This is a genomic window from Lentzea sp. CA-135723 (assembly GCF_050936595.1).
Classification (GTDB): Bacteria; Actinomycetota; Actinomycetes; order Mycobacteriales; family Pseudonocardiaceae; genus Lentzea.
The window spans coordinates 3,419,418-3,530,483 of the sequence record NZ_JBNJMK010000001.1 but is presented as its reverse complement, the minus strand read 5'-3'; the positions used below and the strand labels follow the sequence as shown (position 1 = coordinate 3,530,483).

113 protein-coding genes and 3 pseudogenes (2 of these 116 running past the window's edge) are annotated in these 111,066 nt (G+C 69.7%); 55 read left to right on the top strand and 61 right to left on the bottom strand.

Annotation, left to right across the window (positions count from 1 at the left end):
* Positions 1-573: the 5' portion of a hypothetical protein gene (locus tag ACQEU1_RS15335; protein WP_433201232.1), read on the bottom strand. 18 nt of this gene lie to the left of the window's left edge; 573 of the gene's 591 nt are visible here — the first part of the coding sequence; it begins with the start codon at positions 571-573; the stop codon falls past the left edge of the window.
* A gap of 3 nt (positions 574-576) precedes the next feature.
* Positions 577-948 (bottom strand): nucleotide pyrophosphohydrolase, encoded by a 372-nt coding sequence (locus ACQEU1_RS15330; protein ID WP_433201229.1) that lies wholly within the window; start codon positions 946-948, stop codon positions 577-579.
* 87 nt (positions 949-1,035) lie between these two features.
* Between ACQEU1_RS15330 and ACQEU1_RS15325 the strand changes: the two genes are divergently transcribed.
* A complete protein-coding gene (locus ACQEU1_RS15325) occupies positions 1,036-1,836 on the top strand; it encodes an NmrA family NAD(P)-binding protein (RefSeq protein WP_433201226.1) in 801 nt (266 codons plus the stop codon).
* On the opposite strand, the gene ACQEU1_RS15320 is transcribed toward ACQEU1_RS15325, so the two are convergent.
* A complete protein-coding gene (locus tag ACQEU1_RS15320; RefSeq protein ID WP_433201223.1) occupies positions 1,809-2,723 on the bottom strand; it encodes a hypothetical protein in 915 nt (304 codons plus the stop codon). The two genes, ACQEU1_RS15325 and ACQEU1_RS15320, sit on opposite strands and share 28 nt — an antisense overlap.
* 173 nt (positions 2,724-2,896) lie before the next feature.
* Positions 2,897-3,796 carry a helix-turn-helix domain-containing protein gene (locus tag ACQEU1_RS15315; protein ID WP_433201220.1) on the bottom strand — a complete coding sequence of 300 codons (900 nt, stop codon included), beginning with the start codon at positions 3,794-3,796 and terminating at the stop codon, positions 2,897-2,899.
* A 134-nt stretch (positions 3,797-3,930) separates the two neighbouring features.
* Between ACQEU1_RS15315 and ACQEU1_RS15310 the strand changes: the two genes are divergently transcribed.
* Positions 3,931-4,221 (top strand): hypothetical protein, encoded by a 291-nt coding sequence (locus ACQEU1_RS15310; RefSeq protein WP_433201217.1) that lies wholly within the window; start codon positions 3,931-3,933, stop codon positions 4,219-4,221.
* Here the strand turns inward: ACQEU1_RS15310 and ACQEU1_RS15305 are convergent.
* Positions 4,218-4,853 (bottom strand): hypothetical protein, encoded by a 636-nt coding sequence (locus ACQEU1_RS15305; protein ID WP_433201214.1) that lies wholly within the window; start codon positions 4,851-4,853, stop codon positions 4,218-4,220. The genes ACQEU1_RS15310 and ACQEU1_RS15305 overlap by 4 nt on opposite strands.
* A gap of 48 nt (positions 4,854-4,901) precedes the next feature.
* On the opposite strand from ACQEU1_RS15305, the gene ACQEU1_RS15300 reads away from it, so the two are divergent.
* On the top strand, positions 4,902-5,345 hold the full coding sequence (locus ACQEU1_RS15300; RefSeq protein WP_433201211.1) for a very short patch repair endonuclease: 444 nt from the start codon (positions 4,902-4,904) through the stop codon (positions 5,343-5,345).
* Here the strand turns inward: ACQEU1_RS15300 and ACQEU1_RS15295 are convergent.
* The 6 genes from ACQEU1_RS15295 to ACQEU1_RS15270 form a co-directional block, all read right to left on the bottom strand.
* Complete coding sequence (locus ACQEU1_RS15295) at positions 5,326-7,956, bottom strand: AAA family ATPase (protein WP_433201208.1); 2,631 nt, start codon at positions 7,954-7,956, stop codon at positions 5,326-5,328. The genes ACQEU1_RS15300 and ACQEU1_RS15295 overlap by 20 nt on opposite strands.
* Positions 7,953-8,789: a metallophosphoesterase family protein gene (locus ACQEU1_RS15290; protein WP_433201205.1), complete on the bottom strand. Its 837-nt coding sequence runs from the start codon at positions 8,787-8,789 to the stop codon at positions 7,953-7,955. The genes ACQEU1_RS15295 and ACQEU1_RS15290 overlap by 4 nt, the downstream gene beginning before the upstream one ends.
* Before the next feature lie 8 nt (positions 8,790-8,797).
* Positions 8,798-9,184, bottom strand: coding sequence for a hypothetical protein (locus ACQEU1_RS15285; protein ID WP_433201202.1), 387 nt, complete (start codon positions 9,182-9,184; stop codon positions 8,798-8,800).
* Positions 9,181-11,589 (bottom strand): AAA family ATPase, encoded by a 2,409-nt coding sequence (locus tag ACQEU1_RS15280; RefSeq protein ID WP_433201199.1) that lies wholly within the window; start codon positions 11,587-11,589, stop codon positions 9,181-9,183. Before ACQEU1_RS15280 ends, ACQEU1_RS15285 begins: the two co-directional genes overlap by 4 nt.
* 155 nt (positions 11,590-11,744) lie before the next feature.
* Entirely contained in the window at positions 11,745-12,101 is a 357-nt protein-coding gene (locus ACQEU1_RS15275) for a peptidase inhibitor family I36 protein (protein ID WP_433201196.1), read from the bottom strand.
* 40 nt (positions 12,102-12,141) lie between these two features.
* Positions 12,142-12,951, bottom strand: coding sequence for a DUF72 domain-containing protein (locus ACQEU1_RS15270; protein ID WP_433201193.1), 810 nt, complete (start codon positions 12,949-12,951; stop codon positions 12,142-12,144).
* 17 nt (positions 12,952-12,968) lie between these two features.
* Between ACQEU1_RS15270 and ACQEU1_RS15265 the strand changes: the two genes are divergently transcribed.
* The gene (locus ACQEU1_RS15265) at positions 12,969-13,703 is read left to right on the top strand and encodes an arylamine N-acetyltransferase family protein (RefSeq protein ID WP_433201190.1); all 735 of its coding nucleotides are present in this window, start codon (positions 12,969-12,971) and stop codon (positions 13,701-13,703) included.
* Here the strand turns inward: ACQEU1_RS15265 and ACQEU1_RS15260 are convergent.
* From ACQEU1_RS15260 to ACQEU1_RS15250, 3 genes and pseudogenes are all read right to left on the bottom strand, one after another.
* On the bottom strand, positions 13,658-15,358 hold the full coding sequence (locus ACQEU1_RS15260; RefSeq protein ID WP_433201187.1) for a glycoside hydrolase family 5 protein: 1,701 nt from the start codon (positions 15,356-15,358) through the stop codon (positions 13,658-13,660). The two genes, ACQEU1_RS15265 and ACQEU1_RS15260, sit on opposite strands and share 46 nt — an antisense overlap.
* A gap of 14 nt (positions 15,359-15,372) precedes the next feature.
* Complete coding sequence (locus ACQEU1_RS15255; protein WP_433201184.1) at positions 15,373-15,594, bottom strand: DUF72 domain-containing protein; 222 nt, start codon at positions 15,592-15,594, stop codon at positions 15,373-15,375.
* A gap of 63 nt (positions 15,595-15,657) precedes the next feature.
* A pseudogene (locus ACQEU1_RS15250) lies at positions 15,658-15,842 on the bottom strand (DUF72 domain-containing protein); the annotation flags it as partial.
* A gap of 134 nt (positions 15,843-15,976) precedes the next feature.
* Between ACQEU1_RS15250 and ACQEU1_RS15245 the strand changes: the two are divergent.
* Positions 15,977-16,264, top strand: coding sequence for a type II toxin-antitoxin system Phd/YefM family antitoxin (locus ACQEU1_RS15245; protein ID WP_382444290.1), 288 nt, complete (start codon positions 15,977-15,979; stop codon positions 16,262-16,264).
* A complete protein-coding gene (locus tag ACQEU1_RS15240) occupies positions 16,252-16,659 on the top strand; it encodes a type II toxin-antitoxin system VapC family toxin (protein ID WP_433201181.1) in 408 nt (135 codons plus the stop codon). Before ACQEU1_RS15245 ends, ACQEU1_RS15240 begins: the two co-directional genes overlap by 13 nt.
* Here the strand turns inward: ACQEU1_RS15240 and ACQEU1_RS15235 are convergent.
* Both ACQEU1_RS15235 and ACQEU1_RS15230 read right to left on the bottom strand, forming a co-directional pair.
* A complete protein-coding gene (locus ACQEU1_RS15235; RefSeq protein WP_433201178.1) occupies positions 16,650-17,294 on the bottom strand; it encodes a lysostaphin resistance A-like protein in 645 nt (214 codons plus the stop codon). The two genes, ACQEU1_RS15240 and ACQEU1_RS15235, sit on opposite strands and share 10 nt — an antisense overlap.
* A 37-nt stretch (positions 17,295-17,331) precedes the next feature.
* Positions 17,332-17,829, bottom strand: coding sequence for an HAD domain-containing protein (locus tag ACQEU1_RS15230; RefSeq protein ID WP_433201175.1), 498 nt, complete (start codon positions 17,827-17,829; stop codon positions 17,332-17,334).
* 109 nt (positions 17,830-17,938) lie between these two features.
* Here ACQEU1_RS15230 and ACQEU1_RS15225 point away from each other — a divergent pair, with 109 nt between their 5' ends.
* Positions 17,939-18,265, top strand: a complete 327-nt coding sequence (locus ACQEU1_RS15225) for a hypothetical protein (RefSeq protein WP_433201172.1) — start codon at positions 17,939-17,941, stop codon at positions 18,263-18,265.
* Between the two features lie 111 nt (positions 18,266-18,376).
* Here ACQEU1_RS15225 and ACQEU1_RS15220 read toward each other — a convergent pair whose 3' ends face one another.
* From ACQEU1_RS15220 to ACQEU1_RS15205, 4 genes are read right to left on the bottom strand one after another with little or no spacing between them, the layout of a single operon-like run.
* The gene (locus ACQEU1_RS15220) at positions 18,377-20,485 is read right to left on the bottom strand and encodes a 3-hydroxyacyl-CoA dehydrogenase NAD-binding domain-containing protein (RefSeq protein WP_433201169.1); all 2,109 of its coding nucleotides are present in this window, start codon (positions 20,483-20,485) and stop codon (positions 18,377-18,379) included.
* Entirely contained in the window at positions 20,482-21,753 is a 1,272-nt protein-coding gene (locus tag ACQEU1_RS15215; RefSeq protein ID WP_433201166.1) for a thiolase family protein, read from the bottom strand. The genes ACQEU1_RS15220 and ACQEU1_RS15215 overlap by 4 nt, the downstream gene beginning before the upstream one ends.
* A gap of 34 nt (positions 21,754-21,787) precedes the next feature.
* Positions 21,788-22,237, bottom strand: a complete 450-nt coding sequence (locus ACQEU1_RS15210) for an ABA4-like family protein (protein ID WP_433201163.1) — start codon at positions 22,235-22,237, stop codon at positions 21,788-21,790.
* Positions 22,234-23,139 carry a hypothetical protein gene (locus ACQEU1_RS15205; RefSeq protein WP_433201160.1) on the bottom strand — a complete coding sequence of 302 codons (906 nt, stop codon included), beginning with the start codon at positions 23,137-23,139 and terminating at the stop codon, positions 22,234-22,236. Before ACQEU1_RS15205 ends, ACQEU1_RS15210 begins: the two co-directional genes overlap by 4 nt.
* Before the next feature lie 71 nt (positions 23,140-23,210).
* Between ACQEU1_RS15205 and ACQEU1_RS15200 the strand changes: the two genes are divergently transcribed.
* A complete protein-coding gene (locus tag ACQEU1_RS15200; protein WP_433201157.1) occupies positions 23,211-23,861 on the top strand; it encodes a MerR family transcriptional regulator in 651 nt (216 codons plus the stop codon).
* A gap of 93 nt (positions 23,862-23,954) precedes the next feature.
* On the opposite strand, the gene ACQEU1_RS15195 is transcribed toward ACQEU1_RS15200, so the two are convergent.
* Both ACQEU1_RS15195 and ACQEU1_RS15190 read right to left on the bottom strand, forming a co-directional pair.
* Positions 23,955-24,482, bottom strand: a complete 528-nt coding sequence (locus tag ACQEU1_RS15195) for a GNAT family N-acetyltransferase (RefSeq protein ID WP_433201154.1) — start codon at positions 24,480-24,482, stop codon at positions 23,955-23,957.
* Positions 24,479-25,084 carry a TetR/AcrR family transcriptional regulator gene (locus ACQEU1_RS15190; RefSeq protein ID WP_433201151.1) on the bottom strand — a complete coding sequence of 202 codons (606 nt, stop codon included), beginning with the start codon at positions 25,082-25,084 and terminating at the stop codon, positions 24,479-24,481. Before ACQEU1_RS15190 ends, ACQEU1_RS15195 begins: the two co-directional genes overlap by 4 nt.
* Positions 25,085-25,154: 70 nt before the next feature.
* On the opposite strand from ACQEU1_RS15190, the gene ACQEU1_RS15185 reads away from it, so the two are divergent.
* Entirely contained in the window at positions 25,155-25,796 is a 642-nt protein-coding gene (locus ACQEU1_RS15185; RefSeq protein ID WP_433201148.1) for an O-methyltransferase, read from the top strand.
* Here ACQEU1_RS15185 and ACQEU1_RS15180 read toward each other — a convergent pair.
* The gene (locus tag ACQEU1_RS15180) at positions 25,780-26,382 is read right to left on the bottom strand and encodes a TetR/AcrR family transcriptional regulator (protein ID WP_433201145.1); all 603 of its coding nucleotides are present in this window, start codon (positions 26,380-26,382) and stop codon (positions 25,780-25,782) included. The two genes, ACQEU1_RS15185 and ACQEU1_RS15180, sit on opposite strands and share 17 nt — an antisense overlap.
* 25 nt (positions 26,383-26,407) lie before the next feature.
* Between ACQEU1_RS15180 and ACQEU1_RS15175 the strand changes: the two genes are divergently transcribed.
* The gene (locus ACQEU1_RS15175; protein WP_433201142.1) at positions 26,408-27,325 is read left to right on the top strand and encodes an SDR family NAD(P)-dependent oxidoreductase; all 918 of its coding nucleotides are present in this window, start codon (positions 26,408-26,410) and stop codon (positions 27,323-27,325) included.
* Between the two features lie 23 nt (positions 27,326-27,348).
* On the opposite strand, the gene ACQEU1_RS15170 is transcribed toward ACQEU1_RS15175, so the two are convergent.
* Complete coding sequence (locus tag ACQEU1_RS15170; protein ID WP_433201139.1) at positions 27,349-28,608, bottom strand: HRDC domain-containing protein; 1,260 nt, start codon at positions 28,606-28,608, stop codon at positions 27,349-27,351.
* A gap of 70 nt (positions 28,609-28,678) precedes the next feature.
* The gene (locus tag ACQEU1_RS15165) at positions 28,679-29,395 is read right to left on the bottom strand and encodes a response regulator (RefSeq protein ID WP_015099292.1); all 717 of its coding nucleotides are present in this window, start codon (positions 29,393-29,395) and stop codon (positions 28,679-28,681) included.
* Positions 29,396-29,689: 294 nt separating this feature from the next.
* Here ACQEU1_RS15165 and ACQEU1_RS15160 point away from each other — a divergent pair, with 294 nt between their 5' ends.
* Positions 29,690-30,793: a dipeptidase gene (locus ACQEU1_RS15160; RefSeq protein ID WP_433201133.1), complete on the top strand. Its 1,104-nt coding sequence runs from the start codon at positions 29,690-29,692 to the stop codon at positions 30,791-30,793.
* A gap of 48 nt (positions 30,794-30,841) precedes the next feature.
* Here the strand turns inward: ACQEU1_RS15160 and ACQEU1_RS15155 are convergent, their stop codons facing one another.
* Entirely contained in the window at positions 30,842-31,384 is a 543-nt protein-coding gene (locus tag ACQEU1_RS15155; protein ID WP_433201130.1) for a DUF3000 domain-containing protein, read from the bottom strand.
* A 72-nt stretch (positions 31,385-31,456) separates the two neighbouring features.
* Between ACQEU1_RS15155 and hemE the strand changes: the two genes are divergently transcribed.
* From hemE to hemQ, 3 genes are read left to right on the top strand one after another with little or no spacing between them, the layout of a single operon-like run.
* Complete coding sequence (gene hemE / locus ACQEU1_RS15150) at positions 31,457-32,491, top strand: uroporphyrinogen decarboxylase (protein ID WP_433201127.1); 1,035 nt, start codon at positions 31,457-31,459, stop codon at positions 32,489-32,491.
* The gene (gene hemG, locus ACQEU1_RS15145; RefSeq protein ID WP_433201124.1) at positions 32,491-33,918 is read left to right on the top strand and encodes a protoporphyrinogen oxidase; all 1,428 of its coding nucleotides are present in this window, start codon (positions 32,491-32,493) and stop codon (positions 33,916-33,918) included. The genes hemE and hemG overlap by 1 nt, the downstream gene beginning before the upstream one ends.
* Positions 33,919-33,941: 23 nt before the next feature.
* Entirely contained in the window at positions 33,942-34,634 is a 693-nt protein-coding gene (gene hemQ, locus ACQEU1_RS15140) for a hydrogen peroxide-dependent heme synthase (RefSeq protein WP_433201121.1), read from the top strand.
* Between the two features lie 34 nt (positions 34,635-34,668).
* On the opposite strand, the gene ACQEU1_RS15135 is transcribed toward hemQ, so the two are convergent.
* The 10 genes from ACQEU1_RS15135 to ACQEU1_RS15090 all read right to left on the bottom strand — a co-directional run bounded on the left by ACQEU1_RS15135 (position 34,669) and on the right by ACQEU1_RS15090 (position 44,587).
* On the bottom strand, positions 34,669-37,761 hold the full coding sequence (locus tag ACQEU1_RS15135) for a S8 family peptidase (protein ID WP_433201118.1): 3,093 nt from the start codon (positions 37,759-37,761) through the stop codon (positions 34,669-34,671).
* Positions 37,762-37,943: 182 nt separating this feature from the next.
* A complete protein-coding gene (locus tag ACQEU1_RS15130; protein ID WP_433201115.1) occupies positions 37,944-38,315 on the bottom strand; it encodes a hypothetical protein in 372 nt (123 codons plus the stop codon).
* Complete coding sequence (locus tag ACQEU1_RS15125) at positions 38,296-39,126, bottom strand: DUF692 domain-containing protein (protein ID WP_433211515.1); 831 nt, start codon at positions 39,124-39,126, stop codon at positions 38,296-38,298. Before ACQEU1_RS15125 ends, ACQEU1_RS15130 begins: the two co-directional genes overlap by 20 nt.
* A complete protein-coding gene (locus ACQEU1_RS15120) occupies positions 39,126-39,950 on the bottom strand; it encodes a TIGR04222 domain-containing membrane protein (protein ID WP_433201112.1) in 825 nt (274 codons plus the stop codon). The genes ACQEU1_RS15125 and ACQEU1_RS15120 overlap by 1 nt, the downstream gene beginning before the upstream one ends.
* Positions 39,950-40,705: a TIGR04222 domain-containing membrane protein gene (locus ACQEU1_RS15115; protein WP_433201109.1), complete on the bottom strand. Its 756-nt coding sequence runs from the start codon at positions 40,703-40,705 to the stop codon at positions 39,950-39,952. Before ACQEU1_RS15115 ends, ACQEU1_RS15120 begins: the two co-directional genes overlap by 1 nt.
* A gap of 11 nt (positions 40,706-40,716) precedes the next feature.
* Positions 40,717-41,514 (bottom strand): TIGR04222 domain-containing membrane protein, encoded by a 798-nt coding sequence (locus tag ACQEU1_RS15110; RefSeq protein ID WP_433201106.1) that lies wholly within the window; start codon positions 41,512-41,514, stop codon positions 40,717-40,719.
* An 85-nt stretch (positions 41,515-41,599) separates the two neighbouring features.
* Positions 41,600-42,478, bottom strand: a complete 879-nt coding sequence (locus ACQEU1_RS15105; RefSeq protein WP_433201103.1) for a TIGR04222 domain-containing membrane protein — start codon at positions 42,476-42,478, stop codon at positions 41,600-41,602.
* A gap of 275 nt (positions 42,479-42,753) precedes the next feature.
* Positions 42,754-43,176 carry a peptide-methionine (R)-S-oxide reductase MsrB gene (msrB, locus tag ACQEU1_RS15100; protein WP_433201100.1) on the bottom strand — a complete coding sequence of 141 codons (423 nt, stop codon included), beginning with the start codon at positions 43,174-43,176 and terminating at the stop codon, positions 42,754-42,756.
* A 96-nt stretch (positions 43,177-43,272) separates the two neighbouring features.
* Positions 43,273-43,563, bottom strand: a complete 291-nt coding sequence (locus ACQEU1_RS15095) for a hypothetical protein (protein ID WP_433201097.1) — start codon at positions 43,561-43,563, stop codon at positions 43,273-43,275.
* A gap of 70 nt (positions 43,564-43,633) precedes the next feature.
* Positions 43,634-44,587, bottom strand: coding sequence for an asparaginase (locus ACQEU1_RS15090; RefSeq protein ID WP_433201094.1), 954 nt, complete (start codon positions 44,585-44,587; stop codon positions 43,634-43,636).
* 103 nt (positions 44,588-44,690) lie between these two features.
* On the opposite strand from ACQEU1_RS15090, the gene ACQEU1_RS15085 reads away from it, so the two are divergent.
* A complete protein-coding gene (locus tag ACQEU1_RS15085) occupies positions 44,691-45,338 on the top strand; it encodes a GntR family transcriptional regulator (RefSeq protein WP_433201091.1) in 648 nt (215 codons plus the stop codon).
* A 10-nt stretch (positions 45,339-45,348) separates the two neighbouring features.
* Positions 45,349-47,622, top strand: a complete 2,274-nt coding sequence (locus tag ACQEU1_RS15080) for a helix-turn-helix domain-containing protein (protein ID WP_433201088.1) — start codon at positions 45,349-45,351, stop codon at positions 47,620-47,622.
* Between the two features lie 10 nt (positions 47,623-47,632).
* Here the strand turns inward: ACQEU1_RS15080 and ACQEU1_RS15075 are convergent, their stop codons facing one another.
* Entirely contained in the window at positions 47,633-48,016 is a 384-nt protein-coding gene (locus tag ACQEU1_RS15075; protein ID WP_433201085.1) for an SsgA family sporulation/cell division regulator, read from the bottom strand.
* Between the two features lie 223 nt (positions 48,017-48,239).
* Here ACQEU1_RS15075 and ACQEU1_RS15070 point away from each other — a divergent pair.
* Together ACQEU1_RS15070 and ACQEU1_RS15065 are read left to right on the top strand one after the other, a co-directional pair.
* Positions 48,240-48,425, top strand: a pseudogene (locus ACQEU1_RS15070) (ATP-binding protein); the annotation flags it as partial.
* A gap of 3 nt (positions 48,426-48,428) precedes the next feature.
* Positions 48,429-50,177 carry a helix-turn-helix transcriptional regulator gene (locus ACQEU1_RS15065; RefSeq protein WP_433211512.1) on the top strand — a complete coding sequence of 583 codons (1,749 nt, stop codon included), beginning with the start codon at positions 48,429-48,431 and terminating at the stop codon, positions 50,175-50,177.
* Here the strand turns inward: ACQEU1_RS15065 and ACQEU1_RS15060 are convergent.
* From ACQEU1_RS15060 to ACQEU1_RS15045, 4 genes are read right to left on the bottom strand one after another with little or no spacing between them, the layout of a single operon-like run.
* Complete coding sequence (locus tag ACQEU1_RS15060; RefSeq protein WP_433201082.1) at positions 50,174-50,734, bottom strand: LuxR C-terminal-related transcriptional regulator; 561 nt, start codon at positions 50,732-50,734, stop codon at positions 50,174-50,176. The two genes, ACQEU1_RS15065 and ACQEU1_RS15060, sit on opposite strands and share 4 nt — an antisense overlap.
* A complete protein-coding gene (locus ACQEU1_RS15055; protein ID WP_433201079.1) occupies positions 50,731-51,471 on the bottom strand; it encodes a MaoC/PaaZ C-terminal domain-containing protein in 741 nt (246 codons plus the stop codon). The genes ACQEU1_RS15060 and ACQEU1_RS15055 overlap by 4 nt, the downstream gene beginning before the upstream one ends.
* On the bottom strand, positions 51,471-52,640 hold the full coding sequence (locus ACQEU1_RS15050) for an acyl-CoA dehydrogenase family protein (protein ID WP_433201076.1): 1,170 nt from the start codon (positions 52,638-52,640) through the stop codon (positions 51,471-51,473). The genes ACQEU1_RS15055 and ACQEU1_RS15050 overlap by 1 nt, the downstream gene beginning before the upstream one ends.
* 10 nt (positions 52,641-52,650) lie before the next feature.
* Complete coding sequence (locus ACQEU1_RS15045) at positions 52,651-53,796, bottom strand: acyl-CoA dehydrogenase family protein (RefSeq protein ID WP_433201073.1); 1,146 nt, start codon at positions 53,794-53,796, stop codon at positions 52,651-52,653.
* A gap of 40 nt (positions 53,797-53,836) precedes the next feature.
* On the opposite strand from ACQEU1_RS15045, the gene ACQEU1_RS15040 reads away from it, so the two are divergent.
* From ACQEU1_RS15040 to ACQEU1_RS15020, 5 genes are all read left to right on the top strand, one after another.
* A complete protein-coding gene (locus tag ACQEU1_RS15040; RefSeq protein WP_433201070.1) occupies positions 53,837-54,436 on the top strand; it encodes a TetR/AcrR family transcriptional regulator in 600 nt (199 codons plus the stop codon).
* A gap of 9 nt (positions 54,437-54,445) precedes the next feature.
* On the top strand, positions 54,446-55,447 hold the full coding sequence (ligD, locus tag ACQEU1_RS15035; RefSeq protein ID WP_433201067.1) for a non-homologous end-joining DNA ligase: 1,002 nt from the start codon (positions 54,446-54,448) through the stop codon (positions 55,445-55,447).
* A gap of 31 nt (positions 55,448-55,478) precedes the next feature.
* Complete coding sequence (locus tag ACQEU1_RS15030) at positions 55,479-57,953, top strand: NACHT domain-containing protein (RefSeq protein WP_433201064.1); 2,475 nt, start codon at positions 55,479-55,481, stop codon at positions 57,951-57,953.
* A gap of 231 nt (positions 57,954-58,184) precedes the next feature.
* Positions 58,185-58,403, top strand: coding sequence for a hypothetical protein (locus ACQEU1_RS15025; protein ID WP_433201061.1), 219 nt, complete (start codon positions 58,185-58,187; stop codon positions 58,401-58,403).
* A 105-nt stretch (positions 58,404-58,508) separates the two neighbouring features.
* Positions 58,509-59,207, top strand: a complete 699-nt coding sequence (locus ACQEU1_RS15020; protein ID WP_433201058.1) for a DUF6319 family protein — start codon at positions 58,509-58,511, stop codon at positions 59,205-59,207.
* Positions 59,208-59,588: 381 nt separating this feature from the next.
* Here the strand turns inward: ACQEU1_RS15020 and ACQEU1_RS15015 are convergent, their stop codons facing one another.
* A complete protein-coding gene (locus ACQEU1_RS15015) occupies positions 59,589-61,091 on the bottom strand; it encodes an alpha/beta hydrolase (protein WP_433211509.1) in 1,503 nt (500 codons plus the stop codon).
* Between the two features lie 180 nt (positions 61,092-61,271).
* On the opposite strand from ACQEU1_RS15015, the gene ACQEU1_RS15010 reads away from it, so the two are divergent.
* Positions 61,272-62,141, top strand: coding sequence for an EamA family transporter (locus ACQEU1_RS15010; protein ID WP_433201055.1), 870 nt, complete (start codon positions 61,272-61,274; stop codon positions 62,139-62,141).
* On the opposite strand, the gene ACQEU1_RS15005 is transcribed toward ACQEU1_RS15010, so the two are convergent.
* Positions 62,138-63,202, bottom strand: coding sequence for an ATP-dependent DNA ligase (locus tag ACQEU1_RS15005; RefSeq protein WP_433201052.1), 1,065 nt, complete (start codon positions 63,200-63,202; stop codon positions 62,138-62,140). The two genes, ACQEU1_RS15010 and ACQEU1_RS15005, sit on opposite strands and share 4 nt — an antisense overlap.
* Positions 63,203-63,219: 17 nt before the next feature.
* On the bottom strand, positions 63,220-63,873 hold the full coding sequence (locus ACQEU1_RS15000; protein WP_433201049.1) for a dihydrofolate reductase family protein: 654 nt from the start codon (positions 63,871-63,873) through the stop codon (positions 63,220-63,222).
* A gap of 66 nt (positions 63,874-63,939) precedes the next feature.
* Between ACQEU1_RS15000 and zapE the strand changes: the two genes are divergently transcribed.
* Positions 63,940-64,932 carry a cell division protein ZapE gene (zapE, locus tag ACQEU1_RS14995; RefSeq protein WP_433201046.1) on the top strand — a complete coding sequence of 331 codons (993 nt, stop codon included), beginning with the start codon at positions 63,940-63,942 and terminating at the stop codon, positions 64,930-64,932.
* Here zapE and ACQEU1_RS14990 read toward each other — a convergent pair.
* On the bottom strand, positions 64,901-65,119 hold the full coding sequence (locus ACQEU1_RS14990) for a hypothetical protein (RefSeq protein ID WP_433201043.1): 219 nt from the start codon (positions 65,117-65,119) through the stop codon (positions 64,901-64,903). The genes zapE and ACQEU1_RS14990 overlap by 32 nt on opposite strands.
* A gap of 87 nt (positions 65,120-65,206) precedes the next feature.
* Here ACQEU1_RS14990 and ACQEU1_RS14985 point away from each other — a divergent pair, with 87 nt between their 5' ends.
* Positions 65,207-65,380, top strand: a complete 174-nt coding sequence (locus ACQEU1_RS14985) for a hypothetical protein (protein ID WP_433201040.1) — start codon at positions 65,207-65,209, stop codon at positions 65,378-65,380.
* On the opposite strand, the pseudogene ACQEU1_RS14980 reads toward ACQEU1_RS14985, so the two are convergent.
* Both ACQEU1_RS14980 and ACQEU1_RS14975 read right to left on the bottom strand, forming a co-directional pair.
* Positions 65,374-65,574 (bottom strand): annotated as a pseudogene (locus ACQEU1_RS14980) (M48 family metallopeptidase); the annotation flags it as partial. The gene ACQEU1_RS14985 and the pseudogene ACQEU1_RS14980 sit on opposite strands and share 7 nt — an antisense overlap.
* 22 nt (positions 65,575-65,596) lie before the next feature.
* Positions 65,597-65,743, bottom strand: coding sequence for a hypothetical protein (locus tag ACQEU1_RS14975; RefSeq protein WP_433201037.1), 147 nt, complete (start codon positions 65,741-65,743; stop codon positions 65,597-65,599).
* A 294-nt stretch (positions 65,744-66,037) separates the two neighbouring features.
* On the opposite strand from ACQEU1_RS14975, the gene ACQEU1_RS14970 reads away from it, so the two are divergent.
* Positions 66,038-66,283, top strand: coding sequence for a DUF3040 domain-containing protein (locus ACQEU1_RS14970; RefSeq protein ID WP_433201034.1), 246 nt, complete (start codon positions 66,038-66,040; stop codon positions 66,281-66,283).
* A 49-nt stretch (positions 66,284-66,332) separates the two neighbouring features.
* On the top strand, positions 66,333-67,928 hold the full coding sequence (locus tag ACQEU1_RS14965; protein WP_433201031.1) for an ABC-F family ATP-binding cassette domain-containing protein: 1,596 nt from the start codon (positions 66,333-66,335) through the stop codon (positions 67,926-67,928).
* On the opposite strand, the gene ACQEU1_RS14960 is transcribed toward ACQEU1_RS14965, so the two are convergent.
* On the bottom strand, positions 67,925-68,332 hold the full coding sequence (locus ACQEU1_RS14960) for a GNAT family N-acetyltransferase (protein WP_433201028.1): 408 nt from the start codon (positions 68,330-68,332) through the stop codon (positions 67,925-67,927). The two genes, ACQEU1_RS14965 and ACQEU1_RS14960, sit on opposite strands and share 4 nt — an antisense overlap.
* A 53-nt stretch (positions 68,333-68,385) precedes the next feature.
* Here ACQEU1_RS14960 and ACQEU1_RS14955 point away from each other — a divergent pair, with 53 nt between their 5' ends.
* Positions 68,386-68,997, top strand: a complete 612-nt coding sequence (locus tag ACQEU1_RS14955) for a hypothetical protein (protein WP_433201025.1) — start codon at positions 68,386-68,388, stop codon at positions 68,995-68,997.
* On the opposite strand, the gene ACQEU1_RS14950 is transcribed toward ACQEU1_RS14955, so the two are convergent.
* The gene (locus tag ACQEU1_RS14950) at positions 68,963-70,342 is read right to left on the bottom strand and encodes a DUF2252 domain-containing protein (RefSeq protein ID WP_433201022.1); all 1,380 of its coding nucleotides are present in this window, start codon (positions 70,340-70,342) and stop codon (positions 68,963-68,965) included. The two genes, ACQEU1_RS14955 and ACQEU1_RS14950, sit on opposite strands and share 35 nt — an antisense overlap.
* 79 nt (positions 70,343-70,421) lie before the next feature.
* A complete protein-coding gene (gene rocD / locus ACQEU1_RS14945) occupies positions 70,422-71,651 on the bottom strand; it encodes an ornithine--oxo-acid transaminase (RefSeq protein WP_433201019.1) in 1,230 nt (409 codons plus the stop codon).
* Between the two features lie 140 nt (positions 71,652-71,791).
* Here rocD and ACQEU1_RS14940 point away from each other — a divergent pair, with 140 nt between their 5' ends.
* The 11 genes from ACQEU1_RS14940 to ACQEU1_RS14890 all read left to right on the top strand — a co-directional run bounded on the left by ACQEU1_RS14940 (position 71,792) and on the right by ACQEU1_RS14890 (position 81,521).
* Positions 71,792-72,622 carry a PPK2 family polyphosphate kinase gene (locus ACQEU1_RS14940; protein WP_433201016.1) on the top strand — a complete coding sequence of 277 codons (831 nt, stop codon included), beginning with the start codon at positions 71,792-71,794 and terminating at the stop codon, positions 72,620-72,622.
* A gap of 175 nt (positions 72,623-72,797) precedes the next feature.
* On the top strand, positions 72,798-73,853 hold the full coding sequence (locus tag ACQEU1_RS14935; protein WP_433201013.1) for a lactonase family protein: 1,056 nt from the start codon (positions 72,798-72,800) through the stop codon (positions 73,851-73,853).
* Positions 73,854-73,904: 51 nt separating this feature from the next.
* Complete coding sequence (locus ACQEU1_RS14930) at positions 73,905-74,636, top strand: SGNH/GDSL hydrolase family protein (RefSeq protein ID WP_433201010.1); 732 nt, start codon at positions 73,905-73,907, stop codon at positions 74,634-74,636.
* 17 nt (positions 74,637-74,653) lie between these two features.
* The gene (locus tag ACQEU1_RS14925; protein WP_433201007.1) at positions 74,654-74,956 is read left to right on the top strand and encodes an ArsR/SmtB family transcription factor; all 303 of its coding nucleotides are present in this window, start codon (positions 74,654-74,656) and stop codon (positions 74,954-74,956) included.
* Complete coding sequence (locus ACQEU1_RS14920) at positions 74,953-75,408, top strand: SRPBCC family protein (RefSeq protein ID WP_433201004.1); 456 nt, start codon at positions 74,953-74,955, stop codon at positions 75,406-75,408. Before ACQEU1_RS14925 ends, ACQEU1_RS14920 begins: the two co-directional genes overlap by 4 nt.
* A gap of 10 nt (positions 75,409-75,418) precedes the next feature.
* Positions 75,419-76,186 (top strand): HipA family kinase, encoded by a 768-nt coding sequence (locus ACQEU1_RS14915; protein WP_433201001.1) that lies wholly within the window; start codon positions 75,419-75,421, stop codon positions 76,184-76,186.
* Positions 76,170-76,556 (top strand): DUF3037 domain-containing protein, encoded by a 387-nt coding sequence (locus tag ACQEU1_RS14910; protein WP_433200998.1) that lies wholly within the window; start codon positions 76,170-76,172, stop codon positions 76,554-76,556. The genes ACQEU1_RS14915 and ACQEU1_RS14910 overlap by 17 nt, the downstream gene beginning before the upstream one ends.
* A 76-nt stretch (positions 76,557-76,632) precedes the next feature.
* On the top strand, positions 76,633-77,652 hold the full coding sequence (locus ACQEU1_RS14905; RefSeq protein WP_433200995.1) for an LCP family protein: 1,020 nt from the start codon (positions 76,633-76,635) through the stop codon (positions 77,650-77,652).
* A 290-nt stretch (positions 77,653-77,942) separates the two neighbouring features.
* Positions 77,943-78,674, top strand: coding sequence for a 3-hydroxybutyrate dehydrogenase (locus tag ACQEU1_RS14900; protein WP_433200992.1), 732 nt, complete (start codon positions 77,943-77,945; stop codon positions 78,672-78,674).
* A gap of 10 nt (positions 78,675-78,684) precedes the next feature.
* The gene (locus ACQEU1_RS14895; protein WP_433200989.1) at positions 78,685-79,977 is read left to right on the top strand and encodes an MFS transporter; all 1,293 of its coding nucleotides are present in this window, start codon (positions 78,685-78,687) and stop codon (positions 79,975-79,977) included.
* Positions 79,974-81,521 (top strand): helix-turn-helix domain-containing protein, encoded by a 1,548-nt coding sequence (locus ACQEU1_RS14890; protein ID WP_433200986.1) that lies wholly within the window; start codon positions 79,974-79,976, stop codon positions 81,519-81,521. The genes ACQEU1_RS14895 and ACQEU1_RS14890 overlap by 4 nt, the downstream gene beginning before the upstream one ends.
* On the opposite strand, the gene ACQEU1_RS14885 is transcribed toward ACQEU1_RS14890, so the two are convergent.
* From ACQEU1_RS14885 to ACQEU1_RS14865, 5 genes are all read right to left on the bottom strand, one after another.
* Entirely contained in the window at positions 81,501-82,964 is a 1,464-nt protein-coding gene (locus ACQEU1_RS14885; protein ID WP_433200983.1) for an APC family permease, read from the bottom strand. The genes ACQEU1_RS14890 and ACQEU1_RS14885 overlap by 21 nt on opposite strands.
* 1 nt (position 82,965) lies before the next feature.
* Positions 82,966-84,435 (bottom strand): GMC family oxidoreductase, encoded by a 1,470-nt coding sequence (locus ACQEU1_RS14880; protein ID WP_433200980.1) that lies wholly within the window; start codon positions 84,433-84,435, stop codon positions 82,966-82,968.
* Complete coding sequence (locus ACQEU1_RS14875; RefSeq protein WP_433200977.1) at positions 84,432-85,871, bottom strand: aldehyde dehydrogenase family protein; 1,440 nt, start codon at positions 85,869-85,871, stop codon at positions 84,432-84,434. Before ACQEU1_RS14875 ends, ACQEU1_RS14880 begins: the two co-directional genes overlap by 4 nt.
* 80 nt (positions 85,872-85,951) lie before the next feature.
* Positions 85,952-87,055, bottom strand: a complete 1,104-nt coding sequence (locus tag ACQEU1_RS14870; protein WP_433200974.1) for an NAD(P)/FAD-dependent oxidoreductase — start codon at positions 87,053-87,055, stop codon at positions 85,952-85,954.
* Positions 87,052-87,372 (bottom strand): bifunctional 3-phenylpropionate/cinnamic acid dioxygenase ferredoxin subunit, encoded by a 321-nt coding sequence (locus tag ACQEU1_RS14865; protein ID WP_433200971.1) that lies wholly within the window; start codon positions 87,370-87,372, stop codon positions 87,052-87,054. Before ACQEU1_RS14865 ends, ACQEU1_RS14870 begins: the two co-directional genes overlap by 4 nt.
* Before the next feature lie 119 nt (positions 87,373-87,491).
* Here ACQEU1_RS14865 and ACQEU1_RS14860 point away from each other — a divergent pair, with 119 nt between their 5' ends.
* From ACQEU1_RS14860 to ACQEU1_RS14840, 5 genes are all read left to right on the top strand, one after another.
* The gene (locus ACQEU1_RS14860) at positions 87,492-88,262 is read left to right on the top strand and encodes an IclR family transcriptional regulator (protein WP_433200968.1); all 771 of its coding nucleotides are present in this window, start codon (positions 87,492-87,494) and stop codon (positions 88,260-88,262) included.
* Between the two features lie 233 nt (positions 88,263-88,495).
* On the top strand, positions 88,496-90,862 hold the full coding sequence (locus tag ACQEU1_RS14855) for a GcvT family protein (protein ID WP_433200965.1): 2,367 nt from the start codon (positions 88,496-88,498) through the stop codon (positions 90,860-90,862).
* Complete coding sequence (gene solA / locus ACQEU1_RS14850) at positions 90,859-91,956, top strand: N-methyl-L-tryptophan oxidase (RefSeq protein ID WP_433200962.1); 1,098 nt, start codon at positions 90,859-90,861, stop codon at positions 91,954-91,956. The genes ACQEU1_RS14855 and solA overlap by 4 nt, the downstream gene beginning before the upstream one ends.
* Entirely contained in the window at positions 91,953-93,065 is a 1,113-nt protein-coding gene (locus ACQEU1_RS14845; RefSeq protein ID WP_433200959.1) for an aromatic ring-hydroxylating oxygenase subunit alpha, read from the top strand. Before solA ends, ACQEU1_RS14845 begins: the two co-directional genes overlap by 4 nt.
* 43 nt (positions 93,066-93,108) lie before the next feature.
* Positions 93,109-93,378 (top strand): hypothetical protein, encoded by a 270-nt coding sequence (locus tag ACQEU1_RS14840; protein WP_433211506.1) that lies wholly within the window; start codon positions 93,109-93,111, stop codon positions 93,376-93,378.
* A gap of 3 nt (positions 93,379-93,381) precedes the next feature.
* On the opposite strand, the gene secA2 is transcribed toward ACQEU1_RS14840, so the two are convergent.
* From secA2 to ACQEU1_RS14825, 3 genes are all read right to left on the bottom strand, one after another.
* Positions 93,382-95,667 (bottom strand): accessory Sec system translocase SecA2, encoded by a 2,286-nt coding sequence (secA2, locus tag ACQEU1_RS14835; protein ID WP_433200956.1) that lies wholly within the window; start codon positions 95,665-95,667, stop codon positions 93,382-93,384.
* Between the two features lie 105 nt (positions 95,668-95,772).
* Positions 95,773-97,074, bottom strand: coding sequence for an MFS transporter (locus ACQEU1_RS14830; protein WP_433200953.1), 1,302 nt, complete (start codon positions 97,072-97,074; stop codon positions 95,773-95,775).
* A 9-nt stretch (positions 97,075-97,083) separates the two neighbouring features.
* Positions 97,084-100,062 carry a carboxyl transferase domain-containing protein gene (locus tag ACQEU1_RS14825; protein ID WP_433200950.1) on the bottom strand — a complete coding sequence of 993 codons (2,979 nt, stop codon included), beginning with the start codon at positions 100,060-100,062 and terminating at the stop codon, positions 97,084-97,086.
* Between the two features lie 177 nt (positions 100,063-100,239).
* Here ACQEU1_RS14825 and ACQEU1_RS14820 point away from each other — a divergent pair, with 177 nt between their 5' ends.
* Both ACQEU1_RS14820 and ACQEU1_RS14815 read left to right on the top strand, forming a co-directional pair.
* Positions 100,240-101,019: a sporulation protein gene (locus tag ACQEU1_RS14820; RefSeq protein WP_433200947.1), complete on the top strand. Its 780-nt coding sequence runs from the start codon at positions 100,240-100,242 to the stop codon at positions 101,017-101,019.
* A gap of 98 nt (positions 101,020-101,117) precedes the next feature.
* Positions 101,118-101,390: a GlsB/YeaQ/YmgE family stress response membrane protein gene (locus tag ACQEU1_RS14815; protein WP_433200944.1), complete on the top strand. Its 273-nt coding sequence runs from the start codon at positions 101,118-101,120 to the stop codon at positions 101,388-101,390.
* Here the strand turns inward: ACQEU1_RS14815 and ACQEU1_RS14810 are convergent.
* Positions 101,383-102,003 (bottom strand): TetR/AcrR family transcriptional regulator, encoded by a 621-nt coding sequence (locus tag ACQEU1_RS14810; protein ID WP_433200941.1) that lies wholly within the window; start codon positions 102,001-102,003, stop codon positions 101,383-101,385. The two genes, ACQEU1_RS14815 and ACQEU1_RS14810, sit on opposite strands and share 8 nt — an antisense overlap.
* Before the next feature lie 93 nt (positions 102,004-102,096).
* Here ACQEU1_RS14810 and ACQEU1_RS14805 point away from each other — a divergent pair, with 93 nt between their 5' ends.
* The 7 genes from ACQEU1_RS14805 to ACQEU1_RS14775 are packed head-to-tail and all read left to right on the top strand — an operon-like array spanning position 102,097 to position 109,029.
* Positions 102,097-103,242, top strand: a complete 1,146-nt coding sequence (locus ACQEU1_RS14805) for an acyl-CoA dehydrogenase family protein (RefSeq protein ID WP_433200938.1) — start codon at positions 102,097-102,099, stop codon at positions 103,240-103,242.
* Between the two features lie 10 nt (positions 103,243-103,252).
* Complete coding sequence (locus ACQEU1_RS14800; protein WP_433200935.1) at positions 103,253-104,449, top strand: acetyl-CoA C-acetyltransferase; 1,197 nt, start codon at positions 103,253-103,255, stop codon at positions 104,447-104,449.
* Positions 104,450-104,451: 2 nt separating this feature from the next.
* The gene (locus tag ACQEU1_RS14795) at positions 104,452-105,210 is read left to right on the top strand and encodes an SDR family NAD(P)-dependent oxidoreductase (protein WP_433211503.1); all 759 of its coding nucleotides are present in this window, start codon (positions 104,452-104,454) and stop codon (positions 105,208-105,210) included.
* A 14-nt stretch (positions 105,211-105,224) separates the two neighbouring features.
* On the top strand, positions 105,225-106,352 hold the full coding sequence (locus ACQEU1_RS14790) for a hypothetical protein (RefSeq protein ID WP_433200932.1): 1,128 nt from the start codon (positions 105,225-105,227) through the stop codon (positions 106,350-106,352).
* Positions 106,349-107,770, top strand: coding sequence for a substrate-binding domain-containing protein (locus ACQEU1_RS14785; protein ID WP_433200929.1), 1,422 nt, complete (start codon positions 106,349-106,351; stop codon positions 107,768-107,770). Before ACQEU1_RS14790 ends, ACQEU1_RS14785 begins: the two co-directional genes overlap by 4 nt.
* Positions 107,757-108,464 (top strand): hypothetical protein, encoded by a 708-nt coding sequence (locus tag ACQEU1_RS14780; protein ID WP_433200926.1) that lies wholly within the window; start codon positions 107,757-107,759, stop codon positions 108,462-108,464. Before ACQEU1_RS14785 ends, ACQEU1_RS14780 begins: the two co-directional genes overlap by 14 nt.
* Positions 108,465-108,468: 4 nt before the next feature.
* Positions 108,469-109,029, top strand: coding sequence for an exonuclease domain-containing protein (locus ACQEU1_RS14775; RefSeq protein ID WP_433200923.1), 561 nt, complete (start codon positions 108,469-108,471; stop codon positions 109,027-109,029).
* Here ACQEU1_RS14775 and ACQEU1_RS14770 read toward each other — a convergent pair.
* Positions 109,019-110,074 carry a DUF2855 family protein gene (locus ACQEU1_RS14770; RefSeq protein WP_433200920.1) on the bottom strand — a complete coding sequence of 352 codons (1,056 nt, stop codon included), beginning with the start codon at positions 110,072-110,074 and terminating at the stop codon, positions 109,019-109,021. The two genes, ACQEU1_RS14775 and ACQEU1_RS14770, sit on opposite strands and share 11 nt — an antisense overlap.
* Positions 110,075-110,112: 38 nt before the next feature.
* Here ACQEU1_RS14770 and ACQEU1_RS14765 point away from each other — a divergent pair, with 38 nt between their 5' ends.
* A complete protein-coding gene (locus ACQEU1_RS14765; protein WP_433200917.1) occupies positions 110,113-110,679 on the top strand; it encodes a TetR/AcrR family transcriptional regulator in 567 nt (188 codons plus the stop codon).
* On the opposite strand, the gene ACQEU1_RS14760 is transcribed toward ACQEU1_RS14765, so the two are convergent.
* Positions 110,680-111,066, bottom strand: the 3' portion of a protein-coding gene (locus tag ACQEU1_RS14760) for a MaoC family dehydratase (RefSeq protein WP_177230067.1). Its footprint extends 66 nt past the window's final position; only the last 387 of its 453 coding nucleotides appear in the window; its start codon lies off the right edge, out of view; it ends in the stop codon at positions 110,680-110,682.

Sequence of the window (111,066 nt, the reverse complement as noted above, 5' to 3'; positions counted from 1 at the left end):
GTCGAGCGCCACGGCCTGGGCGATCACGAGCCGGCGGTCGACGCCAGGATCCTGGACCAGGACCAGGTAGTGGTCACGGATCCAGGTCTTCTTGTCGACGCTGAACACGGGAGCGCCGTTCTCCGTGACGAAGTCGAAGTGATACCGCATGGGGAACGGCGCGTCTCCGACGAACGGAATCCACTGCCACAGCCGGCGAAAACCCGCGAGGAACCTGTTCCGCTCGGCGCCGGTCGTCTGGCCCCAGCCCGGCTGCTCCAGGTGCCAGGTCGAACGCAGCAACGACCTGGTGAAGTCCTTGCGGAACAACCCGATCGACCGGCCGTTCGCGTCCGTCACGTCGTAGCCGCTACCCAGATCGATGGCCCTGCGCGCGTTGAACTCGAACAGCACCTGGCTCTTGGACGAGTCGGTGAAGACCGTGACCCGTTCCTTGATCTTCAACCGCTTCTGCTCGGCGAAACCGACCAGTGCGCCGGGCTTTCCGTTGTCGTCGGCGAACACCTCGTAGCGGTTGACCATGAACGTGACCTTCTGGTGCACGTGCAGGGCCTGTGCGTTCTGAACGCTCACAGCTCACCCTTCTCCGTTGCCGGTGCTCTTCTCCAGCGGTACGGGGACGAGGCTCCCGGTCGGGAACCGCCGCTCGTTGCGTTCGATCTTGGCGAACGCGGCCTCGACGAGATCGACGTCGAGCTTGTCCGCCAGCCTGGTGAGGTAGTGCATCACGTCCGCGAGCTCGTCGCGGACGTTCCAGGCGAGGTCCGGGTCCTTCATCGCGTCCCTGGCCTCTTCCGCCGTCAGCCACTGGAAGAGGTCGGTGAGCTCGCCGACCTCTGCGGACAACGCCATCACCAGGTTCTTGGGCGTGTGGTAGCTGTCCCAGTCACGGGCAGCGGCGAACGCGCGCAGGGCGTCCCTCAGGTCCACGAGATCACGCTGACTCATGCCCCACAACTACCACGTGGACGAACGAGCAAGGATGGCGGTGGTATGGACATGGATCGTCCGCGTCAACGTTGATTAGCTCTAGTCATGTCAACATTGAGCGCAATCAACCCCGACTCCGTCCTCGTGCTCGGCGCCACCGGCAAGACCGGCCGTCGCGTCACCGCACTCCTCGGCCCCGCGGCCCGTCCGGCATCGCGCTCGGCGTCGACGAAGTTCGACTGGTCCGACCAGGACACCTGGGAGCCCGCTGTCGCCGGCACGACCGCCGTCTACGTCGTGCCGCCGGAGAACCCCTTGCTGCTGACCGAGTTCGTGCGCGTCGCGGTCAAGTCCGGCGTCACGAGACTGGTGCTGCTGTCGATGCGCGGCGCTCCGGACGACGACCCGTTCGAGGCAGCGGTCAAGGACTCCGGCGCGGAGTGGACGATCCTGCGGCCGACGTGGTTCATGCAGAACTTCGACGAGGACATCTTCGCCCCGTCCGTCGAGCACGGGGAACTGGCCGTGCCCGCCGGTCAGGGCGTGCACCCGTTCATCGACGCGGTGGACATCGCCGAGGTCGCCGTCGTCGCGCTGACGCGGTCCGGCCACCACGGGCAGACCTACGACCTCAGCGGAGGCGAGGTCCTGTCGTTCCCCGAGGTGCTGGAGCGGATCAGCGCGGTGACCGGCAAGCCCGTGCGGTACGTGGACCTGCCCGAGGCGGAGTTCACCCCGGTGCTGCGGGAGCACGGCTACTCGGACGAGATCGCCGAGCTCATCACGATGTTGATCGTGCTCATCCGCGAGGGCAAGGAGGCGCACGTCGCCGACGGCGTCCAGCGGGTTCTCGGTCGCGAGCCGCGGACGTTCGCCGACTACTTGGGCAGCAGCAAGTTCGCCTGAAGCCCGCGCGTGCCCTCGTTGGTGATGACGGCTTCGCAGAGCGCGCGCCCCGTGCGGGCGCGCCACTGCTGCGCCATGTCGCAGTAGCGAAGCCCCATCGCGTGCGTGAGTTGTCCTATCGACTCGCCTTCGAGCAGCACTTCGAGGGTGTGTTCACCAACGTGAGACCCTCTGGCGATTCTGATATCCCGTAACTCGGCGATCACGTGCGCGGGTGTGCGGCCGTCGACCACGCGGTGCAGCACGTACTGATGGGCGTGCTCTCCGACGACGGCGACCTGCTGCTCGGCAGGCAACGTAGGTGCCGTGCCGAGCGCGTCGTGGTCCAACAGCAGCAACCGCGGTGAGCCGAGGTGCAGGTGCACGCCGTACCGCTGGCCGCCGCCGACGATGCGGGCCGGGCACGAGCCGACCTCACCGCGTTCGGCGAGCTCCCTCAGCAACGGCTCGTACTCGCCGGCCTGCTCGCCGCGCAGGTATCCGGCCGTGACCGCGGAGCCGTCGCCGCGCAGCAGGTCGACCCGCACGGAACTCCGGTTCCCGGCCTCCGGCACCAGCACCGCGACGGCCGGGACCGAGGTGTCGTCCTGGCCGGGCGCGTGCGTCATGGCGTGCCGGACGACCTCGGTGATGGCGTCCTGGTGCTGGGACTCACCGATGATCGAGACCCGCCCGGCCGTCGACAGCCGGCGCAGGCGTGACCGGGTCAGGGCCGGGGCGATCGGCTCGGCCGACCTGTTCTTGGTGCCGACGAACATCAACGCGAACAACGCGAGACCGAGGACGAAGCCCAGTGGGCCGAAGGCAACGGTCAGAACCAGCGCGAGCACGGCAACGGCGATCAGGACGGCGGCGGGCGAGGGTTCTGTGCGTTGCTGCATCGTCATGGGGCATCCTCACGACTCGGCTTCCCGTCACTCTCAGTGTCGGGCAAGCCGGGCGATGCGTTTCACAAATCGCTCGTTTGGCCCAGTCTGAGGGGTTAGAGACTCCGCCGCGTGACCGAATTCAGTCGCGGATCGCGGTCGTCCGCCGACCGTGCGTGCACGTTCGGGTGGAGCTAGTGGACGAGCGTCAGCCGCGCGCGGCCTCGGGGGCCTGGTTCGCCGCCGCCCGGCAGCGCCGTGAGGACGAGTCCGAACACCAGCCCGTTGAGCTCCTCGAGCCCGAGGTCGAGCTCCTTGGCGACGTGCGACGGCGTGGTGCCGTTCTCGCGCAGGACCTTGAACACCTTGGTGAGCAGCTTCGAGGTCTCCCGACGCGTCATGCCGCCCGGCACGAGGCTGTGCACGTTCGCCCACCTCGTGAACTGCTCGCGGCCCACGTGCCAGTGCCGGTGATCCGTGCCGGGCAGCTGCCGTTGCGGCATCAGGAACTCCGCCGCGAACTCACCGGGTTCGTCGTGGCCCAGCAACACCGCGAGCTGCACGGCGGCGTCGAACCGGGCCTGCTCCGGCACGGCAGTCGGCGTGAGGAACACGAACGGCGTCCCGTTGTGCCACCACGAAAAGGCCTTCTGCGTCACGCAGTCGACCGGCAACGAGAACACCCGGACGCCGTGCGACTCCAGCAGCTGCACCATGTTCGGCGCGGGCCCGTCCGCGAGCCGCCACGCGTCCCGGACCCCCTGCGGTGACGTGCGCGGTGGCGGCAGATCGGGCTGCGGCAACACGAACAGCCGGTCGAGCCACCCGGTGAACTCGATCGCGAGCTGAGCGGCCGCCGCCACCTGGGCGTCCTCCAAGGCGCCCTGCGGCCTCGGCGGCTCCGCGGCCTCCAGGAACGCGGCCGGAAACCCGAGCGCCCCGGCCAGCGACTCGACCGTGGCGGGCAACGGCTTGCGCACCCCGCGCTCGTACTCGGTGATCGCCCGCGCCTGCACCCCCGACTTCCGCGCCAACTCGGCCGCGGTGAGACCGCGCCGGGTGCGGGCGAGCGTGAGTCGCGAGGGCGTGAGCATGATCCGGCCATTGTCGCTCTTGCCCCGCCGCACTGCCAGGCGGCCCCGGCGTACGGATCAAGCGGGCGTCACGAGGCCGTTTGGCGTAGCGTCGAACCTGCGGCGATGGACACAGGTGGATCGGACGTGGCTGCGTGGCCCAGAAGAATCGTGCCCAACGGCAGCAGCAGGTGCTGCGCACCGCCGGCTTCGCCGCCTGGCTGCTGGGCCTGCTGTTCCTAGGACTGTCCGTCGTCGGCGCGATCCGCTGGCCGCACTGGGTGTGGACGGCCCCGATCGCCTGCGCGCTGCTCAGCCTCGCCACCACCTACCGCATGCGCCACACCACGGGCCTGCGCCGGCCGATCACGCTGGCCGCGCTCACCCTCGTCCTGCTCCTCGCCGCCGGCGTCCTGGCCAACCTCGCCGCGGGCATCACCCACTAGCCCCGCCGCAGAGCGACCGGGAAGTCCACCTCCTCCGGACCGTCCACATTGGGCGCTTTGAGCATCGGGAACTCCATCGGCGGCAACACGATCCGATGAGCCCACCGCTCGATGATCTGGTTCTGCGGCGTCGGCTCCGGCTGCGACACCTCGCGCAACACCACCAGCCGATCTTCCAGCTGCAGCGGATACGTCACCAGGAACCACAACTTGAGCCCTTCGCTGCGCACGTTCTCGAACAGCGCGAACTGGTCGTGGTCGTTGTCCCGCATCATCGCCGCGATAGCGGGCCCCTTCGCGTAGTCACTGCGCAGCGGCGCCTCCGAAGACCCCGTCCCGCGATTGCCCTGCAACGTCCCGAGCAACACGGGCCGCGACGGATGCCGGATCAACCCGGCGTTCCAGTGGTCGAGCCGCTGCCACCCCTCCGCCGCGAGCAGCTGCCGCAACGTGCCCACCCGATGAATCCAGTCGAGCAGCCCAGGCGCGTTGGTGGGCCCGAACGGAGGCGAGGCGGCGCGCGCGTCGATCCCGGCGGCGATCGCGCGGTCCAGGACGGCTTGGCGCAGGCCCAGGTCGGCGAGCTTCTCGTCGGCGTCGGGGGCGAGCTTGCGGAAGGCGGCGTTGGTCATGGCTCGACGGTAACCGCGGGGTCTGACAATTCTGCGACGCTGCTGGTCGTGTACCGCTACGTCGATCCCGGCTCCGCGCCGGCCGCCACGTCCGAGGCGACGTCGAAGGTCATGCGCCGCACGCGCCGAACCGGGACGGCGCCGGAGATGGCGGTCAGGCGAGCCCTGCACCGCAGGGGGCTGCGGTACCTCGTCGACGTCGCGCCGCCTGGGACCAACCGGCGCAGGCGTGTCGACGTGCTGCTGCGCGGTGCGCGAATCGCGTTGTTCGTGGACGGGTGCTTCTGGCACTCGTGCCCGGAACACGGCCACCTGCCCAAGGCGAACCGCGAGTGGTGGCGGGTGAAGCTGCATGGCGTGGTCGTTCGCGACAGGGACACGGACCTGCAACTCGCGGCGGCGGGCTGGCGCGTTGTGCGTGTGTGGGAGCACGAAGATCCGGACGACGTCGCCGACCGGATCCTCGCCATCCTCAGGCCGCCACCTGTGTGAGCTGGTGCAGCACGTCCCGTTCGCCCAGCTTCTCCCGCGCCCACTCCGCCACCGACGTGTCCTGCGCGAACAGCACGATCTGCCGGTCCGCCGACAGCTGCAGCAGCAGGTCGAGGACGGCGTGGGTGCGGGTGTCGTCGGCCTGCACGGTCACGTCGTCCAGCAGCAGGGGGCAGGACTCGGTGGCGAGGTGCTGGGCCAGGGCCACGCGGAGCAGGAGGTAGATCTGTTCCGCCGTGCCCAGCGACAGGCGGGAGGCCTGGTGCCACGACTCCGCGGCCGTGCGGACCCTGACGGTCAGCGTTGCCGGGTCTACGGCGGCGTCGACGTAGCGGCCCTCGGTGATGGTCGGGAGCCAGGTGCGGAGGGTGTCCTCCAGTGCTGGGGCGATGGTGCTGTGGACCTTCTCGCGTGCCGCGGTGAGGTAGCGGGAGGCCAGGTCTATGGCCTCCACCTCGGCGGTTATCTCGGCCAGTGCCGCTGTTGCGGCTGCTACGGCTTCCTCGGCGTCCGGGACGCTGGGGAGGGTGCGGGCCAGTTCGGCGGCCGTGGCGGTCAGGGTGTCGGCGGACGGGGCGAGGTCCGGGTCCGCCGGGGGGACGGTGGCGTAGCGGAGGGCCGCCTCCACCAGGGTGGCGTGGTGGGTCTGGGCCGCGGAGAGGGTGGTTTCGAGGTCGTCGAGGGTGCCGTTGGCCTGGAGGGTCTGGAGTTCCGCCCAGGCGTTGCGTTCGTCCTCGGCTTCGCGCAGGAGGCGGTCCCAGCCCCGTTGCCACTCGGCGATGGCGCGCAGGAGGTCCTCTGGTCGTTCGCCGGTGCCGCCGATGGCCGTGACGGCTTCGCGGAGCAGGGTGAACGCGCGGGCGCGGGCGGCGCCGGCCTCGGTCACCGCGGCTTCGGCCAGGCGGCGGTCCGCGAGGGCCTGGGCCAGGAGGGGGCGCTGGGCCGCCATCGACGCCTGGCGGGCGCGGACCTTGCAGTCGGTCTCGTAGTCCACCAGGAGGTCGGGGACGGACATCGTGGCGTCCACCTTGCCTCGTGCCGCGAGTTCGACGCGCACGGCCTTCTCGGTGCGGGCCACCTCGCACACCAGGTCGGCGTGTTCGGCTTCCCAGGCAGGGCGGTTGGCCAGGCGCCACAACGTCTCGCGGTCGGCGGGGACGCGCAGGGAGGCGCAGCCGGCGACGGCCTCGTCGTGGATGCGCACCGCCTCCAACGCCACGGCGCGCTGGCCTTCCGCCTCGGCGAGGGTGCGGTCCGCGGTGAACAGGCGGGCGCGGGACTCGGTGGCGGCGGCCGCCCGTTCGGCGGCGAACGTCACGGCGGCCTCGCGGTGGGTGCTGTTGCCCCGCGACATCGCGCCGCCGACGCCCGCGACCAGGGCGGCCACGACGACGCCGATGGCGGCGAGGTGCTGGCCCGTCAGGAAGAGCAGCAGGCCCACCAGCGACGTGAGGCAGCTCAGGGCCAGCAGAGCGTTGCGCAGGAACGGGTTCGGCACCGCGATCTCCTGCACGCGGGCCGCGGCGACGTCGGCCTCCACCTGGGTGCGGGCCGCGTCGGCGGCCGCGTGGTCCTGGTGCTGGCGGGCGGTGTCCACCTCGATCGACGCCGTGGTCAGGCGTCCTCCGGCGGCGGGGTCGAGGCGGGTGGCGAGGCCGCGCAGCACGGACGGTTCGGCCTTCGTCGGCGGCGACGGACGGCGTTCGTCGTGCGCGGCGGCGACGGCGGACGCGGTCGCGTAGGCCGAGGCGACCACGCGGAGTTCCTCGTCCAGCGTGGTCTCGCCGACCGGCACCGAGGGCAGGGCCTCCAGCTCGCCCTGCAGGGCCGCCGCGGTCGGACCCGCCAGCGCACGCGGGTTCGGTGCAGCCCGCCACGCGGCCAGCGCGCGGTTCACCACGTGCGTGAGCTCTTCTTGCGCGGCCAGACCAGACGGGGGCGAGTCGCCGAACCGCGTCTTCAGCTCGGTCAGCCGTCCCACCCGCGCGGTCAGGCCCTTCATCGACTCGGCGTGCTCCTGCACGGCCAGGCGTGCGCGAGCCGCCGAGGCGAACCGGGCCTGCGCGCTCAGCTCCTGGTACCGGGTGTGTTCACGACGCGCCACGGTCAGGTCGGTCTCGGCCTCCCGCAAGCGGTTGCGGGCGTCGCGCAGCTCGTCGACGGGGGCGGTCAGCCGTTGCAGCGCCTGCTCCACCGTGCCGTCCGTACCCGCCGTGGCCGCCGCACGGCGCAAGTGGTTCTGCATGCCGTTGGCCGCGTCCAGCACCGTCAGCAGCTGCGCCTGGTCCACGCACGCGGTGGCGGCGAACGACGCGCGGTCGAGGCCCACCCGCCGGGACACGTCGGGCTCCGTGTCGTCGTTGAAGTCGCGGTCCACGGCGATGACCTCGCCCGACTCCAGCGACATCAACGCCTCCACCCGCCACGCCGTACCGCGCCACGGACGGTGCCGCGCCGACGGCTCACCGCACAACGCCGCGCGGATCGCCGCGTGCCACGACGACTTCGCCGACTCGTTCATCCCCGCCACCACGGTCAGACCAGGTGCCAACGGCAGCGAACGGTCGTGCAACGGCCCGAACGCGTGCGCCGTGACGGACTCGATCCTCATCGTTCCTCCAACGCGCGCAGGCCGGCCGACAGCACACGCCCGCGCAGCGCCACGTCCAGCGACGGATCGGCGAGCACGTCCCGCACGAACTGGCCGCGCACGGTCCGTTCCGACGACACGTGGTCGAAGTCCAGCAACGGGAACGTCCTCTCGGCCTCGTGCCAGCCGAGCGACCGCGACGCCGACACGTCGAACACCTCGCGCGACACCGAACCGTCCTCGTGCACCGTGCACAGCACCGCCCCGCGTTCCCCGGTCTCGCCCGGCGTTAGCGGATCCGGGTTGCCGGGGAACGTGTAGTGCGCCGCGTGTTCCGGCGTGTGCACGTGCCCGAGGAACGCGTGGTCCAGTCCCGTGATCGCGACGTCACCGGGCGCGGAACCGTGGCACAGCGCCAGGTTCACGCCACCGCGGGTCACCGCGAACCCGTCGAGCACGTCCCGCGCCGGGCCGGGACCGACGTTCGCCGCGCCCCACAGCGTGATCCCGTCGGCGAGCTCCACCGGGGTCAGCGACTCCGACGAGAACACGTGCACGTTCGGCGTCCAGTCCACCTGCTGGTAGACCGACTGGGGCCCGTACCAGTCGTCGTTGCCGGGCACCAGGAACACCGGTGTCGGGCAGTCGAACGACGACTGCAGGAACGAGGCCGTCGAGGGGGAGCAACGCTCGTGCTCGTACAGGTCGCCGGCGCACAGCATCGCGTCGACTTCGGATTCCTGGGCGAGGTCCACGATGTGGCCCAACGTGTCGCGCAGCGCTTGACGCCGCTCCGGTCCCGCGCTGGGGAAGCGCGTGTCCAGGTGCAGGTCCGCGAACAGCAGCAGTTTCACCGGTGCCTTCAGCTGAGGTCGATCGTGCCGGACAGGGTCAGGTTCGGGCGCAGAGCAGCGGCGACGGCGGCGGTGTCGGCGTGCCAGCCGGCCAGCTCCTCGACCGTCGGGGTCAGTTCGTAGCCGTGGTGCCGGATCGCGCGGCTCAGCGCGTGCCACAGCTGGGAGGCGTCCTGCGCCACGTCGGTGTCCACATGGGACGGAAGAGCGATCAGCAACGCGTGCACCGGCTGGTCGGTGTTCCCGGCACCGCACGCGCGGGCCACCGACCGTTCCACCGCCGTGCGCAACAGCTCGGCGCAGCAACGGATGCGCACGCCGTCGAGCTGGTCTGGGCGCGCCAGCAGGTTCGCGACGCAGGTCAGCCGGTCCTGGACGTCAGAGGGAATGCTCATCGCTGCAACCACCCGGCGAGCAGTTCGGTGTCGCGGATCAGCACGTCGAGGTCCCCGGTGTCGCCACCGACCCGGCAGGCTTGGAGCAGGTCCACGGCCCACGAGCCGACGACGTCCTCCAGGTGCGGCATCAGCTTCGCAGGCTCCGCGAGGTCGTCCAGCACGGCGAGCGCGAGCTTCTGCCGCGTCGTCAACGCGCATTCGAGCACGCGCTCCACCTCGGCGTGCGGCATCCCGCGGCCGAGGCGCTCCCGCCGGAACCGGGCGTGCGACGCGGCCTCCAGCGCGGCCCGGCAGCACGACGCCACGAGCTCCGCCCGCAACGCCTCCGGCAGGTCCTCGTCACCCCGCATCGCGCGGGCGTCGCCCAGGCACCGGCCGACCGGGTCGTCCGACATCCGCACCTGCACCGCGGACTCCTCACCGCGGCACACCTCCCACACGGTCGCGGCCAGCCGGAGCCGCCGCAACGCCTCCACCAGCCGTTCGTCGTGCGTGAAGACCACGACCTGGCGGGTCAGCCCCACGTCGGCGAGCACCTGCGCGAGGCCGTCGACCTTGGACGCGTCCATGGCCTGCACCGGGTCGTCGATCACCACGAACCGGAACGGGCTCTCGTCGACCATCGCCCTCGGCAGGAACAGCGCGAGGCCCAGCGAGTGCAGCTCGCCCTGGCTCATCACCGCGAGCGCCGAGTTCGTGACGCCGTCGACCGACACGTCCAGCTCGACGTTGCGGGCGCCGCCGAGCCGCACCGCGCCCAGGTCGACGTTGCTCTGCTGGCGCAGCCGCTGCCAGATCCGCTGCGACTCCTTCGCGAACGGCGCGATCCGCTCCGTCCGCAACGTGGCCGCGGCCTTGCGGATCCAGTTCTCCGCCTCGGTCACGTCCGCGAGGACCTGGGAGTCGGCCAGCGCCTGCTGGGCCTGCGAGTGCCACTCGAACAACGCGATCGCCATCGGGCGCCACACCAGGTCGCGCCGGTCGATCTGCTCCCGCGCAACGGTCTTCAGCTGGTCGACAGCCTGTATGAGCCCTGTATACCGCTCGAATACCTCCTGTCGAAGGCGCACGGGGTCGTCGATGGCGACGCAGTCGTGCCAGGCCTGCCACGCCTGCAACGCCGTCGTCACGTCGAGCACGCCCTCGGCTTCGAGCAGCACCTCGGGCACCGGCTGGCACAACGCGCGGGTGGCCGCGACGGCGACGTCGAGGCGGTCGGCGGCCTCGTGCAGCTCAGCGGCGGCCCTGGCGAGGTGCTCCGCGCGGTCCTTGGCCTTCGCGAGCCACATGCCGTCGAGCCGGCCGAGGTCGCACACCGGGCAGGTCTGGGCCCTGGCGGGGTGGGAGCCAGGGCCGGAGTTCCTGGCCGACTCCGTGAGCTGGATGGCGAGCCGCAGGATCTCGCTGCACCGCAACGAGTCCTGCGCGTTGTCCGTCGCGACGGCGGTGACGCCGGTGAGCGCCAGGTCGAGCTTCTCGAGCACGCGGTCGACCTCGTCGTCGGGCGGTGGCGTCACGTCGACGATCTGGTGCAGCAGGCTCGTGCCGGTGCCGACGTCCGCGCCGAGCGCGAGGTCCGCGATCGCGTCGAGGTCGGGGGAGTCGCTGCCGAGCAGCGCGGCGGCGCGGCGAGCGCGTTCGTCCTGGGACGCCAGCAGCTCCGCACGCACGCGTTCGCGGCGGTCGTAGGGGCGGGCGACGATCTCGGCGAGGCGCTTGCGGTGCTCGGCGAGCGCCTGCTGCGCCTCGGTGATGGCCTCAAGGCCGAGGAGGCGGTGCATCGCCTCGTAGAGGTCTTCCGGTTGTGCGTCGAGAACGGTCCCCAGCTCGCTGTACGGCAGGAACGGCCGGTAGGTCTCCAACGCGTCGTACCACCTGCCGTGGTCGAACGGCTGGTCGTCCTGCGTCCACTCGCCCTGCGCCAGATCGTCGTCCGGCGCCCAGCGTCTTCGGATCGTGGTCCTCCCGGAGACGTCGCTCTGCCGACCGGCTTGGACCAGCTCCAATTCGACGGCGGTGTCGGGCTGGTGCAGGTTGCGCCACCCCTGCTTCCAGGTGTCGTGCCTGGCACGGGTCCAGCGGGCGTTGTAGCCGGTCAGCGCGAGCTCGGCGGCCTCGGCGAAGCTCGACTTGCCCGAGCCGTTGCGGCCGGTGACGACGGTCAGTCCCGGGCCCGGTGCCAGCGGCAGGCGTGCCTGCGGGCCGATGCCCCGGAAGCCGCGCACGCGCACCTCCGACACGAAGATGCCCTGACCAGGCCCGTCCGACCGTTCCAGCGGCGCCTCCTCCTCGGTCGTCACGCCGGTGAGCGCGCGGTCCAGCGCCGCGTCTCCCCGGCACGCCGCCAGCACCAGTTCCGCCGCACGTGGGGTGAGATCGTCTTTGGCCAGTCGCCCGGCCATTAATTCCAGTAACCCGGCTTCACCCGCCACGGTCACATTTCCTCCAGCTGCCACCACTCGATAGGGCGGCAACTTAGGCACGAAAGGGGACCTACTGGTGAGTACTCACACGATCGAGTGGAGTTACATAGGGTGACTAAAGTAGCCCGCGCTCGTTAGGGACCCCACACCTGGACGCCCCTGATCACGAAGTAGGCGTCCGGCACGTAGGTGCCGTGCTTCGGGTAGGTGGTGAACTCGGCCTCGGTCGAGCAGTTGTCCCTCTGGTAGACGGTCGCGTCCCTGCTCAGGCGGTTCGCGAAGGACTTCCCGGTCAGCGTGAGGGTGATGCACTCGCCGGGGTTCGCGGACTCCAGGTCGAGGCGTTGCACGGCGCCGGTGTACTCCGGCCCGGCCCACACGCAGAACTCGCCCTTGTCGCAGGTCTTGTCACTCTGCGCTACGGCGATCCCACTGGAGGCGACCGCGCCCGCAGTGATCGCCAGGGCGGCGATGAGGCTCTTCGTCGACATGGGCGCACCTCCGTCGCAATGGAGTGTGCGTCCATTCGGGTCAGTCGGCCAGACGATCTTGAAGCGCCCGTGCGTCTCGCGGGGCGTACGCCTTGGCGTCGTTGTCGAAGTAGACGAACACGTCACCGCGCTTCCGCCACGCCCGGACCTTCTCCGCCCACTGGTCGAGGCCCTCGTCGGTGTACCCGCTCACGTAGAGCTCGTCGTGGCCGTGCAGCCGCACGTAGACGAAGTCCGCCGTGACCTCCTCGATGAGCGGGTACTTGCCGGCGGCGTCCGCGACGACGACCGCGATCCCGTGCCGTTGGAGGAGCTCCAAGAACTCGGAGGTGACGTAGCTGTCGTGGCGGACCTCGAGGGCGTAGCGCATCGGCCGTTCGGCGTCCGTGGTGGTGTGGGCCGGGTCCACGCGGTGGTCGTGGCGCTTGGCGACCTCCACGGCCTCGGTGGTGGTGCGGGGGAGCGCCTCGAAGAACGCCGTGAGCAGGTCCGCGTCGAACTGGAGCGTGGGAGGGAGCTGCCAGAGGATCGGGCCGAGCTTGGGGCCCAGGGCGAGCACGCCGGACGCCAGGTAGTTCGCGAGCAACTCGTGGCCGTCCTGGAGGCGCTTCATGTGCGTGATGAAGCGGCTGCCCTTGACGGAGAACACGAAGTCGTCCGGTGTCTCGGCGGCCCACTTCTGGTAGCTGGACGGGCGTTGCAGCGAGTAGAACGAGCCGTTGATCTCGACCGAGCCGAGCTGCTCGCTCAGGTACGCCAGTTCGCGCTTCTGCGTGACGCCCTTGGGGTAGAACGTGCCGCGCCAGGGCGGGTAGACCCATCCCGAAGTGCCGATCCTGACCTCGCCCATGTCGCTATCGTGACACGGTGGACGACTACCTTCAGCGCATCGGCGCCACGAGGTCCTCTTCGTTGGCGGAGCTGCACGAACGGCACCTGATGAGCGTTCCGTTCGAGAACCTCTACACGCACATGGACACCCGGATCGTGCTGGAGATCCCGTGGCTGCACGACAAGATCGTGGTGCAGCGGCGCGGCGGGTTCTGCTACGAGCTCAACGGGTTGTTCGCGGAGTTGTTGCGGCACTTGGGACATCACGTCGACCTGCTGGCCGCGCGGGTGTTCGGCGAGGACGGCAGGCTCGGGTACCCGTTCGCCCACCTGACGTTGCTCGTGGACGGTGAGTGGCTCTGCGACGTCGGGTTCGGGGCGTTCGCGCTGCACCCGTTGCGCTGGGGCTCGCGCGAGGAGCAGGTGGACCCGGCGGGCGTCTTCACGCTGGTGGACCACGGTGACGACGTGGAGGTCCACCACGGCGACGTGCCGCGCTACCGGATCGACCGGCGGCCGCGCGAGCTGTCGGACTTCGTCCCGGCCTGCTGGTGGCAGCAGACCGGGCCCGAGTCGAACTTCCGCGTCGCGCCGAGGGCGACCATCGCGACCCCGGACGGGCGGATCACCGTGACCGACGAGAAGGTGGTTGTCACGAAGAACGGCCTCAGGACCGACGTTCCCGTCGACGATCCTGAGGCCGCTTTCCTAGAGCACTTCGGACTTCACTTCCGGCAGAGCAACGCGTCCGGCGTCCTGCGCCAGTTGTAGGCGACACCGGCGATGTGCTCGTCCTGGGCGCACTGCCCCTTGTAGTGGCCGTTCGCCCAGTCGCCGCCCTGGTCCGGCCGGTTGTCGCCCCGGTCGAACCAGAGCACGCGGGTCTGGTTGCCGGAGGCGACCGGCGCGCAGATCAGCGTGAAGTTGGCGTAGCCGACGGCGGCGTTGCCTTGCGGGCACTGGAGCTTCGTGTATCCGGACGCCCAGTCGTTGGTGACGTGCTGCTCGTTGGTCACCCTGGTCGTGTTGCTCCACTGTGGACCGCTGACGCACAGGCCGCGGTTGCCGGTGTGGCTGATGCCGACCAGCTTCTCGCTCTGCGGGCAGGACTCCTTGAGCAGCTGGTTCCACCGGATCTCGCGCGGCACCTGCCCGGTGCGGCTCGGGGCGTTGACGAGACGGTTCCACGCGCCGGCCCGCCAGTCGTCGCCGTCGTTGACGCCCATGCGGTTGCCGTTGGCGTCCCAGTGCAGCAACGCCCATCCGTTGCCGCCGCGGTTGGTGTGGAAGCCGACCAGCGGCCAGTAGGCGAAGTCCGTGTCGTTCGCGATCAGCTGGTTCACGAACCGCTCGAACCAGTCGCGGGCCTTGGGGTTGTTCTCGCCGCGCCCGCCGACGCCGAACTCGCTGATCCACAACGGCGCGGTGAAGTGCTTCTGCGCCTCGGTGATGAAGAACGCCTGCCGCTGCAACACGTTGATGTGCTCCTGCGGCGAGAGGTCCTGGTAGCGCGGGTCGGTCGTCTCGCCGATTCCCGTGGCACCGCTGTGGTTCGGGCCCGTGTAACCGTAGAAGTGGGCCGAGTACACGAGCTTCTCGGGGTTGGCGAGCGTGTGGCTGAGGAACCGCGCGGGCTCCAGCGTCGGCCGGCCGTGCGCGAAGCCGTCGACGGGGATGCCCGTCCAGTTGATGCCCTCGACGATCACGAGCAGGTCGGGGGCCGTCTGCTGGAGGCGGTCCGCCGCCTGCTGGGACGCCTTGTGCCAGTCGTGGTCGTTGCCCCAGCCCCAGTTGGGGTCGTCCCACACGTTGCGGCGCACCTCGTTGTAGAGGTCGGCGCCGACGACGCGCTTGTTTGCCTTGTAGCGGTCGGCCATGAACGCCCAGTCGTTGATCCACTGGTCGGTGCTCTGGCTGGTGTTCCAGCGCTCGTTGCCGTCGACCCCGCAGCACCAGCGCGACGTCGTGGTGTGGTTGTTGAGGATGACGGCCAGGTTGTTGCGGGTCAGCTCGTTGACGACGGCGTCGTAGACCTCGAGCGGCCGCTTGCCGTTGAGCTGCGCGTCCTTCAGGCCGTTGACGGGGTTGGTGTCCTTGATCATCTGGTTGGAGAACGGCAGCCTGATGCTGTTGACGCCGATCTCCTTGAAACCGCTGATGATCGTGGCCATCGTCGCCCGGTCGAGGCCGAGCGGCACCTGGTCGGCTTTCTCGCCGGAGTGGTGGTTGGCGGGGTCGTTGATGTCGCCGGAACCGGTGTAGGTGCCGCTCGCACCGTGCCAGTTGCCGGACTTGAGCTTGAAGCGGTCGCCGTGGGCGTCGACGATCCACCGGCCTCGGGTGCTGAGGGGGCCGGTCCAGGCCGCCTCCTCCGCGTGCGCTTGCACGGGAGCCACGAGACTCGCGGCCAGGAGCAGGGGAGCCAAGACGCGAATCGTTCTCATATCTGAACAGAGTAGCCGTGGGAGCGTTCTCGCAGAAGGTGTGCGAGCCTCAGCGCGTTGAGCGGCGCGGCGCCGTGCATGGTGTTGTCGAAGTAGACGTAGGTGTCGCGGTCCTGCTCGTGGATCTTCTCGGCCCATGTGCTGAGCTGTTCGTCGTCGATGTACGGGAACGTTGGACCACCGTGCGGTCGAAGCGCAGGGAGGGCGGCAGCTGCCACAGGACCGGCCCCTGTTTCGGGCCCAGGGCGAGTGACTCGGCGAAGGCCCTGAGCGGTTCCTCGACGTCTCGCAGGCGCCGGAGGTGGGTGACCTGCTTCGTGCCTTTGACGGCGAAGACGAAGTCGGCCGGGGTCTCGGAGACCCATTTGCGGTAGTTCGACGCCGGTTGGTGGCGGTAGAAGGAGCTGTTGATCTCGATCGTGCCGACCCGCCCGGCCAGGTGGGGCAGCCACCGCCGCTGAGGCATGCCACGGTAAAAACCGTCGCGCCACTCCGGGTAGTGCCATCCCGACGTGCCGACTCTGATCATGCCTCCGGGTTGCCCGGCGGGCCTGTAGCTACTCTGTAGCACTTATTTCGAGTTAGTGCTACCTTGGTGGTATGCAGCAGCTCAAAGCCATCGGCCAGCGTGAGCTCCGCAACGACAACGCGGAGATCATGCGGCGCGTCGAGGCGGGTGAGAGCTTCGTCGTCACCCGCAACAACAAGCCCGTCGCCCAGCTCTCGCCGTACCGCGAGGAGGCCGTGTCCCGGCCGCCTCTCGGGGACGTGCAGGTGCTGTTCGGCACCCTGCCGTCGGTCGACGCCGACCGCTGGGAGGCCGATCGGCGCGCCGCCGACGCCGTGTTCGGTGCCGACGACCCCCTGGACGACCCGTGGCGCAGCTGAGCTGTCTGCTCGACACCTGTGTGCTGATCAGGTTGGAGCGGGCGAACCTGGGCGACTACGTGACCGCCCAGCCGTACTTGAGCGCTGTGACGATCGCGGAGCTCGCGTTCGGGCTCGACACCGAGGACCCGGTCGAGCGGTTCGCGCGCACCGAGCGGTACTACGCGGCGCTGCAGACGTTCGAGGTGCTGCCGTTCGGGGTCGAGGAGGCCAAGGTCTACGGGCAGATGGCCTCGCTGGTGCGGCGGGCGGGGCGCAGTCCGCGGCCGCGCAGGATGGACCTGCAGATCGCGGCCACGGCGGCGGTCGCGGGGTTGCCGGTCCTGACGATGAACGTCAAGGACTTCAAGGACGTCGAACGGCTCGTGGAGGTCGTGCCGATCCGTCAGGTCTGAGCGCCGTGGAAGAAGTACTGGCCGAGGCCGACGGTGAACACGAGCATGCCGTAGAGGGCGTGCTCGACCGACGCCGCGAGCAGTGACCGCGTGCGCTGGTAGCGGACGGCGAACAGCCAGCCGCCCGCCGCCGACAGCACGACCGACACCCAGCTGCCGAACACGATGTGCACGAACCCGAACGCCGCCGCGCTCGCCGCGACCGTCCACGTGCCGAACGCGGCGCCGTAGCGTTCGAACAGGAACGCGCGGAACACCAGCTCCTGCGGGTACACGCTGAACAGCGGGTAGAACACCATCACCGCCAGCCACAGCAGCGGTTGCTCCCGCGGGAACGTGAACAGCTGCTCGGGGAACACCACGGCCACGACCGCGATGGCGGCGACGGCCGACAGCGCCCACAGCGTCAGGATCGGCCGCAGCCGCAAGGCTTCCCGGCGCCACAACGACCTCCGGTCGAACGCCGGCGAGCGCAGCAGGTACCAGACGCTCGCGCCGCCCAGGACCAGCAGCACCGGGATCGGGCTGGTGCCGCGGGCGAGCAGGAAGTAGAGCAGGGCGAGGCCGAAGAAGACGACGACGTACTCGGCCGCCAGGTAGGCCTTGCGCTTCGAGGTGATCGCGACCGTTGTCACGGCCGCGAGGGTAGGTGGGCAAGGTGAACGGAAGAGATCATGAGGCGAGGAACGCGCGGACGCGTTCCAGGTGGTCGATGCCGATGCCCCTGCGCGGGTCGACGGGCACCAGCAACGTGTCCGGGCGCGCGGAGGCCCATTCGCCGTCGCGGCGCTGGAACTCGTCGTCCAGCCACGCGATCGGCCGCGTCCCGGCCCACTCGGTGATCGCCGGAACCTTGCCGTGCAGCCCGTCCCGGTGGTCGGCGCCGCGTCCGCCGAAGTCGACCCACTCCAGCTCGGGCAGGCCGAGGCGCGGGCCGATGAACTCGTTCGCCTCGTGTTCCCACGTCGTCGCCCACACCAGGTCGGCGTCGACGGCGGCGGCGAGCGAGAGCAGCCACGGGCCGTGCGACGGGTCCAGCCACACGCGCAGGGGCCGGAAGAAGCCGTGCGGGAGGACGCGGTGCGTGGTGTAGCCGGCCGGGCGCCGGGTCGGCTTCGCCAGGAACGGGTTCAGCGGGCCGTCGACGTCCAGCAGGATCGCGGGAGGCATGGCCCGATGAGATCATTGAAAGCGTTTGCGAGCTTGCGAATTTCGAAAAGGACCCGATCGGGACGTCCGAACGGCTAATGATCCGGCGTTTCATCCCGATACCTGACACATGACTGTCACGGACATCGCGACGTGGGGTACGGCGGACCACGTGCGAGCCGCGCTCGAACGTCAGCTCGAAGGCGCGCTGGTCGAGGTCCCCGAAGACGACGACTCACCCCGCAGGGCGTTCAGCGAGGCGTTGCGCAGGTCGTTGGTGCTGCGCCAGAACCACCCGTTCGACGTCGTCGCGATCGGTCTGCCCGACGTGCCGCGCTTCCGGGATCTGGTGGCGGGCTCCGAGGTGACGTTGCGCGCGACCAACATCGACGCCTACTTCATCCGCAGGGACGGGGCCGCGGAGGTCTACCGGCCGGAGATGCAGCCCGAGGTCTGAGGACGATCCGGATCATGCTCGGCGAGGGCGTCTGACGCTCGGCGTCCTGGCATGAAAGAAGCGCCCCCCGCGGAAGCCCGCGGAGGGCGCCTCTCTCACGTCACCTGAGGATCAGGCGGGCACCGACGCCACACCCGGCGCCAGGAAGCGCTTGCCCGTGACCTTCTCCGAGATGCCGGTGCGGTCCAGGTACGGCGTGATGCCGCCCAGCCAGAACGGCCACCCGGCGCCCAGGATCATGCACAGGTCGATGTCCTGCGCCTCCGCGACCACGCCCTCGTCGAGCATGATCCGGATCTCCTCGGCCAACGCCTCCAGCGCGCGGTTCTTCACCTCGTCACCGGTCAGCGGCGCGTCGCCGAAGTTCCACAGCGCGAGGACCTCGGGGTCGACGGTCTGGTTGCCGGACGAGTCCCACTGCCACACCGCGCCCTTGCCGGCGGCGACGAACTTCTTCATGTTCTCCGACACCGAGAAGCGGTCGGGGAACGCGCCGTGCATCGTCTCCGACACGTGCAGCGCGACGGCGGAACCGACCAGCTGCAGCAGGATCATCGGCGACATCGGCAGGCCCAGCGGCTCGGTGGCCTTGTCGGCGACCTCGAACGACGTGCCCTCGTCGACCGACTTGATGACCTCGCCCATGAAGCGGGTCAGCAGGCGGTTCACGACGAACGCGGGCGCGTCCTTCACGAGCACCGAGGACTTCTTGAGCTGCTTGCCGATCGAGAACGCCGTCGCGAGCGTCGCGTCGTCGGTCTGCTCGGCGCGCACGATCTCCAGCAGCGGCATGACCGCGACCGGGTTGAAGAAGTGGAAGCCCACGACCCGCTCGGGGTGCTTGAGCTTCGACGCCATGTCCGTGATCGACAGCGACGACGTGTTCGTGGCGAGGATCGCCTCGGCGGAGACGTGCTCCTCGACCTCGGCGAACACCTGCTGCTTGACCGCCAGGTCCTCGAACACGGCCTCGATCACGAAGTCGGCGTCGGAGAACGCGGCCTTGTCGAGCGAGCCGGACACCAGGGCCTTCAACCGGTTCGCCTCGTCCGGCGAGATCCGCTTCTTGCCCGCGAGCTTGTCGATCTCGGCGTGGACGTAGCCGACGCCCTTGTCCACGCGCGCCTGGTCGATGTCGGTCAGCACGACCGGCACGTGCAGGCGGCGGATGAACAGCAGCGCCATCTGCGAGGCCATCAGGCCCGCGCCCACGACACCGACCTTGGTGACCTTGCGCGCCAACGACTTGTCGGGCGCGCCCGCCGGTCGCTTCGCCCGCTTCTGCACCAGGTTGAACGAGTACAGGCCCGCGCGCAGCTCGTCGCTCATGATGAGGTCCGCGAGGCCCTCGGTCTCGGCGGCGTAGCCCTTGTCCAGGTCGTTCTCGCGCGCCAGCTCCAGCAGCTCCAGCGCCTTCAACGCACCGGGCGCCGCGCCCTTGGTCTTGCCGTGCACGATGCCCTTGGCCCGCGCGACGGCCGCGTCCCACGCGTCACCGCGGTCGATCTCCTTGCGCGGCACCGTGATCTCGCCGCGCACGACGCCGGACAGCCACAGCAGGGACTGCTCCAGGTAGTCGGCGGAGTCGAACAGCACGTCCGCGATGCCCAGCGCGAGAGCTTCCTTCGGCTTGAGCATCTTGTTCTGGTTCAGCGCGTTCTCGAAGATCACCGTCACGGCGTCGTTCGCGCCGATCAGGTTCGGCAGCAGCTGCGTGCCGCCCCAGCCGGGGAACAGGCCCAGGAACACCTCGGGCAGCGCGATCGCGGCCGCGTTCGACGCCAGCGTGCGGTAGTGGCACGACAGCGCGAGCTCGAGCCCGCCGCCCATGACCGCGCCGTTGACGAAGGCGAAGGTCGGGACGTCCGAGTCGGTGAACTTCTTGAAGACGTCGTGGCCGAGCTTGCCGATCACGACGCCCTGCGAGCGGTCCCCGGTCTCCTCGACGCCGGACAGGTCCGCGCCGACGGCGAAGATGAACGGCTTGCCGGTCACCGCGATGGCGGCGGGCTTGGCCGCGTATGCCTCGTCGAAGGCGGCACCGAGCGACACCAGCGACTGCGGGCCGAACGTCGACGGACGCGTGTGGTCCAGGCCGTTGTCGATCGTGATGAACGCGACCGGCTTGTCCAGGCCCGGAACGGAGATCAGACGGGTCTTGGCAACGGTGACGACCTCGTCGGGGAAGATCGCCTTTGCTTCCTCAGCGGTGATGGTCACTTGCCACTCCAGTTCGGGTTCTCCCAGATGACGGTCCCGCCCATGCCGATGCCGATGCACATGGTGGTGAGGCCGTAGCGCACGTCCGGACGCTCGGCGAACTGACGCGACAGCTGCGTCATCAGGCGCACACCCGAGGAAGCCAGCGGGTGGCCGGTCGCGATGGCGCCGCCCCACTGGTTCACGCGGGGGTCGTCGTCGGCGATGCCGAAGTGGTCGAGGAACGCGAGCACCTGGACCGCGAACGCCTCGTTCACCTCGAACAGGCCGATGTCCTCGATGGACAGACCGGCGCGCTGCAGCGCCTTCTCCGTGGCCGGAACCGGGCCGATGCCCATGACCTCGGGCTCGACACCCAGGAACGAGTAGCCGACCATCCGCATGCCGACGGGCAGGCCGAGCTCGCGCGCGGTCTCCTCCTCGGCGAGGATGCAGCCGGTCGCGCCGTCGTTCAGACCGGCCGCGTTGCCCGCGGTGATCCGGCCGTGCGGGCGGAACGGCGTCTTGAGCTTCGCCAGGTCCTCGACCGTGGTGCCCGGACGCGGCGGCTCGTCGGCCGTCGCGAGGCCCCAGCCGTTCTCCGCCGAGCGGGTCGCGACGGGCACGAGCTCCGGGCCGATCTTGCCGTTCTTGAGCGCGTCGGCGTACTTGGCCTGGGAGTTGGCCGCGTAGGCGTCCGTGCGGTCCTTGGTGATGTGCGGGAACCGGTCGTGCAGGTTCTCCGCGGTCTGACCCATCACGAGAGCGCTGGTGTCGACGATGCGGTCCGACAGGAAGCGCGGGTTCGGGTCGACGCCCTCGCCCATCGGGTGCCGGCCCATGTGCTCGACGCCGCCCGCGATGGCGATGTCGTAGGCGCCGAACGCGATGCCGCTCGCGGCCGTGGTCACGGCGGTCATCGCGCCCGCGCACATGCGGTCGATCGAGTAGCCGGGCACCGACTTCGGCAGGCCCGCGAGCAGTGCCGCGGTGCGGCCGAGCGTGAGGCCCTGGTCGCCGATCTGCGTGGTCGCGGCGATCGCGACCTCGTCGACCCGCTCCGGCGGCAGCTCGGGGTGCCTGCGCAGCAGCTCACGGATGACCTTGACGATCAGGTCGTCGGCACGGGTCTCGGCGAAAATCCCCTTGGGGCCGGCCTTGCCGAACGGCGTGCGGACGCCGTCGACGAAGACCACGTTCCGAACGCGTGCCGGCGCTGCTGGTGCGGCCACGGCGTCTCCTCCACTTGTGGTGACAACTCTGTCCACTCCGGTCGGGCTGCGCGACATCCCTACCGGTCGGTAACGCCAACTCTAGCCCTAGTTACTGGCCAGTAACCACTGCGGTACCCCTGTTGGTTGTGTCACACACCTTGCGGATGATCAGGAACAGCGGCAACCCGACCGGCGCCAGCAGGATGGTGATCACCAGAACGGGTGCCATGACCAGCGGGTGAACGTTCAGCCGGCGTCCTTCGAGGTACATCCAGCGCCCGACGAACAGGTCCCACGCGAGCATGTGCGCCCACACCAGCGCCGCGCCGGTCGGCGTGCTCATGAACTCGGCCAGCGCGCCGATCTCGGGCCTCGTGACCAACGGCAGCAGCTCCGGCAGCACGGGGATCATCAGCACGACGTAGATCAGGACGGGCGGCAGCACGATCAGGTACGACTCGGCGATCTTCTGCGTCCACGACCACTTCGGCGCGAGGATCATCAGCGCCCAGAACGGCGCGGCGACCAGGAACGTCAGGTCGAACAGGGTGGCGATCATGCGAGCGCGTACTCCTTCTTGGTGTTCTTCGGGGTCTGTCGTGCCCACACCACGCCGAGCGCGGTCGCGACGACGATGGCGGCGGCGACGCCCAGCGTCAGCGCGTCCGGCTTGACCAGCGGCTGGCCGCGCAGCGCCTGCCAGATCGTGAGCAGCGTGATGCCGAGGTAGCCGCCGCTGATGACCCACGCGAGGCGCGCGTTGGCCCAGCGTCCGGCGAGCGCGATCAGCAGGGGCAGGACCTGGAGCGCGTGCATGCCGATGAAGTGGCCGATGCGCAGGTCGCCGTGGACGGTGCTCCAGCCCGTGAGGGCCATGTACGAGCCGCCGTCGGGCCCGCCGATCGAGTGCGAGCCGAGCACGCCCTTCGCCATGTCCTGGCCGGGCCTCGGCTGGGTCATGATGAAGCCGACGCCCATGCCGACCAGGGCGATCAGCAGGCTGAGCCGGATCGTCCAGCCCTTCGCCGGGTCGTCGAACCTCTTGCGGAACAGCATCACGGCGAGGATCAGGTTCGAGACCCAGAGGATCATGACCATGGTGCCCATCGCGCTGAAGAGCGCGGTGTCGAGCGGCGTCTCGAAGTTGAAGTGGCTGCGCTTACCCCGGATCACCTGGCCGACGATGATCACCATCTCGCCGACCGAGACCACGGTGGCGACGGTGCCGATCCACCAGGCGATCTTGCGCGCCCTGCCCTCCAGCAGGCTGATGAACCACGCCAGGGAAGCGCTGTAGAGCACGAAGGACACGGCGAACTTGAACGGCTTGAACCAGATCGGCGAGTCGACCAGCATCCGGTCGTCGAGCAGGATGCCGAGCGCGGCGATCGGGGTGAGCACGATCATGGAGAGCGTGAAGAGCATTAACGGCCGGTGCCAGCTGTACGCCTTCTTCAACATCCTGAACCCCCTGCGTCGGAACGGATAGTGGAGCTTTCCGCTATCGGTAAATGGGAAGGTACACTATCCATATGCGTGTTGGCGAGCTTTCGAAGCGAAGCGGCGTCCCGGTGCCGACGATCAAGTACTACCTGCGCGAGGGACTGCTGCCCGCCGGCGTGCTGACCAGCCCGAACCAGGCCCACTACGACGAGGGGCACCTCCGCCGGCTGCGGCTCGTCCGCGCCCTGGTGGACGTCGGAGACCTGTCGATCGCCGCCGTGCGCGACGTCCTCGTCGCCATCGACACCCGAGACTCGCTGCACAACAAGCTCGGCGCGGTCCAGGAGGCCATCAGCCAGCCGAGCGCGGTGGACCTCGATCCGCTCGCCGTCGCGGACGTCCAGGCGTTCTTCGCACGGCAGGGGGAGACGGACTGCGTCGACGTCACCGAGTCGAACGTGACCCACATGCTGGCGGCGGCGCTGTCGGTGGCCAGGTCCGTGGGCCACGACGGGATGCAGGACCTGCTCGACCCCTACTTGGAGGGGCTGAAGATCATCGCGCAGGCCGACGTCGACTACATCGCCCGGCAGAGCTCGCGCGACGACATCATCGAGGCGATGGTCATCGGCACGCTCATCGGTGACACGGTGCTGAAGGCGGTGCGACGGCTCGCGCACGCGCAGGTGTCGCGCGACGTGATCGGCGACAGGCCGGCGCTGGAAGACGACGAGAGCTGACCGCCGGCTGATATATCGGCCAACTGATATATCGGTGCCGGCCGACCAGCACGACCTGCCCGACGACGAGGTCGTGGACCTCGTGCGCGGGGTCTAGGTGAGCGGCAGGCGCCAGCGGACCTCGCCGTCGTGGGCCTCGTCGGTGGCGGTGAGGCCCGCGGCCGCGGCCACCGCCGCCGACGCGTGGTGGTCCGGGTGGACGTGCGCGATCACCGTGCGGACCGGTTGCGTGCGAAACGGTTGCGTGCGGAGCCAACCAACCAGTTGGCGGGCGGCCTCGCGGGCGATGCCGCGGCCCTGCCACGGCGTGCCGACGACCCAGGCGATCTCGGCGGTGGATCCCGTGACGGTGGCCTGGACGGTGCCGGTGAGGCACGCCTGCGCCCGCAGCCGGATCACCCAGTTGAGCCAGCGCTCGGCCGGGTCGGGGGAGCCCGCGACGAGCCGGCGGTAGCGGGCGGCGAGGTCCTCCGGGGTGGAGGGCTCGCCGCCGATGAACGCATGCAGCGCCGGATTCCCCAGCACCTCCGCCATCTCCGCCGCGTGCTCGGCGCGCAGGGGGAGCAGGTCGAGGCGTTCCGTGCTGATCGCCGGGAACGGCAGGAGCGGATCGTCCGTCACGGGCGCCGCTCGTTCCGGTGGCGGTCCAGGAAGGCGGCGACGAGGTCGTCGGTGAACGCGCGCGGGACCGGGGTGCCGGTCACCAGCACGCGGTAGTGGATCGGACCGACCAGGTGGTCGACGGCGACGTCGACGTCGAGGCCGGGGGAGAGGTCGCCGCGCGCCACGGCGCGTTCCAGCGGGAGGCGGTCGCGGGTGCGCTGGTGGCTCAGGTGGTCGTCGCGCAGGCGGGTGGCCAGTGCCGGGTCGTGCTGGGCCTGGCCGGTCAGGGCGCGGAAGACCGCGCCTGGGTCCGACGTGGTGAGGAAGTCCGCCAGGTTCGCGAGGTGGGTGCGGAGGTCGGCGGCCAGGTCGCCGGTGTCCGGCGGGGTGAGGTGTTCGGCCATGTCCTCGGTGAACGCCTCCAGCAGGACGTCGACCTTCGACGGCCACCAGCGGTAGATCGTCTGCTTGGCGACGCCCGCCCGCGCGGCGATGCCCTCGACGGTCACGCCGGCGAAGCCCTTCTCGGCGAGCAGGTCGTCGGCCGCCTCCAGGACCGCGCGGCGCGCCTCCTCGCTGCGTCCGTGCCGGTTGCCGCGGTGCGCGGTGTCGCTGGTCATCGGCTGTCTCCCACGGCCGTACCTTAGCCGGGTCTAGTCTAGACGCAACGTTGCGTCTACTCTGGCCTGCATGACGATCACGTTGCACGAGGACCGGGTTCGCGGAGTGCTGGAGCGGCTGTTCGAGGCCGCGGAGGGGGATGAGACGTTCGAGGCGCCCTGGGGAGAGTTGCGCGAGGCCGGCGCCCAGGAGCGGGCCGACGCGCTGGACGCGGTGTACATGCCCATCTCCGCTCGTGGCGGGGACCTGCTGTACGGGCTGGTGAGGTCCAGCCGGCCGGAGACCGTGGTGGAGTTCGGGACGTCGTTCGGGATCTCGACGCTCTACCTGGCGGCGGCCGTGCGGGACAACGGGCGCGGGCACGTCTACGGGACCGAGATGTCGGCGGTGAAGCTGGCCGCCACGCGGAAGAACCTGGAGGAGGCAGGGCTCGGAGGCGTCGCCACGGTCCTGCCCGGTGACGCCCGGCGGTCGCTCGCCGGCCTGGAGGGGCCGATCGGGCTGGTGCTGCTCGACGGGTGGAAGGAACTCTGCCTGCCCGTGCTGCGCGACCTCGAACCGCGGCTGGCGCCGGGGGCGTTGGTGGTGGCCGACGACATCGACCAGGAGTCGATGGCCGGCTACCTCGAGTACGTGCGGGACCCGGCCAACGGGTACGTCAGCGTCGCGTTCCCCGTCGAGGACGGGATGGAGATCAGCTGCCGGGGGTGACGCACCGCAGCGCCACGTCGGTCGCCGTGCGCATGGCGGCCAGGGTGGCGTCCGGGGAGTCGCCGCGGGCGAGGCTGGTGACGGCCGCGGCGCTGATCGCGCCGACCAGCGCGCCGACGGCGGCGGACGCCGTCACCTCGTCGAACTCGCCGGGGTGAGCGGCGAGCAGGGCAGCGGAGATCCTGGTCTGCGCCTGGAACGTCACGTGCAGCACGCGTGCCTGAACGGCCGGGGTGGTCACGACCAGTTGAGCGCGGAGGGCGGCCAGGCCGGACGGCAGGTCGCCCGCCGCGGTGTCCGCGATCATCCTGGCCGCGGCCGCCGCCAGCGACTCGCGGGGCGTGGCGTGCCCGGCGACGGCCTCGACGGCCAACACCGCGCGGGCCTCGCTGTCGGCCAGGAGCACGTCCTCCTTGGTGGGGAAGTGCAGGAAGAAGGTGCGTTTGCTGACGTCGGCGAGGTCCGTGATGTCCGTGACGCCGGTGTTGTCGTAGCCCCGCTCAGTGAAGAGGCGCACCGCCGCCGTCACCAACGCCTGGCGGGTGGCCTGCTTCTTGCGTTCGCGACGCCCTGGATCGTCTGACACGGGCGTGGCGGGGCGGACGGTGCTGGTGACCGGGGCAGGGCGGGGGATCGGGCGGGCGGAGGCGCTGCACCTGGCGGCGGCCGGGGCGAACGTCGTGGTGAACGACCCCGGCGTCGAGGTCGACGGGCGGGGAGGGGACGCGGGGGTCGCCGACGCCGTCGTCGCGGAGATCCGCGCACGCGGCGGGCGGGCCGTCGCCGACACCGGGAACGTCGCCCGCTGGGAGGAGGCCCGGCGGATGGTCGCGCGGGCCGTCGACGAGTTCGGCGACCTGCACGTCGTGGTCAACAACGCGGCCACCGAGGTCAACAAGCCGGTTGAGCGGCTGACCGAGGACGAGTTCGACGACGTCGTCGCCGTCAAGCTGAAGGGGACGTTCGCGGTCAGCCACCACGCGGCGCGGTACTGGCGCGAGCGGTTCGAGGCCGGCGAGAGGGCCGGCCGGGCGATCGTCAACACCGCGTCAGGGTCGGGGCTGCTGAACCCGCTGCCGACGCAGTCGAACTACGCGGCGGCCAACGCGGCCGTCGCGGCGCTGACGACCGTGCACGCCCTGGAGCTCCGGAGGTTCGGGGTGCGGGTCAACTGCGTCAGCCCGTCGATGGTGCGCACGCGCCTGACGGCGGGCGTGCCGGGGGAGGGCATGACCGGGCCGGACGTCGTCGCGCCCGTCGTCACCTACCTGGCGGGCGACGGGTGCCCGCTGACCGGGCAGGTGCTGTCGGTGCGCGGCACGTCGGTGGCGGTCAACCGGGGGTGGTCGCTCGGGCCGCGGGTCGAGAGCGACGGGCCGTGGACCGTGGGCGCGCTCGCCGACGCTTTCGACACCGTCGCCGTCGAGGTCGTCGACCCCTTCGACGCGGTGACGACGGTACTCGGCGGTGCGCTCGGCCTGAGCCGGCGCGAGGACGTCGAGGCCGTCGTCAACGCACAGTTGAAGTGATCAGCCAGCTGATATATCGGATATCAGCCGGCGGCGGGCGGCGGAGCGGTCGAGGCCAGGGCCTTGGTGAGGGCCTCCAGCGTCAGCGAGATCTGCCACGAGCGGGCGCCGCCGTCGCGCAGGACGGTGGCGACGGAGTCGGGCGACAGGTCGGCCGGCGGTTGCCAGCAGGTGCGCCGCACCAGGTCCGGCAGCAGCAGGTTCTCGACCGGCAGGGTGTTGGCCTCGGCGATCGCCGCCAGTGCCGCTCGGGTGGCGGCCAGGCGTGCGGCGGCGTCCGGGTCCTTGTCCGCCCAGCGGTTGGGCGGCGGCGGGCCGTCGTGCTGGCCCGCTGGTTCCGGGAGCTCGGACTTCGTGAGAGCGCCCGCCTTGCGCAGGGCGTTCATCCAGACGCCCACCATGCGGCGCTGCGAACGGCCTCGGAAGACCGGCAGGGCCAGCAGTTCGGCGTCGGAGGAGGGGTTGCGGGCGGCTGCCTCCATCAGGGCGGAGTCCGGCAGGACCCGGCCTGGGGCGATGTCGCGTTCGCGGGCCACGGTGTCGCGGGCTTCCCAGAGCGCGCGCACGAGGGCCAGTTGCCGCTGGTTGCGCACGCGGTGGATACCGGACGTGCGCCGCCAGGGGTCGGTGCGGGGGCGCGGCAATGGCGCCGTCCGCACCGCCTCGAACTCTTCGAGCGCCCAGGCGAGCTTGCCCTGGCGCTCCAGCTCGGCTTCGAGAACGTCGCGCAGCTGCACGAGCAGCTCCACGTCCAGAGCGGCGTACGTCAGCCAGTCGGCGGGAAGAGGACGGCGCGACCAGTCGGCCGCGCCGTGCCCCTTCTCAAGCCGGTAACCGAGCAGCCGTTCCACCAACGTGCCCAGTGCGACGCGGTCGAACCCAGCCAGCCTGCCCGCCAGCTCGGTGTCGAACAGCACGCCGGGACGGAGACCGAGCTCGGCGAGGCACGGCAGGTCCTGAGACGCCGCGTGCAACACCCACTCAGTGCCCTCCAACGCCTGCACCAGGGGTTCTAGCCGACCGCCGAGGGCGATCGGGTCGACCAACCAGGTGCCGGCGCCTTCCCGGCGCAGTTGCACCAGATAGGCACGCTGTGAGTAGCGGTAGCCCGAGGCTCGCTCGGTGTCCACCGCGACCGGGCCCTTCGCCCCGGCGAGCGCGTCAGCGGCTCGCCGGAGCGCAGCTGGATCGGCGACCACGGGCGGGACCCCATCAGCAGGTTCCGTCAGCGGTACCGGTTCTGGTCCGGTTGGTGCGGTTGGCTCGTCGGCGGGTACATCCACAACGGATGACCCTACGACGATCGCACCCCTCACAGGTGTTCTCGGCCGGTTCAGTGGTTCGAACCGGTGTCTAACGGATCACGCCGGCACGCATGGCCAGCGCGACCATCTGAGCGCGATCCCCGGTGCCCAGCTTCCGGCCGATCCGCGACAGGTGAGACTTCACCGTCAACGCGGACAAGCTCAGAGCCTCGCCGATTTCCTTGTTGCTCTGGCCATCGGCGACCAGCTGGAGCACCTCGACCTCACGCGCGGAGAGTTCCCGCGGCGTGTTGTCCGTGCCCGGCACCCGAGTACCCGCTGCGAGTACTGGTGCCACGCTCGGATCTGCGTAAACGCCGCCGTCGAGGACCCTGCGCACCCCGTCGGTGACCACCATCGGCGAGGCGGACTTCAGGAGGTACGCCTGGGCGCCCGCCTGGAAGGCCGACCTGACCGCGTAGGGGTCGTCGGAGGATGCGAGGACCACGATGCGGGGCCAGCCCTGGGCACGGAGCTCCGTGACCAGGTCGATGCCGGTGCCATCCGGCAGGCCCAGATCGAGGATCGCGAGGTCGCACGGTCCGGTTGCAAGTGCCCGCGCCCGAGCCTCTGCCACCGATGCGGCCTCATGCACTGTCCCGGCTCCCATTTGGGTGAGCCGAGCTGATATCGCCTCCCTCAGCAGTGGGTGGTCGTCGACCACCAGCACTGAAAAAAGCTCTTCCCGCGGGTGCGGGACCATGTTCGCCGGCAACGAGCCGGCTGGCGTGGTACGAACGGCCTGACCTAAGCCGACGGCAGCCACGTCACTACCTCCCTGGAGTCGGTCGTGCCCCCCGACCGGCACCGGAGACTTTCGTCCAATCAGCCGCGCCACTGATCGACCGAAAGTGGTGTCGTCTGGGGCAGCGTAGCCGCCCATGCGGGTCTACGGGACGATCAATCGGGTATCTATCCCTATTGAGTTGTGACAGATGGCCTCATGTGTCACACGATTGGATGACAACTAGATAGGGGGTGTAACGCGAGCCCCTCTCAGAACGACATCTTGGAGTTGGTTGTGTCTAGCGGTGCTGGTGTCGAACGAGCGCGGGCCCTGTTGCAGCGCGTCCCCCTCGTCGACGGCCACAACGACCTGCCGTGGGCCCTGCGCGAGTTCGGCGAGGGAACGGGCGAGAACGTCTACGAGACCGCCGCCAAGATCGATCTGACCGAACGTCATCCCAGCCTGCACACCGACGTCGTGAAAATGCGCGAGGGCGGTCTGGGGATGCAGTTCTGGTCCGTCTGGATCCCCGGCAGGCTGGCGGGTGACGGAGCCGTCACCGCCGTGCTGGAGCAGGTCGAACTGGTCTACGAGTTGGCTGAGCGGTACTCCGAACACCTCGGCCTCGCGACGACCGCCGCCGAAGCTGAAAAAGTTTTCGCCTCCGGGCGTGTCGCATCCCTGATCGGTGCCGAGGGCGGACATTCCATCAACTCTTCACTCGGCGTTCTGCGCGCACTGCGCCGCCTGGGTGTTCGCTACATGACGCTGACCCACAACGACAACACGCCGTGGGCCGACAGCGCCACTGACCAGCCGGTACACGGAGGCCTGACCGACTTCGGCCGGGACGTCGTGCGCGAGATGAACCGGATCGGCATGCTCGTCGACCTGAGCCACGTCGCGCCGAGCACCATGCACGACGCCCTCGACACGAGCGTCAAGCCCGTCATCTTCAGCCACTCGTCGTGCCGCAGGGTTGCGGACCACCCGCGCAACATTCCCGACGACGTGTTGGTCAAGCTGCGGACGAACGGCGGTGTGGCCATGATCACATTCGTCCCGAGCTTCGTCGCGCCCCGGTTCGCTGAATGGGACGCCGCCCTTCGTGACGCCATGACGGCCGCCGGCGCGAACCACGCCGACATGGACGAGCGCAAGGTCTTCAGCGAGAAGTGGGTCGCCGACCACCCGGCGCCGGCCGCGACCCTCGACGACGTCGTCGCGCACGTCGAGCACGCGCGCGAGGTCGTCGGCGTCGACCACATCGGCATCGGCGGCGACTACGACGGCGTCCAGGCGCTCCCGCAGGGCCTGGAGGACGTCTCCACCTACCCGAACCTCTTCGGCGCGCTGCTCGACAGGGGCTGGTCCGAGGAGGACCTCACCAAGCTCGCGGGCGCGAACGTGCTGAGGGTCCTCAAAGAATCCGACTAGTCGGTTGCCGAACGACTGGCCGGGTCGGCAAACGACTGGTTGGTTGGTTCAGCGCTGGCCGAACAGCGTGACGCCGACCGGCGGCAGCCCCACGGCCGTCGCCATCAGGTCGTAGAACGCGGTGCCGTGCTCGGCGAGCTCTCCGTCGAGCGCGGTCCACGACGCGCGCAGCTCCAGGTCGTCGGTGCGGGCCGGGCCCGCGATGTCCCCGAACCGGGCCGACGACGTCTGCGTCACGGTGCCGCCCAGCGCGGTGAACCCCGCCCCGGACTGGTCGAGGGCCTCGGTCAGCCACGACCACCCGACCTCGGGCAGCAGGGGATCGGACGCCAGCTCGTGGTCCAGCTCCACCCGCACGTACGCCACGACGCGAAGGACACCGCCCCACGCCTCGTCGCCGTCCGGGTCGTGCAGCAGCACGAGCCTTCCGGTCGACAGCTCGTCCGACGGGCCGGTGACCTCAGCCGTCAGCGCGTACGCCCACGGAGCGAGCCGCTGCGGCGGGCGAACTTCGGTGAGTTCGATCTCGGGCCTGTGGCGAACCGACTTGAGCGTCCCCACCGCCCGGCGGAAGATTTCCGGCTCGGTCACGCAACTGACTGTATGCCTCGCAATCCGGCCGAGTGACGGCGGCACGCCGGGACGTGGGACCATGAAAGAGATATGAGCACTCAAGTCCCCCTCCTCGTGGCCGCAAGTGGCGGCACCCCGTCGCACACCCCTGTCTGGTTCATGAGGCAGGCGGGACGGTCGCTGCCCGAGTACCGGGCCCTGCGTCAGGGCACCGCGATGCTCGACGCGTGCATGGACCCGGAGATGGTCTGCGAGATCACCATGCAGCCGATCCGGCGGCACGGTGTCGACGGCGCCATCCTCTTCTCCGACATCGTCGTGCCGCTCAAGGCGGCCGGGGTCGACCTCGACATCGTCGCGGGCACCGGTCCCGTGGTCGCGAACCCGGTCCGCACGCTCGAAGACGTGAACGCGCTGCCCGAGCTGCACGCCGAGCAGGTCCAGCCGGTCCAGGACGCGATCGGGCTGCTGCTCAAGGAACTCCCGGCGGAGGTCGCGCTGATCGGGTTCGCCGGAGCGCCGTTCACGCTGGCGAGCTACCTGGTCGAGGGCGGCCCGAGCAAGAACCACGAGCGCACCAAGGCGCTCATGCACGGCAACCCCGAGCTGTGGCACGCGCTGCTCGCGAAGATCGCGGACGTCACGGCGGCGTTCCTGCACGCGCAGCTCGACGCGGGCGTGCAGGCCGTGCAGCTGTTCGACTCGTGGGCGGGCGCGCTGTCCGAGCGCGACTACCGCGAGTTCGTGCTGCCGCACTCGAAGCGCGTCCTGGAGACGATCTCTGGCGTCCCGCGCATCCACTTCGGCGTCGGCACCGGCGAGCTGCTGCCCGCGATGCGCGAGGCCGGCGCGGACGTCGTCGGCGTCGACTGGCGGATCCCCCTCGACGTCGCGGTCGAGAGGCTGGAGAAGGCGAACCCCGAACTGCCGAAGCCGGTCGTGCAGGGCAACCTCGACCCGGCGCTGTTCTTCGCGGGCTTCGACGCCGTCGAACGCGAGGTGCGCCGCATCCACGCCGAGGGCAAGGCCGCGGCGGGCCACATCTTCAACCTCGGCCACGGCGTGCTGCCGGACACCGATCCGGAGATCATCACCCGGACCGTCGAACTGATCCACAGCTTGTAATGCACGGTAGAGCGCCGCACGTCGCTGTCGTCGGGGGAGGCGTCTCCGGGCTCGCCGCCGCGCACCGGTTGCGCATGCTGCTCGGCCCGCAGGCCAGGATCACCGTGATCGAGCAGTCCGACCGGCTCGGCGGCAAGCTCCGCACCACCGAGCTCGCCGGCGTGCGGTTCGACGTGGGCGCGGAGGCGTTCCTGCACCGCAAGCCGGAGGCGCAGGAGCTGATCGACGAGGTCGGGCTCTCCGAGCACGTCGTGCACCCCACGGACGCGAAGGCGTCGGTCCACGCCGCCGGGCGCACGCACCAGCTGCCGGCGCACACGTTCATGGGCGTTCCGGCGAGCGTCGAGACGGTGCGGCACATGCTGTCGTCCGAGGGCGCGCTCCGCGTCGAGATGGAACCGACGCTGCCGCCGATCGAACTGCGGGGCGGCGACGTCGCCGTCGGCGCGTTGATGAAGGACAGGTTCGGCCCGGAAGTAGCCGACCGGCTGGTCAGTCCGCTCCTGGGCGGTGTCTACGCGGGCCGTGCCGATGAGCTCGGCCTGCGCGCCACCATGCCGCAGATCGCGACGTTGCTGGACAAGGGCGTCGGCTCGCTGCTGGCGGCCGCCGCGATGATGATGCCCGCGCCGCCGCAGCCCCGCGCGTCCCGCCCGCCCGTCTTCGCCTCGCTCGCGAACGGCGTGTCGTCGCTGGTCGACAAGCTCGCCGAGGTCGCGAAGCCCGAGATCAGACTCGGCCTGCCGGTCCGCGTGCTGTCGTGGCTCGGCGACGGCTGGCGCCTGGAGATCGGCTCGGCCGCGACGCCCGAGTACCTGGAGTGCGACGGCGTCGTGCTCGCGGTCCCGGCGCCGTCCGCCCGCAAGCTGCTGCACGAGATCGCCCCGCAGGTGTCCGCCGCGTACGGCAAGGTCGAGGTCGCCTCGATGGCCGTCGTCGCGCTCGCCCTGCCGCCGGGAACCGAACTGCCCCAACGCTCCGGGATCCTCATCGGCGAGGGGGAGCGGTACTCCGACCGCATCACCCCGTTCACCGCCAAGGCCTTCACGTTCTCCAGCCGCAAGTGGGCGCACTACGGCGAACCCGTCGTCCTGCGCGGCTCGGTCGGCCGCCACGGCGAGACGGCGCTGTTGCAGCGCAGCGACGCCGACCTCGTCAAGGCCGTCCGCAACGACCTGCGCGAGCTGACCGGGATCAGCGCCGCGCCGATCGACTTCGTGGTGCAGCGCTGGGGCGGCGGGCTGCCGCAGTACGGCGTCGGCCACGTCGACCTCGTGGACACCATCGAACGCGGCATCGCCGCCGTGCCGGGCCTCGCCGTCGCCGGCGCCACCCTGCACGGCGTGGGCGTTCCCGCCTGCATCGCCACCGCGGACGCGGCCGCCGCCCGTGTCGCAGCACACCTGCTGGGCCGCGTCAGGCGTTGAGCGCCGCGTGCCAAGATGGACCTATGGCGCGCCTGAACTACAACGAGCTCAACGACACCATCCGCTACACGATGTGGTCGGTGTTCCGGGTCGAACCCGGCAAGCTTCCGGACGACCGTTCGGCTGCCGCGAGCGAGACCCAGGACTACCTGGACGCGTTGGAGGGCAAGGGCGTCGTCGTGCGCGGCGTCTACGACGTGGCCGGTCTGCGCGCCGACGCGGACTTCATGATCTGGTGGCACGCCGAGGAGATCGAGCAGGTGCAGGCGGCCTACACGGGCTTCCGCCGCACGCCGCTCGGCAAGGTCTCGACGCCGGTCTGGTCGCAGGTCGCCCTGCACCGGCCCGCGGAGTTCAACCGCAGCCACATCCCCGCGTTCCTCGCGGGTGAGGAGGCGCGCAAGTACGTGTGCGTCTACCCGTTCGTGCGGTCCTACGAGTGGTACCTGCTGCCGGAGGAGGACCGCCGCAAGATGCTGGCGGACCACGGCAAGGAGGCCCGCGACTACCCGGACGTGCGGGCGAACACCGTCGCGTCGTTCGCGCTCGGCGACTACGAGTGGCTGCTCGCGTTCGAGGCCGCCGAGCTGCACCGCATCGTCGACCTCATGCGGCACCTGCGCGGCACCGAGGCGCGGCTGCACGTGCGTGAGGAGATCCCCTTCTACACGGGCACCCGCGTCCCGGCGGCCGAGCTCGTTCTCAACCTGCCGTGAGGTGAGTCGGGGGCTCGCGCCCCCGACCAACCGGTTATTTATCCGCGACCTTGTAGGCGCGGATGACCGTCAGCTCGACGGTGCTGCCCTTGGCGTCCTTCGCCGTGGCCCTCAACGAGGTCCACTGGGCGTTGCCGGGGTGGTAGATCAACGCGCTGTCGCCGACCACGCCCGCGCGGCGCCACGTCTTGCCGTCGTCGTGCGAGTACTCGACGCCGGTGACGCGGACCTTGCCCGCGTCACCCTGCGACTGCGTGAGCAGCCCGACGCGCTGCAACGTCCCCGCCGGCACCGCGCCGTCCTCGTCGAGCTTCGGCTCGAACCGGACCACGGGCAGCGACGGGATGGTGCTCTTGCCCTCGACACCGTGGGACTTGAAGTTCCAGGCCGCGGACACCTGCGTGCTGAACTCGAACTGCTTGCCGCGGTCGAGGCTGACCTCGGCGCGGAAGTCGCCCTGCGCCAGCGGGACGTTGTTGAACGTCCCGCCGCCGTCGGTCTCGCCGAGCAGGACCCCGTTGCGGTACAACGCGACCCGCCCGCTGTCGATGGTGGACGACCCCTCGCCGTGGTTGCCGTCGCTCAGCATCGGCGCGCCGACGTAGAACTGCGACCCGTACTGCTGGAGGTAGCCGTACTGCGACTCGGGCAGGCTCGGCGAGAACACCGGCCGCACCTCGCGCTCGCGGTAGGACTTGCCCGCCTTGTAGTCGCGGTAGGGGGAGTAGTGCCGTTCCTCCGAACCGTTGGCGTGCCGCGACATCACCAGGGACTGCCAGCGCAGGTCCTGGGTCGTCAGGTACTCGACCGTCGTCGCGCCGGGCGCCACCGGGTAGAGCGCGGTGCCGCCGCTCAGCCCCTGCGGTGACAACGGCATCTCGCCCTTGGACGCCAGGGTGTCCGGCTTGACGCCGCCGATCGTGCTCTTCACCTCGGCCAGGTCCTTCTTCGCCGGAGCCTTGGTGAGACCGACCGGCAGACCGCCGGGCACCGGGTAGGCGAGCCGGTAGTACCTGTGCGGGTCGGCCGTGGTGTTGGCCTGCAGCGCCGCGATCGACGACAGCTCGGCCGGCGGGAGCGGCCCACCGCCCTGGGCGATGCGGAGACCGCCGAAGCCGCCGAACATGAAGAAGGTGGCCCCCAGCGCGCCGCGCTCACCGAGCGCTCGCCGGTAGCTCAGCACGCCGACCGTGAAGTCGCCGGTCTCCTCCGGGGCCGTCACCGACACCGGCTGCGCGAGCCGGGCGTCCTGCTGGACCGTCAGGTTCCCGGTCAGCTTCACCGTCGGCTGGACGAGCAGGTCGTTCTCCTGCGGGCCGGACGAGAGCGACGTGTCGAGCAGGTAGGTGCCCTTGGGCAGCCGCACCTTCAGGTCGCCCGCCCCGAACACCGGCTTGAACACGCTGTTGTCCAGGCCCACGACGAACGTGAACGAGTCCGCCGGGTCCTGGCCGGCGCGGGTCGTCAGATCGAGCTTGAGGTCGTAGCTCTCCACCTCGCGGTCGATGCCGACGAGCGTGCGGACGGTGTGCGGGCCGGACGTCGCCACGACCTCGGCCGAGTACGCGGCGTCCTTGGTGCCCACGCGGGTGTCACCGGTGACGTTCACCGACGCGGATCCCTTCGCGGGCACCACGACCTTGGTGGCGCCGAGCGAGAACATGCCCGCCGGGGCGGTCGTCTTCAGCGCCAGGTCGAGCGTGAGCGGCGCGTCCGCCGGGTTCGCGTAGGTGATCGACTTCGTCACCGGCACGTCGTCGGCGTGCGGCCACTCGTGCAGGCCGAGGTTGACGGTGGTGTCGGCGGTCAGCACCTGGCCGATCGCCTTGGCCACGTCGATGCGCCCGGCGCCCTGGTCGAACGCGCTGACGCCCGCGGTGGGCTTGGCCGTGGTCGCGAGCACCGACTTGACCTGCGCCGGCGTCCACTCCGGGTGTTGCTGCCGCAGCAACGCCGCGGCGCCCGCGACGTGCGGGGTCGCCATCGACGTGCCGCTGAACGCGACGTGCTCGCCGGTGCCGGCCTTGGCGGCGACGATGTCGACGCCGGGTGCGGTCACCTCGGGCTTGAGCCCGCTGTCTCCAACGCGAGGGCCTTTGCTGGAGAAGGTGGCGAGCTTGTCGTCGCGGTCGACGGCGCCGACCGACAGCGCGGCCTCGGCCGTGCTGGGCGAGCTCACCGAACCCGGCGAACCCGAGTTGCCCGCCGCGATGACGAACAACGTGCCGTACTGGGCCGTCAGGTCGTTGACGGCCTGCTCCAGCGGGTCGACCTCCGGCGTGTCGCCGCCGCCGAGGCTCATGTTGACGACCTGGGCGCCCTGCTCCGCCGCCCAGCGCATGCCGTCGAGGATCCACGACTCCTGGCAGCCGAACTCGACGCACACCTTCGCGTCGATGATCTGCGCGCCCGGCGCGACACCGCCGTACTTGCCGCCCTTGCTCGCGACCGTCGCCCCGACGTGCGTGCCGTGGCCGACGTTGTCGGTGTTGTCGGGGTCGGTCGTGAAGTTCTTCTCCGCGATCTGCTGACCTGCGAGATCCGGGTGCTTCTCGTCGACGCCGGTGTCGACGACCGCGACCTTGACGCCCTTGCCGGTGATGCCCTTCTGGTGGGCGGCCGGCGCGCCGATCTGGGCGACGCTGCGGTCGAGGCTCGGCTTGCGGATGCCGTCGAGCCAGACCTTGTCACCGCTGTCCGTCTCGGCCCTGAGCGCCGCCCAGTCGTTCGCCGACCGGGCCCCGACTCTGGCCCGGCCGTCCACGATCAACGGCATGCGGTCGCGGTAGCCGAACTCCAGCAACGTGGTGACGTCGAAGAGCCTGCGGTCGAGCCGGCCCGCCGCCAGCGGCCCGAAGGCGTCCTGCGGCACCACCATCACGTGGCCGTCGGGCGTGTGTGCGGTCTTGAACGACATCTTCCCGCGGCCCTCGCCGGGCTGGATGGCGAGCACCTCGTTGCCGTCACCCAGCACGACCCTGTCGCCGGTGACGAGGGTGACCGCGTCGGCCGCCTGCCCCTGCGACGGGGCCTGGGCCACCGGTGGTGCGGCGCCGGCCACCCCGGCCGGTAGCGCCGTCAGGGCCAGCGCCGCCACGGCACCGACCGCTGTGAATTTTCCGCGCATTCGAATCCCCTCATGGTTCGAAATGCTGCGCGCTGTGGTTCGCGCAGGCCGGGGAAGGCCTTTCGCGACAAAGCGAAGGCAATACGTCCACAAAGGTCCCCCGACCCTTTCGAACGTATCGATGTCACAACATGGTCACACAGGGCCGAACGGGGGATTCTGGCCCACGATTCGTTCGCCCGTCAGTTCGACCGCCAGAACTTCCAGCTCGCCTTGCGCTTTTCTGACAGTTCTCCGCGTTCACGGCACCATTGCGTGAAAGATGCGGCATCCTCGCGCGCGCGTGAGCCTGCACGACGTGGGTGTTCGACGGCGTAGGCGTCGAAGAGCTGCCGGAACCGGTCGCCGAGCTCGTCGGCGACGGCGGGGCCGAGCATGCGGACGATGCCGCGTCGTTTCGACAGCAGCGCGCGGCGTTCGACGTTCAGGCGTTGTTCGTCGAATCCCGCGGGTGCGGGACCGTTCGCGAGCAATGCATTTAGCAGCTCCGCCTGTTGCTGGGCAAGCCTTTCGCGTGCGGACGAAAGGCTGTTCTCATTCACGATTTCCGCCACGATGTTTGTCCACCACCGCACGGATCGCGGCCAGTTCGCTCGCGATTTCCGCGTCGGACGGGTAGTTGTCGTCGCGTTCCAGCAGAACACCCGGCGGCGCGACGCGTGAGCACAGTTCGTCGAGCACTTCGAGAACTTCCGGAAGAACCGCGTGCGCGTGCGTGTCGTGGTAGATGTCGCCGTGTTGTTCGCCGCCGGCCACGTGCACGTACGCGAGGCGTTCGAGCGGGATCTCGTCCAGGAAGCGTTCCGGGTCCGTGCCGATGTTGCGGGCGTTCGCGTAGAGGTTCGCGACGTCCACGAGCAGCCAGCAGTCCGTGCGCTCGACGAGCTCGGCGAGGAACTGGCCCTCGGACAGCTCGCCGGCGGGCCACTCCAGCAGCGCGGCGACGTTCTCCAGCGCGAGCGGCACCGGCAGGTTCGCCTGGGCGAGCTTCACGTTGGCGACGAGCACGTCGAGGGAGTCCCTGGTGCGCGGCACCGGCATGAGGTGGCCGGAGTCGAGGCCGCCCGCCCGCACGAAGCAGACGTGGTCGCTCACCATCGGCGCTCCGACGGCCTCCGCGACCGCGCCGAGGTGCTCGACGCGGTGCAGGTCGACGGGGTCGGCGCCGCCCAGCGACAGCGACACGGCGTGGGGGAGGACCGGCACGCCGCGTTCCAGCAGCAGCGTCACGGACTCCGGCAGGTGTCCGATGTGGAGGTTCTCGGCGACGACCTCGACGAAGTCCACGCCGGGCAGCCGTTCCACGGTCAGGTCGATCTCCGAACGCCAGCCGATGCCGACGCCCAGGTCCTTGATGCCCGCCATCAGTCGCCTCCTCCGCCACCACCACAGCTGCTGCCACCGCCACAACTGCTGCTCGAGCTGCTGCAACTGCTGCTGCTCGACGAACAACTACTGCTACCACAGCTGCTGCTACCGCAACTGCTGCTGCCACACCCGCTGCCGCAACTGCCGCACGACGCCGCCGCCGAGCTCGACGCCGCGCCGCCACGGGCCTTGCGCCGCGCCTTCTTCTTGCGCGGGACCATGTTCGTCACGGCCTGGGACATCCCGAAGAGGGCGCCCACGGGCCGGCCGCTGATCTTGCCGCGGAAGCCTTCCAACGCCACGGCGAGAACCCTGTCGCTCGCGGTGACCCCCGCCAGGGCCGCCCTGCCCGCCCTCGTGAGCGGCTTCGCACCGAACGAGTACCAGCCGATCCCGAGGAACCCGACCGTGCCGATGAGCAGCCACGGTTGCGTGATGGCGACCAGCGCCAGGAACAGGCCGATCACCAGGAAGAGCCACCACGCCCCGAGCCGGGGGCGGGCGCTGCGGGTGAGCCTGCGCTTGCGCAGATCTCGTTGCAGCGCGTCCATTTTCACGCTGTCCGCGGCGTGACGCACGACCTGACCGATTCGCACCGATTTCATGCGCACCTGGTTGTGGATGTGCGTCTCGACGTCGGTCGCGGCGCCGTGGCCGTTCTGGTGCACGGCGGACACCAGGCCGTCGCGCGACACCCGCACGATCCCGCCGTCGATCAGCCTGGCCAGCGCGGTCTCCGCCGCCCGGCCCGGTCCTGCCGTGAGAAAACCGATCTCTTCCGCGGACACGTCCGTGCGCCGTGCCGCCGTGGGAACCGCCATCAGCTTCCTCCTCCGCCACCACAGCCACCGCCGCCGCCACCGCAGCTGGATCCGCTCGAACAACTGGAACCGCCGCACCCGGACGCGCCGCACGCACTGTAGGCGCTGTGGCTCGCACCGTCCGAAGAGGATCGCCGGGATCTGCGCGCGGGAGGCGGAGTCACGACGAGGTTCTCCGGGAGGCCGAACAGCGCCCGGACGCTCTGGCCGTCGATCCTGCCGTCGAAGCCGTGCAACGCCACCGCGTGCACGCGGTCCTGGGCGGTCACCTTCCGCAGGGCTTCCTTGCCGGCGTGGGTGACGGGGCTGCGGCCGTACTGCCAGAAGAAGAAGCCCAGCGCGATCGGCACGCCGTAGAAACATCCCGGCGCGGCGAACCCGAGCACGAACAGCAGGATCGCGATCGCCAGCGAGAACCACCAGCCCTCGTGCCGACGCCGTCCCCGTTGCATCAACCCGCGCCCCAGCAGGTGCTGGTGCAGCTGGACCATCTCGGTGCTGGTCGCCGTCGCGGGCAGGATCATGTCGAACGGGGCGGCGCTGCGCGCTTCGCCCAGCATCCGCGCCTCGACCGACGTGGTGGCGCCGTGGCCGTTCTGGTGCACGGCGGAGACGAGCCCCTCGCGGGACACCCGCACCAGGTCGCTGTCGATCAGCCGGGCCAGCACCGTCTCCGCCGCCCGCCGCGGGCCCGCCTTCAGGTAACCGGCCTCCTCGGCCGACAGCCACGTCTCCTGCGCCGTGGGTGTTTCCATCAGTTTCCCCCTCAACTGCTGGAACTGCTGCAGCTGCTGCTACTGCTGCTGCAACTCGAACTGCTGCAACTGCTGCTGCTGGAGCAGCTGCTGCTAGAACTGCTGCAACTGCTCGAACTGTTGCAGCTGCTGCTGGAACAACTGGATCCACCGCCGCAGCTGTGGTTGTCCCAGTCGTACGAACTGCAGCTGCTCGCGATGTACGAAGTGGACGTACCGGTGTTCGCCGCCCGCTGTTTGCCCCGCCGCAACCCGAACAAAGCCACGGAGTCCGCACTGCTGCGCGGGTTGCGCAACGCGTACATCCACACCGCCTTGCCGTTGCGGGTGAGCCTGCCCTTCTTGCGCAACAGGATCGCGAGGAACACCAGCAGCGCCGTCACCAGGAACAGCCGCGGGTCGATCGCGAACGCCACGAAGACCGACACGAACGCCAGCAGGAACAGCACGACCCGCAACGCCGACTTGCCGCCGCGCGGCCGTCCCCACTGCTGGTGCACCATCCCTCGCGCGACGAGGCTCTGGTGCAGCGCGCCCATCTCGTGGCTCGCCATCGCCACCTGCACGACCTGGTGGAGCGGGCGGGCGGCGCCGTGCAGTCCGGCGAGGACGTACGCCTCCAGCGCGCTCGTGGCGCCGTAGGTGTTCTGGTGGACGGCGGTCACGAGTCCCTCGCGGGAGATGCGCACGAGACCGCCGTCCAGCAGCCGGGCGAGCACGGCCTCCGCCGCCCTGCCCGGTCCCCCTGCCAGGAACCCGATCTCCTCCGCGGACCACGTGGTCCGGTGCGGTGTCGAGGACGTTGACATCAGCACTCCCCTCACTGGTGTCGGTGCATCTTCGACGTGAGATCTACCCCTGGGTTCCCGGTGTTACCTGAATAGGACCGAACGATCAGCTGCCGCCGCCGCAGCCGCCTCCACAGCCGCCGCCACCGCCACAACTGCTTCCGCTTGAACACGAAGAAGAACTGCTCGAACACCCGCTGTAGCCGGTGGTCGCGGTGTACGAGCCGGAACCGGACGAGGCGAGCAACGAGCTGCGCACCGCCAGGTCCGGGTAGGTGGCGAGACCGCCGAAGAGCACCATGCCCGCCGCGCCGGCGTACAGGCCGTCATCGGTGTTGGCCCGCACGCTCGTGCCCCGCGCCGACGACAGCACGTCGTTGCCCTTGCTGGTGCGGATGTGCTTGCCGCGCCTCGTCAGCAGCAGGATCAGCAGACCGGTGACGACGAGCTGCAACGTCAGCCAGCCGATGCTCGCCCCGATGACGATGCCGTTGATCCAGCGCACGAACCCGACGGCGAGCACCAGCCACAGCCCGGCGGAACCCTTGCGCAGTGCGCTCTTCGCGACGTCCGGGTCGACGACCAGGCCCATCTCGCGCAACCGCTCGCCGATCGACGTGACCACCCGGTCCTTGGCGACCGAGGGGATCATGAGGTTGACCGTGCGGTTGGTGTAGCGCTGCGCGTCGGTGATGACGGCGCGGTCCACGTGGTTGATCGACTTCGTGTCGGACGTGGCCTGAACGGTGCCACGCCGTGAGGTCCTGAGCTCACCCGCGGTGAGCAGGCGCGCGACGGACGTCTCGACCACGCGCCTTGGACCGCCTGCAAGATATGCGAGCTCGTCCATGTCCAGGGAGCGCACGGGCTGGGTGCTCCGACCCGCCCGCACGCGTACCCGAACGACGATCGCGACCAGCACCGCCAGTGCCAGCGCGATCCAGTAGAGCCGGAGGAACTCCGGTCCTGACAACCCCCAAGCCATCTGACCCACCCCCTGACTTGCCCCGAAGGTGCTTCGGTGCACTCATGGTGTGGTCCGGGCCACAGCCCGGCAAGGCTTGTTGACGAAGCCTTAGGGTTGTCCGCTTTCCGTCACGCTTCGGGGCAGAACGTTGTCACTGCAACGTTCTGTACGCCGTTCGCTAGCTCGACGAGCCGCCATCGACTCCGCCGGAGCCTTCACCGTCAGTACCGAAGAAGATCATTTCTGCCTCCCAGGTCTGTCCGGCCCGTGGTGGCCGGAGTGGGCTCAGTCTCCTATTCGGACGGAACGAGTTTCAAGGAGACGGAGTTGATGCAGTAGCGCTGATCCGTCGGGGTGGGATACCCCTCGCCTTCGAAAACATGCCCGAGGTGGCTGTGGCACGTGGCGCAGAGCACCTCCACGCGCTTCATGCCGAGCGTCCGGTCCTCGCGCAGGATCACGGACTCCCCGGCCAGCGGCGAGAAGAACGAGGGCCACCCGCAGTGCGAGTCGAACTTGGTGTCACTGCGGAAGAGTTCGGCCCCGCAGGCACGGCACTCGTAGACGCCCTCGGTCTTGGTCTCGGTGTACTCACCGGTCCACGGACGCTCGGTACCCGCCTGCCGCAGAACCGCGAACTCGGCGGGGTTGAGAACGGTGCGCCATTCCTCTTCGGAACGCACGACTTGGGGGGTGGCGCCGACAACAGGTTCCATGTCCCTTTATAACGCGGCCACGCCTGCGAGGCTTCCCGAGCCCACCGCGGTCCAGGCCGTCGTAAGACCCCGTTAAGGACTCGTTCTCGTTCGGGGTCAGAAGATGATGGCGAGGATGTCGCCGAGCGCGAACCAGATCGTCAGGATGACCCCGAGCAGGATCAACCCGACCACGAACACCGCCACGAGCCGCTGGTGCCCGGTCGTGCGGTTGGCGGAGTCCGCGAAGTCCTGCACACCGTCGAGGTAGCCCTCGACCGTGTACCCGGGACGCTGCCGCTGCATCTTGCCGAGATGGTCGGCGAACGCCTTCGTCTCGGGGTCGTGCGGGTCGAGGCCGATGAGCTCCTCCTGGAGTCTCTCGTTCTCGTCCTTCGAATCGCCCATAACCACCAGCGTAGTGGCAGAGGGTGAACAATCCGGGTGTGGCGGGCGTTGACGGTCAACGCCCGCCGGATCAGCCGGCGAGCGCCAGCGAGGGCCTGACCGCCCCCACCTCGCGGCCGTGTCCCAGCACCGGCACGGTCGCCAGCCCCTCGACCGCCCGGACGTCCACGCCGAGGCGCCGGAGCACCGCGACGACCACCACGGCCCGTGCCCGCGACGACCCGTCCGCGATCTTCAGAGCCACTCCTTCACCGGAGGGCAGCCCGACCGCGTAGACCCCTTCGGCCCCGTCCTTCGCGATGACGCCGGGCAACGCGGACATCAGTTCGGTGACGTCCCTGCCGGTCCCGCCGACCCACTCCGGGTGGGCGTTCATGGCGGCCGCGACCCGGTGCTCCAACGTGCCGGGAGCTGCCGCCGCGAGACGCCCGAACGCGCGGGCGAGTCCGGTCAGGGAGATGGCGAAGATCGGCGCGCCGCACCCGTCCACCCCGACCTGGGCGACGGGTTCGCCGGCCACGTCCTCGATGGTCGCGCGGGTGGCGACCTGCAGCGGGTGCGACGGCGAGAGGTAGTCGTCGGTCGACCACCCGTTGGCGACGCAGGTGGCGAGCATGGCGGCGTGCTTGCCCGAGCAGTTCATGTACTTGGGTGCGGCCTTGAGTCCGAGGGCCAGGTGCCGGGCGCGGGCCTCCTCGCCCAGCGGCAGGTCGGGCGTGCAGCGCAGCGCGTCCTCGGTCAGGCCCGCCGCGGCGAGGATCCGCAGAGCGCCGTCGACGTGGAAGTCCTCGCCGGAGTGCGAGGCGCAGGCGAGGGCGAGGAGCTCGCCGTCCAGGTCGAGGCCCGCGCGCAGCATGGCGAGGGCCTGCAGCGGCTTGTTGGAGGAGCGGGGGAACGCCACGTCGCCGGGGCGGCCCACGGAGACGACGGGCCAGCCCGACGGGTCGGTGGCCACGACCGTGCCGTGGTGGACGGACTCCAGGAAGTCGCCCCGCCAGACCTCTGCCACCACTTCGTGTCCCATGCCGCCCCTCCCAGGTCTCGGTGAAACTGCCAACTGTCGACAGTTGACACGTTCGCTAGTTTAGCGGGAGGACGGCCGGTGCCGTCCAGATCAGGAGACGAAGGTGACACCCCCTCTGCACCTCAGTCTGGCCGGGCAGGCCGTGGACGTGCTGCGAGAGCAGGTGCTGACCGGGGAGATCGCTCCGGGTTCGCGGGTCAACGAGGTCGAGGTGGCGCAGCAGCTCGGCATCAGCCGCGGGCCGTTGCGCGAGGCGATCCGGCATCTGGCGTCCGAAGGGCTGCTGACGCTGGTGCCGCACCGGGGTGCGTTCGTGCCCGATGCGACGCCCGAGGACGTCAGGGCGCTGTTCGAGCTGCGGACGGCGCTGGAGTGCGCGGCGGCCGAGCACGCCGCCTCGCGGCGGACCGACGTCGACCTCGTGCGGTTGCAGGACGTGTGTGCGGAGAGCCGGCGCAACTACCGGGCCGGGCAGCCGTTCCCGTACCGGCTGGACCTCGCGTTCCACCAGACGTTGCTGGACGCGGCGCGCAGCCCGTACATCGCCGAGCAGGTCCGGCTCGTGCAGCAACGGGTGGTGTTGTTGCGCAGTTCGCTGGAGGACGACCCGCCGCACCAGCACGCGTCGATGGACGACCACGACGAGCTCGTCCGCGCGATCTCCGATGGGGACGCGGCGAAGGCCTCGACCGTGATGCGCCGGCACCTCTCTCGCGTGTGCGCGCAGATGCTGACGAGTTTGACCCACTAACTTCTGTTCCATGATGTTCGGCGCCCGGCTCGTGCAGCACCGCAGGAACGCCGGGCTCAGCCAGGAGGAGCTCAGCGATCGGTCCGGCGTGAGCGTGCGCGCGATCAGCGACATGGAACGCGGCCGGGCCCGGTCGCCGCAGCGCCGCACGACCGAGGCGTTGCTGGACGCGCTGGGGCTCGACGAGCTCGACCGGGCCGAGCTGCGCCGGCTCGCGCGGACGGGGCGGGGCGCCCAGGGGAGTCCGGTCTGGTCGAGCCCGGTCTGGTCGTTGCCGATGTACGTCGCGGACCTCGTCGGCCGTGACGCCGAACTCGACGCGATAGCGAAAACGCCGCATGGGCTCGTGGTGGTCCATGGGGCCGCGGGCAGCGGTAAGACGAGCCTCGCCGTGATGGCCGCCCATCTGCTGGAAGGGAGCTTTCCGGACGGTCAGTTGTTCATCGACCTGGAGGGCTCCGCACGGCCGTTGCAGCGGTTGCTCAGGGACCTCGGAGTACCGGCGGAGCACGTGCCGGAGGACACGCACGGCCAGACGCGCCTCTACCGGTCGTTGGTCGCGGGCAAACGCCTGCTGCTCGTGCTGGACGGCGCGAGCACGGAGGAGGAGATCCACACGCTCCAGGCGGCGGCCCCGGGCTGCCTCACGATCGTCACGTCCCGGCGCCGTCTCGCCGGGCTGGCCGGGGCGGCCTGGATCCGGCTCGGCGGCCTCACCGAGCCGTGCGCGACCGAACTGCTCGCGTCGATCGTCGGCTTGGAGCGGGTCCAAGCCGACCCCGGCAGTGCGCGGGACCTCGTCCGGTTGTGCGGGATGTCGCCGCTCGCCCTGCGGATCGCCGGCAACCGCCTCGCGAGCCGTCCGCGCTGGCCGGTGCGTCATCTCGTGGAGCAGATCCAAGAACGCAGGCTGGCCGCGCTGACGGCGGGCGACCTGGACGTGCGCGGTGCGTTCGAGGTGTCGCTCGCGCACCTGCCGGAGACCGCGCGGCTGGTGTTCCGGCGCCTCGGCCTGCTCGTCGGCACGCACGTCACGCCCGGCCTCGCCGCCGTCCTGGCCGGTACGACCGCGGCCGAGGCCGAGCAGGCGCTGGAGGAGCTCTCGGACGTGAGCCTGCTCGACCCCGACGAGGACGGGTACGCGATGCACGGCCTGGTGCGGACGTTCGCGCACGGCCTGATCGACGAGACCGACGCGGACGCCGACCGCGCGATGCTCGCCTGGCTGCTGGAGCGGACGGTCGCGGCGGGAGTCCTCTTCGGACAGACGGGTGACGCGCGCCGGGTGACCGCAAGGGCGCAGACCTTCCCTGACGTGGCAACGGGAAGGCGCTGGCTCGCCGAGCACCGCGACCTGCTGCCCGAGATCGTCGAACGAGCCCAGGCGCGCGGCCTGCACGACGACGTGGCCCGCGCGGTGATCGCCCTCTCGCACTACTCCGCCATCGAACCGGGCCTGGTCTGGGAACGCGTCTACCGCCTCGCCCTCGCGTCCGCACGCGAGCCGTGGCAGGAGGTCGTCGTGCTGGGGCAGCTCGGCTGGGCGCTGTTCGACGTCGCCCACGCGCCCGGCCCCGCGCTGGAGGTGCTGACCCGCGCGGCCCGGATCGCCGAGACCACCGGGGAAACAGGGCATCTCGGCTGGATCTGGCTGATCGCGTCGGCCTCGTACAGCGGCCTCGGCGACTTCGACGAAGCTGAACGCGTGTGCCTCAGGGCCATCGACTCGATGCACGAACCGATGGACGAGCATTACGCGCGTTCGGTGCTCGGAGTGTTGTGGCGCTTGATGAACCGGCCGATCGCAGCCGTCACCGCACACGAAGAAGTGGCCCAACAACAACGCGCCTACGCCAACACCATCTACGAACTCTCCGCACTGGGCCGCACGCTCGGATGGCTCGGCCTCGCCCTGATTGACGTCGACAGGCCGGACGACGCGGTCGTGGCACTAACGGAAGCAGAGGACGTCTACCGGCGTGCTCAGATGGCGTCCTGGCTCGCCCGCACGCGCTGGCACCGCGGCCTCGCCCACCGCGCGGCGGACCGGCTCGGCGCGTCCGACGACGACCTCGGCCAGGCGCTCGCGGCGTTCCGGGCGATCGGCGACGGCCTCGCGGAGATCGAGATCCTGCGTGAGCTCGCCGAGAACGCAAACGCGCAAAACGACCAAATCGCTTACCAACGGCACTTGAGAGACGCGCTCGCCGCGTGCGAGCGCTGGGACACCGACGTCACCCGGGAGATCGCCGCCGGCGTGCGGGAGCGGCTCACCGGGGCGTGACGGAACGCGGTCAGCGCAGGACGGTGCTCAGGAACGCGTCGGCGTCGAACCGCTCCGCGCCGGGCGGCACCAGCCGGTAGGCCGCGTCGAGGAACTTCCGCAGCGTCGCCGAAGGCAGCTGGAACACCGTCACGTGCTGGTCGGAGATCAGCTCCAGGCGCAGCACCCGGCTCGACAGGGGCCGCAGCCGCACGTCCCCGTCGCCGGCTCTCATGCTCATGCCCTCGGTGACCAGGTCTCTGCCCATGATCCAGGTGGCGACCCTGCCACCCGCGTGGAACCGCATGGTGACCGCGAACGGGTCTTCTGCCTGGTAGATCAGCTCGGTCTCGACCGGGGCGGTGGACCCGCCCGGCCGGACGAAGTCGAAGACGGTGCGTGACGCGACCCGCATCGGGACTCCCTGAAGTGTTCGCCGGTGTACTTAAGGCATCACGTAATGGGCACCGAAATGGTTCAGCTGGTCGCGTCGCCGAATACCAATTGATTGGTCGAATAGTTTTCGCGTTCCCGCGTCTCAGTTCGTGGCGCCGGGCTGTGCGATTGGGCAGACCTGCGGAACTTCTGCCGGTGCTTCTGCATGGTCCTGCCGGTCCGCCCGCGATTTGCTGGGGGACATGGTTGCCCCACTTCGCCCCGGCCTCGTCGGGACCGCCGTGCGCAGGGCCGGTGACCTGCTCGTGGGCCGCGAGCGGGAGATCGCCGCCCTGACGGACGCGCTGAGTGGTGGCGCTCGCTCGTGCGTTGTGCATGGTGCAACTGGTATGGGGAAAAGCACATTGCTTTCCGTTGCATCTTCTATCGCGGTGCGCAGCGGGTTGCGGCCGGTGCGCGGTTTGCGGGCGTTGAGCGGCGTCGACAGCCACACCGTGCTCGTCGTGGACGACGCCGAGCGGCTCAGCGAGGAAGAGACCGATCGGCTCGCGCGATTCCGGGGAACGGTCGTGCTCGCGGGGGATTGCGACCCTGACGAACTGGCGGTCGTCGGCGCCGTGCGGGTGCCGTTGCGGCCGATCGGCGCCGACGCCGTCGCCGAACTGCTCCGGCGCCGGTTCGACGCCGAGGTCCCGCCGGACCTCGCCGCCGCGTGCCTGGCGTACAGCGGGGGCGCGCCGGGCGTGCTGAGCGATGTCTTGGAGGCTGTCCAAGACGTGACGGCGTTGCCCGCCGCGTTGCCGGGACTGCGCCTGCCACGGCTGTTGCGGGCCGTGCGGCGCCACTGGGACGTGCTGGACGCGGACGTTGTTGCCGTCGCACGGGCGCTGGCCGTGCTGGGGACCGCGTCGCTGGACGTCCTGGGCGAGGTCGCCGGGCTGGAGTCGTTCCGTGCGCTCGCCGCGTTCGAACGGCTCGTGGACGCCCGTCTGGCCGTGGGGGACCCGATGCGGATCCAGTCACCGGCGCTGGGGCACGCGATCCGGCACGAGATGACGCCCGAGGCACGCGACCGGCTGCACCGCGCGGCGTCGGAGGTGCTGCACCGCCGTTGTGATGCACCGGCCGCCGTCGCCGAACACGTGGTGGCGTGCGCGGAACCCGTTGGCGCGCACTGGGTGGCGCCGGTGCTGCACGACGCGGCACGGCTGCACCGGGCCGCCGGACGGGCCGAGCTCGCGGCCCGCTGCCTGCGGGCCGCCCTGCGCGAGCCGCGGAGCGCGGAGATCGCGGCGCGGGTGGCGGTGGGGATGGCGGACCTCCACCTGCGCTGCGGCATCCGGCCCCGCGCCGGTGAGCTGGCCCGCCAGCAGGGCGTCGCGGCTGACTGGTTCGCCGCCGTGGTCGTCGACTGGCAGTGCGACGAGGACGTGCTGGGCGTGGGGTCGATGCCGGCGGTGCCCGCGGATCCCGAGCAGGCGTTGCGGGAGCTGCCAATCGAGGGCCCCGGGGTGGTGCCGGCGCTCGCGCTGGCCGGACTCGGCCTGCTGCAACGGGATTCGGCGCACGTGGTGCTGGAGTTCCTGCCCCGGCTGCGGGCCCGGCTCGTCGGCGCGGAGCAGGACTGGCTGACGGCGCTGGAGATGTGGGCGCGGCAGGGCGAGCACGCCGTGGTGTCGCGGTTGATGCGCGATCTCGCCCAGGCGTCGCCTCTGCGCGGCTGCGTGGCGTTGGGGGCGGCGGCGTTCGTGGCGTCCTGTGTGGACACCGGACGGCCGGGCGAGGCGCGGGAGATGCTGGTGCGCCTCGGTTACACAGGAGACCTGCCGCCGGCGTGGGCGTGCAGGGTGTTGCTGCACCAGCGAGCTCGTCTGCACCTCGCTCTCGGCTCCGTGCGGGCCGCGTTGGCCGATGCCGGCCGGGCGGGCGTTCCCGAGCTGGTGGAACGGGCGCGAGCGGCGTTGGTGGAGCCGCGGCGGCCGTTGCGTTCCGCGGCGTGGGAGAAGCTGACACCGCACGAGTCGCGCATCGTCTCGCTGGTGCTCGAAGGCGAGACGAACCGGGTGATCGCGGAACGGTTCGGCGTCACCCAGCGGGCCGTCGAGCTGCACCTCACCCGCGTCTACCGCAAGGTCGGGATCAGCAGGCGGGTGCAGCTCTCGTCCGTCTTCGGGCGTTAGAGCAGGCCCGACCGCAACGCCCACGCCACCGCGTGCACCCGGTTGCGCAGCCCGAACCGTTCCAGCAGCTGGTGCAGGGCGTACTTCACGGTGCGTTCCGAGCAGAACAGCCGTGCGGCCACCTCGGCGATCGTCGCGCCGTCGGCGAGGAGCTTGAGCAGCTGGAGGTCGCGGTCGTTCAGCACGGCCGAGCGTTCCTGCACGGTCTGGCCGCCGACGAGCAGCTTGACCAGGCGTTCGGCGTTGACGTCCGCACGCCGCAACGGGTTCGCGAGCCCGGCGTGCGCCGCGATCGACGGGGTGAGGTCGTGCACGCGGGCCGCGATCACCACGATCCTCGCCGAACCCGACGCCCGCAGCCGGGCGGCCTGCTGCGCGCACAGCTCGTTCACCAACGCCAGCAGCACGTGCGCGTCCGCGCGTTCCGGCACGACCCGCACCCGCGGGGAGGTCTTCAGCAGGTGCGTCACACCGGCCGCGCTGATCAGGTCACGGGACTCCACCGCCACGCGCACCGGTTCGATTCCGGCGTCCGCGGCTGCCAGGGCAGTGCTCATGCCCCGATCTTGCGAGGTTTCCCCGGTTGTCCACTTCGGAAAACCGAACCGACGAGGACCTGCGTGCCCCGGACGGACGTGCGGAACTCGCCGGTCGGCCAGCGTTCGATCCGCAGCTCGTCGCCGGGCGTGACGGGGGCGGTGAAGCGGGCGTGCAGCTCGGTGAAGTCCAGGAACGCCACGGTGATCCCGAGCGTGCACAGGCCGTGCAGGATGGGTTTCGCGAACCCGGCCCTGCGGGCGAACTCCTCGTCGTGGTGCATCGGGTTGACGTCGCCGGTGCGCATGTAACGCAACGCCTGGTCGGCCGTGGTCTGGAAGAAGCTGGTCTCGGGGCGGGTGCCGGGCACGTCGAACCTGCGCGTCTCACCCCGTTCGCCGCCGAAACCGCCTTCTCCCTTGACGAAGCACGACGATCTCGTGGTGGCGTGCTGAGACGTCCACTCGCTGACGACGAGCGCGCCGGAGCCCTTGTCGTGGATGGCTGCGACGGTCTTCGTGACCTCCGTCGTGCCCTGGCGCGGGAGTTCGCCGTGCAGCCACAACGACTGTTCGGCGTGCAGGACCTGGGTCATGTCGGCGCCGGTCAGGCCGAGCTGCGGGCCGCCGTGTTGCAGCAACGGGATGGCGAACGCGGGGGAGTAGCCGCCGGCAGCGTCCGCGTACACCCCGGCGTCGTCGGCCGACCAGGTGCGGACCTGTCGTTCGACGACGCCGAGGATGCTGTGGTCGAGCACTAGCCGAGCGTGCCGCGCACGTTCGCGTGGCCCTTGAGCAGGTTGCGGGCGATCGTGCGGCGCTGGATCTCGTCGGTGCCCTCGTAGATGCGCAGCAGCCGCAGTTCGCGGTACCAGCGCTCGATCGGGAGCTCACGGGTGTAGCCCATGCCGCCGTGGATCTGCAGCACGCGGTCGACGATCTCGTTGGCCTTGATGCCGCCGTAGAGCTTCGCGATCGACTGCGCCTGCCGCGAGTCCTGCTTCTGGTCGACGAGCCACGCGGCGTGCAGCACGAGCCAGCGCAACGCCTCGATCTCGACCGCGGAGTCCGCGATCATCCACTGGATGGCCTGGTACTCGGCGATCGGCTGGCCGAACGTGACGCGGTTCTTGGCCTGCTCGATGGACATCTCGACCAGCCGCTCGACGCTGCCGAGCGCGCGGGCGGGCAGCAGGTAGCGGCCCTGGCCGATCCACTGCATGGCCAGGAGGAAGCCCTTGCCCTCCTCGCCGAGGATGTTCTCGTGCGGCACGCGGACGTTGTCGAACACCAGCGCCGCCGGGCCCCACTGGCCCATGGTCGGGATGGGCTCGGACTTCCAGCCCATGTCGCGGTCGACGAGGAAGCACGTGACGCCGCCGTCGGCGCCCTTCTCCTTGTCCGTCACGGCGAACACCATGACGAAGTCGGCCTCGTTGCCCTGGGTGATGAACGTCTTCTCGCCGTTGATGACCCACTCGTCACCGTCGCGCACGGCGGAGGTGCGGATGGCCTTGGCGTCGCTGCCGGCGCCCGGTTCGGTGATCGCGAAGCAGGAGACGCGTTCGCCGGAGATCGTCGGCAGGAGGTAGCGCTGCTTCTGCTCCTCGTTGCCGTGGAACAGGATGTTGTCCGCGTAGCCGCCGAACCGGAACGGGACGAAACTGCGCCCCAGCTCCGCTTCGATCAGGGCGGTCATCATCGCGCCGAGGCCCATGCCGCCGTACTCCTGCGGCGTGAGGACGCCGAAGAACCCGGCCTGCTTGGCCTTGTCCTGCAACGCTTTCAGCTCGTCCCGGGAGAGGCCCGGCTGGCCCGCGCGTTCGCGGCGCAGCACCTCGGGCTCCAGCGGGATGATCTCCTTGCGCACGAAGGTCCGCACCCAGTCGCGGATCTCCTTCTGCTCGGCGTCGAGCGTGAAGTCCATTGCTTTCCTTTCAGGCGAACGCGTTCACGCCCGTGAGCGCGCGACCGATGAGCAGTTTCTGGATCTGGCTGGTGCCCTCGTAGAGGGTGGTGACGCGAGCGTCCCGCAGGTACTTGCCGACCGGGTACTCGTCGATGTAGCCGTAACCGCCGAAGACCTGGATGGCGCTGTTGGCGACCTTGACCGCGGCCTCGCTGGCGAAGAGCTTGGCCATGCTGGCCTCGGTGCCGAAAGGCTGGTTCCGGTCGGCGAGGTCGGCGACGCGCCAGGTCAGGAGCCTGGCGGCGTCCGTCTCGACGGCCATGTCGGCGAGGAGCTCCTGCACGAGCTGGAAGCCCGCGATGGGCTTGCCGAACTGCTCGCGTTCCTTGGCGTACTTCAGCGCTGCTTCGAGTGCGCCTCTCGCCGCTCCCACGCAGCCAGCCGCGACGGACATGCGGCCCTTGTCGAGGGCGCCCATCGCCAGCTTGAAGCCCTGGTCGCTGAGCAGGGCGTCCTCGCCGACCTCCACGTCGTCGAGGGTGATCTCGGCGGTGGCCTGGCCGCGCATGCCGAGCTTGCCCTTGATCTCGGTGGCCTGGAAGCCGCGGGTGCCGGTCGGGACCAGGAACGCGCTGATGCCTCTTGGACCCGGTCCACCGGTGCGGGCGAACACGAGGGCCACGTCGGCCCACGTGCCGTTGGTGATGAAGACCTTGCGGCCGGTGATGCGGTAACCGGTGGCGGTCTTCTCGGCCCTGGTGGTGAGGTTGCCCGCGTCGCTGCCGGTGCCGGGTTCGGTGAGGGCGAAGCAGCCGACCTGGGTGCCGTTGGTGAGTCCTGGCAGCCAGCGTTGCTTCTGCTCTTCGGTGCCGTGCTTCGCGATCGACTTCGCGACCAGGCCCAGCGACACCGAGATGATGCCCCTGACCGCGCTGTCGCCCCTGGCGATCTCCTCGAGGACCAGGCAGTAGGCGAGGTTGTCACCGCCGCTGCCGCCGTAGCGCTCGTCGATGCCGAGGCCGAGGAACCCGACCTCGCCCAGTCTCTGCGGCAGGTCCCTGTCGATGGCCTCCTCGCGGTCCCAGCGCGTGGCGTGGGGCACGATGCGGTCGTCGGTGAACCGCCTGGCCAGCTCCCTGAGCTGCCGGTGTTCGTCCGAAAGCGTTAGATCCACGGGCCCTCCCGACTAACCGAACAGTGTTAGGTTAACCCACATGCCCCGGCCGAGCACCCCTCTGCTGAGCCCCGACCGGATCCGGTCGGTGGCTCTGGCCATCATCGACCGCGACGGCCTGGACGGCCTGTCGATGCGCAAGCTCGCCGCGGAGCTGGGCGTGCAGGCCGCGTCGCTCTACGGGCACGTCCGCACCAAGGACCAGCTGCTGAACGACATCGCTTCCACCGTGCTGTCCGCGGTCGACGTGTCGGGGTTCGCCGTCGACTGGCGGGAGGGGCTGCTGCGGTGCGCGCGCTCCTACCGTGCGGCGCTCTCCTCACACCCGAACATCGTGCCGTTCCTGGCGTACGGCCCGGCCGGCCGCGACGAGTCGTTGCAACGCTTGGACCTGCTCCACGGCGCGCTGGTGGATGCCGGCTGGTCCCGCCGCGAGGCCACGATGATCGCCGCGGGTCTGATGTACATCGTGTTCGGCTCGGCGTTGAGCTCGTTCTCCAGCGGGTTCTCGGCGGACCCCGCCGACTACTCCGGCCGCTATCCCCACCTCGACCGCGCCCACCTCCTGCCGGGTGTCGCCCGCGAACTCGACCGGGACAGCTTCGAGCTGGCGCTCGCGGCGTTCGTGCGCGGCCTTTAGTGTGCTGGCGTGGCTTCCAAGGCGATCGAGCTAGAGGTCGGTGACCAGCTGGTGCGGGTGTCCAACCCGGACAAGCCGTACTTCCCCGCGCGCGGCATCACCAAGGGCCAGGTGGTCGAGTACTACCGGACCGTGGCGCCCTACCTGCTGACCGTGCTGCGCGACCGCCCCGTGGTGCTGAAGCGCTACGTGGACGGCGTGGAGGGCGAGGCGTTCTACCAGAAGCGCGTCCCCAAGGGAGCACCTCCGTACGTGGAGACGGTCCAAGTCCGCTTCCCGTCTGGCCGCCCCGCCGACGAGATCTGCCCGACCTCCGAGGCCGTCATCGTGTGGGCGGCCAACCTGGGCACCTTCGACTTCCACCCGTGGCCGGTCCGGCGTTCCTCCGTCGACCACCCTGACGAGCTCCGCATCGACCTGGACCCCCAGCCGGGCACCGACTTCTCCGACGCCGCCAGGGTGGCTCTCGTACTGCGCGAGGTGCTGGCCGACGCGGGCCTCGTGGGCTACCCGAAGACCTCCGGCGGCCGCGGCGTCCACGTGGCCGTCCGCATCCGCCAGGACTGGGACTTCATCGACGTACGCCACGCCGTGATCGCCCTGGCCCGCGAGGTCGAGAAGCGAGCACCATCGTTGGCGACTTCCGCGTGGTGGAAGGAAGAACGCGGCTCTCGCGTCTTCATCGACTTCAACCAGGCGGCCCGCGACCGCACGATCGCCTCGGCCTGGTCGGTCCGCGGCACCCCGCGCGCCACCGTCTCCACCCCGGTCACGTGGGACGAACTGTCCTCTGTGGACCCAGACGACTTCGACGTCCTGACCGTCCCGAAGATGCTGGACGAACGCGGCAACCTGCACGACGGCCTGGACTCCGAGGCGTTCGGCATCGAGACGCTCCTGGAGTGGTACGCGGCCGACCCGCGAGGCGAGATGCCGTACCCGCCCGACTACCCGAAGATGCCCGGCGAACCCCTGCGCGTACAGCCTTCCCGAGCCCGCAAACAGGAGTAACAGCCCACCGTTCGACACCGATCCTGTCTGCGTGACAGCGATCGCGACCGTCGTGGCGGACCTGGCCGAGACCGCGCTGACCTGGGCTTCGAACACCCCCATGTCCCAGGCCCTCCGCGACCGGATCGCCGCCTACCTGCACGGCCCCGACTGCGCGTCCCTGTTCGAACTCCTCTGCCAGCTCGAACACACCGAGGAAGGCAAGTTCCACCAGACCGCGGAACGTTCGGAGCTGGCGGAGGCGTTCCGGCGCGAGTTCCAGCGCGCCGTGCGCCGCGAAACGCAGCAGTCCGCCGACTTCGCGGCCTCGCTGTGGGAAGTGATCGAGCAGAACGCCCCGTTCCGCACCGTCGACGCCCGTGACCGCATCCGCATCAAGGTCACGGGCCCTGACCGCCCCATCGCCGAACGGCTGGGGCTGGCACTCGACGCGGGCCGGCGTGCCGAGTCGCGGGCGACGGGCGAGGTCATCCGCGCGGCGATGGCGGGGAAGTACGACCGCGTCGTCATGCCGCACTCGAAGTCCGACTTCCGCTTCCGCGTCGACCAGATCTACGTCCCGCGCACGCTGCTCCTCGGGGACGACCCGGCCGCGGAGGACGAGGTGCGCGACCGCAGGTTCGTGGTGGTGGGAAACCCCGGCGCGGGCAAGAGCACGTTCATCCGCCGGATCCTGCGCCGCGCCGAGCTGGTGCCGTTGCTGGTGCAGCTCAAGCAACATCAGAAGCTGGCGGACGACTTCGTCACGATCATCACCAGGGAGCTGGGCCCGGTGACGCAGCGCGCCGAGTCGAGGCGGCACGTCGCCGATCTGCTGGACGCGGGTGAGGCGTTGGTGGTCTTCGACGGACTGGACGAGGTCGGGGACGTCCAGGCGCGGCGTTCGGCGGTGGCGGCGATCGAGGCGTTCGCGGCGCGCTTCCCGCTGGCGCGGATCGTGGTGACCTGCCGGCAGGAGAGCTATCCGGTCGCGCCGCTCGACGCCGTCACGTTTCCGGCCTACCGGTTGCCCGACTTCAACCCCGTGCAGGTCGCCCGCTACGTCCGGACCTGGTTCACGCTGGTGCACGCCGAGAGCCGCATCGACGGATTCCTCCACGACAGCGAGCACCTGAACGATCTGCGGTCCAACCCGTTGATGCTGTCGCTGCTGTGCATGCTGTACCAGAGCGAGGGGTACATCCCGGAGAACACCGCTGACGTCTACCGCGAGTGTTCCGAGCTGATGCTGGTGCGGTGGGACGCCATCAGCCAGGTGCCCTCGGTGATCCGCTCGGTGAAGCTGGCGAAGTTCCTGGTGCAGGAGCTGGCGCAGCACTTCTTCTTCGACCTGGAGGGACAGGGCGACGAGAGCGAGAAGACGTTGGAACGCCTCGTCGTCGCCCACCTGCGGGAGCGGGAGGACGAAGGTGCGCAGTCGTACCACCAGCAGGCGCGGGAGTTCCTGGACTACTGCGCCGAACGGGCGTGGGTGCTGACCCAGGTCGACACGTCGGTGGACGGTGAGCGGCGGTTCGGGTTCACGCACCGGACGTTCATGGAGTACTACACGGCTTGTCACGTGCTTCGGACCTGCTCGACCCCGGAGAAGATCGTCGAGCGGCTGCTGCCGATGATCCTGACGTACCAGAGCCAGGTCGTTCCCCAGATCGCTTTGCAGATGTACGACATGAACCAGGTGGATGGCGCCGACACGTGTGTCCGCCTGTTCCTGGCACATGGGCGCGAGTTCCTGACGGTCACCACCTTCCTGGTCAACTTCATGGTGCACAACAACCTTCTCCGGAGTACGACGGAGGAGTTGCTGGAGGCGGCGTTCGCGGTGCTGGGCCGGACCGGCGACACGCTTCTCCACCGCTCGCTGTCGGAGGTCCTCCAGGTGAGACCGGCTCGCGTCGAACGGGTGGCGCAGGCCGTGCTGGCCCGCACCGCGGTGGAACCGGGAACCGATCTGCGCTGGGGCGCGGGGAAGATGGTCGCGGATCCGTCCGTCGCGTTCGAGGTGGCGCTGGGAGACGTGCGGCACGGGAACGTGACGCTGTCGGCGTTCGCCGAGGAGTACGGGGTCAAGCCGTTGATGTACGCCCGGTTGCCGCCCCTGCCGGGGTACGTGCCGGGGCCGGCGGTCAAGGCGTGGGCCGATGGCGCGCAGAAGATCTCGGTGTTCAGCTACCTGCTCGAGCGGTGGGAGGAGGTGCTGCCGATCCCCGCCTCGGTGGTGCCCGGGATCGCGCGGCTCAGGGACGTCTCACCCGACTGGTACGAGCCTGAGGTCGACGTGTTCGGGGCGATGGTCGAGGCGATTCCTGCCGATCCCGATCCCGAGCTGGCATCGCGCCTCGCCGAACGGTGCGGCGACTCCCGGAGGCTCAGCCGGTTCGGGAACTGCTGGAGCGGTGGGGGCGGGGAGAGGTGGCGTTCGTCGACCCCTCTCGGTGAGGATCGGCGGCGTGGACCTTCGCTCCGGGACGCTGAGTCGTGTCGCGATCGGGGCCGGATGTGTTGAGCCGCAACGGAAGCGAGTGCTCGAAGACCGCCGGCCCGAGCAGGTTCCCTGGTTTCTCGCGAGGGTGGAGTTCGAGTTCGCGGGTGCCGGTCTGTTCGTGACGAAAGGCGAACGTGGCTGTCGGCGGGCGTTGGCCGGGGGATGCGGGCGGGTGAGTGAGCCAACCGGTTGTATCGGGGATGGATCTGGCGGGGGACTCCGTAGAATGGACGAAAGGAGAGGAGGTCGTCCATGTCGCAGCCCTACGTCGTGCGGTACGTCGGCGGTCCTCTCGACGGCCGGGTCGACTCGTTGCCGTCCACGCCGGACGACCCCAAGCAGACCGTGACGTACGTGCACCTGCACGGCGGGCCCAAGATCGTGCACGTGTACGACCTGTCGTACGCCGTCGAGTACGGGTGCGAGTACCGGCTGCGCGCCGACGAGGTCGAGCGGGCCGAAGAGGTCTAAGAGCGCTCCCACCTCGTTGATGATCTTGTGATCGACCCTGTGCTCAGAATTGTCGGGGGTGTAGGGCATGCTGGGGCACAGGTGTTCGAACGGGGAGGCAGCGCGATGGCGAAGAAGAGCGGGCTGTCGGCGGAGGACGTCGTCAACCTGCGCTCGCAGTTGGACGAAGGCAGTCAGCCGATGGTGTGGTTCACGGCGGCCGCGGTCGGCATGGAGGAGGGCAGGTCGGCCAAGCTGCTGGCCGTCACCGATCCTCCCGAGGGCGATTTCATCCAGGTCCGGCCCACGGGCTCGAAGGACGAGATGTTCCTGTCCCCGGCCGAGCTCACGCTGGACAAGCCCCCGCCCCGCAAGAAGCCGGCGACCCCGCCGCCTGCGCCGGTGGAGCCGCCGCGAGAGACTGAGATCATCCACCCCTACGTCCCGGAGGCGCCGGTGAAGCCCGCGGCCCCCAAGCCGAAGCCCGCACCCGCGGCCGCCGCTCCCGCCGAGCAGGCGCCCGCGCCGAAGCCCGCGCGCAAGCAGCAGCCGAAGGCCACCTTCCCCGAGGTCACGATCACGCTCGTGACGACCGGCGAGGGCGAGTGGTCCGTGGAGGTGCTCCAAGGCACCCGCAGGACGGTCAAGCCGACGCCGGTGCCGCCCGCCGCCGTGGCGCAGGCCTCGAAGCTGCTCGCGCCCGAGGTGGCCGAGATCGTCGAGGGCGTCCTGAACGCGGCGCGTGCTCAGCAGCTCGCCCGGGTGGAGCAGTTGCGGGCCGAACTGGAGGCCGCGCAGAAGGCCCTGGAGGACCTGGGCGCGTAGCGGCATCACGCGCTGCGACTCCCCGGTGGTTGTCCACCCGCGTTCGGGTGAGAGGGGTTCCCAGGGGTTGTGCCGGGGCGGACCGTGGGATGTGCGGATGTCCCGCGCAGGTCCGGCTTGGAGGACGGGGAGGCCCTGATGGGTACGTGTGGGTGCTGTTCCGGGTGCACGGGTCCCGGCTGCGGCTGCTGTTCCAGCTGCTGACACGGAGTTTCGGGCGGGGAGCCAGGCGGGCTCCCCGCTCTTTCGTAACCGAACGCGGGTGTCCGGCGACTTCCAGGGCATGAAGATCGTTTACCGGGACAACCGGGACTTCCGGCACGAGCAGCCGTCAGCGCCGCGCGACCCTCGGGAGACCGCGCCGCCGCCCTCCGAGCCGGATCAGGGCGGGCAGACGGTGCCGTTCGTCGGCACCTTCGCGTCGATCAGGTAGTCCCGCGCCGCCGTCGTGGCGCACCCGGACAGCCCCAGCGCGCCGTGCCCGCTGCCCTGCCACGCCACCAGCGCCGCCCCCGGCAACCGCTGCGCCGCGTGCTCGGTGCCGGGCGCGGGGGTCGCCGGGTCGTTGGCGGTGCTCAGCACGACCACGGGCGGCGCGCTCTTCAGCGGGTCGACCTTCTCCGTCTTGGGCGGCACGAACGGGTTGCAGTGCAACAGCTGCCGGGCGAACAGGGCACCGAACATCGCGTGCTTCGTCGCCCAGTCCGCGGTGAGCGCCTTCACCCGGTCGGGTGGGATGCGGGTGGCGGTGTCGTTGCAGCCGATGATCAGGCCCGCGTCGAAGCGCGGCGGGTTCTCGTCCAGGTCGTTGACGACCGGGTCGAGCAACGCGAACAGGCCGGCGGCGTCGCCTCCGCGCGCCTTCACCACGGCGTCGGCGAGCGCCGGCCAGCGGCCGCGGTCCGACAGGCCTTCGAGGATCGCGTTCAGCGCGGAGCCGGGCGTGAGGTCGACGTAGTCACCGCGCACCCGGTTGGTCCGCAGCTGCGTGAGCAGGGCCGCGACGTCCTCGCGCGGGTTGGCCAGCGCGCAGCCGCGGGTCTTGCAGTCGCGGGCGAACGCGTCGAACGTCGCCTCGGCCGCGATCGCCCGCGACTCGAGCACGCCCACCTGGTCCAGAGCGGGGTCGGGGGCGCCGTCGAGGACGGTGCGGCCGATGCGCGCCGGGTAGCGCTGCGCGTAGGTCGTGACCACCCGCGAGCCCTCGCCGATGCCGATGGCGTTGAGGCGTTCGGTGCCGAGCATCTCGCGCAGCCGTTCGAGGTCGGCGGCGGCACGCCACGAGTCGAACGCCGTCAGCCTGCCTTCGAGGTCGAGCACGCACTCCTGCGACGCCTCGCCCGCGGCGACCACGAGGTTCGACTGCTCCGGCTCGGCCGGGTCGTACTCGACGAGCTGCGCGCGGGTGGCGTTCGGCACGCACGACATGCCGTCCGAACGGCCGGTGCCCCGCCGGTCCATGCCGATGATCGTGTAGGTGGTGAGGAGCTCCTTCGGCAACGACGCCGCGAGGCGCGCGGCCCGCAGCGTGCCGGGCTCACCGCCGGGGTCGGTGACGACGACAAGCGCGCTCTTGCCCGTGCCGATCCGGGTCAGCGCGATGCCGAGCGTGCCGCGGCCGGGCCGTCCCGGCGGGTCGAGCACGGTCGTCATGCGCGCGCACTCGTACTTCTGGTCACCCTGCGGAGCGGAGTCGCCGAAGCGGTCCTTCATCCGCTCGTTGCACTGGGTCCAGGGCAACGAGCTGGACTTGTACTCGCCCAGCGGGGGAACGGGCTGCGGCCCGGCGAGCGTGCTCTGGTCGACGGGCTGGTTCTCCTCGCCCTTGACCGCGATCACCGGCCTGGTCGAGGGACCCGCGCTGCACGCCGCCAGCACGCTCACTGCCAACAGGGCCAAGGCAGCGCGACGCACAGACTTTCCTCACTCTCATCCACACTCCGAGACGCCGAGCCTCGCATGAGGAAGGTGAACTAAAGGTGAGTCGAGGTCCCGCTTTTGGACCTCGACTCACCTGGGGTGCTTGTCCCGTGCAGAGTGGACGCGGTGAGTCAGGATGGACGTATGGCTCACGCTGATCGGCTCCCCGCCGCACGCCTCATGGGTGGCATCCCGCCGACGGCGCTGGTGCTGCTCGGCATCGTCAGCGTGCAGGTCGGCGCGGCGTTCGCGAAGCAGCTCTTCACCGTCGCCGGATCGGCGGGCACGGTCACGTTGCGCCTGGTCATGGCCGCGCTGATCCTCGTCGCGATCTGGCGGCCGACCCTCAGGCTCGACCGCCGCACGCTGCTCACCGTCCTCGTCTACGGCACGGTGCTCGCCGCGATGAACCTCTGCTTCTACGCCGCGCTCGCCCGCATCCCGCTCGGCGCCGCCGTCACGATCGAGTTCCTCGGCCCGCTCGCGGTGGCCGTCGCGGGCTCCCGGCGCTGGCTCGACGGCCTGTGGGTGCTGCTCGCGGGTGCGGGAGTGGTGCTGCTGACCGGGTTCCAGGGCGGTCTGCTGTGGACGGGCGTGCTGTTCGCGCTCGCGGCGGGCGCGTTCTGGGCCGGGTACATCCTCGTGACGGCGAAGCTCGGCAGCCAGACGAGCGACGGCCAGGGCCTCGCGCTCGCCATGGTGGTCGGGGCGGTGATCGCGTTGCCGTTCGGCATCACGTCGGCGGGCACCGCGATGCTCGACCCGCTGATCCTCGCGGCGGGGTTCGCGGTCGCGCTGATGTCGTCGGTGATCCCGTACTCGCTGGAGCTGGAGGCGTTGCGGCGCATGCCACCGCGCGTGTTCGGCATCCTCATGTCGATGGAACCGGTGGTCGCCGCGATCGCCGGGCTGCTGCTGCTCGGCGAGGAGCTCAAACCGGCGCAATGGGTCGCCGTGTGCTGCGTGGTGATCGCATCGATCGGGTCGACGCGCACGGCCAAGCCCGACGTCTAACGCGCCCGCAGTTCGCCCTTCAGCACCGACGCCACGTCATAACGCGCGGGGATCTCCAGCTGGTCGTAGCGGCACGACAACGGTTCGCGGTCCGGCCTCCACCGCGCGAACTGGCCGTTGTGCCGCAACCGGACGGGCTGTTCGCCCTCGGTCTGGGTGTAGTGGATCTCCAGCACCCGTTCGGGACGCAACGCCACGTACTCGGCCTGCTTGCCGCGCCACCGGTTGATCTCGCCGGGAATCCGTTGCCCCTGCTGGGGATTTGCCCACGGGTGGTCGTCGCCGGTGGTGATCAACGGCGCCAGCTCGGCGGCCAGCTCGCGGCGTTCGGCCGCCTTGAACGACCCGCAGACGCCGATGTGGTGCAGCACGTCGTTGGAGTCGTAGACGCCGAGCAGCAACGAGCCCACGGCCGTGCCGGGCTCGGTGTCCTTGTGCCAGCGCAGGCCGGCGAGCACGACGTCCGCGGTGCGCGCGTGCTTCACCTTGATCATCGACCGCTTGCCGGGCGTGTACGGCCCGTCCGACGGCTTGCCCATCACGCCGTCCAGCCCGGCGCCCTCGAACAGCGTGAACCACTGCCGCGCCGTCTCGACGGACGTCGTCGCGGGCGTGACGTTGAGGCCAGGCAACCCGAGCAACGCCTCGCGCCGCGCGACCGTCGGCGACTCCAGCAGCACCTCGGACCCGAGCGCCAGCAGGTCGAACGCGACGAAGGTGGCCGGCGTCGACTCGGACAGCAGCGCCACCCGCGAGGCCGCCGGGTGGATCCGCTCGGACAACGCGTCGAAGTCCAGCTCGTCGTTCTTCGCCACCACGAGCTCGCCGTCGACGACGACCCGGTCGGGCAGCACGTCCAGCATGGACGCGACGACCTCGGGGAAGTAGCGGTTGAGCGGCTTCCCGCTGCGCGACTGCAGCAACACCTCGTCGCCGGCGCGGAACACCACGCAGCGGAACCCGTCCCACTTCGGTTCGAAGAACAGGTTCGCGTCGTCGGGGATGCCGTCCACCGCGGTGGCGAGCATCGGCTGCAACGGCGGCGTCAGCGGTAGGTCCACGCGCACATCCTGCCTCCTCAGCTGGAATTCCGCCGCTGGTACCGCAACAACAACACGTCGTCCGCACGCAGCACCGACGCCAACGCGAGGTCCACCGGCGGGATCACGGCGCCGTGCGCGATCCGTGAGGAGTCGCCGACCGCGAGCACCGGCGCGACGGTCAGGTTCAGCGCGTCGACCAGGCCCTCGGCCACCATCGACCCGAACAGCCGTGGACCGCCTTCAAGGTTGATCTTGTGCAGGCCGCGCGCCGCGAGAGCGTCCACCGCCACCTTGAGATCCACCTCGGTCTCACCCGCGATGATCACGTCGGCGGGCAGGTCCGGCAGCTCCGCCGCCTCGGTGGTGATCACGATCGGCGGCACGGCGGTGTCGGTGAACAGCGGCAGGTCCGGCGTCAACGACCCGCGCGACGTCACGACGGCGATCGGCAACGGCCGCTCCCGCTTCGCGCCCCGGTACCCCTCGATCAGCACGGTCGCCGCCCCGACCAGCACGACGTCGGCGAGCTCGCGGCCGAGCAGGTAGACCTGCCGGTCCGCGGGCGACCCGAGCCCTGCCGACCGCCCGTCGACCGACACCGCGCCGTCCACGCTGGACACGAAGTTCGCCGTGACCCACGTCCGGTCCGGCGGGTAGTCGTACAGGGACGCGAGGGCTGTGTCGGTCATCTCAACGCCCGGTGAGGGCCACAACATCTCCACTGAGCCATCCCATCACGCCGATAAGCTCCCGGCATGCGCTTGTCCGACCGGGATCCCCAGGTCAGCCCCGACGAACTGATCGAGAACCTGGTACCGCCGCCGAGGTTCGGCTCCGTCAGCTTCGACACGTACATCCCGAACCCGGACGAGCCGTCGCAGACCGCCGCCGTCGAGGCCGGCCGCCTGTTCGCCGCGCGGGTCAGCGTGAAGCGCAGGAAGTGGTCGCTGTTCGGCTCCCGCGACGACGAGCCCCGCAAGCTCGGCCTCTACCTCGACGGCGGCTTCGGCGTCGGCAAGACCCACCTGCTCGCCTCGCTCTGGCACGCCGTGCCGGGCCCGAAGGCGTACGGCACGTTCGTGGAGCTGACGAACCTCGTCGGCGTCCTCACGTTCCCCGAGGCCGTGAAGCGCCTGTCCGCGCACAAGCTGCTCGCCATCGACGAGTTCGAGCTCGACGACCCCGGCGACACCATGCTCGTCACCCGCCTGATCAAGGAGCTGACGGCGCACGGCGTGCACATCGCCGCCACCTCGAACACGCTCCCGGACAAGCTCGGCGAGGGCCGCTTCGCCGCCGCCGACTTCCTGCGCGAGATCCAGTCGATGTCGTCGAAGTTCGACGTCGTCCGCGTCGACGGCCCCGACTACCGCCACCGCGGCCTGCCTGACGCCCCCTCACCGATGTCAGAGGGTGAACTGATCGTGAGAGCCTCTAACACCGAGGGGTCGACGCTCGACGACTTCGACGACCTGTGCAAGGCGCTCGCCCGCATCCACCCGTCGAAGTACGGCAGGCTGCTCGACGGCGTCACGGCCGTGCACCTCAAGGACGTCAAACCGGCGCCCGACCAGAACGTCGGGCTGCGGCTCGTGGCGTTCGGCGACCGCCTCTACGACCGCGACATCCCCGTCGCCGTGTCGGGGCAGCCGCTGTCGGAGCTGTTCACCGAGGAGATGCTGCGCGGCGGCTACCGCAAGAAGTACCTGCGCGCGGTCAGCCGGCTGGTCGCGCTGAGCCGTCAGTGACCTGACCAGGCCCACGGCCCGCGCGCCCGTAGAAGCGGTGCGGCTCGGCGTCGATCCGCGCCGAGTCCGCCTCGCTGAGCACGACCGAGGGATCGGTGTGCGGCCACGACCGCACGATCCGCGCGCGCAGCCCGGCCGGCGAGTGGTCGTGCCAGAGCGAGGTGGCCTCGACCGAGCCGTCCAGCACGGCCTCGACGTCGATCGAGGCGCGCCACGCGTCGGCCGCCTGCCGCCACCGGGCCGCGCCGGGGTGGTTGCGGCGAGCGGTCTCGGCGTGGGACCGGGTGCCGCGTTCGGCGGCGGCGAGGGCGTCCGCGCGGTACTCGGCCCGCTGGTGGTCGCGCGACGCGACGGCGAGAACACCGATGCCGGGTCCGCGATCATCAACGGGGTGCGCACGGCGGGCTCGGTCAGCAGGCCGCGCGAGGGGTCGCCGTTCACGAAGTGACCGAACTCGTGCCCCAGCAACGCCACCCGCTGCTGCGGCGTGAGGACGCCGAACAACGGCAGCCCGATCGTCGTGGTCCGGCGCCGCAGCCGGCCGTGGGTGAACGCCGAGGCGTTGAAGTCGGCGTCCAGCGCGACGTGGTCCGGCAGCCGGGTGCCCGCGGCCGCGGCGACTCGGTCGAGCAGCGCGAACAACGTCGTCGCGGCGCGGCTCGTGTCACGAGTAGGGCGCGCTCCACAGCCGCGGTCGCAGCGCCCACGCCACCAGCAGCACCGGCACCCCGGCGACGATCGGGAAGAACGACGGGAAGTCGTGCGTCACGAGCGACACGCCCAGCACGGCGGGTTCGGCGACCAGCACCACGAGCCCACCGAGAAGCCGATCAGGCGACGCGGACGGCGGTCCAGTGCGGGCGGATCGGTGGCGTGGCATCGGCATTCGGGCGGCCCTCGCGGCCCGTGCGTTCACACCACACACACGCCTCTGCCGGGTTCCCCCAGTTTCAAGGTTAGTCAGCCGGACCGACACTCCGGGCGATCTTCGCGGTGCGCCGACGGTGTGAAGCAGGGGAAAGGCGAGTTTGACTCCGGCCGCGTTCGAGTATCCACTGTGTGGCGGGCGGGAATGATGACGTCCCGATGTCTTCCGGAGGCACCCATGCTGAGTGAAGCCGAACGCCGCTCGCTCGAGGAGATCGAGCAGCGGTTGCTGGCGGACGAGCCGAGACTCGCCCGCACCATGAACCGCCAGGTGCGGCCGTGGTTGTTCTACTCCCTGCTGCTCGTGTTCGGCGGCCTGACGGTCTTGCTGACCGTGATCAGCGCCTTCGGTCCGGCCTTCCAGTGCCTGCTGGTGACGGCGGGCGTGCTGGTGTTCCGCAGGTACCCGCTGCGGCTGAGGTAGCCGGAAACTCACTGGCGCCGGAGCCCGGGCAACCCCGACCATCTCCGGCGTGGGGTATCTGGAGGCGAACGGGCTCGCGTACGCCCTGCCCGATGGCAGGGAGCTGTTCCGCGACGTCTCGTTCAAGGTGAGCGGCGGGACCGTGGTCGCGCTCGTCGGCGCGAACGGCGTCGGCAAGACGACGTTGCAGCGGATCCTGTCGGGTGAGCTCACCCCGAAGCAGGGCAGCGCGCACGTGCAGGGCGGGCTGGCGGTGATGCCGCAGTTCATCGGCTCGGTGCGGGACGAGAGCCTGGTGCGCGACCTGTTGCTGTCGGTGGCGCCGGAGGCGTTGCGGAACGCGGCGCGCGAGCTGGACGAGTCCGAGCTCGCGTTGATGGAGACCGACGACGAGGCCGCCCAGATGCGGTACGCGAACGCCCTCACGAGCTACGGCGAGGCGGGCGGGTACGACGTCGAGGTCCTCTGGGACACCGTCACGGTCGCCGCGCTGGGCCTGCCGTACGACCGGGCCCGGTTCCGCGAGGTGCGGACGCTGTCCGGCGGCGAGCAGAAGCGGCTGGTGCTGGAGACGTTGCTGCGCGGCCACGAGCAGGTGCTGCTGCTCGACGAGCCCGACAACTACCTCGACGTGCCCGGCAAGCGCTGGCTCGAGGAACGTCTGAGGGCCACCGACAAGGCCGTGTTCGTCGTCAGCCACGACCGCGAGCTGCTCGCGAACGCCGCCACGCACGTCGTCACGGTCGAGGCGCACTCCGCCTGGACGCACCCCGGCTCGTTCGGCACCTGGCACGACGCGCGCGCCAAGCGCATCGAGAAGCTCAAAGAAGATCATCGCCGCTGGAACGAGGAGCACGCACGGCTCAAGGAACTGGTGCGAACGCTCCAGGAGCAGGCCAAGTTCTACGAGTCGATGAGCTCCAAGTACCGGGTGATGGTCGGCAGGCTGCAACGGTTCGAAGAGGCGGGACCTCCTCCGGAGATCGCGACCGACGAAAAGGTCACCCCTCGGCTGAAGGGCGGCCGCACGGGTGTCAGGGCGATCACGTGCGAAGGCCTGGAGCTGACCGGGCTCATGAAACCGTTCTCGCAGGAGATCTTCTTCGGCGACCGGGTCGCGGTGCTCGGCTCGAACGGCTCCGGCAAGAGCCACTTCCTGCGGCTGCTGGGCGGCGACAGCGTCAGGACCGAGGGCAGCTGGAAGCTCGGCGCACGGGTCGTGCCCGGCCTGTTCGCGCAGACGCACGAGCACCCGGAGTGGCTCGGCCGCACGCTCGTGGACATCCTCTGGCACGGCGAGGGCCAGCGCGCGGGCAAGGACCGGGGCGCGGCCATGTCGGTGCTACAGCGCTACGGCCTGCACCAGGCGGGCGACCAGCGGTTCGAGAACCTCTCCGGCGGCCAGCAGGCGCGGTTCCAGATCCTGCTGCTGGAGCTGTCCGGGGCGACGTTGCTGCTGCTCGACGAGCCGACCGACAACCTCGACCTCGCCTCGGCGGAGGCGCTGCAGAACGCGCTGAACGACTTCGAGGGCACGGTCGTCGCGGTCACGCACGACCGGTGGTTCGCGAAGTCGTTCGACCGGTTCCTGCACTTCCGGGCGGACGGCAGGGTGTCCGAAGTGGACGAACCCGTCTGGACCTAGGCGAGGTCCCAGGAGACGAACGCGCCGTCGTCGATCGACCCGCCCGCCTTCCGGTAGGTGGCCTGCGCCGCCGCGTCACCCGCGGCGGTGCCGGTCCACATCGCGTAGCACCCGCGTTCCGCCGCCAGCGTCTTCAACGCCTCGACCAGCGCCGTTCCGATGCCGCGGCGCAGGAACGCGTCGTCCACCCCGAGCTCGTAGAGGAACATCTCGGTGCCCTTGTCGGGGTGCGTGGTCTCGATCCCGGACACGAACCCCGCAGGCTCCTCGCCCACGTACGCGATGAGCAGGTGGCTGTGATCCTGCGCCAGGAACCGCGCGGTCGCGTCCGGCAACGGCTGCGCGTCGAACAGGTGCGCGGCGGCGAACACGTCGTCGGAGGAGGCGGCGCGGCGGATCTTCATACCGTCAGGCTAAGCAATCTTGGTGTTCATCTCCGTGCGGTAGAACCGCTGGCGTGTCGGTTGACGCCTACTGCGAACGCCTCGGGCCCGGGATCTGGGCCGAGCCGCTCAACGCGCTGACGAACCTCGCGTTCCTGATCGCCGCGCTCCTGCTGTTGCGCGGGCAGGCGCCGCCGAGCCTGCGCGTGCTGCCGGTCCTGCTGGCCCTGGTCGGCCTCGCGAGCCTGGCCTTCCACACGCTCGCCACCCAGCTCACCGGGGCGCTGGACAGCGCGTTCATCGCGGTGTTCATCCTCTACTACGTGGTGATGTTCGCTCACCACTACAAGCGGATCCCCTGGTCACGGGCTTGGCTCGCGGCGCCGGCGTTCCTGGTGTTCGCGGTCGCCATCGGGCTGTTCGTGCGCATCCCCGGCGCCCAGATGTACTTCCCGGCGCTGGTGGCCCTGCTGGTCCTCGCGGTGCTGTCCGGGAACCACTGGAGGTGGTTCGCTGGAGCGGCGGTGGTGTTCGCCGTGTCGCTGACGCTGCGCACCCTCGACGACCTGTTGTGCGGCAGCGTCCCGAGCGGCACGCACTTCCTCTGGCACGTCCTCAACGCCGTGACGCTGTGGCTCGTGTCCGAGGCGGTCATTCGGCGTGCGCGGGCAGCTTCCCGTTCTTGACCAGCGTCGTCAGCTCGTCGTGGTCGGCCTCGGTCTGGTCGGCGTAGTCGAACGCGTACTTCGCGAACGCCTCGTCGACGTCGTCGCCGTCCCCGTTCTGGAAGTACCCGGCCAGCAGGCGCGGGTCGAGCGACCGGGCGTGCGCGCGGGCCAGCAGCGCGCCCGCGAACCGGCCGTAGTCGTCCAGGTCGTCGCGCTTGAGCGTGGTCGCGTCGATCTCGCCCTTGCGGTTGCGGAACTGCCGCACGATGAAGTGCCGGCCCTCGATCGTCGTCCAGCCGAGCAGGATGTCCGTCTCGGCCTGCACGAGCCGCGCGCCGTGCACGATCCGCTTGCCCTCGTGCTTGGCCGCCGGCACGTCGAGGAACGGCTGCAGCGCCGACGGGCGGGCCTCCTTGGCCTGCAGCACCAACGCCTCCGAGCCGTTGCCGTGCAACAGGACCAGGTAGTTGCGCAGGCCGACGCTGCCGGTGCCGACGACGCGGAACGCCACGTCCGACACGCCGTAGCGCATGATCAGGTTGGTCCGCGACTCGCGCAGGGTGTCCACGTAGGACGGCAGCGCGGCGATCACCGCGGCCTTGGTCGGCGCGGTGGCCTCGGTGAACGTCGGCGGGTTCGTCACGAACCGCCACTTCTCGCCGTCGTGCGCGGTCCACTTCGCGGCGAACCGGGCGCTGGTGTTCTTGCGCGACTTCTCGGCGGCCTTGGAGAAGTCCTTGAGCAGGTCGTCCGCCTTGACCTTGGACAGCGTCGACTCGTCGCCCAGCGCGCTCCACGAGTCCATGAACGGGATCTCCGCGAGGTGCCGGATCGCACCCCGGTACGCGCGCACGGCGTCCTCGGCGGCGTCGCGGCAGCCCTTGTCCGACACGTCACCGACGCGGCCCGCCAGCACCAGCGACGCCACGAGCCGCTTGAGGTCCCACTCCCACGGGCCGGGCAGCGTCTCGTCGAAGTCGTTGATGTCCATGACGATCTGGCCCTCTGGCGTGCCGTAGAGGCCGAAGTTCGCCGCGTGCGCGTCACCGCACAACTGGGCGTGCAGGCCGGTCGCGCACCCGGCGGCCAGGTCGCCCGCCTGCAGGCCCGCCGAGCCGCGGAAGAACGCGAACGGGTTCTCCAGCATCCGCCCGACCCGCAACGGGATCAGGTGCTCGAGGCGGCCCTCGTTGCTGGCGCGCATGAACTCCAGCACGGACGGGCGGTCCGGCGCGAGGGACATCGCGCGGTGCGCCTTGAAGTCCACTGAGGACCGCAGCGCGCGTCCCTCCGCGTAGACCTCTTCCGGCTCAACCCATCTGCCCAAAGCGGCAGCGGCCTCAGCACGCACGCGTTCACCCATAGGTGTCATGATGCATGCGGCGGACGGGCAACGTGGCCCGTCCGCCGCATTTGTGACCTAGCTACGCGGGGAAATACCCCTAAACGGGACGAACGACGTCCGCGATCGCCTGCACGCCGAGGTCGATCTCGTCGCGGGTGATCACCAGCGGCGGCGCGACGCGCAACGTCGACGCGTGCGTCTCCTTGCACAGCACCCCGCGCGCGGCCAGCGCCTCCGAGGCCGTGCGGCCGACGGGTCCGCCCGGCGCGATCTCGACACCGGCCCACAGCCCGCGCCCGCGCACCTCGGCGACGCCGGAGCCGACCAGCTTGCCGAGCTCGGCGTGCAGGTACGCGCCCATCTCGCGCGAGCGTTCCTGGAACTCGCCGGTCGCGAGCAGCCGCACGACCGCGCGGCCGACCGCGCAGGCGAGCGGGTTGCCGCCGAACGTCGACCCGTGCTCGCCGGGCTTCAGCACACCCAGCACCGCGCGGGAACCGACCACCGCGGACACCGGCAGGATGCCGCCGCCGAGCGCCTTGCCGAGCGTGTAGAGGTCGGCGCGCACGCCCTCGTGGTCCAGCGCGAACAGCTCACCGGTGCGCCCGAGCCCTGACTGGATCTCGTCGGCGATCATCAGCACGTTGTTCTCGTCGCACAGGCGGCGGATGCCCGCGAGGTACCCGGCGGGCGGCACGACGACGCCGGCCTCACCCTGGATCGGCTCCAGGAGCACGGCGGCGGTGCGCGGGGAGATCGCGGACTCGATCTCGTCCAGCGCCCCGTACTTCACGACCTTGAAGCCCGGCGTGAACGGACCGAAGTCGTTGCGCGCGGTGTCGTCGGTCGAGAACGACACGATCGTCGTCGTGCGGCCGTGGAAGTTGGACCCGGCGACGATGATCTCGGCCGTGCCCTCCGGCACGCCCTTGACCTGGTAGGCCCATTTGCGCGCGACCTTGATCGCGGACTCGACGGCCTCGGCGCCGGAGTTCATCGCGAGGACCATCTCGGTGCCGGTGAGCTGGGCGAGCTCGCGGCAGAAGAGGCCGAACTGGTCGTGGTGGAACGCGCGGCTGGTCAGCGTGACGCGGCCGAGCTGCTCGACGGCGGCGGCCACCAGGGCGGGGTGGCGGTGCCCGAAGTTCAGCGACGAGTAGCCGGAGAGGAAGTCCAGGTAGCGGCGTCCCTCGACGTCGGTGACCCACGCGCCCTCGCCGTGCGAGATGACCACCGGAAGCGGGTGGTAGTTGTGCGTGCTCCACTCTTCGTCCATCGAGACGTAGTCAGCGCTGGTGGTGGTGTCGTGCTCAGCGATGGCGGTCATCCTCCAAGGCTAGGGGCGTCGACGAGCGATTTCGACCGCCAAGCATTGCGCACTGCCTCAGTTCGTTGCAGACATTCACCTGACAGTGGTGGTTTGTTGCACAGCGGGCGGACTCGGCGGTGAATCGCTACGGTCTGGTGATGGCTAAGAAGTCGGTTCGTGACGCCCTGCGGCTCGACGAGGTGGACCTCTCCACTCTCGACCCGGCAGGCCGCCCCACCGGTCCCAAGAACAAGAAGGAGGCGGCCGAGGACATCGCCGCCACCGGGATCGAGCTGGACGCCCTGCAGGAAGCGCTCTACGCGGAGGATTCTCGCTCGGTCCTGCTGGTCCTGCAGGGCATGGACACCTCCGGCAAGGGCGGCGTGGTCAGCCACGTCATGGGCCTGGTGAACCCGCAGGGCGTGCGGATCGCGTCGTTCAAGAAGCCCACGGCCGCCGAGCGCCGCCAGCACTTCCTCACCCGGATCAGGAAGGTCCTGCCCGAGAAGGGCCGGCTGGGGGCGTTCGACCGCTCCCACTACGAGGACGTCCTCGTGCCCAAAGTAGAACGCCTGCTCACGGCGGCCGAGATTCGCGGCCGTTACAAGGAGATCAACGCGTTCGAACGCGAGCTCGCCGACGCCGGCACGACGGTGGTCAAGTGCTTCCTGCACATCTCGCCGGAGGTCCAGAAGGAACGGCTGCTCGCGCGCCTGGACGACCCGAGGAAGAACTGGAAGTACAACCCGGCCGACATCGACGTCCGGTCGAAGTGGTCGAAGTACCAGGACGCGTACACGCAGGCGTTGCGGAACTGCCGCGAGACGCCCTGGTACGCCGTGCCGTCGGACCGGAAGTGGTACCGGAACTGGGCGATCAGCCGGTTGCTGCTGGAGACGCTGCGCGAGATGGACCCGAAGTTCCCGCCGCCCGCCTACGACCTCGAGGCCGAGAAGGCCCGGCTGATCTCCGCCGATCCGCTGCGCTGAGCCGCGCCGGGAACGTTGCGCTGGACGCAATCTTGATTGCACCTATTGCCTGGCCGTAGTGGTCTAGGCCAGTGTGGGCTGCGCCGCCGCCGCGAAGTCAGACCGGAGGTGTGCAGCCGTGGGTGTGGATCGGCGACGTTTTCTCGGAGCCATGGGCGTAGGAGCGGGACTGCTGATGACCGGAGGAACCGCTGAGGCGGCCGCTGCGACCCGGAGAGTGTTCTTCGGCGCCTACACCACGTGGAGCGGTGGTGCGAAGGGCATCGGCACCGGCACCTACGACTCGGTGTCCGGGCAGCTGAGGACGACCGGCGTGATCAGCGGCGTGGTGAACCCGTCGTTCGTGATCGAGTCGGGCGACGGCAGGTTCCTCTACGCCGTCAACGAGAACACCAAGGGCGAGGTCACCGCGATCAACGCGGCCACGCTCAAGGTGATCAACAAGCAGGCGACCGGTGGCGCGGACCCGTGCCACCTGACGCTGGACCCGTCCGGGAAGTTCCTGATCACGGCCGACTACTCGTCCGGCTCGCTCAGCGTCTTCCCGGTGAACGCGGACGGCAGCCTCAGCGCGCGGACGCAGAAGGTGCAGCACAAGGGGTCCGGGCCGAACCCCGACCGCCAGGAGGGCCCGCACGCGCACCACATCGTGTTCGACCCTGCCGGGAAGTACGCGGCGGCCGTCGACCTCGGCGCCGACTCGGTGTTCGTCTACTCGTTCACCGGTGGGAAGCTCGTGCAGGTCTCGCAGGCCAGGGTCAAGCCGGGCGCCGGGCCGCGGCACATCGCGTTCGCGCCGGACGGGAAGACCGCGTACGTGGCGAACGAGCTCGACTCGACCATCGTGACCTGCTCTTACGCGAACGGGATCCTCACGCCGGGGCAGGTGCTCAAGACCGTGCCGTCGGGCAGCCCGATGAACTACCCGGCCGAGGTGCTGGTGTCGGCGGACGGCAAGTTCGTGTACCTGTCGAACCGCGGGCACGACAGCGTCGCGCAGTTCGCGGTGAACGGGTCCGGCCTCACGCTGGTGGGCACGACGGCGGTCGGCGGCAAGTACCCGCGGCACATCACGTTCGACCCGACCGGGTCGTTGTTGTTCGCGGCCAACCAGAACTCGAACAACGTCACGTCGTTCAAGGTCGACAAGGTCACGGGCAGGCTGACCCCGTCCGGAACGGCTCTGCAGACCGCCATCCCGGTCTGCGTGCTGCCCACCCGACTGGGTTAAGCACCTTCTGGAACCACCGTCCACAGTGGTACTCCGGCCCCTATGGGTCTCATGGCTGGAGTACTCGCGGTCGCTCTGATGGCGCCCGCGCCGATCGCTCCGGAGTACGTCGCACTCGGCGACTCCTACGCGTCCGGTGCGGGCGCCGGTTCCTATGTGGACGGCTCGTGCCGCCGCAGCTCGAACGCCTACCCGGCGTTGCAGGGCGCGGAGTTCCCGTCGTTCCGGTTCGTGGCGTGCAGCGGTGCGACGACGAAGTCGCTGCGGACGCAGTTGCGGGCGCTCACCCCGAACACCACGTTCGTCACGATCACCATCGGCGGCAACGACCTCGGGTTCGTGGACGTGCTGACGACCTGCACGCTCAACGGTGACGCGGCGTGCTCGCAGCGCGTCTCCGAGGCCGTCGGCTTCATCCGCTCCCAACTGCCCTCCCGGCTCGACACCACCTACGCGGCGATCAAGGAAGCGGCACCGCACGCCCAGTTGGTCGTCGTCGGCTACCCGAGGCTGTTCACGCCGGACGACGACTGCCGCACGCTCTCGGTCGTCAAACGCGCGGCCCTCAACGAGGCCGCCGACCAGCTGTCGGACCAGATCGCGCAGGCCGCCGGTCGGGCCGGCGCGCGGTACGCCGACGTGAGGGAAGCGTTTGCGGACCACGGTGTGTGCGCCTCCGACCCGTGGATCAACGCGCTGGTCAACCCCACCAAGGACTCGTACCACCCGAACAGGGCCGGTCAGGCCGCGTACTTCCGGGCGTTGACAGGCGCGATTGGGTAAGTTCAGACTTACCGTTCGTGGAGGCTTACCAAACGGCGTTCGCGGCGCTCGGCGACCCGACCCGCCGCGAGATCTTCACGCTGCTCGTGGCCGGGCCGCGGGCGGTGGGGGAGATCGCCGCCGTGCTGCCGGTGTCGCGGCCGGCCGTGTCCCAGCACCTCAAGGTGCTCAGGGAGGCACGGCTGGTCCGCGTCGAGGCTCTGGGCACGCGGCGGAGGTACTCCGTCGACCACGTCGGGGTGGCCGCGCTGCGCGACTACCTCGACGACGTGTGGGGTCGGGCTCTCGCGAACTTCGCTGCGGTGGTGGAGGAATCATGACGGAGGTCCGCAGGTCCGTGCTGGTGAACGCCGGCGCCGACCACGCGTTCAAGGTGTTCACGGAGAAGTTCGTGACGTGGTGGCCTGCCGCGCACCACATCGGCGAGGCGGACCTGAAGGACGTCGTCGTCGAACCACGTGAGGGCGGCCGCTGGTACGAGGTCGGCGTCGACGGCGCCGAGTGCGAGTGGGGTTCGGTCAAGGCGTGGGAGCCGCCGTCGCGGTTGCTGCTGGCCTGGCACCTCGACGGTGACTGGGATTACGACCCGGACCCCGCGCGGGCGTCCGAGGTGGAGATCACCTTCACCGCCGAGGGCGGCGGCACCCGCGTTGAGCTGGTGCATCGTGGCTTCGAGCGGCACTTCACCAAGCCTGAGCGGGTGCGTGACGGCGTCAGCGGAGAGGGCGGCTGGGCCGGTATTCTGCTCGGCTTCGGGCAGGCGTTCGTGTGATCATGCGCGGGTGAGTTCTCTGAGGGAGGTCACGGCCACCCGGTACGTCACCCCGTTCCGCGAGGGCGGGTCGATGCCGGGCCTGGTCGAGGCCGATGACCTGGGCATGTACGTGGTGAAGTTCCGCGGCGCGGGGCAGGGCGTGAAGGTCCTGGTCGCCGAGATCGTCGTCGGCGAGCTCGCGCGCAGGCTGGGCTTCCGGATACCCGAGATCGTCCTGGTGCACCTCGACCCCGAACTGGCCCGCGCGGAACCCGACCAGGAGGTCCAGGAGCTCCTGCGTGCCAGCGGCGGCCTCAACCTCGGGCTCGACTACCTGCCCGGCTCGTTCGACTTCAACCCGGTCGTGCGCGACCCCGGCACCGAGCTCGCCACGAGGCTGCTGTGGTTCGATGCCCTCGTGCTGAACGTCGACCGCAGCTGGCGCAACCCGAACATGCTGCTGTGGCACCGCGAACCGTGGCTGATCGACCACGGCGCCGCGCTGTACTTCCACTACTCGTGGAGCGAGGAACGTCCAGCGACAAAGGAATACAGGTACGACGCGTCGGACCACGCGATGCTGCCGAACGCGGGCGCGCTGTCCGAAGTGGACGCTGAACTGGCCGCGAAGATCACGCCGGAGCTGCTCGACGAGGTGCTGGGGCTCGTCCCTGACGAGTGGCTGGAAGGCGATCCCGCCGAACTTCGCCAGCGCTACAAGGACTTCTTCACCTATCGCCTGCAGAACCGCGGCTGGGTCGACTCGCTGGAGGCCGCACGTGCCGCACGTGTTTGAGTACGCGCTGCTGCGGGCCGTGCCGCGGCAGGAGCGGGGCGAGTTCATGAACGTCGGCGTGATCGTCTACTGCGCGCCGCTGGGCTTCCTGTGCGCCAGGACCTATGTGGACGGTGACCGGCTGCGGGTGCTGGACCCGCACCTCGACGTCGAGACGCTCGAAGACAGCCTGAGGCACCTCACGAACTCGTGCGACGGAAGCGCGGCGGCCGGCCCGGTGAGCCAGACCACGGTCGGGCAGCGGTTCCGGTGGCTCACCGCGCCCCGGAGCACGATCGTGCAGACATCACCCGCCCACACGGGCTGGACCGAGGACCCGTCCGCGGAGGTCACGCGCCTTTTCGAGGCGTTGGTGCTGCCACCCCGGTAGGTTTCCTCGCAACCTGAGGCGGCGAACGACGTCCTCACTTGCAAAGCGAAACTGAAGCGATCGGGGTTGGCGACACATGAGCGCTGGGTATCACCACGGCTACCAGCAGCCGCGGCGTCCCATGCCGCCGCAGCGGCCGATGAAGAAGAAGAGGCGTCCGGGACGCGTCATTCTGGTGCTGCTGCTCGTCCTGGTTCTGGGGACCGTCGGGTTCGGGTTCTACGTCGACTCGACGCTGACCCGGATCAACGCGCTGCCGGACTACGAGGGCCGTCCCGCCGAGACGCCGGGCACCACCTGGCTGCTCGTCGGCTCGGACGCGCGAGAGGGCCTCTCGCAGGAGCAGAAGGACGCGCTGGCCACCGGTGACGCCGCCGGTCGGCGCACCGACACCATCATGATGCTGCACCTGCCGGACAACAGCGCGGCCAAGCCGGTGCTGATCTCGATCCCGCGTGACTCCTACGTGGCGATCCCGGAGAACGGCCGCAACAAGGTCAACGCCGCGTACGCGTTCGGTGGTCCGCAGATGCTCGTGCAGACCGTCGAGGGCGCGACCGGCGTGCGGATCGACCACTACATGGAGATCGGCTTCGGCGGCTTCTCCGACATGGTCGACGCCGTCGGGGGCGTGGACATCTGCATCGACGAGCCGATCAAGGACCCGCTGGCCGGCATCGACCTGCCCGCGGGCTGCCAGGAGCTCGACGGGCCGAAGGCGCTCGGGTTCGTGCGGACCCGTGCGTTCGCGACCGCCGACCTGCAGCGCGTGCAGAACCAGCGCAAGTTCCTCTCGGCGCTCTTCGAGAAGGTGAAGAGCCCCGCGACGCTCGCGAACCCGTTCCGCGCCATCCCCCTGATGAACGCGGCCTCCGGGTCGGTCTCCATCAACGAGGACGACCACCTGTGGCACCTGCTGAGCGTGGCTCTGAACATGAGCGACGCGACGAGCGGAACCGTGCCGGTGGGCTCCACGCCGACGGTGCCCGGTGCGGGCTCGGTCGTGCAGTGGAACAAGGAGAAGGCCTCGGAGCTGTTCGACCTGATCAGCAAGGATCAGCCGGTCCCCGCCGAGCTGATCGCTCCTCCGAAGTAGTTACTGCTTGACGGGCTCGGGAGTGGGCTCCGAGCCGGTCGGTCCGGCCTCCTGCGCGATGCCTTCGAGCTCGCGCAGGAGGTCGTCGTAAATAGGTGTTGTGGACATGGGTCCCCCTCGGTAGCGGATCTTCCCCCGTTCAGGTGACGGGAGCTTACGCCTCAATACCCCGTTCGTTTGCCAGATAAGCGGTTGAGACGCTAAATGGTGGCTAAAGCCACCTGCTGACCAGGCGTTATGTGGGCCCGCCACATGTCGATGACGCCGTGTCACGCCTACCGTTTCCGGACATGTCGAGTGTCACGGGTCACAGCGCGCTGATCACCGGAGCCGCGAGCGGCATCGGCCTGGCCTGCGCCCGCGCGCTGGCCTCCTCCGGCGCCAAGGTCCACCTGGCCGACCGAGATCCCGGCGTTCTCGCGCTCGCCGAGGAACTGGGCGGTGTCGGGCACGTCGTCGACCTCACGGGGTCGATCGCCGGGTTGCCGGACGAGATCGACGTCCTGGTCAACAACGCCGGCGTGCAGCACGTCGCGCCCATCCACGAGTTCCCCGCCGAGCGCTTCTCGGCGATGGTCGAGCTCATGCTCGGTGCCGCGTTCCGGCTCACCCGGCACGTCCTCCCGCACATGTACGAGCGCGGCTGGGGCCGTCTCGTGCACATCACGAGCGTGCACGGCCTGCGCGCGTCGGCGTTCAAATCCGCTTACGTCGCCGCGAAGCACGGCCTGGAGGGCTTCTCCAAGGTCGCCGCACTCGAAGGCGCCCCGCACGGCGTGACGTCGAACTGCGTCGCGCCGGGTTACGTGCGGACTCCGTTGGTGGAGAAGCAGATCGCGGACCAGGCGAAGGTGCACGGCATCGCGCAGGAGGACGTGACCGAGCAGATCTTCCTGCAGCGCAGCGCGGTGAAGCGGCTGATCGAACCCTCCGAGGTCGCCGACGCCGTGCTGTGGTTGTGCGACAACAGTTTTGTCACCGGAACGTCAGTGGCCGTCGATGGCGGCTGGTCAGCTCAATGAGGAGTTGTCGATGATCAAAAAAGTGGTAGGCGCTTCGCTCATCGGGACAACTGTCGAGTGGTACGACTTCTTCCTCTACGGCTCGGCAGCCGCCCTGGTGTTCAACAAGCTGTTCTTCCCGACCGCGGACCCGCTGACCGGCACGCTGCTCGCGTTCACGACCTACGCGATCGGCTTCCTGGCGCGGCCGCTCGGTGGCGTGGTCTTCGGCCACTTCGGGGATCGCCTGGGGCGCAAGAAGCTGCTGGTGCTGTCGTTGCTGCTGATGGGTGGCGCGACGATGCTGATGGGTGTGCTGCCGACGTACGCGTCGGTGGGCGTCCTGGCGCCGTTGCTGCTGACGCTGCTGCGACTCGTGCAGGGCTTCGCTCTGGGCGGTGAGTGGGGCGGGGCCGTGCTGATCGTGTCGGAGCACGGTGACCCGAAGCGGCGCGGGTTCTGGGCGTCGTGGCCGCAGGCCGGTGCTCCCGGCGGCAACCTGCTCGCGACCGGTGTGCTCGCGATCCTCGCGGCCGTGCAGTCGGACGAGGACTTCCTCGCGTGGGGCTGGCGGATCCCGTTCCTGCTCTCGGGTGTGCTGGTCGTGATCGGCCTGTGGATCCGGTTGCAGGTGGCCGAGTCGCCGGTGTTCCTGGCGGCGCAACGGGAAGCGGAGAAGGCGCCCAAGGAGGAGAAGGCGCCGATCTTCGAGCTGCTGCGGCACAACTGGCGCGAGGTGCTGGTCGCGATGGGCGCCCGGCTCGCGGAGAACGTGTCGTACTACGTGATCACCGCGTTCATCCTGGTGTACGTGACGACCGGGCTCGGGCTCTCGAAGTCGGTGGGGCTCAACGCGGTGCTGATCGGCTCGGCGGTGCACCTCGTCACCATCCCGGTGTGGGGCCACCTCTCCGACAAGTTCGGGCGGCGGCCGGTGTACCTGGTCGGCGCGGTCGGCATGGCGGTGTGGGTGTTCGCGTTCTTCGCGATGCTCGACACCAAGGACCCCGGGCTGATCATCCTCGCGACGACGGTCGGGCTCGTGCTGCACGGCGCGATGTACGGGCCGCAGTCGGCGTTCTTCTCGGAGCTGTTCGGGACGCGCGTGCGGTACTCCGGCGCGTCGGTCGGCTACCAGCTCGCGTCGATCGTGGCGGGCGCGCTGGCCCCGTTGATCGCGACGGCGCTGCTGAAGGCGTACGGGTCGTCGTTCCCGATCTCGATCTACGTGGTCGCGATGTGCGTGCTGACCGTGATCGCCGTCCTGCTGGCCCGCGAGACCCGTGGTGCGGATCTGGAGGAACGTGACAGGGTTGGGGTGTGACACGACGGCGTGAGGCCGAACTGGCGGCGTTGTTCGAGACCGCGTCCGAGCTCGCGGGCATGCGCGACACGGACGCGGTGCTCCGCTCGATCGTGCGCAGAGCCCGGACGCTGCTCGGCACCGACGTCTCGTACCTGTCGATGAACGACCCGGCCGGCACCTACATGCGGGTGACGGACGGGTCGTTCTCGCCGTTGTTCCAGAAGGTCCGGCTCGGGCTCGGCGAAGGCCTCGGCGGTCTGGTCGCGCAGACCGCGCGGCCGTACGCGACGTCCGACTACTTCGCCGACGCCCGGTTCAACCACACCAACCCGATCGACTCGGCGGTGCACGACGAGGGCCTCACGGCGATCCTGGGCGTGCCGATGAAGCTCGACTCGAAGGTCATCGGCGTGCTGTACGCGGCGGACCGGACCTCCCGGCAGTTCCCGGCCGAGCAGGTGGCGCTGTTGCAGTCGCTCGCGGACCACGCGGCGATCGCGATCGACACGGCGTCGTTGTTCGCGACCATCCAGTCGCACAACGAGGCCATGAAACGCGCCGAGGAGGCGCACGACCGGCTCACCGACCTGGTGCTGCGCGGTGGTTCGTCGGCGGAGGTCGCGGCGGCGGTGGGGGAGCTGCTCGGCGGGACGGTCGAGGTGCTCGACGTGGTGCCGCCCAACGCCGTGCGGGCCAACGGGCGGGCCGTGCTGATCCGCGACGAGTGGGTGTGCGCCGTGCTCGCGGGGTCGGAGCTGCTGGGCGGGATCGCGTTGTCGGGACGTGCCGACCTGACGGACGCGGACCGGCGGCTGTTCGAACGCTCGGCTGCCGTGACGGCGTTGTTGTTGCTGCTGCGGCGAACCGTGGCCGAGGCGGAGAACAAGGTCCGCGGTGAGCTGATCACCGACATCCTGGACGGCAGGGACGCGACCGGGCTGGTGGCACGGGCCCGGCGCGTGGGCGTGGAGCTGTCTGATCCGCACGTGGTGCTGGTGGCGGACGGGAACCTGTCCGGTGCCACGCACTACGCGTCCGTCCACAGGGGACTGGCCGGGTCACGCGGCCGGGACGTCGTGCTGGCGTTGCCGTCCGCGTCGACGGGCGTGGCTCGTGAGGTGGCCAAGGCGCTGGACGCGACGGTCGGGGCGTGCGGTCCCGTGGCCGGGCCGGTGGCGATCGCGGCGGCCTACGAGGAGGCGCGGCGGTGCCTGAAGGCGTTGCGGCAGCTGGGCCGCGAGAAGGACGCGGCGACGATGGACGACCTCGGGTTCGTCGGCGTGCTGCTGGGTGACCGGGCGGACGTGTCCGGGTACGTGCGGTCGGTGCTCGGGCCGGTGCTCGACTACGACACCGAACGCGGCACGGAACTCGTGCACACGCTGGAGGTCTACTTCCGCTGCGGCGCGAACCTGAGCCGTGCCAAGGCGGAGCTGCACCTCCACGTCAACACGGTCACGCAACGACTCGACCGGGTCACGTCGTTGCTCGGCGACTGGCAGTCACCGGACCGCGTGCTGGAGGTGCAGCTCGCGTTGCGGCTACTTCGCCTGCAGGGCTGACGGGATCGCGTCGCCCGCGGCCGCGTCGGAGTTGCCGAACGGCTTGGCGACCAGCATGTACACCAGGCCGATGCCGACGACCAGGGTACCGCTGAGGATCACGACGTAGTTGTCGTACCAGGGCGCGCCGGGGGTGCGCGGCCACACCATGTTCACCATCGCGGCGACGCCGTACGCGAGCGCCAGCACGTTGACGACCAGGCCCCACCGGCCGAGCGTGAACTCGCCGGACGGCTGCCAGCCCTTGAGCCGGGCCCGCAGTGCCGCGAACACCACCATCTGGAAGCCCAGGTAGATACCGAGCGTCGCGAACGACACGATCTTGTCCAGCGCGTTGGTGGACAGCATCGACGCGACCACGATGACCGCGGGGATGATGCCGGCGAGCGCCAGCGCGTACGGCGGGATGTGGCGCTTCTTGTTGAACTTCGCCAACGCCTTGTGTCCGAACAACATCTTGTCGCGGGCGTAGGAGTAGGTCAGCCTGCTGGCCGCTGCCTGGAGCGACATCGTGCAGGACAGGAACGAGATCAGCACGACACCGATCACGATCTTGTAGCCGACCGGGCCGAACGCGTTCGTCAGGATGTTCGTGACAGGGTCGGCGTCCTCGCCGGAGATGACCTTGCCGAAGTCCGGCACCGCGAGCAGCAGCGAGAGGCACGCGAACGTGGCCGCCGCGCCGCCGATGTAGATGGTGCGGCGCATGGCCTTCGGGATGACGCGGCCAGGGTCCTTGACCTCTTCCGCGGTGTCGCCGCACGCCTCGAACCCGTAGTACTGGTAGAGACCGATGATGCCGGCCGCGAAGAACGCCGGCAGGTAGCTGCCGGAGCCCTCCGCGCCGAAGCTGTCGAACAGCACGCCCAGGCCGTGCACGCGGTTGTCGACCAGCAGCCAGATGCCGACGACCAGCGCGCCGACGATCTCCGCGGCGAACCCGAAGATCGCGGCCCAGCTGAGCACCTTCGTACCGGCGTAGTTGATGAGCGTCGAGACCGCGATGATCGCGACCGCGCACAGCACCGTGTTGCCGACGTTGGCCGTGTAGCCGAGAAGCGTAGCCAGATAAGGCCCCGCGCCGTAGCTGACGGACGCGATGGTGACCAACAGGGCGATCATGTACACCCAGCCGGTCATCCACGCCCAGCGCTTGCCCCACAGGCGGCGTGCCCAGGGGTACACGCCGCCCGCCACCGGGTACTGCGCCACGAGTTCGCCGAAGATCAGCGCGACCAGGAACTGGCCGACGCCCGCGACGACGAAGCTCCAGATCATCGGCGGACCGCCCAGGGCCAGCGCCACGCCGAACAGCGTGTAGGTGCTGACCACGGGGGAGAGGTAGGTGAAGCCCAGCGAGAAGTTCGCCCAGGGACTCATGTCCCGCTTGAACTCCGAGGTGTAGCCGAGATCCTTGAGCCGGTCTTCCGCTGTGGCTGTCAACTCACGCCTCCTTGATCAGGTCCGCGGCGCGTTCTCCGATCATGAGAACGGTGACCATCGGGTTCACCGTCGGCATGGTGGGGAAGACGGACGCGTCGACGACCCGGAGGCCTTCGAGTCCGATGACCTTCAGATCACCGTCCACAACGGACCCGATGGCGCACGTGCCGGCGGGGTGGTAGACGGTGTGGGCGGCCTTGCGGCCGTACTCCGACAGGGCCTCGTCGCTCGTGACGTCCGGTCCGGGCGCGATCTCCCGCTTGAGCCACGACTTGAGCGGCTCCTGCTCGGCGATCTTCCGCGCGATCCGGAAGCCGTCGACCAGCGTCTGCTCGTCGTAGCCGTCGGGGTTCATGAAGTAGCCGAAGTCGAGCTGCGGCTTCTCGTTGGGGTCGCTGGACTTCAGCCACAGCCTGCCCTTGCTGTGCGGGCGCGGGATGTTCGGCGTCATGCAGACTCCGTGCTCCACCGCCGGGTAGCCGAGGCGTTCCGTGTTGGTGGTGAACGGGATCTGGTAGAAGTGGAACATCAGGTCCGGCCTGGGGTCGGACTCGTCACGCCGGATGAACAGGCCGGCGTCGGAGTCCATCACCGAGTTCTCCGGCAACGGCTTCGTGGTCTCCCACACGATCACCGACTCCGGGTGGTCGAGCAGGTTCTCGCCGACACCGGGCAGGTCGTGCCTCGGCTCGATGCCGATGCCGCTCAGGTGTTCCGCGTCGCCGACGCCCGAGAGCATCAGCAGCCGGGGCGTGTCGATCGCGCCCGCGCAGAGCAGAACCTCTTTGTTCGCCTCGATGTAGCCCTTGTCGGTGTGCACGCCGATCGCGCGGGTGCCGTCGAACTCGATCCTGCTCGTCCACGTGTTCAGGAGCAGCGTCAGGTTCTTGCGCTCCAGGATCGGGTGCACGTAAGCGGTGGACGCGCTGGACCGCTGGTTGTTCTTCTCCGGGTGGTAGGCGATGGAGAAGAAGCCGACGCCGTCCTGGAACGGCTCCGCGTTGAAGTCGTCGATCTCCGGGACGCCGGTGGCCTCCCGCGCGGCGGCCACGAAGTCCTTCGCGATCGGGTTCCTGTCCTTCTCCACCACCGGGATGATGTTGAGCTGGACCTTGTCCCAGTACGGGCCGAGCGCGTCCCACGTCCAGCCGTGACCCCAGTCGTCGAGGTCCTGCGGCAGCGGCTGGAAGCAGATCAGCGTGTTGTGGCTGGAACACCCGCCGAGCACCTTCGCGCGGCTGTGCCGGATGTGCGAGTTGCCGCGCGGCTGCTCGACCGTCGGGTAGTCGTAGTCGTACTCGGTCTCGAGCAGGTTGATCCAGTTGCGCAGGTTCAGGATCTTCTCGTCGCCGACGTCGGACGGGCCGCCCTCGATGACCGCGACCGTGACGTTCTCGTCTTCGGTGAGCCGTGCCGCGAGCACGCAGCCCGCCGTTCCGCCGCCGACGATCACGTAGTCATATGCGGTCACTTGGAGTCCTTCCGCGCGAACCAGTTCTGGGCTTCAGGCTTGAGGTTCTGGTACACGTGCTTGGGCTCGGTGTACTCGTGCAGGCCCGCGGTGCCGAGCTCGCGGCCGACGCCGGAGCGCTTGAAGCCGCCCCACTCGGCCTGCGGCAGGTAGGCGCCGAACTCGTTGACCCAGACCGTGCCGTGGCGCAGCTTCTTCGCGACGCGCTGCGCCTTCTCCAGGTCCTGGCTCCAGACACCGCCGGCGAGGCCGTACTCGGTGTCGTTGCCCAGCATGATCGCCTCGTCCTCGGAGCTGAAGCGCTCGGCCGTGATGATCGGGCCGAACGTCTCGTCCTGGACCAGCTTCATGTCCCTGGTGCAGTCCGCGTAGACGGTGGGGCGGAAGAAGAAACCGTTCTGCAGCTCGGGTTCGTCCGGGCGCTTGCCGCCGGCCTTGAGGGTCGCGCCTTCTCGTCGCGCGACCTCCACGTAGCTCTCGACCTTCGCGCGGTGCTCGGCGGAGACGAGCGGACCGGACTCGGTGTCCTCGTCGAAACCGTTGCCCAGCTTGATGAGATCGGTCCGGCGCGCGACCTCGTCGACGAAGTCGTCGTAGATGTCGGTGTGCACGATCAGGCGCGTGCCCGACGAGCAGACCTGGCCCGCGTGGAAGAACGCGGCGGTGAGCGCGTAGTCGACGGCGGTGTCGATGTCGGCGTCCGCGAACACGATGTTCGGGTTCTTGCCGCCGAGTTCCAGCGCGACCTTCTTCACCGTGCCCGCGGCCGACGCCATGATCCGCTGGCCGGTCGCGAGGCTGCCGGTGAACGAGATCAGGTCGACGTCGGGGTGCTCGGACAGCGGCGCGCCGACCTCGGGGCCGGTGCCGAGGACGAGGTTCGCCACGCCGTCCGGCAGCCCGGCCTCCTTCATCAGCTCGAACAGCTTGATGGTGCTGAGCGGGGTGATCTCACTGGGCTTGGCCACCAGCGTGTTGCCCGCCAGCAACGCCGGCGCGATCTTCCAGGAGATCTGCAGCAGCGGGTAGTTCCAGGGGGCGATCATGCCGCACACGCCGACCGGTTCGTAGTCGATGCGGCTGATGACGTTCTCCGGCACGCCCTGGACGATCTTGGAGTGCAGCAGGCCGGCGAGGTTGCCGTAGTAGCGGAACACGGCGGCGACGTCGTCCACGTCGATGCGGCTCTCCACCAGCGTCTTGCCGGTGTCGAGCGTCTCGGTGCGGGCGATGTCCTCCTTGTCGCGCTCCAGGAGGTCCGCCACGTGGTTCAGCACGGCGGCGCGGTGCTCGGGGCTCGAGTGCTGCCAGTCGCCGTGGTCGAAGGCGTGACGCGCCTTGGCGATCGCGGCGAGGGCCTGGTCGCGGGTCTGCTCCTCGACCTCGGTGATGACGCTCTGGTCGAAGGGGTTGATGATCTGCCGCACCGGCGACACGGACTGCCTCCCTGGTTCATGTGTCCACGAAGGACACTCGGGTATATCCGGTCGCCGGCGGCGGTAAACCGTGACGACCGTTACTTCAGATTCCGGCGGAGCCGGGTGAAGAGCCGGGCGTTGCTCATGGCCACGATGCCAACGATGTCGTCCGGGTTCTCACCGTCTCGATAGGTCGCGACGAACTTCCTGTCTTCAATGGACCCATCTTCGACGCGAACGTCGTTCGTCGCCCGTCCGATGAACTGGATGCGCACGCCGTACTGGTCGGACCAGACGTAACCGCCCGAGGTGTGCGTCGCGACGGTCTCGCCCGCCAGCAAGTTGCGCGTTGCAACCTGCGCCTGCTCGGTCGCGGAAGTCCAGTGCTCGGCGCGATGTCCCGCGCAGTTCGCGACGTCGCCGACCGCGACGATGTTCTTCACGTTCGTCACGCCGCCCGCGTCGCACAGCACACCGTTGTCGATGTTGACGGGACCGCCGGCCAACCAGTCCGTTGCCGGACGAGTACCGATGCCCGCGACGACCACGTCGGCATTGACGACACGTCCATCCGCGAGGTTGATTCCGCCGTCAACGTTGACTGAATCAACATTGATTCCGGTAATCAACGTTGATCCATGGTCGCCGTGCAGATGTCCACATGCAGTGCCCATCTCCGCACCCAGTACACGTGTGAGAGGCGTGGGCAATGCTTCGACGACGGTGACGTCCTTGCCGAGTGCGCGTGCACTGGACGCGATCTCCGCGCCGATGAACCCGGCACCGATGACACCGACGTGCTGCGCGGTGCCGAACGCCTCGCGGAGCTTGACGGCGTCGTCCAGCGTCCGCAGGACGTGCGTGCCGGGGATCGTGCGCGGCAGGCCGCCGGTCGCGATGACGAGGCCGTCGGCCGCGAGCGTGGTGCCGTCGCTGAGCGCGACCTCCTGCGTCGAAAGCAGACCGGTCGCCTTGACGCCGAGGCGCCACTCGGCGTTGACGGCGTCGAGGTCCTCCTGGTCCGCGAGCGGCACGGCCTCGACCTTGCCGAGGAGGAAGTCCTTCGACAGCGGCGGCCGGTCGTAGGGGAGGTGGACCTCGTCGCCGACGACGACGATCCGCCCGTCGAACCCCTGCTGCCGCAGCGCCTGGGCCGACCTGAGGCCGGCGAGGGAGGCACCGATGATCGCGATCGTCTTCACGCCACGTCCTTGTTCACTTCGACATCGACATAGACGACTCCATCCTCCACAAGAACCGGATAGGTCTTCACGGGTCTCTTGGCGGGCAGGCACGTCGGCACGCCGGTGCGCAGGTCGAAGCTCGCGGCGTGCAGCGGGCACTCGACGAAGCACCCCTCCAGCCACCCCTCGCTGAGCGAGGCGTCCTGATGGGTGCACGTGTCGTCGATGGCGTAGAGGGCGCCGTCGGCGTTGAAGAGGGCTATCGGCGCGTGAGGGCCGACGATGCGAACCGCCTCCCCTGGGGGCAGGTCCACGAGAGCGCAGGCGCGGATCATCGTCGGCCTCCGTTGCGTAACACGGCACACGTTCCGAATGACGCAACACAATGTGAGCCTCGCGCGACCCGCCGTCAAGAGTCCAGCCGGTTGTTTTGCCTGTCGATTACTGTTGCGCGATGAGCAACTCCGACTCGGCAGCTCAGGTGCAGTCCGTGGACAGGGCCATCAGCGTGCTCGAACTGCTCGCCCAAGGCGAGGCGGGCATCACCGAAATCGCAGGTGAGCTGGGCGTGCACAAGTCCACGGTGTCCAGACTCGTCTCCGTGCTGGAGGCGCGCGGCCTGGTGGAGCAGCTCGGTGAACGAGGCAAGTACGCCATCGGATTCGGCGTGGTCAGGCTCGCCGGCGCCGCAACCGGGCGGATGGACCTGACCAAACTGGGCCAGCCCGTCTGCCAGACCCTCGCCGACTCGTTCGGCGAGACCGTCAACATCGCCGTGCACGACGCCGGCGTCGCCATCAACATCACCCAGGCCCGCGGCTCCGCGGCCGTCTCGGCGGTGAACTGGATCGGCCAGCGCACCCCGTTGCACGCCACGTCGTCCGGCAAGGTCCTGCTCGCCTACCTGCCCACCGCCGAACGCACGCGCCTCGCGTCGCTGCCGCTCGACGCCTACACCGAGAACACGGTCGTGGAAGCCGCACGGCTGCTGACCGAGCTGGAGGACGTCGCGGCCAAGGGCTACGCGGCCTGCTTCGAGGAGCTCGAACTCGGCCTGCACGCCGTGGCCGTCCCGGTGCGCGGGCACCGCGGCGAGGTGGTGGCGGCGATGAGCGCGTCCGGTCCGTCGTACCGGCTGTCGCGGGAACGGGTCGAGGAGATCGTGCCCGCGATGTCGACGGCCGCCCAGGAGCTCTCGGCCCAGCTGGGCTACTTCGCGGGCTGATCCCGGAACGGAGAGGTCGTCCGGGGCGAGGCGCTCGACCTCCGGCTGCGCGCCTCCCTCCGCCGATGATTCGTCACGGCTCGCGGCCGAACCTCCCCGTTCATCCGGTTTCACGGTCCGTCGCGTGCTGATCGCGCGAACGGCGGTATTGACAGCTAGGGCCCCTGACCGCAGTTTGTTGCTGATAGCGGAACGAGTTCTGGTGACCGCAACTGTGGCGAAGGGGTGTCCTGATGCCTGGTGAAGTGCCGCGCGTGGTGCTCGTGGGGGCGGGGATCGTCGGATGCGCGCTGGCCGACGAGCTCACCGAAAGAGGCTTCACCGACGTCACGGTGCTCGACCAGGCGGCAGGCCTCGCGGTCGGCGGGTCCAGCGGGCACGCGCCCGGCCTGGTGTTCCAGACCAACTCCTGCCGCAGCATGACGGCGTTCGCCCGCTACACCGTCGAGAAGTACACCGCGCTGGGGTGCTTCGACCAGATCGGCGGCCTGGAGATCGCGACCTCGCCGGAACGCCTCGCGGACCTCAGCCGCCGGCACGGCTGGGCCACGTCGTGGGGCGTGCCGAGCCGGCTGATCGACGCGGACGAGGTCGCGCGGCTGCACCCGCTCCTCGACCGCGAGCAGGTGCTCGGCGGGTTCCTGATCCCGGGCGACGGCCTCGCGGCGCCGGTCAGGGCCGCCGAGATCCAGGCGGGCAGGGCGATCCAGCGCGGGGCCCGGTTCGTGTTCGGGCAGAAGGTCGTCGCGGTCGAGACGGCGGGCGACCGGGTCACCGGTGTGCGGACCGAGACCGACGTGTTCGGCGCCGACATCGTCGTCTCGTGCGCGGGCATGTGGGGGCCGGTGCTGGGCGAGATGGCCGGGCTGACCGTGCCGCTCGTGCCGATGGCGCACCAGTACGTGTTCACCGGGTCGCTCAACGCGGACGCCGAGGCGTTGGCGCGGCAGCCGATCCTGCGGCACCAGGAAGCCGACCTGTACTTCCGCGCGCACGGCAGGTCGATCGGCATCGGCGCGTACGGGCACAAGCCGATGCCCATCGCCGCACGTGACATCACCGCGTCCGAGCTGCCGTTCACCAAGGAGGACTTCGAGGCGTCCTGGGAGGCGGCGGTCGACCTGATCCCGGCACTCGCCGAGGCAGGCGTCGACCACGGCTTCAACGGGCTGTTCTCGTTCACCAGCGACGGGATGCCGTTGCTGGGCGAACACCCCGGCCTGCGGGGCTTCTGGGTCGCCGAGGCCGTGTGGATCACGCACTCCGCCGGCGTCGCGCGGTCGATGGCCGAGTGGATCGTGGACGGCCAGCCGGAGCTGGACCTGCACTCGAGCGACCTCAACAGGTTCGAGCAGGTGCAGCTGGCGCCGGACTACGTGCTGGAACGCAGCTGCCAGAACTTCGTCGAGGTCTACGACGTGCTGCACCCGTTGCAACCCATGGAAAGCCCGCGTCCGATCCGCACCAGCCCGTTCTACGAACGCCAGCAGGCCCTCGGCGCGTTCTTCCTGGAGGCGTCCGGCTGGGAGCGCCCGCACTGGTACGAGGCCAACGCGGACCTGCCCGAGGTCGCCGAGGTGCCGACGCGAGGTGACTGGGCGAGCCGCTACTGGTCACCGATCTGCGGCGCAGAGGCGCTGGTGACGCGCAAGCGGGTCGCCCTGTTCGACATGACCCCGTTGAAACGGCTGGAGGTCAGCGGGCCGGGAGCGTTGGAGTTCCTGCACCGCATGACCACCAACAACCTCAAGCGCAAGCCCGGCGCCGTCGTCTACACGCTGCTGCTGGACGAACAGGGCGGCGTGCGCAGCGACCTCACCATCGCCCGGCTCGGCCCGGCCACGTTCCAGGTCGGCGCCAACGGCAACCTCGACCTCGACTGGCTCGCCCGGCACGCGCCCGACGACGTGTTCATCCGGGACATCACCGCCGGAACGTGCTGCATCGGCCTGTGGGGCCCGCTCGCCCGCGACCTGGTCAACGACCTCCCGCACACCCTCGACGTGAGCAAGGGCTACTTCACCGCGCAGCAGGCGTTCATCAAGAACGTCCCGGTGACCGCGCTGCGACTGTCCTACGTGGGCGAACTCGGCTGGGAGCTCTACACCACCGCCGACCTCGGCCCGAAGCTGTGGGACACGCTCTGGGAGGCCGGGCAGCGGCACGGCGTCATCGCGGCCGGGCGCGGCGCCTTCAACAGCCTGCGCCTGGAGAAGGGCTACCGGTCGTGGGGCACGGACGTCACGACCGAGCACGACCCGTTCGAGGCGGGCCTGGGTTTCGCGGTGCGCCAGGACAAGGAGTTCCTCGGCAAGGGCTCGCTGCACAACCTGACGTCCACCAAGAAGCTCACCTGCCTCACCATCGACGACCCGCACAGCGTCGTGCTGGGCAGCGAACCCGTGTTCCACCAAGGAGAACCGGTCGGCTACGTCACCAGCGCCGCCTACGGCTACACGACCGGCCTCAACATCGCCTACGCCTGGCTGCCCAGCGAGATCGAGGACGAGGTCGAGATCGAGTACTTCGGGCAGCGCGTCACCGCCCGCCCGGCGGCCGAGCCGTTGTTCGATCCCGAGATGAAGAGGCTGCGCGGATGAGCTACGACGTCATCGTGATCGGGCTCGGCGGCATGGGCAGCGCCGCCGCCTACCGGCTCGCCCAGCGCGGCAAACGCGTGCTGGGCCTGGAGAAGTTCACGCCCGCCCACGCCCAGGGCTCCAGCCACGGCGGCTCGCGGATCACCCGCCAGGCCTACATCGAGGACCCCGCCTACGTGCCGCTGATGCTGCGCGCCCACGAGATGTGGGACCAGATCGAGCACGACAGCGGCGAGCAGATCTTCCACCGCGTCGGCGGCCTCATCGTCGGGCCCCAGGACAGCGGCGCCATCACGGGTAGCCGGGCGAGCGTCGAGCAGTTCGGTCTGAAACACGAGCTGCTCGACGCGTCCCAAATCCGCACGCGCTTCCCGGCGCTCCGCCCGCTCGACGACGAGATCGGCCTGTACGAACCGGGCGCGGGCTTCGTGGTGCCCGAGACGTCCGTGACGGCCCATCTCCGGCTCGCCGAACAGGCAGGCGCCGAACTCCACTTCGAGGAGCCGGTGACGCACTGGGAGCCGGGCAAGGTCACCACCCCGCTCGGCACCTACGAGGCCGACCACGTCGTCGTCTGCCCAGGGCCGTGGGCGCCGGACCTGCTGGCACACCTGGAAGTCCCGTTCGAGGTCGAACGACAGGTGCAGTACTACTTCACCCCGGCCGAGAGCCTTGCGGGCTACCCCATCTACATCTGGGACCGCGCCGACGGCACCATGTTCTACGGCTTCCCCGAGCACGACGGCGCGGTCAAGGTCGCGTTCCACACCGGCGGCCAGATCTGCACGCCCGAGACGATCGACCGCACCGTGCACGCCCACGAGATCGAGGCGATCACCACCGCCGTCACCCAGCCCATGCCCGCCGTCGCCGGCACCTTCCAGCGGGCCGCCACCTGCATGTACACCAACACCGCCGACCGGAACTTCGTGATCGCGCGCGACGAGGGCGTGACGGTGGCGTGCGGCTTCTCGGGGCACGGGTTCAAGTTCGTGCCCGTCGTCGGCGAGATCCTCGCCGACCTCACGATCGACGGGGCCACGCGGCACCCGATCGCCCTGTTCGACCCTGCTCGCTTGAGAGGCGGAGCATGACCGGCAGCCTGATCTCCACCCTTGAGGGCCGCTACTACACCGACCCCGCGATCTTCGTGCGGGAGCAGGCCTTCATCTTCGAGAAGATGTGGTTCTGCGCGGTCCGGTCGGCGGACCTGCCGAACGCCGGCGACTTCCGCACGGTGCAGGTCGGGCGGGAGAGCGTGCTCATCGCGCGGGACCGCAAGGGCGCCCTCAACGCGTTCCTGAACGTCTGCCGGCACCGTGGCGCGCGCATCTGCGTCGAGGACGCCGGCACGGTCAAACGGGCGTTCCAGTGCCCTTACCACGCCTGGACGTACGCGTTGGACGGAAACCTGATCGCCGCACCCAATCTCACCTCTATGCCGGACGTCGATCGCGTTGAGTACGGACTCGCGAAGGTGCACCTCCGCGAGTGGCTCGGGTACGTGTGGGTGAACCTCGCCGACGAACCTCCGAGCTTCGAGGACGACGTCCTCAGTGCCGTCACCGAACGTTTGGGCACGCTCGAAGGGATCGACGGCTACGAGATCGACCGGCTGTCCGTGGGTCGCAGGATCACCTACGACGTCAAGGCCAACTGGAAGCTGATCATCGAGAACTTCATGGAGTGCTACCACTGCGCGACGATCCACCCCGAGCTCACCGAGGTGCTGCCGGAGTTCGCGGACGGCTACGCGGCCCAGTACTACGTCGGGCACGGCGCCGAGTTCGGCGAGGAGATCCAGGGTTTCACCGTGGACGGCGGTGAGGGGTTCGAGAAACTGTCCGCCCTGGAAGAGGAACGCGACAGGAAGTACTACGCCATCACGATCAAACCGCAGGTGTTCATCAACCTCGTGCCGGACCACGTGATCCTGCACCGGATGTACCCGATGGCCGCGGACAGGACGATCGTCGAGTGCGATTGGCTCTACGCCAAGGAAGTCGTGGACACCGGCCGTGACGTCTCTCGCTCGGTCGAGCTGTTCCACCGGGTGAACGAACAGGACTTCGAAGCCTGCGAGCGATGCCAGCCCGCCATGGCTTCGCGCGCCTACGCGCAGGGCGGAGTGCTGGTGCCGTCGGAGCACCACATCGGCGGTTTCCACGCCTGGCTCATCCAGAAACTCGAATCAGCCGACTAGGGGATCGACGGGTCACCTGTGCACGCGAAAGCTGGCACGGGTGATGGAGCAGAACGACTTCTTGCTCCCGGAAGGGGAGCACGATCTCCTCCGCCGCATCAGGCTGCTGGCCGAGCGGGCGGAACGGACGGCGCACAACAGGTCCAACTTCGTGGGGCCACCGCCGTCGCAGGAGCACCTCGACATCCTGGCCGAGATCAGAGCCCTCTCCGAGGAGATGACCACCGCGACGGCAGCGGAGACGAGACGGGCCGGGGCGTTGCCCCGGCCCGCGAGACCGGCGGACGACCTCGTCGTCCCCGGGAAGTTGTAGCCGTCAGCGGCGCTGTCCGCGCACCATCTTCACGAGACCCTTCATCGACTCCTCGAGACCGGAGCCGAACGGGTTGTCGTGCACCAGGTACGTCCACGTCGAGCTTGGGCGCTTCACCCCGGCGTCGGCGAGGTCGTAGCCGTCGTCGGTGATCTTGGCCGCCTCGTACTTCTCGGTGGTGAGCTCCCACGACTCCGGCACGATCTTGTTGAACGCCGGGATGGCCTCGCGGTGGAACTCGTCCAGCGGGTTCTGCCGCGCCAGCGCGCGCAGGTGGATGCCCTCGCGCAGGTCCGACAGGAACGTCAGGTGGTGCGTCCACAGGTCGTCGAGGAAGAACAGCGTGATCTTGCGGGCGGCGTCGGACGCCACCTCGTCGGACACGCCCTCCTTCTCGCCGACCTTCTCGAACGCCGCGTCGGTCTTCAGCACGACGTCGCGGTGCTTGAGCAGGATGTCGCGCTGGTGCTCGATGAGCTTGTTGTAGCGCCAGGTGTTGCGGTGGATCTCCAGGTTCACGCCCTCGGCCACGCGCTGCGCGTGCTCGAAGGTGTGCAGCAGGCCCTTGTCGTGCACGCGGCCGTCGTTGTCCACTTCGGACGGGTCCTCGGCGTCCGGCGCGTACTGCGTGATCAGCTCGTCCTGCATGGACGAGAAGAACACCGAGCCGCCGGGGTCGCCCTGGCGTCCGGCACGGCCGCGCAGCTGGTCGTCCAGGCGGGACGACGAGTGCCGGCCAGAGCCGATCACGTACAGGCCGCCGAGCTCGGCGATCCGGTCGTGGTCCTCGCCCTCGTGGCCGCCGAGGCGGATGTCCGTGCCGCGACCGGCCATCTGCGTGGAGACCGTGATGCGCTGGTACGAGCCGGCGTCCGCGATGATCGACGCCTCCTCGGCGTCGTTCTTCGCGTTCAGCACCACGCACTCGATGTCCGCGGCGCGCAGCTTCGAGGAGATGCGCTCGGACTCGGCGACGTCGAGCGTGCCGACGAGGATCGGGCGGCCCGTCTCGTGGATCGTCTTGATCTCCTCGACGATCGCGTCTTCCTTCTGCTCCAGCGTCGCGTAGAGGCGGAAGTGCTCGTCCTCGCGGATGTTCTCCTTGTTCGGCGGGATCACGAGCACCTCGAGCTCGTAGAACTCCCGCAGCGTCTCGGCGACGGCCACGGCCGTACCGGTCATGCCGCAGCGCGTCGGGTAGCGCGAGAGCAGCGCCTGCACCGTCATCGAGTCGAGGATCTCGCCGGACTCGGTGGTCTGGACGTTCTCCTTGGCCTCGACCGCGGCCTGCAGGCCGTCCGGCCAGCGCTGGAGCTTCGCGACGCGGCCGCGCGTGTCGTTGATCAGGTGCACCTTGCCGTCGCGCACGATGTAGTCGACGTCGCGGTGCAGCAGCACCTGCGCGTGCAGCGCCACGTTGACCTTCGACAGCGTGGACGTCACGTGCTCCTGCGAGTACAGGTCGATCTCGCCGAGCGCGCGTTCCACGGCCTCGGAGCCCGCACCGGTGAGGAAGACGTTGCGCTCCTCGTCGTCGATCTCGTAGTGCAGGTTCTGCCGCAGCCGCTTGACCAGGTCGGCGATGACGGGGTCGGCCGCCTCCGCGCTGGTGGAGCCGGCGAGCACGAGCGGCACGCGCGCCTCGTCGACGAGCACCGAGTCGGCCTCGTCGATGAGCGCCACCTGCGGCTCGGGGACGATCAGGTCGTCCTCGCGGGTGACGATCCGGTCGCGCAGGATGTCGAAGCCGATCTCGCTGACCGGCGCGTACGTGACCTCGCACTGGTAGGCCTCGCGGCGCTCCTCGGCCTTCGAGCTGCCGTTGATCCAGCCGACGCGAACGCCCAGGAGCGCGTACAGCGGCCCCATCCACTCGGCGTCGCGCTGGGCGAGGTAGTCGTTGACGCTGACCACGTGGACGCGCTTGCCCTTGATCGCGAACCCGGCCGCGGCCATGGCGCCCGCGAGCGTCTTGCCCTCACCGGTCGCCATCTCGACCACGAGCCCGCTCAGCATGCCCAGCGCGCCGAGCACCTGGACGTCGAACGGACGTTGCCCGATGGCGCGCTCGGCCGCCTCACGCGTGAGGGCGACGAGCTCGGTGTCCGTGCTCTCCTCGCGCAGCTTTGTGGCGTGGGCCGTGAGCTCCTCGTCGCTGAACGCCTTGAAGGCGTCCGCGTGTTTCTCCACGTCCGAGAGCAAGGCCTGGAACGGGGCGAGGTCGACAGAGCCCGGTTTCTGCGCGAACCTGCGCATCCGCTGCTTCAAGCGCGCCATGAGAGTGGTCACGACGCGCCAACGTACGGCATCGCGTCCAGGTTCCGCAGAGGTCTTGACTGTGAAGGCCCGATTTGTCGCTTAGGTCGGGCCTTCACACACCAACACAGCCTCTGATCAGGCCCGTTCCGGCTGGTGGGTCTCCGGCAGCTTGATCACCGACACGAGCGTGCACAGGCCCATGACCAGCAGGAACGCCGACACGGACATCGACGTGCCGGTCGCGCCCAGCAGTGCCGTCATCACGAACGGCGTGCCGCCGCTGACCAGGATCGACGCCAGCTGGTACGCGAGAGAGGCGCCCGAGTACCGCACGTGCGGCTCGAACAGTTCACCCAGGTAGGCGGCGATCGGCCCGTACACGAGAGAGGAGGCGATGCCACCGACCGTGGACGCGATGAACAGCATCACGAGCGAGCCCGTGTCCACGAGCAGGAAGTACGGGAACGCCCACACGATCAGTCCGACGGTGCCCGCGATGATCAGCGGCCGCCGTCCCATCCGGTCGCTCAGGTGTCCGGCGTAGAGGATCACCGGGATGCTCACCAGCGACGACAGCAGGCTCACGACCAGCACCGACTCGCGGCTCAGCCCGAGCGTCGTGGTCGCGTACGACAGCACGCCCGCGATCGACACGTAGAAGATGGCGTTGGACGCGAACATCAGTCCCGCGCCGAGCAGGATCGGCTTGCGGTGCGTCCGGAGCGCCTCCTTCAGCGGTGCGTGGGTGACCGCCGGTGCGTTCGCGCGGCGTTCGGCCATCTCCTTGAACACCGGGCTGTCCTCGACCTTGAGCTGGATGAACAGCACCACGGGGAAGAGAAGGGCTGAGGCCAGGAACGGCACCCGCCAGCCCCACGACGCGAAGGCCTCCGGCGAGAGAGAGGTCGTCGCACCGATGAACGCGACGTTGCCCAGCAACACGCCGATCGGCACACCGGCCTGCCCGAACGTGCCCGCGAAGCCGCGTTTGCGCGGCCCCGCCGACTCCGTGAGCAGCAGGACGACGCCGCCCCACTGCCCGCCGACCGCGATGCCCTGCAGGAACCGCAGCAGCACGAGCAGCAACGGCGCCCCGACCCCGAGCGTCGCCGTCGTCGGCAGCAGGCCGATGAGGAACGTCGCGCCGGCCATCAACGCCAGGCAGATCACCAACGCCGGCTTGCGGCCGACCTTGTCGCCGACGTGCCCGAACACCAGGCCGCCGACGGGACGCGCGATGAAGCCCGCCCAGAACGTGCTGAAACTGAGCAGCAACGCCACGATCGGCGTCGCCTCCGGGAAGAACAACTTGGGGAACACCAGGGCCGCGGCTGTCGCGTAGATGAAGAAGTCGTACCACTCAAGAGATGAACCAACGAGTCCAGCTGCCATGAGCCTGCGCAGGGTCTTCTTTTCCGCAGGGGCGACACTGACCACGGAAACTCCTCACCACGTGTCGATGAACGGGCGTTTCTTCCCTTCTCGGCGGGAAGTCGAGGGGGCCAGCGCCGTGGCGATCCAGCGGCGCGTGTCGGCCGGGTCGATCACGTCGTCGATCTCGAAGACCGAGGCGACGTTGAGGGCTTTGCCGTGCTCGTAGGCCATCGCGACCATCTGCTCGTAACGCTGCTTGCGCTCCTCGGGGTCCGCGATCGCGTCGAGCTCCTTCTTGAAGCCGAGCTTGATGGCGCCTTCGAGGCCCATCGGGCCGAACTCGCCGGTGGGCCAGGAGATGGCGAACCGCGGCACCTTCAGGGATCCGCCGGCCATCGCCTGCGCGCCGAGTCCGTAGGCCTTGCGGAGGACGACGAGTCCGAAGGGGACGGTCAGGTTGGCGCCCGCCACGACCATGCGGGTGAGGTGGCGGACGGTGGCGGTGCGTTCGGCGTCGGGGCCGACCATGAAGCCCGGGGTGTCGGTGAGGCTGACGACGGGGAGGTCGAAGGCGTCGGCGAGCTGGAGGAAGCGGGCGCACTTGTCGGCGGCGTCGGCGTCGATGGCGCCGCCGTTGACGCGCGGGTCGTTGGCGATCAGCGCGATGGGGCGGCCTTCGACTCTGACGAGGGCGGTGACGATGGCCTTGCCGAAGCCGGCGCGCAGTTCGAGGACGCTGTCGGTGTCGGCGAGGGTGTCGATGACGGTGCGGATGTCGTAGGCGCGGAGGCGGTTCTCGGGGATGGCGTGGCGGAGGAGGCGCTGGTCGGCGCAGCGCCAGGAATTGTCGGTGTCGCCTGGGATAATTGAATCAAGGGGTCCCCCTTCGCGGGGGACGCCTGTGTCAGCTTGGAAGTACGAGAGGTACTTCTTCGCCACCGCGACGGCTTCCTCCTCCGAGGCCACCGCGATGTCCACCACGCCGTTGGGCACCTGCACGTCCAGCGGGCCGATGTCCTCCGGCCGGAACACCCCCAGCCCGCCGCCCTCGATCATCGCCGGGCCACCCATGCCGATGTTCGCGCCCTCCACCGCGATGATCACGTCGCACGTGCCCAGCAGCACCGCGTTGCCCGCGAAGCACCGTCCCGCCACCACGCCCACCAGCGGCACCTGCCCGCTCAGCTGGGCGAACGCGTGGAACGAGCCGCAGTCCAGGCCGCTCACCATGCTGTGGTCGGTGTCGCCGGGCCGGCCGCCACCACCCTCGGCGAACAGCACCACTGGCAGGTTCTCCTGCTGCGCCAACGCGAACAGGCGGTCCTTCTTCTGGTGGTTGCGCAGGCCCTGGGTGCCGGCGAGGACCGCGTAGTCGTAGGACATCGCCACGATCCGTGAGCCGTTCACGACGCCGATGCCAGCGACGAGGCCATCTGCGGGTGTGCGTTCGATCAGGTCTTCCACGGAACGACGCTGGCGCTGCGCGGCGATCGCGAGGCCGCCGTACTCGACGAACGAAGAGCAGAGGTCGGCGATGTTCTCGCGCGCGGTCCGCCCGCCCCGCGCGTGCCGTCGCGCCTCGGCCTCCGGGCGTGAGAAGTCATGCCGCGCCAGCACCTCGGCCAGGTCCGGCCGGACGTGTGCGGGATCCGCGAGTGCAACGTCCTCTGTGGACTCGCCGGCGCCGGACGCGAGCACCTGGCCCTCGGCCACCGTGTCGCCCACCGACACCAGCACGTCGCCGGACACCCGCACGACGTGCTGCATCTTCATCGCTTCCAGCACGACGGAGTCCTCGGACACCGCCACCACCGTCCCGGCCAGCGGAGCGCGCTGACCCGAATCCGGCGAGGTGGCGGCGAAGTCCGTGGTGGCGCCGACGATGTCCTGGGCCAGCAACGACTTCAGGAACTCCAGGTTCGTGGACACGCCGGACACCGAGAACTCGCCCAGCGCCCGCCGCGCCCGGTTCAGCGCGACGTCCAGGTCCTCGCCGTGCACCACGAGCTTCGCCAGCAGGCCGTCATAGGCGGTCCCGACCCGGTAGCCGACGTACCCGTGCGTGTCGACGCGCACCCCCGGCCCGGCAGGCAGCCCGAAAGCCGAGAGCACCCCGCCCGAAGTCTGGTTCAGTCGCACCTGCACGGCGGCGCCGCGGTCCAGAGGCGTGTAGTCGACGTCGCCTCCCCACGCCAGCAGCAACTGCGTCCGGACGAGGTCCACTCCGGACACCATCTCGGTCACCGTGTGCTCGACCTGGAGCCGCGGGTTGACCTCCAGGAACGCGTAGGAGTCCCCGGACACCAGGAACTCCACGGTCCCGACCCCGGTGAACCCGGCGGCGGAAGCCAGCGACACGGCGGCGGAGTGCAACGCCTTGCGCAGCACCGGGTCGAGCAGGGGAGCGGGCGCGATCTCCACGACCTTCTGATGCCGGACCTGCAAAGAGCAGTCGCGGTCGCCGATCACGGACGTCCCGACGAGCTGCACCTCGATGTGCCGGGCAGACGGCATCAGCCGTTCCAGGTAGACGTCCGGAACCCCGAACGCCGCCAACGCCTCCGCGCGGCACGCCTCGACGGCCGCGTCCAGATCGGCGGCCGAGTGCACGGCCCGCATGCCCTTGCCGCCACCCCCGGCGACGGCCTTCACCATGACCGGGAACTCACCGGGCGCGGCGTCCAGCACCGGAATCCCCAGTGACGCAGCCAGTTCCCGCGCTCGCCGCTTGTCACCGAGCAACTCCAGAACGTCAGCGGACGGCCCGACGAAGGTGAGCCCGGCCGCCGAACACGCCCGGGCGAACGACGCGTTCTCGGACAGAAAACCCCACCCCGGATGCACCGCCACGCACCCCTCGGCGGCGGCCACCAGCTGATCCACGTCCAGGTACGGCGCGGGCCCGTGCAGGGCCACGGCCCGGTCCGCCAGCGACACGTGGAGCGAGGAGGCGTCGTCCTCCGCGTACACCGCCACGGTGCGAATCCCCAGGTCAGCCGCAGCGCGCAGCACGCGGACGGCCACCTCACCCCGGTTGGCGACGAGCAGCACGGGCGACCTCCTGAGCGACCGCTTAGTATGTGACGGCCGTCGCATGTTGCCATCTGAAGTCAACGGAAGTCCATACGGAACCGATCGGGGTGGTGAGGCGTCAACGGAACACTTCGCCGCAAACGGGCGATCCAGTTGGCAGACTCCCCGCAAACCGAAGGGCTCCAGGAGGCCGCAGTGGTGTTCAAGAGGATGATGCGCGCGTTCGGTGTGGGCGGGCCGACTGTCGACACGGTGCTGACGAACCCGAACGTCAGGCCCGGCGAGGTGCTGTCCGGCGAGGTGCGCATCGCGGGCGGCGACCACCCCGCCGAGATCGACCACGTCACGCTCGCGCTGCTCACCCGCGTCGAGGTCGAGAGCGGCGACAACGAGTACAACACCAACATGGAGTTCCACAAGTTCTCCGTGGGCCAGCGGATCATCGCCCAGCCGCACCAGAACCTGTCGCTGCCGTTCCAGGTGCCCGTGCCGCACGAGTGCCCGCTCAACGTCGTCGGCGGCATGCAGCTCTCCGGCATGCAACTCGGTCTGCGCACCGAGCTCGAGGTCCGCGGCGCCATCGACCCCGGCGACCTCGACCCCATCTGGGTGCACCCGCTGCCGTCGCAGGACGCCGTGCTCCAGGCGTTCGGGCACATGGGTTTCCGCTTCACCAAGGCGGACAACGAGAAGGGCCGCATCTACGGCGTGCCGCAGCAGCTGCCGTTCTACCAGGAGATCGAGTTCTACCCGCCGCCGCAGTTCTCCGGCCGCCTCAAGCAGGTCGAGCTGACGTTCGTCACGACCCCGCACGAGCTGCACGTCATCCTGGAGGCCGACAAGCGCGCCGGCCTGCTCCGCTCGGGCGGCGACGCCTACGGCCGGTTCGCCGTCTCGCACCAGCAGGCGGTCGGCACCGACTGGACCGCCACGATCAACCAGTGGATGGCGCAGGTCTCCGGCAGCCGCTGGTAACCCGAACGGACTACGGCACTACGCCTCGCGCTGCATGATGCGTCCTCTGAAGGGATGATCTCGGCCAAGATCCGAAATCATCGCGGAGGAGGGCTGTCATGGGCATCGGCAGCATCATCGGTGCGCTCGTCATCGGTCTGATCCTGGGCGTGCTCGGCCGGTTGTTCGCGCCGGGCAAGCAGAACATCCCGATCTGGCTGACGATCATCGTCGGCATCGTGGCCGCGTTCATCGGCACGTGGATCGCGCGCCTGCTCGGCGTGGAGGACACGCCCGGCATCGACTGGATCGAGCTCATCGTCCAGATCGTGGTCGCCGCGGTCGGCGTGTCCCTGGTCGCCGGGATGTACGGCAAGAAGTCCGTCAGCTAGGGCGCACCATCCGCAGGACGAGATCGGCGTACAACGCGCCGATCTCGTCCGGGGTGCGCTTGCCGTCCGGGTGGTACCACCGCGCGACGTCGATGCACAGCGAGAGCACCGCCAGCGTCGCGCCCTTCACGTCGGGCACGTCGAACACGCCCGCCTCCACACCGTCCTCGATGAAGGACCGCATCCGCGCCTCGATCTGCCGGCGCAGCTCCGCCACCTCCGCGTGGTGTTCGGCCGAGAGCGCGCCCAGCTCGTACTGCACCACCCGCGCCGTCGTGTGGAACTCCGCGTGCCAGCCCGCGAACGCCGCCACCGCGTTCTTCAGCCGCTCCACCGGCTCCTCGCCCGTGATGGACGACAGCAGCGCGAGCGACGTCTCGTGGCCGACGAGCGAGATGTTGAACAGCAGCTCCTCTTTGGACCGGTAGTGGATGTACACGGCCGCCGGTGACATTCCCGCCAGAGAGGCGATGTCCCGGGTCGTCGTGGCGTGATATCCCTTGCCTGCGAACGCGTGGGCGGCCGCGATGAGCATCCGGCGGGCGGCGTCGGGGGTGACCGTGCGCCACGTCTCGTCGAGCAGCGCGAACCCGTCCAGTCCGGTCGTGGTCATCGGGTGGCTCCTCGCGTGTTGACAGGTGATGGATCGTACTGCACGCTAAGCGTGCGCTTAGCGCTAAGCAACCGCTTAGTATGGAGGTTAGTCGTGCAGCGGACGCTGTTCAACGAGGATCACGCCGCGTTCCGGGAGTCGGCGAAGGCGTTCGTCGAGCGCACGATCACGCCGAACGTCGAGAAGTTCATCGAAGAGCGCGTGATCGACCGGGATGTGTGGCTGGAGGCCGGTCGCCAGGGCCTGCTGGGCCTCGAGATCCCCGAGGAGTACGGCGGCAGCGGCGCGAACGACTACCGCTTCAACACCGTCTTCGCCGAGGAGCTCTGCCGGGTCAACGCCGCGGTGGCGTCGAGCCTCGGCATCCACGGCGACGTCGTGGCGCCGTACCTCGTCGACCTGTGCACCGAGGAGCAGAAGCAGCGCTGGCTGCCCGGCATGTGCACCGGCGAGATCAAGACCGGCATCGCGATGACCGAGCCGTCCGGCGGCTCCGACCTCGCGGCGCTCAAGACCAACGCCGTGCGGGACGGTGACGACTGGATCCTCAACGGCTCCAAGACGTTCATCACCAACGGCTACACCGCCGACATGATCGTCGTCGCGGCCCGCACCGACCCGTCCAAGGGCGCGCGCGGCATCACGCTGTTCGCCGTCGAGACCGGCATGCCCGGCTTCGAACGCGGCCGCAAGCTCGACAAGGTCGGCCAGCACCCGTCCGACACCGCGGAGCTGTTCTTCTCCGACGTGCGCCTCTCCCGGGAGCACATGATCGGCGAGGAGGGCCAGGGCTTCATCTACATGATGGAACGCCTGCCGCAGGAGCGGATCGGCGCCGCCATCTCGAACCTCGCGCACGCGCAGGGCGTCTTCGAAGAGACCCTCGAGTACGTCAAGGAGCGCAAGGCGTTCGGGCAGGCCATCGGCAAGTTCCAGCACAACAAGTTCCTGCTGTCCGAGCTGCGCACCAAGCTCGACGTCACGCAGGCCTTCGTCGACACGCTGACGATGCAGCACGTCCGCGGTGAGCTCAGCCCCGTCGAGGCGGCGCAGGCGAAGTACTGGAGCGCCGAGGTCGAGAACGACGTCATCGACGCCTGCGTGCAGCTGCACGGCGGCTACGGCTACATGACCGAGTACCGCGTCGCCCGCGCGTGGATGGACGCCCGCGTCACGAAGATCTGGGCCGGCTCGAACGAGATCATGAAGGAACTCATCGGCCGCGACCTGGGCCTGTAAGGAGAACGGCATGGCTGAAGCGGTCATCGTTTCCACGGCCCGGTCGCCGATCGGCCGTGCCCGCAAGGGAACTCTGGCGACACTGCGGCCGGACGACCTGGCCGCGCAGGTGGTCTCGGCCGCGCTGGGCGACATCCCCGCGTCCGAGATCACCGACCTGCACCTCGGGTGCGCCGAGCCGCAGGACGAGCACGGGCAGAACATCGCCCGCCGCGTCGCCGTGCAGCTCGGGTACGACGGCCTGCCCGGTACGACGGTCAACCGGTTCTGCTCGTCGTCCGTGCAGACCGCGCGGATGGCCTTCCACGCCATCAAGGCGGGCGAGGGCAACGCCTTCATCTCCGCCGGCGTCGAGTGCGTCTCGCGGTACCTGCACTCCGGCACGCCGTCGTTCAACCCGCTGTTCGACGAGGCGCAGCAACGGACGTTGGACACGGCGGCGTCGAACGCGCCGTGGACCGACCCGCGCCTGGACGGCAAGCTCCCCGACTACTACATCGCGATGGGCCAGACGGCCGAGAACGTCGCGACGCGGCTGGGGATCTCGCGGCACGACCAGGACGAGTTCGGCGTGCGGTCGCAGAACCTCGCCGAGAAGGCGATCGCGGACGGGTTCTTCGCCCGCGAGATCACGCCGGTCACCTTGCCCGACGGCACGGTCGTCTCCACCGACGACGGCCCGCGCTCCGGCGTCACCTACGAGGCCGTGTCGCAGCTGAAGCCGGTCTTCCGGCCGGAGGGCACGGTCACCGCGGGCAACTGCTGCCCGCTGAACGACGGCGCGGCCGCGGTCGTGATCATGAGCGACGTGCGGGCGCGCGAGCTCGGGCTGACCCCGTTGGCGCGCATCGTCTCCACGGGTGTCTCCGGGCTCTCGCCGGAGATCATGGGCCTCGGCCCGGTCGAGGCCACGAAGCAGGCACTCGGGTACGCCGGTCTGTCCATCGAGGACATCGACCTGGTCGAGATCAACGAGGCGTTCGCGGTGCAGGTGCTCGGATCGCAACGCGCGCTGGGCATCGACATCGACAAGCTCAACGTGCACGGCGGCGCGATCGCGCTCGGCCACCCGTTCGGCTCGACCGGCGCGCGGATCATGACGACGCTGATCAACGGCATGCGGGCCCGCGACGCCCAGTTCGGTCTCGAGACCATGTGCGTCGGCGGCGGTCAGGGCATGGCGATCATCCTGGAAAGGCTTTCGTGACAATGGGAATCCTGGACAAGTTCCGCCTGGACGGAAAGGTCGCGATCGTCACCGGCGCGTCCTCCGGCCTCGGCGTCGCGTTCGCCAAGGGACTCGCGGAGGCGGGCGCGGACGTCGTGCTGGCCGCCCGCCGCGCGGACAAGCTGAAGGACACGGCCGCGCTCGTCGAGGCCACCGGCCGGCGCGCGCTGGTCGTGCAGGCCGACGTGTCGCAGCCTGACGACTGCCGCGAGGTCGCCCGCCAGGCGGCCGAGTTCGGCACGGTCGGCGTGCTCGTGAACAACGCCGGCGTCGGCACGGCGGTCCCCGCCTCGCGGGAGACGCCCGAGCAGTTCCTCGCCGTCATGGACGTGAACCTCAACGGCGCCTACTGGATGGCGCAGGCGGCGGCCGCGGTGATGACGTCCGGTGGCTCGATCATCAACATCTCCAGTGTGCTGGGACTCGTGACCGGTGGCATCCCGCAGGCCGCGTACTCGGCGTCCAAGGCGGGCCTGCTCGGCCTGACGCGGGACCTCGCGCAGCAGTGGACGGGCCGCAAGGGCATCCGCGTCAACGCGATCTGCCCCGGCTTCTTCGAGTCCGAGATGACCGACCAGTATCCGCCGGGTTACCTGGAGAAGATGCAGGCGGCGCTGCCATCCGGGCGAATCGGTGACCCGGAGGAACTAGCCGCGGCCGTTTTGTTCCTGGCCTCCCCTGCGGGCGGTTACGTTACCGGCGAGACGCTCGTCGTCGACGGTGGTGCCGTGATCGTCTGACTCCAGGGGGAGCCGTGCGGGAGCCCGAGTTCAAGATCGTCGACCCGCGAAGACGGTTCCTGCTGTGGTTCGTGCCGCCGTTGGCGGTGTTCGTGACCGGGCTGGTGGTGCTGCTCGTCTCCGGGCACATCACCGGCCCGTTCCGGTCTGTGACGGTCGTGCGGGCGCTCTTCGCCTCCAAGCGCGACTTCTTCCAGGACGAGCAGGTCAAGCGCATCCTGATGGCGCGGGGCTACCAGGTGCACGTGACGCCCGCCGGGTCGCGTGACCTGGCGAACAAGCCCGACCTCGACTCGTACCACTTCGTCTTCCCGTCCGGGCACGTGGCGAACGAGCACGTGAAGTCCCGGCGCGCGGGCAAGCACGTGGTGCCGTACCGGCCCTTCTTCACACCGGTGGTGCTCGCGACGTTCCGCGAGTACGCCGAGGCGCTCGTCAAGGCCGGTGCGGCGACGCCGCACGACGGCGGTGACAAGCCGTACTACTACACCCTCAACGTGAACAGGTTCTCGGAGCTGAAGGACCAGCGCTGGAACGAGATCGACCCGCGCCTGACCAACGGCAACCGGGTCATCGCGCAGTCTCCTGACCCCTGCAAGGCCTACTCCGGCGCGACGCTCGTCGGGTTCTTCGCCACCGCCCTCGGTGACGGGCCACCGCAGACCGTCGAAGCCGCGGAGGAACTGGCTCGCAGGGTCAAGCCGCACGTGGACGCGCAGGGGCAGGCCGGCGAGGACATGGCGCCGAAGTACTTCGTGCCGGAAGGCCGCACGCACGCCGTGATCGCGGTGATCTACGAACACCAGTACATCGCCTACCAGTTGCGGCAACCGGCCTTCGACACCGAACGCGTGCTGCTCTACCCGACCAAGCAGCACCAGAGCACGCCCGAGCTGATCTCGTTCACGCCCGAGGGCGACCGCATCGGCGAACTGATGATGAGCGACCCGGACCTGCGCCGCCGCGCCGTCGAACTGGGCTTCCACTCGCTCGGCTGGAACGGCGAGACCGACGCCGACTTCAGCGGCTACATCGCCGGCCGAGGACTCCCGGAACCACCTGCGGGGGAAATGGGCAGGGTGGAACTGCCCAAGGCCGAGCTGTTCGAGCGCATGCTCGACGTCGTCGGTGACTGCACATGAGGCTGCTGCTCGCGGTCCTGCTCCTGCTGACCGCGTGCACGCCGAGCCCGCCCTCGGTTCGGCTGAAGGTGCTGGCGAGCACGGAGCTCGCCGACCTCGGTCCCGTGCTCGCGGAGCTGAAGAAGGCCACCGGCGTGGAGCTCGCGGTGGAGCACCGCGGCACGGTCGAGGCCGGCAGGTCGCTCGACGGGTTCGACCTGGCCTGGTTGTCCACCACCAGGTTCCTGCGGTTGCGCGGTACCGAACCGGAGCTGGCGGCGAGCATCATGACGTCCCCCGTGGTGCTCGGCGTGCGGCCGGGCAAGCGCGCCGTGCTGGGGGAGCGGCCGACGTGGGCCGACGTCGCGGACCGCGCCGCGCTGGGCCAGTTCCGCTACGGCATGGCCGATCCGCGCGTCTCCGGTGGCGGGATGGCCGCGTTGATCGGCGTGGCCACGGCGGCCGCGGGCACCGGTGCGCCGCTGCGGCCGGAGGACGTGAGCTGTGACCGCCTCCAGGGGTTCCTGAGCGGGCGCGCGTTCGACGTTCCCGACGCGGCGGGGGAGTTCGTCCGGAGGTCCGATGTGGACGGACTGGTCGCGCACGAGTCGGAACTGCTGTCGCTCAACGCCTCCGGGAAGCTGAGCGAACCGCTGGAGATCGTCTACCCCCGCGACGGCATCGTGCTGTCCGACTACCCGCTGATGCTCGTGAACCCCGACCAGCGCGCCGCCTACGACCGGGTGGTGGAGTGGCTGCGGTCGCCCGCCGCGCAGCAGATGATCGCCGACCGCACCTGGCGCCGTCCCGTCGAGTCGTCCGTGCGGCGCGACGAGAAGCTGCGCGCCGACCTCGGCACCGCGTTGTACTTCCCGGACAGCTCCGAGGTGATCGACCGCCTGCTGCTGTTCCACGACCGCGCGGGCGACGGACGTCAGGTGGTCTTCGTGCTGGACTGGTCGACATCGATGCGCGGCGCCAGGATGGCCGGGCTGCGCGAGGCCTTCGCGTCGTTGAACGGCTTCGACCGCTTCTACGTCGGCGAGACCGTGACGATCGTGCGGTTCGCGGGCGAGGTGCTGGAAGAACGCTCGATCACCGTGCGCGGCAAGGAGGACCTCGACGCGCTGCTGGCCGTCGTGGCGTCCGACGACCTGCGCGACAACACGGCGATCTGGGGCGCGCTGGACCGGGCGTTGCAGCTGGCCCGCGGCGACACGGCCGTGGTCCTGATGACCGACGGCGAGAACAACGCGGGACCGTCGCTGGACGAGTTCCTGCGGGTGGGGCGCGGCGAGGTGCCCGTGTACCCGATCAGGTTCGGCGAGGCCTCCACGGCCGAGCTGGACCGCGTGGCCCAGGCGAGCGGTGGCCGCCTGGTCGAGGCCGGCGCGAAGTCGTTGCTGGAAGCGGTGAGGGAGATCCGTGGCTGTCGATAGAGCCCTCTGGTGGTCGGTCTCGTGGGGCTGGATCCTGCTCTGGGTCGCCACGCTGATCGCGTTGGTCGCCGTGATCGCCCTTGTCTGGCAACGACTGCGGCGGCGGTCGGCGGAACCCGAGGTCCCGGGCATCCTGTTCTACGTGCACGGCCAGCGCATGATCAACCTCTGCAAGGTGGGCCGCTACGACGACGCCGTCACCCGCCAGTTCGTCAAGCAGATCACCGTCACCAAGAACGGCAAGCTGCAGGTGGGTCCTAGCGAGTTCGGCATCGGCGTCGACGGCTCGGTCGTCGAGCAGAACACCGACACCTACGAGAAACCGGCCACCGAGATCGACGTCATCGGCGTCGTGCTCGCAGGCCTGCGGGCGGCCCACGGCGTGGTCGACGTCGACCTGACCGCCCAGACCATGCGTGCCGACGAGGCGTGGCACCGCAGCAAGGCCAAGCGCCTCAACGACGTCCGCGAGTACGTCTCGCTGCACGGCCGCTTCGAGGTGGGCGACGGCGACGACCCCGCCGTGCTGCACGCCCCCGCCGGCGACGGCCGCGTCCGCGTCGAGTGCGACCGGGCGAGCCTGCGCGACACGCTGCCGCCCGGTCAGTTCAACGCCCGCTGCCTCGGCCGGGTCCAGTCCTGGAACGCCGCCACCGGCGAGATCGTCGTGCTGCCCGTCGTCGTATTCCAGTAGACGCGTGGGGGACGATCAGCACGTGATCGCGTTGGACGAGGTGCTGGTCGTGGACGTGGAGTCGACGTGCTGGGAGGGCACGCCGCCTGCCGGCGAGGTCTCGGAGATCATCGAGATCGGCGTCTGCCCGGTCGAGGTGGCCTCCGGGAAGCGCGGCGAGCGGCGTTCCGTGCTGGTGCGCCCGTCCCGTTCGCGTGTCAGCCCGTTCTGCACCCGGCTGACCACGCTGACCGCCGACCAGGTCGCCGAGGGTGTGTCGTTCGCCGAGGCGTGTGCGTTGCTGCGCAAGGAGTACCGCTCGGACCGGCGCGTGTGGGCGTCCTACGGCGACTACGACCGCAAGATGTTCGAACGGCAGTGCGCCGACTTCGGCGTCCGCTACCCGTTCGGGCCGCGGCACCTGAACGTCAAGACGCTCTTCGCGTTGACGCACGCCCTCCCGCGTGAGGTCGGCATGGCCGAGGCGGTGCGGATTACCGGGCGGAAGATCGACGGCACGCACCACCGCGGCCACGACGACGCCCACAACATCGCCGGCCTGCTGGTCACCCTGCTCAGAAGGTGATCACGTCGGCGGTGTCCGGGTTCGCCTTCCCCGCGAGCACCGCCTGCCACACGTCGACGAGCTCCTCCGGGCCGTTGTGCCGCACGACGGCGACCCAGTCGCCCGCCTGGGCGGTGAACCCCCGCCAGGCCGTGCCGAAGCGCTCGGCGAGGCCGTCCGCGCCCCAGTCCGCGGTGCGCTTGCGCAGCTGGTCCGGTGCGAAGAAGAACTCCGAGCGCTGGTCCTGCGACGGCGCCTTGTGCGTGAGCCCGATCGAGATGTCCTTCCTCAGGTCGTCGCCCAGCCGGTCGTGCAGGGCCGAACGGACCTCGGCCGAGCCGCTGAAGTCCAGGTACACCGACGGTTCGACGTCCACCGGGGCACCGTAGGGGAGCACGGTGTCGTAGAGGCCGAGGCCCTCGGTGAACTCCACGTTGCGCGGCGAGGTGAGACCCACGACCCGCACGCCGGCGTCCTTCAGGCACTGGGCCGTGCCGAACGCCGTCTTGCTCGACGCCGAGGAGATCACGACAGTGCGCGCGCCGTGGAACGCGTTGTCCACCAGCTGGTCGGCCAGCAGGAACGACGTCAGGAACAGCGGCCGGTACAGCACCTGCAGATCTTCGAGCGACGCGTCGTAGGCGGGGTCCCGCGAGGTCACCAGGTAGCTGTTGTAGACGGCGGGCAGGTCGGCGCGGTGGTCGGCGGTGTCGACGAAACCGGACGAGGTGAGTTTCGCCCGCACCACGACGTGGCTCGCCATCGGCAGGTAGCCGTAGACGCGGGTGCCGGGCGGCAGCGCGTCCACTGTGGACTCGACGACGTCGGCGAAGCCCCAGACCGGGACGACGCCCTGGTCCGGGCCGCCCGCCGGGAAGAAGCGCCAGTAGCCGATGACGTCGCCGATCACGCCGTACGTGACGTTGTTGGCGGTGAGGCCGACGCGGCTGACCCGCAGCAGCACCTCGCAGTCCGACAGGTCGGACGCGGCGGGCAGTTCGTCGTGCAGCACTTCGGTTTTGGTGAGGTCGCCGCGGTCGGCGACGACGGTCCAGCGACTGATCATTGCCTGGGTTCTCCTCGGTCGGGAGGTACGCTCCGGTCGTGACCGTGCCTGAAAGACTGATCGACGCCGCCACCCGCCTGTTCGCGGACAAGGGGTACGAACGCGTCGCCGTGCAGGAGATCGTCGAGCACGCCGGTGTCACCAAAGGCGCTATGTACCACTACTTCGGGTCCAAGGACGACCTGCTGCACGAGATCTACGGGCGGCTGCTGCGCTTGCAGACCGAGCACCTGGAGAAGATCGCGGAGAGCAGGGGGCCGATCACCGAGCGGCTCCGCGAGGCCGCCGTCGACGTGATCGTCACGAGCATCGACGACTTCGACGCCGCCAGGGTGTTCTTCCGGTCGATGAACCACCTCTCTGCCGAGAAGCAGAAGGAGGTCCGGGCGGAACGGCGGCGCTACCACGAGAAGTTCCGCGGCCTCGTCGAGGAGGGGCAGGCGGACGGGACGTTCCGCGCCGACGTGCCCGCCGACGTCGCCACGTACTACTTCTTCGGCTCGCTGCACCAGCTCGGCACCTGGTACCGCCCGGACGGGGACATCCCGCCCGAGCGGCTGGCCGGGCACTACGCGGACCTGCTGATCCACAGCCTCAAGCCCTGATCAGGGCACGATCACGCTGACGATCTCGGCGACGCACGCGGGCTTCTCGCTGCCCTCGATCTCGATGACGACCTTGGTCACGAGCTGCTTGCCGAGCGCGATGTCGGTGACGTCGAGCAGCTCCACCCCGCCGCGCACGCGGGCGCCGACCAGCACCGGCTGCGGGAAGCGGACCTTGTTGCTGCCGTAGTTCACGCCCATCTTGATGTTCTTGACGGTGTAGACGTCCCGCACCAGGTACGGCACCAGCGACAACGTCAGGTAGCCGTGCGCGACCGGGCCGCCGAACGGGCCCTTCGCGGCCTTCTCGACGTCGATGTGGATCCACTGGTGGTCGAGCGTCGCGTCGGCGAACAGGTTGACCTGCTCCTGCGTGATCTCGTGCCA

Coding starts and splice junctions, on each gene's coding strand:
- ACQEU1_RS15330 (WP_433201229.1), bottom strand. CDS start 948: ATGAGTCAGCGTGATCTCGTGGACCTGAGGGACGCCCTGCGCGCGTTC.
- ACQEU1_RS15325 (WP_433201226.1), top strand. CDS start 1,036: ATGTCAACATTGAGCGCAATCAACCCCGACTCCGTCCTCGTGCTCGGC.
- ACQEU1_RS15320 (WP_433201223.1), bottom strand. CDS start 2,723: ATGACGATGCAGCAACGCACAGAACCCTCGCCCGCCGCCGTCCTGATC.
- ACQEU1_RS15315 (WP_433201220.1), bottom strand. CDS start 3,796: ATGCTCACGCCCTCGCGACTCACGCTCGCCCGCACCCGGCGCGGTCTC.
- ACQEU1_RS15305 (WP_433201214.1), bottom strand. CDS start 4,853: ATGACCAACGCCGCCTTCCGCAAGCTCGCCCCCGACGCCGACGAGAAG.
- ACQEU1_RS15295 (WP_433201208.1), bottom strand. CDS start 7,956: ATGAGGATCGAGTCCGTCACGGCGCACGCGTTCGGGCCGTTGCACGAC.
- ACQEU1_RS15285 (WP_433201202.1), bottom strand. CDS start 9,184: ATGAGCATTCCCTCTGACGTCCAGGACCGGCTGACCTGCGTCGCGAAC.
- ACQEU1_RS15280 (WP_433201199.1), bottom strand. CDS start 11,589: ATGGCCGGGCGACTGGCCAAAGACGATCTCACCCCACGTGCGGCGGAA.
- ACQEU1_RS15275 (WP_433201196.1), bottom strand. CDS start 12,101: ATGTCGACGAAGAGCCTCATCGCCGCCCTGGCGATCACTGCGGGCGCG.
- ACQEU1_RS15270 (WP_433201193.1), bottom strand. CDS start 12,951: ATGGGCGAGGTCAGGATCGGCACTTCGGGATGGGTCTACCCGCCCTGG.
- ACQEU1_RS15245 (WP_382444290.1), top strand. CDS start 15,977: ATGCAGCAGCTCAAAGCCATCGGCCAGCGTGAGCTCCGCAACGACAAC.
- ACQEU1_RS15230 (WP_433201175.1), bottom strand. CDS start 17,829: ATGCCTCCCGCGATCCTGCTGGACGTCGACGGCCCGCTGAACCCGTTC.
- ACQEU1_RS15225 (WP_433201172.1), top strand. CDS start 17,939: ATGACTGTCACGGACATCGCGACGTGGGGTACGGCGGACCACGTGCGA.
- ACQEU1_RS15215 (WP_433201166.1), bottom strand. CDS start 21,753: ATGTCGCGCAGCCCGACCGGAGTGGACAGAGTTGTCACCACAAGTGGA.
- ACQEU1_RS15210 (WP_433201163.1), bottom strand. CDS start 22,237: ATGATCGCCACCCTGTTCGACCTGACGTTCCTGGTCGCCGCGCCGTTC.
- ACQEU1_RS15205 (WP_433201160.1), bottom strand. CDS start 23,139: ATGTTGAAGAAGGCGTACAGCTGGCACCGGCCGTTAATGCTCTTCACG.
- ACQEU1_RS15200 (WP_433201157.1), top strand. CDS start 23,211: ATGCGTGTTGGCGAGCTTTCGAAGCGAAGCGGCGTCCCGGTGCCGACG.
- ACQEU1_RS15190 (WP_433201151.1), bottom strand. CDS start 25,084: ATGACCAGCGACACCGCGCACCGCGGCAACCGGCACGGACGCAGCGAG.
- ACQEU1_RS15185 (WP_433201148.1), top strand. CDS start 25,155: ATGACGATCACGTTGCACGAGGACCGGGTTCGCGGAGTGCTGGAGCGG.
- hemE (WP_433201127.1), top strand. CDS start 31,457: ATGAGCACTCAAGTCCCCCTCCTCGTGGCCGCAAGTGGCGGCACCCCG.
- hemG (WP_433201124.1), top strand. CDS start 32,491: ATGCACGGTAGAGCGCCGCACGTCGCTGTCGTCGGGGGAGGCGTCTCC.
- hemQ (WP_433201121.1), top strand. CDS start 33,942: ATGGCGCGCCTGAACTACAACGAGCTCAACGACACCATCCGCTACACG.
- ACQEU1_RS15135 (WP_433201118.1), bottom strand. CDS start 37,761: ATGCGCGGAAAATTCACAGCGGTCGGTGCCGTGGCGGCGCTGGCCCTG.
- ACQEU1_RS15125 (WP_433211515.1), bottom strand. CDS start 39,126: ATGGCGGGCATCAAGGACCTGGGCGTCGGCATCGGCTGGCGTTCGGAG.
- ACQEU1_RS15120 (WP_433201112.1), bottom strand. CDS start 39,950: ATGGCGGTTCCCACGGCGGCACGGCGCACGGACGTGTCCGCGGAAGAG.
- ACQEU1_RS15115 (WP_433201109.1), bottom strand. CDS start 40,705: ATGGAAACACCCACGGCGCAGGAGACGTGGCTGTCGGCCGAGGAGGCC.
- ACQEU1_RS15110 (WP_433201106.1), bottom strand. CDS start 41,514: ATGTCAACGTCCTCGACACCGCACCGGACCACGTGGTCCGCGGAGGAG.
- ACQEU1_RS15105 (WP_433201103.1), bottom strand. CDS start 42,478: ATGGCTTGGGGGTTGTCAGGACCGGAGTTCCTCCGGCTCTACTGGATC.
- msrB (WP_433201100.1), bottom strand. CDS start 43,176: ATGGAACCTGTTGTCGGCGCCACCCCCCAAGTCGTGCGTTCCGAAGAG.
- ACQEU1_RS15095 (WP_433201097.1), bottom strand. CDS start 43,563: ATGGGCGATTCGAAGGACGAGAACGAGAGACTCCAGGAGGAGCTCATC.
- ACQEU1_RS15090 (WP_433201094.1), bottom strand. CDS start 44,587: ATGGGACACGAAGTGGTGGCAGAGGTCTGGCGGGGCGACTTCCTGGAG.
- ACQEU1_RS15080 (WP_433201088.1), top strand. CDS start 45,349: ATGATGTTCGGCGCCCGGCTCGTGCAGCACCGCAGGAACGCCGGGCTC.
- ACQEU1_RS15075 (WP_433201085.1), bottom strand. CDS start 48,016: ATGCGGGTCGCGTCACGCACCGTCTTCGACTTCGTCCGGCCGGGCGGG.
- ACQEU1_RS15060 (WP_433201082.1), bottom strand. CDS start 50,734: ATGAGCACTGCCCTGGCAGCCGCGGACGCCGGAATCGAACCGGTGCGC.
- ACQEU1_RS15050 (WP_433201076.1), bottom strand. CDS start 52,640: ATGGACTTCACGCTCGACGCCGAGCAGAAGGAGATCCGCGACTGGGTG.
- ACQEU1_RS15040 (WP_433201070.1), top strand. CDS start 53,837: ATGCCCCGGCCGAGCACCCCTCTGCTGAGCCCCGACCGGATCCGGTCG.
- ACQEU1_RS15025 (WP_433201061.1), top strand. CDS start 58,185: ATGTCGCAGCCCTACGTCGTGCGGTACGTCGGCGGTCCTCTCGACGGC.
- ACQEU1_RS15020 (WP_433201058.1), top strand. CDS start 58,509: ATGGCGAAGAAGAGCGGGCTGTCGGCGGAGGACGTCGTCAACCTGCGC.
- ACQEU1_RS15010 (WP_433201055.1), top strand. CDS start 61,272: ATGGCTCACGCTGATCGGCTCCCCGCCGCACGCCTCATGGGTGGCATC.
- ACQEU1_RS15000 (WP_433201049.1), bottom strand. CDS start 63,873: ATGACCGACACAGCCCTCGCGTCCCTGTACGACTACCCGCCGGACCGG.
- zapE (WP_433201046.1), top strand. CDS start 63,940: ATGCGCTTGTCCGACCGGGATCCCCAGGTCAGCCCCGACGAACTGATC.
- ACQEU1_RS14970 (WP_433201034.1), top strand. CDS start 66,038: ATGCTGAGTGAAGCCGAACGCCGCTCGCTCGAGGAGATCGAGCAGCGG.
- ACQEU1_RS14960 (WP_433201028.1), bottom strand. CDS start 68,332: ATGAAGATCCGCCGCGCCGCCTCCTCCGACGACGTGTTCGCCGCCGCG.
- ACQEU1_RS14950 (WP_433201022.1), bottom strand. CDS start 70,342: ATGGGTGAACGCGTGCGTGCTGAGGCCGCTGCCGCTTTGGGCAGATGG.
- rocD (WP_433201019.1), bottom strand. CDS start 71,651: ATGACCGCCATCGCTGAGCACGACACCACCACCAGCGCTGACTACGTC.
- ACQEU1_RS14940 (WP_433201016.1), top strand. CDS start 71,792: ATGGCTAAGAAGTCGGTTCGTGACGCCCTGCGGCTCGACGAGGTGGAC.
- ACQEU1_RS14935 (WP_433201013.1), top strand. CDS start 72,798: ATGACCGGAGGAACCGCTGAGGCGGCCGCTGCGACCCGGAGAGTGTTC.
- ACQEU1_RS14930 (WP_433201010.1), top strand. CDS start 73,905: ATGGCTGGAGTACTCGCGGTCGCTCTGATGGCGCCCGCGCCGATCGCT.
- ACQEU1_RS14920 (WP_433201004.1), top strand. CDS start 74,953: ATGACGGAGGTCCGCAGGTCCGTGCTGGTGAACGCCGGCGCCGACCAC.
- ACQEU1_RS14905 (WP_433200995.1), top strand. CDS start 76,633: ATGAGCGCTGGGTATCACCACGGCTACCAGCAGCCGCGGCGTCCCATG.
- ACQEU1_RS14900 (WP_433200992.1), top strand. CDS start 77,943: ATGTCGAGTGTCACGGGTCACAGCGCGCTGATCACCGGAGCCGCGAGC.
- ACQEU1_RS14895 (WP_433200989.1), top strand. CDS start 78,685: ATGATCAAAAAAGTGGTAGGCGCTTCGCTCATCGGGACAACTGTCGAG.
- ACQEU1_RS14865 (WP_433200971.1), bottom strand. CDS start 87,372: ATGATCCGCGCCTGCGCTCTCGTGGACCTGCCCCCAGGGGAGGCGGTT.
- ACQEU1_RS14860 (WP_433200968.1), top strand. CDS start 87,492: ATGAGCAACTCCGACTCGGCAGCTCAGGTGCAGTCCGTGGACAGGGCC.
- ACQEU1_RS14855 (WP_433200965.1), top strand. CDS start 88,496: ATGCCTGGTGAAGTGCCGCGCGTGGTGCTCGTGGGGGCGGGGATCGTC.
- solA (WP_433200962.1), top strand. CDS start 90,859: ATGAGCTACGACGTCATCGTGATCGGGCTCGGCGGCATGGGCAGCGCC.
- ACQEU1_RS14845 (WP_433200959.1), top strand. CDS start 91,953: ATGACCGGCAGCCTGATCTCCACCCTTGAGGGCCGCTACTACACCGAC.
- ACQEU1_RS14840 (WP_433211506.1), top strand. CDS start 93,109: ATGGAGCAGAACGACTTCTTGCTCCCGGAAGGGGAGCACGATCTCCTC.
- ACQEU1_RS14815 (WP_433200944.1), top strand. CDS start 101,118: ATGGGCATCGGCAGCATCATCGGTGCGCTCGTCATCGGTCTGATCCTG.
- ACQEU1_RS14810 (WP_433200941.1), bottom strand. CDS start 102,003: ATGACCACGACCGGACTGGACGGGTTCGCGCTGCTCGACGAGACGTGG.
- ACQEU1_RS14800 (WP_433200935.1), top strand. CDS start 103,253: ATGGCTGAAGCGGTCATCGTTTCCACGGCCCGGTCGCCGATCGGCCGT.
- ACQEU1_RS14795 (WP_433211503.1), top strand. CDS start 104,452: ATGGGAATCCTGGACAAGTTCCGCCTGGACGGAAAGGTCGCGATCGTC.
- ACQEU1_RS14785 (WP_433200929.1), top strand. CDS start 106,349: ATGAGGCTGCTGCTCGCGGTCCTGCTCCTGCTGACCGCGTGCACGCCG.
- ACQEU1_RS14770 (WP_433200920.1), bottom strand. CDS start 110,074: ATGATCAGTCGCTGGACCGTCGTCGCCGACCGCGGCGACCTCACCAAA.